The 112,582-nt window shown below is 59.5% G+C and carries 106 protein-coding genes and 1 tRNA gene (2 of these 107 only partly in view); 58 read left to right on the forward strand and 49 right to left on the reverse strand.

Features of this window, described 5'->3' with window-relative positions:
* The 3 genes from HMPREF1267_RS04275 to HMPREF1267_RS04285 all read left to right on the forward strand — a co-directional run.
* A protein-coding gene (locus tag HMPREF1267_RS04275) for a DEAD/DEAH box helicase (protein ID WP_023028520.1) crosses the window boundary here: on the forward strand, nt 1-741 show its 3' portion. The gene continues 4,128 nt to the left of window position 1, outside the view; the window shows 741 of its 4,869 coding nt (coding positions 4,129-4,869); the start codon falls outside the window, past its left edge; the stop codon is at nt 739-741.
* A gap of 69 nt (nt 742-810) precedes the next feature.
* Nucleotides 811-1,617: a DNA-formamidopyrimidine glycosylase family protein gene (locus HMPREF1267_RS04280; protein ID WP_023028521.1), complete on the forward strand. Its 807-nt coding sequence runs from the start codon at nt 811-813 to the stop codon at nt 1,615-1,617.
* A gap of 35 nt (nt 1,618-1,652) precedes the next feature.
* A complete protein-coding gene (locus HMPREF1267_RS04285) occupies nt 1,653-2,078 on the forward strand; it encodes a YccF domain-containing protein (protein ID WP_023017610.1) in 426 nt (141 codons plus the stop codon).
* 202 nt (nt 2,079-2,280) lie between these two features.
* Here HMPREF1267_RS04285 and pgi read toward each other — a convergent pair whose 3' ends face one another.
* The 3 genes from pgi to HMPREF1267_RS04300 form a co-directional block, all read right to left on the reverse strand.
* Nucleotides 2,281-3,918 carry a glucose-6-phosphate isomerase gene (pgi, locus tag HMPREF1267_RS04290; RefSeq protein WP_034666865.1) on the reverse strand — a complete coding sequence of 546 codons (1,638 nt, stop codon included), beginning with the start codon at nt 3,916-3,918 and terminating at the stop codon, nt 2,281-2,283.
* Nucleotides 3,919-4,015: 97 nt separating this feature from the next.
* Nucleotides 4,016-5,362: a Na+/H+ antiporter family protein gene (locus HMPREF1267_RS04295; RefSeq protein WP_023028523.1), complete on the reverse strand. Its 1,347-nt coding sequence runs from the start codon at nt 5,360-5,362 to the stop codon at nt 4,016-4,018.
* 65 nt (nt 5,363-5,427) lie between these two features.
* Nucleotides 5,428-5,751: a chorismate mutase gene (locus tag HMPREF1267_RS04300; RefSeq protein ID WP_005279891.1), complete on the reverse strand. Its 324-nt coding sequence runs from the start codon at nt 5,749-5,751 to the stop codon at nt 5,428-5,430.
* Nucleotides 5,752-5,848: 97 nt separating this feature from the next.
* Between HMPREF1267_RS04300 and pcrA the strand changes: the two genes are divergently transcribed.
* Nucleotides 5,849-8,392 (forward strand): DNA helicase PcrA, encoded by a 2,544-nt coding sequence (gene pcrA, locus HMPREF1267_RS04305; protein ID WP_034666867.1) that lies wholly within the window; start codon nt 5,849-5,851, stop codon nt 8,390-8,392.
* Here pcrA and HMPREF1267_RS04310 read toward each other — a convergent pair.
* Together HMPREF1267_RS04310 and HMPREF1267_RS04315 are read right to left on the reverse strand one after the other, a co-directional pair.
* Nucleotides 8,389-9,147 (reverse strand): M23 family metallopeptidase, encoded by a 759-nt coding sequence (locus HMPREF1267_RS04310; protein WP_005279895.1) that lies wholly within the window; start codon nt 9,145-9,147, stop codon nt 8,389-8,391. The genes pcrA and HMPREF1267_RS04310 overlap by 4 nt on opposite strands.
* An 803-nt stretch (nt 9,148-9,950) precedes the next feature.
* The gene (locus tag HMPREF1267_RS04315; RefSeq protein ID WP_023017615.1) at nt 9,951-10,706 is read right to left on the reverse strand and encodes a M23 family metallopeptidase; all 756 of its coding nucleotides are present in this window, start codon (nt 10,704-10,706) and stop codon (nt 9,951-9,953) included.
* Nucleotides 10,707-11,224: 518 nt separating this feature from the next.
* On the opposite strand from HMPREF1267_RS04315, the gene HMPREF1267_RS04320 reads away from it, so the two are divergent.
* The 5 genes from HMPREF1267_RS04320 to HMPREF1267_RS04340 are packed head-to-tail and all read left to right on the forward strand — an operon-like array spanning nt 11,225 to nt 16,844.
* The gene (locus HMPREF1267_RS04320; protein WP_156906109.1) at nt 11,225-12,997 is read left to right on the forward strand and encodes a DUF6350 family protein; all 1,773 of its coding nucleotides are present in this window, start codon (nt 11,225-11,227) and stop codon (nt 12,995-12,997) included.
* A gap of 22 nt (nt 12,998-13,019) precedes the next feature.
* Nucleotides 13,020-13,628, forward strand: coding sequence for a phosphoribosylglycinamide formyltransferase (gene purN, locus HMPREF1267_RS04325; RefSeq protein WP_198011995.1), 609 nt, complete (start codon nt 13,020-13,022; stop codon nt 13,626-13,628).
* Between the two features lie 27 nt (nt 13,629-13,655).
* Complete coding sequence (gene purH / locus HMPREF1267_RS04330; protein ID WP_023028527.1) at nt 13,656-15,188, forward strand: bifunctional phosphoribosylaminoimidazolecarboxamide formyltransferase/IMP cyclohydrolase; 1,533 nt, start codon at nt 13,656-13,658, stop codon at nt 15,186-15,188.
* A 31-nt stretch (nt 15,189-15,219) separates the two neighbouring features.
* Complete coding sequence (locus HMPREF1267_RS04335) at nt 15,220-16,200, forward strand: hypothetical protein (protein WP_023028528.1); 981 nt, start codon at nt 15,220-15,222, stop codon at nt 16,198-16,200.
* A gap of 32 nt (nt 16,201-16,232) precedes the next feature.
* Complete coding sequence (locus HMPREF1267_RS04340; protein ID WP_023028529.1) at nt 16,233-16,844, forward strand: hypothetical protein; 612 nt, start codon at nt 16,233-16,235, stop codon at nt 16,842-16,844.
* Between the two features lie 84 nt (nt 16,845-16,928).
* Here the strand turns inward: HMPREF1267_RS04340 and HMPREF1267_RS04345 are convergent, their stop codons facing one another.
* From HMPREF1267_RS04345 to rpmB, 6 genes are all read right to left on the reverse strand, one after another.
* Complete coding sequence (locus HMPREF1267_RS04345; RefSeq protein ID WP_023028530.1) at nt 16,929-17,648, reverse strand: TetR/AcrR family transcriptional regulator; 720 nt, start codon at nt 17,646-17,648, stop codon at nt 16,929-16,931.
* Nucleotides 17,649-17,760: 112 nt separating this feature from the next.
* Nucleotides 17,761-18,543: a putative nucleotidyltransferase substrate binding domain-containing protein gene (locus tag HMPREF1267_RS04350; RefSeq protein WP_023028531.1), complete on the reverse strand. Its 783-nt coding sequence runs from the start codon at nt 18,541-18,543 to the stop codon at nt 17,761-17,763.
* Between the two features lie 331 nt (nt 18,544-18,874).
* Nucleotides 18,875-19,129, reverse strand: a complete 255-nt coding sequence (rpsR, locus tag HMPREF1267_RS04355) for a 30S ribosomal protein S18 (RefSeq protein WP_005279904.1) — start codon at nt 19,127-19,129, stop codon at nt 18,875-18,877.
* Between the two features lie 15 nt (nt 19,130-19,144).
* A complete protein-coding gene (gene rpsN, locus HMPREF1267_RS04360; RefSeq protein ID WP_005279906.1) occupies nt 19,145-19,450 on the reverse strand; it encodes a 30S ribosomal protein S14 in 306 nt (101 codons plus the stop codon).
* A gap of 3 nt (nt 19,451-19,453) precedes the next feature.
* On the reverse strand, nt 19,454-19,618 hold the full coding sequence (gene rpmG, locus HMPREF1267_RS04365) for a 50S ribosomal protein L33 (protein ID WP_005279910.1): 165 nt from the start codon (nt 19,616-19,618) through the stop codon (nt 19,454-19,456).
* Nucleotides 19,619-19,620: 2 nt separating this feature from the next.
* A complete protein-coding gene (gene rpmB / locus HMPREF1267_RS04370) occupies nt 19,621-19,857 on the reverse strand; it encodes a 50S ribosomal protein L28 (protein ID WP_005279911.1) in 237 nt (78 codons plus the stop codon).
* Nucleotides 19,858-20,370: 513 nt separating this feature from the next.
* Between rpmB and HMPREF1267_RS04375 the strand changes: the two genes are divergently transcribed.
* Both HMPREF1267_RS04375 and rpmF read left to right on the forward strand, forming a co-directional pair.
* Nucleotides 20,371-20,640: a type B 50S ribosomal protein L31 gene (locus HMPREF1267_RS04375; protein WP_005279912.1), complete on the forward strand. Its 270-nt coding sequence runs from the start codon at nt 20,371-20,373 to the stop codon at nt 20,638-20,640.
* 15 nt (nt 20,641-20,655) lie between these two features.
* On the forward strand, nt 20,656-20,829 hold the full coding sequence (rpmF, locus tag HMPREF1267_RS04380) for a 50S ribosomal protein L32 (protein WP_005279913.1): 174 nt from the start codon (nt 20,656-20,658) through the stop codon (nt 20,827-20,829).
* 176 nt (nt 20,830-21,005) lie between these two features.
* Here rpmF and HMPREF1267_RS04385 read toward each other — a convergent pair whose 3' ends face one another.
* On the reverse strand, nt 21,006-22,379 hold the full coding sequence (locus HMPREF1267_RS04385; RefSeq protein ID WP_023028532.1) for an MFS transporter: 1,374 nt from the start codon (nt 22,377-22,379) through the stop codon (nt 21,006-21,008).
* Nucleotides 22,380-22,698: 319 nt separating this feature from the next.
* On the opposite strand from HMPREF1267_RS04385, the gene HMPREF1267_RS04390 reads away from it, so the two are divergent.
* The 3 genes from HMPREF1267_RS04390 to HMPREF1267_RS04400 all read left to right on the forward strand — a co-directional run bounded on the left by HMPREF1267_RS04390 (nt 22,699) and on the right by HMPREF1267_RS04400 (nt 25,133).
* On the forward strand, nt 22,699-24,201 hold the full coding sequence (locus HMPREF1267_RS04390; protein ID WP_023028533.1) for a S1C family serine protease: 1,503 nt from the start codon (nt 22,699-22,701) through the stop codon (nt 24,199-24,201).
* 61 nt (nt 24,202-24,262) lie between these two features.
* Entirely contained in the window at nt 24,263-24,871 is a 609-nt protein-coding gene (locus tag HMPREF1267_RS04395) for a molybdenum cofactor biosynthesis protein B (RefSeq protein ID WP_005279920.1), read from the forward strand.
* Between the two features lie 28 nt (nt 24,872-24,899).
* The gene (locus tag HMPREF1267_RS04400) at nt 24,900-25,133 is read left to right on the forward strand and encodes a hypothetical protein (protein WP_023028534.1); all 234 of its coding nucleotides are present in this window, start codon (nt 24,900-24,902) and stop codon (nt 25,131-25,133) included.
* A 108-nt stretch (nt 25,134-25,241) separates the two neighbouring features.
* Here the strand turns inward: HMPREF1267_RS04400 and mscL are convergent, their stop codons facing one another.
* Entirely contained in the window at nt 25,242-25,739 is a 498-nt protein-coding gene (gene mscL, locus HMPREF1267_RS04405) for a large-conductance mechanosensitive channel protein MscL (RefSeq protein ID WP_023028535.1), read from the reverse strand.
* A gap of 243 nt (nt 25,740-25,982) precedes the next feature.
* Between mscL and dcuC the strand changes: the two genes are divergently transcribed.
* Together dcuC and HMPREF1267_RS04415 are read left to right on the forward strand one after the other, a co-directional pair.
* Entirely contained in the window at nt 25,983-27,350 is a 1,368-nt protein-coding gene (gene dcuC, locus HMPREF1267_RS04410) for a C4-dicarboxylate transporter DcuC (RefSeq protein WP_023028536.1), read from the forward strand.
* Nucleotides 27,351-27,398: 48 nt separating this feature from the next.
* Nucleotides 27,399-28,730 carry a lyase family protein gene (locus HMPREF1267_RS04415; RefSeq protein WP_023028537.1) on the forward strand — a complete coding sequence of 444 codons (1,332 nt, stop codon included), beginning with the start codon at nt 27,399-27,401 and terminating at the stop codon, nt 28,728-28,730.
* A gap of 33 nt (nt 28,731-28,763) precedes the next feature.
* Here the strand turns inward: HMPREF1267_RS04415 and HMPREF1267_RS04420 are convergent, their stop codons facing one another.
* Together HMPREF1267_RS04420 and HMPREF1267_RS04425 are read right to left on the reverse strand one after the other, a co-directional pair.
* The gene (locus HMPREF1267_RS04420) at nt 28,764-29,489 is read right to left on the reverse strand and encodes an SAF domain-containing protein (RefSeq protein ID WP_023028538.1); all 726 of its coding nucleotides are present in this window, start codon (nt 29,487-29,489) and stop codon (nt 28,764-28,766) included.
* A gap of 39 nt (nt 29,490-29,528) precedes the next feature.
* Nucleotides 29,529-30,110 carry a 5-formyltetrahydrofolate cyclo-ligase gene (locus HMPREF1267_RS04425; protein ID WP_023028539.1) on the reverse strand — a complete coding sequence of 194 codons (582 nt, stop codon included), beginning with the start codon at nt 30,108-30,110 and terminating at the stop codon, nt 29,529-29,531.
* Between the two features lie 68 nt (nt 30,111-30,178).
* Here HMPREF1267_RS04425 and HMPREF1267_RS04430 point away from each other — a divergent pair, with 68 nt between their 5' ends.
* The 4 genes from HMPREF1267_RS04430 to glpR all read left to right on the forward strand — a co-directional run bounded on the left by HMPREF1267_RS04430 (nt 30,179) and on the right by glpR (nt 34,831).
* Nucleotides 30,179-31,105 carry a UTP--glucose-1-phosphate uridylyltransferase gene (locus HMPREF1267_RS04430; protein ID WP_005281976.1) on the forward strand — a complete coding sequence of 309 codons (927 nt, stop codon included), beginning with the start codon at nt 30,179-30,181 and terminating at the stop codon, nt 31,103-31,105.
* A 72-nt stretch (nt 31,106-31,177) separates the two neighbouring features.
* The gene (glp, locus tag HMPREF1267_RS04435; RefSeq protein WP_023028541.1) at nt 31,178-32,512 is read left to right on the forward strand and encodes a gephyrin-like molybdotransferase Glp; all 1,335 of its coding nucleotides are present in this window, start codon (nt 31,178-31,180) and stop codon (nt 32,510-32,512) included.
* Complete coding sequence (locus HMPREF1267_RS04440) at nt 32,512-33,222, forward strand: GNAT family N-acetyltransferase (RefSeq protein WP_034666876.1); 711 nt, start codon at nt 32,512-32,514, stop codon at nt 33,220-33,222. The genes glp and HMPREF1267_RS04440 overlap by 1 nt, the downstream gene beginning before the upstream one ends.
* A gap of 145 nt (nt 33,223-33,367) precedes the next feature.
* Nucleotides 33,368-34,831: a gephyrin-like molybdotransferase receptor GlpR gene (gene glpR, locus HMPREF1267_RS04445; RefSeq protein WP_034666877.1), complete on the forward strand. Its 1,464-nt coding sequence runs from the start codon at nt 33,368-33,370 to the stop codon at nt 34,829-34,831.
* On the opposite strand, the gene HMPREF1267_RS04450 is transcribed toward glpR, so the two are convergent.
* Entirely contained in the window at nt 34,828-35,490 is a 663-nt protein-coding gene (locus tag HMPREF1267_RS04450; RefSeq protein WP_023028544.1) for a DNA-3-methyladenine glycosylase I, read from the reverse strand. The genes glpR and HMPREF1267_RS04450 overlap by 4 nt on opposite strands.
* 171 nt (nt 35,491-35,661) lie before the next feature.
* Here HMPREF1267_RS04450 and HMPREF1267_RS04455 point away from each other — a divergent pair, with 171 nt between their 5' ends.
* Both HMPREF1267_RS04455 and HMPREF1267_RS04460 read left to right on the forward strand, forming a co-directional pair.
* Nucleotides 35,662-36,075 (forward strand): DoxX family protein, encoded by a 414-nt coding sequence (locus HMPREF1267_RS04455; protein WP_005279936.1) that lies wholly within the window; start codon nt 35,662-35,664, stop codon nt 36,073-36,075.
* Nucleotides 36,062-36,763, forward strand: coding sequence for a zf-HC2 domain-containing protein (locus tag HMPREF1267_RS04460; RefSeq protein ID WP_023028545.1), 702 nt, complete (start codon nt 36,062-36,064; stop codon nt 36,761-36,763). Before HMPREF1267_RS04455 ends, HMPREF1267_RS04460 begins: the two co-directional genes overlap by 14 nt.
* A 20-nt stretch (nt 36,764-36,783) precedes the next feature.
* On the opposite strand, the gene HMPREF1267_RS04465 is transcribed toward HMPREF1267_RS04460, so the two are convergent.
* Entirely contained in the window at nt 36,784-38,409 is a 1,626-nt protein-coding gene (locus HMPREF1267_RS04465) for a dolichyl-phosphate-mannose--protein mannosyltransferase (RefSeq protein WP_023028546.1), read from the reverse strand.
* A gap of 24 nt (nt 38,410-38,433) precedes the next feature.
* On the opposite strand from HMPREF1267_RS04465, the gene rsmI reads away from it, so the two are divergent.
* The 3 genes from rsmI (at nt 38,434) to metG (ending at nt 43,388) form a co-directional block, all read left to right on the forward strand.
* Nucleotides 38,434-39,282, forward strand: coding sequence for a 16S rRNA (cytidine(1402)-2'-O)-methyltransferase (rsmI, locus tag HMPREF1267_RS04470; protein WP_023028547.1), 849 nt, complete (start codon nt 38,434-38,436; stop codon nt 39,280-39,282).
* A gap of 282 nt (nt 39,283-39,564) precedes the next feature.
* Nucleotides 39,565-41,421, forward strand: coding sequence for a BCCT family transporter (locus HMPREF1267_RS04475; RefSeq protein WP_005279941.1), 1,857 nt, complete (start codon nt 39,565-39,567; stop codon nt 41,419-41,421).
* Nucleotides 41,422-41,555: 134 nt separating this feature from the next.
* Nucleotides 41,556-43,388 carry a methionine--tRNA ligase gene (gene metG / locus HMPREF1267_RS04480; RefSeq protein WP_023028548.1) on the forward strand — a complete coding sequence of 611 codons (1,833 nt, stop codon included), beginning with the start codon at nt 41,556-41,558 and terminating at the stop codon, nt 43,386-43,388.
* Nucleotides 43,389-43,481: 93 nt separating this feature from the next.
* Here metG and HMPREF1267_RS04485 read toward each other — a convergent pair whose 3' ends face one another.
* Nucleotides 43,482-43,982 (reverse strand): GNAT family N-acetyltransferase, encoded by a 501-nt coding sequence (locus HMPREF1267_RS04485; RefSeq protein WP_023028549.1) that lies wholly within the window; start codon nt 43,980-43,982, stop codon nt 43,482-43,484.
* A 10-nt stretch (nt 43,983-43,992) separates the two neighbouring features.
* A complete protein-coding gene (locus HMPREF1267_RS04490) occupies nt 43,993-44,487 on the reverse strand; it encodes a GNAT family N-acetyltransferase (protein ID WP_023028550.1) in 495 nt (164 codons plus the stop codon).
* A 25-nt stretch (nt 44,488-44,512) separates the two neighbouring features.
* Between HMPREF1267_RS04490 and HMPREF1267_RS04495 the strand changes: the two genes are divergently transcribed.
* The 4 genes from HMPREF1267_RS04495 (at nt 44,513) to HMPREF1267_RS04510 (ending at nt 48,731) form a co-directional block, all read left to right on the forward strand.
* Nucleotides 44,513-45,349, forward strand: a complete 837-nt coding sequence (locus tag HMPREF1267_RS04495; RefSeq protein WP_023028551.1) for a TatD family hydrolase — start codon at nt 44,513-44,515, stop codon at nt 45,347-45,349.
* Nucleotides 45,350-45,621: 272 nt separating this feature from the next.
* Complete coding sequence (locus HMPREF1267_RS04500; RefSeq protein ID WP_023028552.1) at nt 45,622-46,797, forward strand: resuscitation-promoting factor; 1,176 nt, start codon at nt 45,622-45,624, stop codon at nt 46,795-46,797.
* 93 nt (nt 46,798-46,890) lie between these two features.
* The gene (gene rsmA / locus HMPREF1267_RS04505) at nt 46,891-47,754 is read left to right on the forward strand and encodes a 16S rRNA (adenine(1518)-N(6)/adenine(1519)-N(6))-dimethyltransferase RsmA (protein WP_023028553.1); all 864 of its coding nucleotides are present in this window, start codon (nt 46,891-46,893) and stop codon (nt 47,752-47,754) included.
* On the forward strand, nt 47,751-48,731 hold the full coding sequence (locus HMPREF1267_RS04510) for a 4-(cytidine 5'-diphospho)-2-C-methyl-D-erythritol kinase (protein ID WP_023017641.1): 981 nt from the start codon (nt 47,751-47,753) through the stop codon (nt 48,729-48,731). The genes rsmA and HMPREF1267_RS04510 overlap by 4 nt, the downstream gene beginning before the upstream one ends.
* Nucleotides 48,732-48,788: 57 nt before the next feature.
* Here HMPREF1267_RS04510 and HMPREF1267_RS04515 read toward each other — a convergent pair whose 3' ends face one another.
* A complete protein-coding gene (locus HMPREF1267_RS04515) occupies nt 48,789-50,108 on the reverse strand; it encodes a hypothetical protein (RefSeq protein ID WP_023028554.1) in 1,320 nt (439 codons plus the stop codon).
* Between the two features lie 91 nt (nt 50,109-50,199).
* On the opposite strand from HMPREF1267_RS04515, the gene HMPREF1267_RS04520 reads away from it, so the two are divergent.
* The 4 genes from HMPREF1267_RS04520 (at nt 50,200) to HMPREF1267_RS04535 (ending at nt 54,848) form a co-directional block, all read left to right on the forward strand.
* Nucleotides 50,200-52,008, forward strand: coding sequence for an ABC-F family ATP-binding cassette domain-containing protein (locus HMPREF1267_RS04520; protein ID WP_023028555.1), 1,809 nt, complete (start codon nt 50,200-50,202; stop codon nt 52,006-52,008).
* Nucleotides 51,975-53,708 (forward strand): alpha/beta-hydrolase family protein, encoded by a 1,734-nt coding sequence (locus tag HMPREF1267_RS04525; protein WP_023028556.1) that lies wholly within the window; start codon nt 51,975-51,977, stop codon nt 53,706-53,708. The genes HMPREF1267_RS04520 and HMPREF1267_RS04525 overlap by 34 nt, the downstream gene beginning before the upstream one ends.
* Nucleotides 53,709-53,845: 137 nt before the next feature.
* Nucleotides 53,846-54,424, forward strand: coding sequence for a hypothetical protein (locus tag HMPREF1267_RS04530; protein ID WP_023028557.1), 579 nt, complete (start codon nt 53,846-53,848; stop codon nt 54,422-54,424).
* Nucleotides 54,425-54,524: 100 nt separating this feature from the next.
* Entirely contained in the window at nt 54,525-54,848 is a 324-nt protein-coding gene (locus HMPREF1267_RS04535; protein ID WP_005279956.1) for a putative quinol monooxygenase, read from the forward strand.
* Between the two features lie 278 nt (nt 54,849-55,126).
* On the opposite strand, the gene HMPREF1267_RS04540 is transcribed toward HMPREF1267_RS04535, so the two are convergent.
* Together HMPREF1267_RS04540 and HMPREF1267_RS04545 are read right to left on the reverse strand one after the other, a co-directional pair.
* A complete protein-coding gene (locus HMPREF1267_RS04540) occupies nt 55,127-58,279 on the reverse strand; it encodes an acyltransferase family protein (RefSeq protein ID WP_023028558.1) in 3,153 nt (1,050 codons plus the stop codon).
* 139 nt (nt 58,280-58,418) lie between these two features.
* The gene (locus HMPREF1267_RS04545; RefSeq protein WP_023028559.1) at nt 58,419-59,216 is read right to left on the reverse strand and encodes a Cof-type HAD-IIB family hydrolase; all 798 of its coding nucleotides are present in this window, start codon (nt 59,214-59,216) and stop codon (nt 58,419-58,421) included.
* 68 nt (nt 59,217-59,284) lie between these two features.
* Here HMPREF1267_RS04545 and HMPREF1267_RS04550 point away from each other — a divergent pair, with 68 nt between their 5' ends.
* Complete coding sequence (locus HMPREF1267_RS04550; RefSeq protein WP_023028560.1) at nt 59,285-60,319, forward strand: 3-hydroxyisobutyryl-CoA hydrolase; 1,035 nt, start codon at nt 59,285-59,287, stop codon at nt 60,317-60,319.
* Here the strand turns inward: HMPREF1267_RS04550 and HMPREF1267_RS04555 are convergent.
* From HMPREF1267_RS04555 to HMPREF1267_RS04565, 3 genes are read right to left on the reverse strand one after another with little or no spacing between them, the layout of a single operon-like run.
* Nucleotides 60,309-61,490: a DUF6882 domain-containing protein gene (locus tag HMPREF1267_RS04555; RefSeq protein WP_023028561.1), complete on the reverse strand. Its 1,182-nt coding sequence runs from the start codon at nt 61,488-61,490 to the stop codon at nt 60,309-60,311. The genes HMPREF1267_RS04550 and HMPREF1267_RS04555 overlap by 11 nt on opposite strands.
* 25 nt (nt 61,491-61,515) lie before the next feature.
* Nucleotides 61,516-62,115 carry a TetR/AcrR family transcriptional regulator gene (locus HMPREF1267_RS04560; protein WP_023028562.1) on the reverse strand — a complete coding sequence of 200 codons (600 nt, stop codon included), beginning with the start codon at nt 62,113-62,115 and terminating at the stop codon, nt 61,516-61,518.
* Entirely contained in the window at nt 62,108-64,486 is a 2,379-nt protein-coding gene (locus HMPREF1267_RS04565) for an MMPL family transporter (RefSeq protein ID WP_023028563.1), read from the reverse strand. The genes HMPREF1267_RS04560 and HMPREF1267_RS04565 overlap by 8 nt, the downstream gene beginning before the upstream one ends.
* A 184-nt stretch (nt 64,487-64,670) precedes the next feature.
* On the opposite strand from HMPREF1267_RS04565, the gene HMPREF1267_RS04570 reads away from it, so the two are divergent.
* Nucleotides 64,671-65,324, forward strand: a complete 654-nt coding sequence (locus HMPREF1267_RS04570) for a hypothetical protein (RefSeq protein WP_023028564.1) — start codon at nt 64,671-64,673, stop codon at nt 65,322-65,324.
* Between the two features lie 7 nt (nt 65,325-65,331).
* On the opposite strand, the gene HMPREF1267_RS04575 is transcribed toward HMPREF1267_RS04570, so the two are convergent.
* Both HMPREF1267_RS04575 and HMPREF1267_RS04580 read right to left on the reverse strand, forming a co-directional pair.
* Nucleotides 65,332-65,871 carry a gamma carbonic anhydrase family protein gene (locus HMPREF1267_RS04575; RefSeq protein WP_023028565.1) on the reverse strand — a complete coding sequence of 180 codons (540 nt, stop codon included), beginning with the start codon at nt 65,869-65,871 and terminating at the stop codon, nt 65,332-65,334.
* Nucleotides 65,871-66,275 (reverse strand): hypothetical protein, encoded by a 405-nt coding sequence (locus HMPREF1267_RS04580; RefSeq protein ID WP_034666881.1) that lies wholly within the window; start codon nt 66,273-66,275, stop codon nt 65,871-65,873. The genes HMPREF1267_RS04575 and HMPREF1267_RS04580 overlap by 1 nt, the downstream gene beginning before the upstream one ends.
* 74 nt (nt 66,276-66,349) lie before the next feature.
* Here HMPREF1267_RS04580 and HMPREF1267_RS04585 point away from each other — a divergent pair, with 74 nt between their 5' ends.
* Both HMPREF1267_RS04585 and HMPREF1267_RS04590 read left to right on the forward strand, forming a co-directional pair.
* Nucleotides 66,350-67,219 carry a patatin family protein gene (locus HMPREF1267_RS04585; protein WP_005282031.1) on the forward strand — a complete coding sequence of 290 codons (870 nt, stop codon included), beginning with the start codon at nt 66,350-66,352 and terminating at the stop codon, nt 67,217-67,219.
* Between the two features lie 153 nt (nt 67,220-67,372).
* Complete coding sequence (locus HMPREF1267_RS04590; RefSeq protein ID WP_023028567.1) at nt 67,373-68,935, forward strand: TrkA C-terminal domain-containing protein; 1,563 nt, start codon at nt 67,373-67,375, stop codon at nt 68,933-68,935.
* Between the two features lie 18 nt (nt 68,936-68,953).
* Here HMPREF1267_RS04590 and HMPREF1267_RS04595 read toward each other — a convergent pair whose 3' ends face one another.
* Nucleotides 68,954-70,588 carry a peptide chain release factor 3 gene (locus tag HMPREF1267_RS04595; RefSeq protein ID WP_005279971.1) on the reverse strand — a complete coding sequence of 545 codons (1,635 nt, stop codon included), beginning with the start codon at nt 70,586-70,588 and terminating at the stop codon, nt 68,954-68,956.
* A 24-nt stretch (nt 70,589-70,612) separates the two neighbouring features.
* Complete coding sequence (locus tag HMPREF1267_RS04600; protein ID WP_034666883.1) at nt 70,613-71,449, reverse strand: SDR family NAD(P)-dependent oxidoreductase; 837 nt, start codon at nt 71,447-71,449, stop codon at nt 70,613-70,615.
* A gap of 117 nt (nt 71,450-71,566) precedes the next feature.
* On the opposite strand from HMPREF1267_RS04600, the gene HMPREF1267_RS04605 reads away from it, so the two are divergent.
* Nucleotides 71,567-72,919 carry a TrkH family potassium uptake protein gene (locus tag HMPREF1267_RS04605; RefSeq protein WP_034666885.1) on the forward strand — a complete coding sequence of 451 codons (1,353 nt, stop codon included), beginning with the start codon at nt 71,567-71,569 and terminating at the stop codon, nt 72,917-72,919.
* Nucleotides 72,912-73,604: a TrkA family potassium uptake protein gene (locus HMPREF1267_RS04610; RefSeq protein ID WP_005279976.1), complete on the forward strand. Its 693-nt coding sequence runs from the start codon at nt 72,912-72,914 to the stop codon at nt 73,602-73,604. Before HMPREF1267_RS04605 ends, HMPREF1267_RS04610 begins: the two co-directional genes overlap by 8 nt.
* Here HMPREF1267_RS04610 and pth (HMPREF1267_RS04615) read toward each other — a convergent pair.
* Complete coding sequence (pth, locus tag HMPREF1267_RS04615) at nt 73,601-74,248, reverse strand: aminoacyl-tRNA hydrolase (protein ID WP_023028570.1); 648 nt, start codon at nt 74,246-74,248, stop codon at nt 73,601-73,603. The two genes, HMPREF1267_RS04610 and pth (HMPREF1267_RS04615), sit on opposite strands and share 4 nt — an antisense overlap.
* Nucleotides 74,249-74,283: 35 nt before the next feature.
* On the opposite strand from pth (HMPREF1267_RS04615), the gene HMPREF1267_RS04620 reads away from it, so the two are divergent.
* Both HMPREF1267_RS04620 and HMPREF1267_RS04625 read left to right on the forward strand, forming a co-directional pair.
* The gene (locus HMPREF1267_RS04620) at nt 74,284-75,279 is read left to right on the forward strand and encodes a nitronate monooxygenase (RefSeq protein ID WP_034666888.1); all 996 of its coding nucleotides are present in this window, start codon (nt 74,284-74,286) and stop codon (nt 75,277-75,279) included.
* A gap of 63 nt (nt 75,280-75,342) precedes the next feature.
* Complete coding sequence (locus HMPREF1267_RS04625) at nt 75,343-76,797, forward strand: glyceraldehyde-3-phosphate dehydrogenase (protein WP_005279979.1); 1,455 nt, start codon at nt 75,343-75,345, stop codon at nt 76,795-76,797.
* Nucleotides 76,798-76,843: 46 nt separating this feature from the next.
* Here the strand turns inward: HMPREF1267_RS04625 and HMPREF1267_RS04630 are convergent, their stop codons facing one another.
* From HMPREF1267_RS04630 to pth (HMPREF1267_RS04660), 7 genes are all read right to left on the reverse strand, one after another.
* Nucleotides 76,844-78,340 (reverse strand): hypothetical protein, encoded by a 1,497-nt coding sequence (locus tag HMPREF1267_RS04630; RefSeq protein ID WP_023028572.1) that lies wholly within the window; start codon nt 78,338-78,340, stop codon nt 76,844-76,846.
* Nucleotides 78,333-79,046 (reverse strand): ATP-binding cassette domain-containing protein, encoded by a 714-nt coding sequence (locus HMPREF1267_RS04635; RefSeq protein WP_023028573.1) that lies wholly within the window; start codon nt 79,044-79,046, stop codon nt 78,333-78,335. Before HMPREF1267_RS04635 ends, HMPREF1267_RS04630 begins: the two co-directional genes overlap by 8 nt.
* An 85-nt stretch (nt 79,047-79,131) precedes the next feature.
* Nucleotides 79,132-79,791 carry a response regulator transcription factor gene (locus HMPREF1267_RS04640; RefSeq protein WP_023028574.1) on the reverse strand — a complete coding sequence of 220 codons (660 nt, stop codon included), beginning with the start codon at nt 79,789-79,791 and terminating at the stop codon, nt 79,132-79,134.
* Nucleotides 79,784-80,962 (reverse strand): sensor histidine kinase, encoded by a 1,179-nt coding sequence (locus HMPREF1267_RS04645; RefSeq protein WP_023028575.1) that lies wholly within the window; start codon nt 80,960-80,962, stop codon nt 79,784-79,786. The genes HMPREF1267_RS04640 and HMPREF1267_RS04645 overlap by 8 nt, the downstream gene beginning before the upstream one ends.
* Before the next feature lie 30 nt (nt 80,963-80,992).
* Nucleotides 80,993-81,868 carry a polyphosphate kinase 2 gene (gene ppk2 / locus HMPREF1267_RS04650; protein WP_005279987.1) on the reverse strand — a complete coding sequence of 292 codons (876 nt, stop codon included), beginning with the start codon at nt 81,866-81,868 and terminating at the stop codon, nt 80,993-80,995.
* 100 nt (nt 81,869-81,968) lie between these two features.
* On the reverse strand, nt 81,969-82,808 hold the full coding sequence (locus HMPREF1267_RS04655) for a fumarylacetoacetate hydrolase family protein (RefSeq protein WP_023028576.1): 840 nt from the start codon (nt 82,806-82,808) through the stop codon (nt 81,969-81,971).
* 5 nt (nt 82,809-82,813) lie between these two features.
* A complete protein-coding gene (gene pth, locus HMPREF1267_RS04660; protein WP_023028577.1) occupies nt 82,814-83,347 on the reverse strand; it encodes an aminoacyl-tRNA hydrolase in 534 nt (177 codons plus the stop codon).
* Between the two features lie 154 nt (nt 83,348-83,501).
* Here pth (HMPREF1267_RS04660) and HMPREF1267_RS04665 point away from each other — a divergent pair, with 154 nt between their 5' ends.
* The gene (locus HMPREF1267_RS04665) at nt 83,502-83,657 is read left to right on the forward strand and encodes a hypothetical protein (protein ID WP_023028578.1); all 156 of its coding nucleotides are present in this window, start codon (nt 83,502-83,504) and stop codon (nt 83,655-83,657) included.
* A gap of 73 nt (nt 83,658-83,730) precedes the next feature.
* Here HMPREF1267_RS04665 and HMPREF1267_RS04670 read toward each other — a convergent pair whose 3' ends face one another.
* The 4 genes from HMPREF1267_RS04670 to HMPREF1267_RS04685 form a co-directional block, all read right to left on the reverse strand.
* Nucleotides 83,731-84,396 (reverse strand): 50S ribosomal protein L25/general stress protein Ctc, encoded by a 666-nt coding sequence (locus HMPREF1267_RS04670; protein ID WP_005279991.1) that lies wholly within the window; start codon nt 84,394-84,396, stop codon nt 83,731-83,733.
* 453 nt (nt 84,397-84,849) lie between these two features.
* Complete coding sequence (locus HMPREF1267_RS04675) at nt 84,850-85,824, reverse strand: ribose-phosphate diphosphokinase (protein ID WP_005279993.1); 975 nt, start codon at nt 85,822-85,824, stop codon at nt 84,850-84,852.
* A gap of 16 nt (nt 85,825-85,840) precedes the next feature.
* The gene (gene glmU / locus HMPREF1267_RS04680) at nt 85,841-87,286 is read right to left on the reverse strand and encodes a bifunctional UDP-N-acetylglucosamine diphosphorylase/glucosamine-1-phosphate N-acetyltransferase GlmU (protein ID WP_023017669.1); all 1,446 of its coding nucleotides are present in this window, start codon (nt 87,284-87,286) and stop codon (nt 85,841-85,843) included.
* A 69-nt stretch (nt 87,287-87,355) separates the two neighbouring features.
* The gene (locus HMPREF1267_RS04685) at nt 87,356-88,552 is read right to left on the reverse strand and encodes an MFS transporter (RefSeq protein ID WP_023028579.1); all 1,197 of its coding nucleotides are present in this window, start codon (nt 88,550-88,552) and stop codon (nt 87,356-87,358) included.
* Between the two features lie 137 nt (nt 88,553-88,689).
* Between HMPREF1267_RS04685 and HMPREF1267_RS04690 the strand changes: the two genes are divergently transcribed.
* Nucleotides 88,690-89,406, forward strand: coding sequence for a trimeric intracellular cation channel family protein (locus HMPREF1267_RS04690; RefSeq protein WP_005279998.1), 717 nt, complete (start codon nt 88,690-88,692; stop codon nt 89,404-89,406).
* A gap of 38 nt (nt 89,407-89,444) precedes the next feature.
* On the opposite strand, the gene HMPREF1267_RS13130 is transcribed toward HMPREF1267_RS04690, so the two are convergent.
* The 3 genes from HMPREF1267_RS13130 to HMPREF1267_RS12970 form a co-directional block, all read right to left on the reverse strand.
* The gene (locus HMPREF1267_RS13130) at nt 89,445-89,591 is read right to left on the reverse strand and encodes a hypothetical protein (RefSeq protein WP_023028580.1); all 147 of its coding nucleotides are present in this window, start codon (nt 89,589-89,591) and stop codon (nt 89,445-89,447) included.
* 49 nt (nt 89,592-89,640) lie between these two features.
* Complete coding sequence (locus HMPREF1267_RS04695; protein WP_005280001.1) at nt 89,641-90,261, reverse strand: Ltp family lipoprotein; 621 nt, start codon at nt 90,259-90,261, stop codon at nt 89,641-89,643.
* Nucleotides 90,262-90,346: 85 nt separating this feature from the next.
* Nucleotides 90,347-90,655 (reverse strand): hypothetical protein, encoded by a 309-nt coding sequence (locus tag HMPREF1267_RS12970; protein ID WP_156906110.1) that lies wholly within the window; start codon nt 90,653-90,655, stop codon nt 90,347-90,349.
* A gap of 443 nt (nt 90,656-91,098) precedes the next feature.
* On the opposite strand from HMPREF1267_RS12970, the gene HMPREF1267_RS04705 reads away from it, so the two are divergent.
* The 5 genes from HMPREF1267_RS04705 (at nt 91,099) to mfd (ending at nt 98,989) form a co-directional block, all read left to right on the forward strand.
* Complete coding sequence (locus tag HMPREF1267_RS04705) at nt 91,099-92,007, forward strand: NAD(P)/FAD-dependent oxidoreductase (protein WP_023028582.1); 909 nt, start codon at nt 91,099-91,101, stop codon at nt 92,005-92,007.
* A 370-nt stretch (nt 92,008-92,377) separates the two neighbouring features.
* Nucleotides 92,378-93,157 carry a DUF4300 family protein gene (locus HMPREF1267_RS04710; RefSeq protein WP_232215105.1) on the forward strand — a complete coding sequence of 260 codons (780 nt, stop codon included), beginning with the start codon at nt 92,378-92,380 and terminating at the stop codon, nt 93,155-93,157.
* A 353-nt stretch (nt 93,158-93,510) separates the two neighbouring features.
* Nucleotides 93,511-93,984, forward strand: coding sequence for a hypothetical protein (locus HMPREF1267_RS04715; RefSeq protein WP_005280005.1), 474 nt, complete (start codon nt 93,511-93,513; stop codon nt 93,982-93,984).
* Nucleotides 93,985-94,729: 745 nt separating this feature from the next.
* Nucleotides 94,730-95,347: a TetR/AcrR family transcriptional regulator gene (locus HMPREF1267_RS04720; protein ID WP_005282075.1), complete on the forward strand. Its 618-nt coding sequence runs from the start codon at nt 94,730-94,732 to the stop codon at nt 95,345-95,347.
* Entirely contained in the window at nt 95,348-98,989 is a 3,642-nt protein-coding gene (gene mfd / locus HMPREF1267_RS04725; RefSeq protein WP_023028584.1) for a transcription-repair coupling factor, read from the forward strand.
* A 41-nt stretch (nt 98,990-99,030) separates the two neighbouring features.
* Here mfd and nadC read toward each other — a convergent pair whose 3' ends face one another.
* The 3 genes from nadC to HMPREF1267_RS04740 form a co-directional block, all read right to left on the reverse strand.
* Complete coding sequence (gene nadC, locus HMPREF1267_RS04730) at nt 99,031-99,960, reverse strand: carboxylating nicotinate-nucleotide diphosphorylase (RefSeq protein ID WP_023028585.1); 930 nt, start codon at nt 99,958-99,960, stop codon at nt 99,031-99,033.
* On the reverse strand, nt 99,961-100,959 hold the full coding sequence (gene nadA, locus HMPREF1267_RS04735; RefSeq protein ID WP_051141750.1) for a quinolinate synthase NadA: 999 nt from the start codon (nt 100,957-100,959) through the stop codon (nt 99,961-99,963).
* Nucleotides 100,960-101,092: 133 nt separating this feature from the next.
* Complete coding sequence (locus HMPREF1267_RS04740) at nt 101,093-102,568, reverse strand: amino acid permease (protein ID WP_023028587.1); 1,476 nt, start codon at nt 102,566-102,568, stop codon at nt 101,093-101,095.
* Between the two features lie 69 nt (nt 102,569-102,637).
* On the opposite strand from HMPREF1267_RS04740, the gene HMPREF1267_RS04745 reads away from it, so the two are divergent.
* From HMPREF1267_RS04745 to HMPREF1267_RS04775, 7 genes are all read left to right on the forward strand, one after another.
* Complete coding sequence (locus HMPREF1267_RS04745) at nt 102,638-103,228, forward strand: MazG nucleotide pyrophosphohydrolase domain-containing protein (RefSeq protein ID WP_023028588.1); 591 nt, start codon at nt 102,638-102,640, stop codon at nt 103,226-103,228.
* 89 nt (nt 103,229-103,317) lie between these two features.
* The gene (locus HMPREF1267_RS04750) at nt 103,318-104,079 is read left to right on the forward strand and encodes a lytic transglycosylase domain-containing protein (RefSeq protein WP_005280013.1); all 762 of its coding nucleotides are present in this window, start codon (nt 103,318-103,320) and stop codon (nt 104,077-104,079) included.
* Nucleotides 104,080-104,172: 93 nt separating this feature from the next.
* Nucleotides 104,173-105,450 carry a phosphopyruvate hydratase gene (eno, locus tag HMPREF1267_RS04755; protein ID WP_005280015.1) on the forward strand — a complete coding sequence of 426 codons (1,278 nt, stop codon included), beginning with the start codon at nt 104,173-104,175 and terminating at the stop codon, nt 105,448-105,450.
* 184 nt (nt 105,451-105,634) lie between these two features.
* Nucleotides 105,635-106,195, forward strand: coding sequence for a septum formation initiator family protein (locus tag HMPREF1267_RS04760; RefSeq protein ID WP_005280016.1), 561 nt, complete (start codon nt 105,635-105,637; stop codon nt 106,193-106,195).
* A gap of 8 nt (nt 106,196-106,203) precedes the next feature.
* Nucleotides 106,204-106,752 carry a DUF501 domain-containing protein gene (locus tag HMPREF1267_RS04765; protein ID WP_023028589.1) on the forward strand — a complete coding sequence of 183 codons (549 nt, stop codon included), beginning with the start codon at nt 106,204-106,206 and terminating at the stop codon, nt 106,750-106,752.
* A gap of 9 nt (nt 106,753-106,761) precedes the next feature.
* Nucleotides 106,762-107,727 carry a Ppx/GppA phosphatase family protein gene (locus HMPREF1267_RS04770; RefSeq protein ID WP_023028590.1) on the forward strand — a complete coding sequence of 322 codons (966 nt, stop codon included), beginning with the start codon at nt 106,762-106,764 and terminating at the stop codon, nt 107,725-107,727.
* A gap of 41 nt (nt 107,728-107,768) precedes the next feature.
* A tRNA-Leu gene (locus HMPREF1267_RS04775) sits at nt 107,769-107,842 on the forward strand.
* Nucleotides 107,843-108,035: 193 nt separating this feature from the next.
* On the opposite strand, the gene HMPREF1267_RS13480 is transcribed toward HMPREF1267_RS04775, so the two are convergent.
* Complete coding sequence (locus tag HMPREF1267_RS13480) at nt 108,036-108,170, reverse strand: hypothetical protein (protein WP_005280019.1); 135 nt, start codon at nt 108,168-108,170, stop codon at nt 108,036-108,038.
* A 456-nt stretch (nt 108,171-108,626) separates the two neighbouring features.
* On the opposite strand from HMPREF1267_RS13480, the gene HMPREF1267_RS04780 reads away from it, so the two are divergent.
* From HMPREF1267_RS04780 to HMPREF1267_RS04790, 3 genes are all read left to right on the forward strand, one after another.
* Nucleotides 108,627-109,400, forward strand: coding sequence for a Bax inhibitor-1/YccA family protein (locus tag HMPREF1267_RS04780; RefSeq protein WP_023028591.1), 774 nt, complete (start codon nt 108,627-108,629; stop codon nt 109,398-109,400).
* Nucleotides 109,401-109,769: 369 nt separating this feature from the next.
* Entirely contained in the window at nt 109,770-110,495 is a 726-nt protein-coding gene (locus tag HMPREF1267_RS04785) for a hypothetical protein (RefSeq protein ID WP_023028592.1), read from the forward strand.
* 306 nt (nt 110,496-110,801) lie between these two features.
* Nucleotides 110,802-112,466, forward strand: coding sequence for a hypothetical protein (locus HMPREF1267_RS04790; protein WP_034667031.1), 1,665 nt, complete (start codon nt 110,802-110,804; stop codon nt 112,464-112,466).
* Nucleotides 112,467-112,529: 63 nt separating this feature from the next.
* Here the strand turns inward: HMPREF1267_RS04790 and HMPREF1267_RS04795 are convergent, their stop codons facing one another.
* A protein-coding gene (locus HMPREF1267_RS04795; protein ID WP_005280024.1) for a hypothetical protein crosses the window boundary here: on the reverse strand, nt 112,530-112,582 show its 3' end. It continues 220 nt past the right edge of the window; the window shows 53 of its 273 coding nt (coding positions 221-273); its start codon lies beyond the right edge, outside the window; its stop codon occupies nt 112,530-112,532.

The raw sequence follows: 112,582 nt of genomic DNA on the forward strand, positions 1-112,582 counted from the left end.
GACGTCCTTGGTGGCTTCGCCCTGGCCTATAAGGTCCTGTCCGGCTTTGAGGAATCCGGCAAGGCCATGCGCGGCTATGTCATCGAGGATCTCGGCGCCGCGCAGTTTTCCACCCCGGCCATTATCGATCGCCTCCGCGGCCTGGCGGATTCCCCCGATGTCACCGGCTGGCCGTCCGGCACCACTGATCCAGAAACCTTCGTACTCGCCGCCGTGGATCCCGCCAACCCCTACGGCGCGGCGTTGCCGTGGCCGCAGCGCGATGGAGCCGATGGCAAGGCTACCGGCGGGCCGGCCCGCTCCGCCGGAGCACTGGTCGTGCTGTGTGATGGCCTCCCCATAGCCCACCTCACCCGCGGCGGCAAGACCCTGACCACGTTTATCGATGCGCTGCCCGATGGACTCGAGACCACCGACGTCTACGCCCGCCTCCTGTCCGCGCTCGTAGAACTCATCGCCGCCGGGCACATTTCGCCGCTGGTGATTGAAAAGTGCAATGGCAACCCCATCCACCACACCCCAGCGGCTAATATCCTGCGCTCGCTGGGGGCCGGAATCACCCCGAAGGGCGTGCGCATTGTCGGTCGCGCCGCGCCGCCGCGCACCCCGCAGGCACCGCGCGGCGGGCAACGCGCCGGGCGGCGTGCCTCCGAGGCTATTGAGGAACTCAGCTTCGACGATCCGCCTCCGCCGCCTCGCAATTCCGGTGGCTTCCGCCCGCGCGGTGGATACCGTCGCTAGCCCTATTCGCCCGCAGGTGTATTTTGGTGGGGCCACTGTGTCTGAGTCCGACGGAAGGAGGCCATTCCCATGCCCGAAGGCGATTCCGTCCTACAACTTTCGCGCCGCCTGCAGTTTATGACCGGGCGCGAGGTCACCGGCTGTTCCGTGCGCGTGCCGCAGCACGCCACCGTTGACCTAACCGGCACCATCTGTGAGCGCGTGTGGCCCTATGGCAAGCACCTCTTCATGCAATTCGACCAGACCATCGTGCATACCCACCTAAAGATGGAGGGCACCTGGGCTATCCACTATGTCGGCGACCGCTGGCGCAAGCCCGGCCATAGCGCGCGCATCGTGCTGCAACTGTCCCATTCACCGCGCGATATTGAGCTCGTAGGCCACTGGTTGGGCTTTGTCGATATCTTCGATGCGGATCAGTACTTTAGCCGCATCAACCACCTTGGCCCGGATATCTTGGACCCCGACTGGGATCGCGAAGAGGCGGTGCGCCGTTTGCGCGCGCGACCCGAGCGCAGCATCGGCACGGCGCTTTTGGACCAGAAGGTTGTGGCGGGCATTGGCAATGAATACCGCGCTGAAATCTGCTTCCTCGCCGGCGTTCACCCGGCCACCCCAGTGGCAGAGGTGGATGTGGAGCAGGTAGTGGACATCGGCAAGCGCATCATGTGGACCAACCGGAACTCGCCCATCCGAGTGACCACCGGCGTGCGCCGCGCCGGGGAGACCACCTATGTCTTTGGGCGCAACCGCAAGCGCTGTCGGCGCTGCGGCACCATTATTCAGAAAGATTCCCTGGGCGGCGTTGACCGCGGCGGGGATGAGGGCGAATTAGAGCGCATCATCTGGTTCTGCCCGCACTGCCAGCCGCTCTAAGGTTCCTTTACGCTTTTCGCGCTAAGCTGGCGGGCATGCGATCACTACTAAATCTTGTATTTAATATCATCTGGTTACTCTCCGGCGGCATCGTTCTTGCGCTGGGCTACTTCCTCTTCGGCATCATCGCCTGCATCTTCATCGTGACGATTCCGGCGGGCGTGGCCTCGTTCCGCATGGGCCAGTTCGCGCTGTGGCCATTCGGCCGCTCCGTGGTGGAGCCCCGCAAGGGCACCGGCGGGATGTCTGGCATCTCCAATGTCATTTGGTTCGTCATCGCTGGTCTGTGGCTATCCATCGGCCACGTCGTTACCGCCGTCATCCAGGCGATTACCATCATCGGTATCCCCGTTGCCTGGGCCAACCTCAAGATGATTCCAGTGACCTGCTTCCCCTTCGGACGCAAGGTTGTTAGCTCGAAGAGCATCCCGGCCGGCTGGCAGCCCATGGTGAAGCTGTAAATTCACCTAGTTTGAAAGCGCCTGGCCCGAAGCGACATGTTGCTTCGCGGCTGGGCGCTTTAGTGATCTGTGGTGCTTAGGCACGAATATGTCCAAAACAACCGCGTTTGTCTGAATTTGAGGGCAGATTTTTTAAGAACGCGGTTGTTTTGGACACTTTTACGCTAGAGCCTGGGGCGCATGACCCGGGCACGGGCCGGAGCTAACGGTTGGCGCGGTACCAGCCGATGAGCTTATCGGTGGACTGGTCGCCGGAATCTACCTCTTGGCTGCCGGAGACGGCGGGGGCCAAGTCATTGGCCTGCTGCTTGCCCAGCTCCACGCCCCATTGGTCGAAGGAGTTGATATCCCAGATGATGCCTTGGGTAAAGACGATGTGCTCGTAGAGCGCGATGAGCGCGCCCAGGGTGGAGGGGGTAAGCTCCTCGGCCATAATCGTGGTGGTGGGGCGGTTGCCCGGCATGACCTTGTGCGGCACGAGGTCTTCCTCAACGCCTTCGGTAGCGATTTCTTCTGCCGTCTTGCCAAAGGCCAACACCTTGGTTTGGGCGAAGAAATTACCCATGAGCAGGTCATGCATCGAGCCGGTGCCGTCCGCGGTGGGGAAGTCCTCCTTGGGGCGGGCAAAGCCGATGAAGTCCGCTGGGATGAGGCGGGTGCCCTGGTGCATGAGTTGGTAAAAGGCGTGCTGGCCGTTGGTGCCCGGCTCGCCCCAGTAGATTTCGCCGGTCTGCCCAGTGGTCACTGCGGTGCCATCGCGGCGCACGGACTTGCCGTTGGATTCCATGGTCAGCTGCTGCAGGTAGGCCGGGAAGCGGCCGAGGTCCTGCGAGTAGGGCAGCACGGCGTGGGTTTGGGCGCCGAAGAAATTGGTGTACCAGATGCCCAGCAAGCCCATGAGTACGGGCACATTGCGCTCTAGCGGGGTGGTGCGGAAGTGCTCATCCATGGCGTGGAAGCCTTCCAACAAGCGCATGAAGTCCATCGGGCCAATGGTGCACATCAAAGATAGGCCAATGGCGGAATCGAGGGAGTAGCGCCCGCCCACCCAATTCCAGAACGGGAACATATTATCCGTATCGATGCCGAATTTCTCCACCTGCTCCGCATTGGTAGATACGGCCACGAAGTGCTTGGCTACGGCGGATTCATCGCCATCGAATTGTTCGATGAGCCAACGGCGGGCCGCGTGGGAATTGGTCAGGGTTTCCTGGGTGGTAAAGGTCTTGGAGGAGACGATAAAGAGGGTGGAGCCGGCATCGAGCCCGTCCAAGGTGGCGGCCATATCGGCGGGATCCACGTTGGAGACGAACTCCGCGGAAATGCCGGCCACCTCATAAGAGCGCAGGGCTTGTGCGGCCATGGCGGGGCCGAGATCGGAACCGCCGATGCCGATATTGACCACCTTTTTGATGGTGTGGCCGGTGTGCCCCAACCAGGAACCGGAGCGCAGGGCGGTGGCGAAATCGCGCATGCGGCCCAAAACCTCGTGGACATCGGCGGCGACATCTTGGCCATCGACGTGCAGGTCATCTTCTACCGGCAGGCGCAGCGCGGTGTGCAGCACGGCGCGATCCTCGGTGTTGTTGAGGTGCTCGCCTGCAAACATGGCATCGCGCCGGCCTTCCACGTCGGCGGCGCGGGCTACCTCGACCAGGTGCTGGAGGACGTCTTCATCGATGAGGTTTTTGGATAAATCCATGTGCAGGCCTGCGGCGTCGAAGGTGTAGTTCTCGGCGCGGTTCGCGTCTGTGGCGAAGAGATCGCGCAGGAGCATGTCCTGCTTATCTTCAAATACCTTGACCAGGTCTTTCCACTGGGGCGATGCGGTGATATCCATGGCAATTGGCCTTTCTGGCGACGAGCGCATTGGCAATGTGTACCCCTCCCACCGTAGTCGAGAATGAGTGCCAACGGCACCGCGAAAAGTGTGGCATTTAGAGCATGAGCGCGCCCGCCCAGCCGGCGATTAGAAGTGGGATATTGAAGTGGATAAAGGTGGGGATGACGGAGTCACGGATGTGATCGTGTTGGCCATCGGCGCCGAGGCCGGCGGTGGGGCCGAGGGTGGAATCGGAGGCGGGGGAGCCGGCATCGCCAAGCGCGCCTGCCGTACCAATGAGCGCCACCGTGGCCGCGGGGCTAAAGCCGAGCGAGGCGCACAGGGGAACGTAGATAACGGAGATAATCGGCAGGGTGGAAAAAGACGAGCCGATGCCCATGGTGACCACCAGGCCCACCAAGAGCATGGCGCCTGCGGAGAGGAACTTATTGGTGCCAAAGAGGTTGGCGGTGGCATCGACAAGCGGGCCGACTTCCTCCGTCGCCGTCATGACTGAGGCAAAGCCCTGCGCGGTGATCATGATAAAGCCGATAAGGGCCATCATTTTCATGCCGTTGGTAAATACGTCATCGGCGTGCTTCCAATCCACCGCGCCGGAAATGAGCAAGATGCCCAGGCCGGTCAGGGCGCCGACGAGCAGGCCATCGGACTCGAAATCGAGCGCCTGCATGATGATTTGGACGGCGAAGGTGGCGATAATCGCCAGGATGGAAACCCAGATTTTATACCGCGAGGGCGTTTCCTGGTGCTCTTCGGCGGCAATGGGCCGGTCCTCGTACTCGCGTGGGGCGCGGTAGCTGAAAAAGATGGCGATGAGCAGGCCGGCGAGCATGCCCAGGGCCGGGATGGCCATGACCTGCATAATATTGATAGTGGAGGTATCCAGACCCGCCTCTTCAATATTGAAGAGCAAAATATCGTTCAAATAGATGGACCCGAAGCCCACCGGAATGAACATGTAGGTGGTGATAAGGCCGAAGGTCAGGCACGTGGTGATAAGGCGGCGATCCAGCTTGAGCTTATTCATCACCGCCAATAGCGGCGGGACAAGCAGCGGGATGAAGGCAATGTGGACGGGGATGAGGTTCTGGCTCATCACGGCCATGGCGATAAGGCCAAGAACGAGCATCCACTTGGTGGTGGCCGCGGCCTTGGGATCTAATTCGCCGGTGCCGCCGAGCTTGGCGATGAGAAAGTTGGCCAAGATCTGCGGCAGCCCGGCGGAGGCAACACCCATCGCGAAGGCGCCCAAGAGGGCATAACTTAAGGCAATCTTGGCGCCGCCGCCGAGCCCGTCCTGGAAGGCAACCATGGTGGCATCCAGGCCCATGCCGGATATAAGGCCGCCGACTATCGCGCCGATGAAAAGCGCCACCACCACGTGCACGCGCAGGAGGGCAAGCGCGAGCATGACGATGACGGCGATGAGTACTGCGTTCATGCCCCGAAAGCGTACTGCATAGTATGGGTGAGCTCGTAATTAATCCGAGGGGTTGAGTGGTGGCTTTAGCCCAGGCGGCCGCGCCCCATGCGCAGCAGGGCAGAGGCGATGGTGGGGCCTTCCTCGCCAAGCTCCGCGCGGAACTCATTGAGGATGGCGATCTCGCGGGTGTGCACCAAGCGCGTGCCGCCGGAGCTCATGCGGGTGCGACCCACCGCGCGGGAGACCTCGGTGCGGCGCTTGACGGCATCCAAGATGATTTGGTCAAGGCGGTTGATTTCCTCGCGATACTGCTGGATTTCCGCATCAGATAGGGGATCATCCGTGCCGGTGGGCGTGCGGATATCCAAGCCATTGTCAACGATGGATTCATTATCTTCAGCGGTCATGGTCCCTTATTGTGCCACTTGGTCGGGTATTTAGAAAGCGCAGGGTATGCCGCAAATACGGGCCATGTCCGGTGGGGCTAGTAGGTTGGTAGGCATTATGACGAATAACTCTCCATTTAGCCCAACTTCTACCCCGCGCGAACCCGTATCCGGTGCTGCTTCCCGCGGCGGCTTCGCCCCTAGCCAGCCCGAGCCGCAGAACCCCTTTGGCAGCACGCCAAGGCCCGCGGAATCCGATCCTTTAACCCAAGGTTTGAATCCACAGCAATTAGAGGCGGTCACCCATACCGGCAGGCCCCTGCTGATTGTCGCCGGCGCGGGTTCTGGCAAGACCGCGGTACTTACCCGCCGCATCGCGTACCTCATGCGCCACCGCGGGGTAAACCCGTGGGAAATCCTCGCCATTACCTTTACCAATAAGGCCGCCGCAGAGATGAAGGAGCGCGTGGGTTCCCTGGTCGGTCCGGTGGCCGAGCGCATGTGGGTATCCACCTTCCACTCCATCTGCGTGCGCATCCTGCGCCAGAACGCCCAGCTCGTGCCGGGGCTTAATACCAACTTCACCATTTATGATGGCGACGATGCCCGCAGGCTTCTATCCATGATTGCCAAGTACATGCAGCTGGATCTGAAGAAATACACCCCGCGCGTGCTGGCCAACCAGATCTCCAACCACAAAAACGAGCTCGTGGGCCCGGCCGAGGCAGCCGACAAGGCGCAGCAGACCAAGAACCCCTTTGAGACCACCGTGGCGGATGTCTACGCCGAGTACCAGCGCCGCCTGCGCGCGGCCAATGCGGTGGACTTTGATGACCTCATTGGGGAAGTAGTGCGCATTTTCACCGAGCACAAGCAGGTAGTGGAGTTTTATCGCCGGCGGTTTAAGCACGTGCTCATTGATGAGTACCAGGACACCAACCACGCCCAGTACGCGCTGGTAGCAGCGCTCGTGGGCAAGGGCGAGCTGGGTCCTGATGCCCCAGAGTTGTGCGTGGTGGGTGATTCCGATCAGTCCATTTATGCCTTCCGCGGCGCCACCATCCGCAATATCGAGGAATTCGAGCGCGATTACCCGCAAGCGCACACCATCTTATTGGAGCAAAACTACCGCTCCACGCAGACCATCTTGAACGCGGCTAATGCCGTGATTGCGAAAAACGAGAACCGCCGGGAGAAAAACCTGTGGACCGCGCATGGCGATGGCGAATCCATCGTGGGGTACGTGGCGGATAACGAGCACGATGAAGCCCGCTTTATCGCTGCAGAGATCGACGCGCTGGCGGATAAGGGCCACAGCTATTCCGATATCGCCGTGATGTACCGGACCAATAATTCCTCCCGCGCGCTGGAGGATATCTTCATTCGCTCCGGCATTCCCTATAAGGTCGTGGGCGGGACGCGCTTTTACGAACGCCGCGAAATCCGCGATATGGTGGCCTACCTGCGCATTATGGATAACCCCGACGATACGGTGAGCCTGCGCCGCATCATCAATGTTCCCAAGCGCGCCATCGGCGATAAGGCCCAGGGCCAGATTGCCCTGCACGCGGAAAACCAGGGGATAAGCTTTGGCAAGGCGCTTGCCGATGTCCCCCGGGGCGACGTCCCCGGCCTTGGTACCCGCGCCGTCAATGCCGTTACCAAGTTCAACGACATGATGGAGGGCATCCGCGCACAAATCCCCGGCATGCGCGATGAGGTGACCGGCCAGCCCGATCTGGGCGAACTGCTCACCGCCATCCTGGATGCCACCGGATATAAGGCGGAGCTAGAAAAATCCAACGACCCGCAGGATGGCGCGCGCCTCGATAACCTCAATGAGCTGGTATCCGTGGCCCGCGAATTTACCTCGGAGGCCGCCAACCAGCTGGCCGCCGCCGGGGCGGATGCGGTCGATCCCAATGAGCTATTAGAAGAAGGCGAAGCCGCGCCGGGCTCGCTGCAGGCCTTTTTGGAAAAGGTCTCCCTGGTCGCAGATGCGGATCAGATCCCGGATTCTGAGACTGGGGTAGTGACCATGATGACCCTGCATACGGCCAAGGGCTTGGAGTTTCCCGTCGTCTTTGTCGCCGGCTGGGAGGACGGCCAATTCCCGCACATGCGCTCACTGGGTAACCCGAAGGAATTAAGCGAAGAACGCCGCCTGGCCTATGTGGGCATCACCCGCGCCCGTGAAAAGTTGTACCTCACCCGCGCCATCTTGCGCTCTGCGTGGGGCAATCCGGTGACCAATCCCGCCAGTCGCTTCCTCGCCGAGATCCCAGAGGATCTCATCGACTGGCGGCGAGAGGATTCCGATAGTGACCTCACCGGTTCCTGGGGAGCCGATGACTATCAATATGGCCGGAGCTATCGCCGCGGTTCTAGTGGCGCCTATTCCGGTGGTGGGGGTGCTGGGTTTGGCCAGCGCGCTACGTCTTCCCCTTCGCAACGCACTCGCCAGCCTGCAGCTAATTCCATGCCGAAGAATAAGAACCTCAACCTTGCTGTGGGAGACCGCGTCAACCACGCCAAGTACGGGCTCGGAACCGTAATTGAAACGGCCGGTTCCGGTGCCCGCGCCACGGTGACCGTGGACTTTGGTTCCTCCGGCAAGGTGCGGCTCATGCTCATCGGTGGTGTGCCGATGGAAAAGCTCTAGACCGAAATCCCGCGCTCGTTGAACCAGCCCACTGGGTCAACGGCTGCGCCGCCGCCCGGGTGGATTTCGAAGTGCAGGTGTGGGCCGGTGGAGCGGCCCTCATTGCCGATGTCCGCGATGTGGTCGCCCGCAGAAACGTGGTCGCCCACGTTCACGCGCAGCGAGCTAGCGGACATGTGGCCGTAGACAGAGATGCTGCCATCGACGTGCTGGATGCGAATCCAGTTGCCAAAGCCCTGTGCCGGACCGGAGTTAATGACCGTGCCGTCCATGACGGAGTAGATCGGGGTGCCGACTGGGTTAGCCACGTCGATGCCGTTGTGCATCGCGCCCCAGCGCATACCGAATCCAGAAGTCAAGGTGCCGGAGGTGGGAAAGACCACCGTATTGCCGGCAGCATCGCGGCTGCGCTGAGGGGTCAGTCCAGAGCGGTCGCCCTCGGGGGCGAAAGCTTCCCGTAGGCCAGGAACGGAGGAGGGGTCCAAGATGATGTTGATCCCGCCGGATTCGTTCGGGCTAAATTCCGGGACGTCTTTGCCGGTTAGTACACCGGCGGCGGCGTTTGCGAAGCCGACGGCGGCGTCGATAACGCCCGCGTTATCAACGTTGGTTGCTTGCGGCTCAGAGGAGCCATTGGAAACGTCCACGCTGGCCACTGGATCAGCAGCAAAAGCGGAGGTGCCGGTAGCAAAAACGGTGCCAAGCGTAACGATGCTTAGCGCTACATTCCTGCGTGCGCGGTTCATGCGCTTCATAGTTTAAGTCCTTTTCATGGCTGTGCATGGTCTCGAGGCGCGCAAACCTTAAAGGTTTGGCGTCTTTCAACTGCCCTCTGCGACACGCCGAGGAATGAAAATACCCCATTTAGCGTTCGCTTGTGGCAACGAGTTAAAAGTTAGCCTGCCCATAGAGGCCGTGCAATCTGTAAAAATGCTGGTAGAAAAGGCGTTTATTCGAAAAGCTTCGAACATGCCAGCTTGTTGCGCGTGTTACGAAAGTGGCCAAAGTTGCGAGTTTGAAGTACTGGTTTAAGCTCTGGGGGTGACTGCCGGGGGTGAGGAGAGGGGGGTTATTGGCACCAAGTTAGAAAACTGCCATCTACCTGCGACAAGGCTGGATGCTGGACTTAACTGGCAGTCGGTGGGGCTATTTTTGGGCCTCTATTGGCGGCTCGTTAAAGCGACGCGCGCTCGGTGATAATTTTCGACGCCGCGTCTATGTGCTCCCGTGCGGTGCAACGGTACTCAAGGCGAACGGAGTGCCCTTAATTCCGCGATGTGGAGATTAGGGCAGCTAAGGAAGTCCTTGGGGCTCATACGGGCCTTGGAGGGCGGCTGTGCGGCTCTCTAACACTCTTTGGACCGCAATCCGTCCTCTGGTGGGGTGGGACTGTCTCCATCGCGGAGATCGCCTCTGGCGGGGCGAAGGTGGGGCTGTGACTCTGCACGAGGGGGCTTGTTGCGGAGGCTGCGGGCGAGTGGAGCTTATTGGGGGCTACGCATAGCAAAAGCGCCGCAGATAGCTTCTGCGGCGCTTTAACAAGAAGGAAAGAAGGCTCTTAGAGCTGAATGCCTCGCTCGGCCAGCCATGCCTGTGGGTCAACGGCGTCACCGGAGTTCGGGTGAACCTCGAAGTGGAGGTGGGAACCGGTGGAGAAGCCCAGGGAGCCCATGCCGGCGATCTTCTGGCCGGCGTGCACGTGCTCGCCCACGGCGACGTCGAGGGTCTGCATGTGACCGTAGACGGTCATGGTGCCATCATCGTGGAGGATGCGAATCCACTGGCCGTAGCCGGAGGCTGGGCCGGAATCGATGACGGTGCCGTCCATGACGGAAAGGATGGGGGTGCCAACGGCGTTGGCGATGTCCACGCCAGAGTGGAAGGAGCCCCAACGCGGGCCGAAGCCGGAAGTGAAGGCGCCTTCAGCGGGGCGAGCAATGGAAGGAGCGCGAGCGGCAAGGTCCTCGGCGGCGCGGTCAGCGGAAGCCTGGATGGACTTGCTCAGCTGGTCAACCAGATTGGTAACCGGCTTTGCCTCAGCCACGTTGAGGATCTGCGGTGCAGCATCAGAGGAGCCGGCTGGGGTGTTGTTGACCTCGGAAGTATCAGCGGCAAGCTTGTAGTCAACAGACTGTGTCGTGGTGGTGGAAGATGCAGCGTTGTCGGATTCAACGTTAGCGGCAGCTGCGCCGCCTACGCCGGCGGTGGACACGGCACCGGCTGCAACGGTCATGACAGCGATACGACCCTTGGTGGTCTGCGAGGTGACAATCTTGCGATGGCGGCCGGCGCCACGCTGAACTTTGCTTCGCATTAAATCTTCTTTCGTGTCTTTCACAATCTTCAAAAAGAGCGTTACACCGTCTCTGGGTTAGTTACGAGATTGTGACCTTCTTGTTACCAACGAGATGTAACAGTAGCGTCTCAAAAAGATAACAGCAAGCCAAAAATGAATTTTTTCTCGCGCCGGTCTGGAATAAGCCTACATGCAGGCACGTTATGGAAAGTTGTGGCGCATAGTGCGATATAAATCTCTTAAAACTAAGCCCCCGCGGTAGCCCCGAAGCTGTAATGGTGCGCTGTAACGTCCTGCCGTGGAAATGCAATGGCATGTAATTACTGTGACCAGTGGGGGATAAGAGTTAAAACTTTATTCCTTATATATATGTCTACAGTAGTTACTGAACAAGTCCACGGTGATTTTGGAGGTGCCTCGTCGCGCCACCCCGATACCACGCACAAAAGGTGGCAAAGTGGACGCCGATGAACAAAAACACCAGCCCCCAATCTCGGTCAACGCCCCGCCCGCGTAGCCAGGCGCGGGGCCGGACAGTGCAGACAGAGCGCGCCCCTCGTGCACCGCATGCCACTGCGACGCAGAAGCCGCATAATTCCGCAGAACGCGTCGCCCGCAAAGCTGGGTCGAAGGCGAAGGCCCGTCGCACGCCGGCCCCGCTGACGAAGGCGGGGCGCATACGCCAATTATTCATGTCGGCGGCGCTGCCGAATATTATTGTCGTCCTTATTATTGTGGCGCTTGCATTCGGCGCGCTTTTGCTTTTTGGCTCGCCCCTTGCGTGGCTGCCGACCATCGTGGCGGAAGCGTGGATGGTCTTTAACCTCGCGCCGGTATCTGCGGCCGGGGTGGACCTGTCGTTCCTCCCCGCCTTGCCCGCCCTCATCCTCGCCACGGTGGTGGCGGTGCGCGTGCGCGCCGCGGTAAAACACAAAGTCAGCGTGAAGGATCTGGCTATTCTTGTCGCCTGCGTGATGGGCGTGCCGGTGGTACTGACCTGCATTGCCTGGGTGATGTTGTGGGATGCCGGCAAGGTTTTCGACGTATCCCCGCCGAACCTCGCTGCTGCGCTTGCTCGCGTCATCGTCGTGCACCTAGCGGCGATGGCAGCCGGCATGGGTACCCGCCTGTGGCGCGCCTTGGCCAAGCGCTATGGTGCCCCGCCGCTGCTTGTCGATGCCGCCCTTATCGCCCTGCGCTACCTCGCCTACCTCGCCATTGGCGCGACCGTGGTCTTCGTGCTCATCTTCATCGTGAACTTCTCGCGCCAGGGGGAGATGATGGATGAATATCCGTCCATCACTGGGTTGGGCGTTTTTACCCTCATCCTGTTGAGCCTGCTGTATATCCCCAACGCCATCGTCAGTACCGGGGCAGTGCTGGTGGGCTCGGAGTTTTCGGCAGGTGAGGCACAGGTCAGCCTCTTTAGTACCCACCTTGTTCCGCTGCCGCCGCTGCCCATTACTGGTGGCATCCCGGCATCCTCGCCCGGCTGGGCGGTCGTGTTCATGGTGGTTCCCCTCATCGCAGCAACGTTGTCGTTGTATAAAAAGCGCCCGTCCTTCCAGAAGGTGCTCGCGGCCACGGCGGCTACCGCGGTCATCATGTTCTTCGCGTGCTATCTGGTCAGCGGCACGCTGGGCTACTACGGCCACACCGGACCGCACCTGTGGACCGCTGCTGGCCTTGCCGCGCTGTGGATCGCCGTCGTGGGCTTGGCCGTCGCGGCAGCCTTTGCGCTTATGAACTGGCGCGACGCCCGCGCGGCCGAAGCGGAGGCAGAGTCTTCGGCGGAGGAGGTCGCAGAGGCAGAGGCCTCCGAAGAGGATTCAGAAGACGCTGCAGAGTCGGCAGAAGATACCGCTTCTGAGGACACCACTGACGCAGAACAATCTGACGCGGACAAGGCCGAGGCCGACGAGGCTGACGGCGACGATGCTGATGCCGATTTGGACGAGAGCGAAACGGACGAGGACGAGAACGAATCGGAATCGAGTGACGGCGACGCCGCTGAGTCCGCTGCAGAAGAAACAGAGGATGCAGCCGACGACGATGACGCTGCCGCAGAATCCACGGACACCGCAGACACCGTCGACGAGGTCATCGAAGGGGAGGTCGTTGAAGACAGCGACGACGGCGATGACGCGGAGAGTGCTGCGGGAGATGGTGGGGAAGAAGGGGCATCGGAAAGCAGCGAGCGCGAAGCGGCTGAAGCCCCCGAGATCCTGGAAGGCGAACTCGTGGAAGAGGACGCAAATGAGGGCAAGCCTGACGCGGCAGATTCTACTGAAAGCGGGAAGAGGGACTAGGCTATAGCGCGTGACTTCACCGATGCCACCACGCGCTACTGCAGCTACTGACCGCCTACGAGTTGTCGTGCTTGTCTCTGGGACGGGCTCGCTTTTGCAAGCCATCTTGGAAGCCCAGGATGAGCGATACCAAGTGGTGAAGGTGGTTGCGGATAAACCGTGTCGAGGTATTGAACGCGCCCGAGAACGCGGTATCGATACCGAGATCGTGGAAATGGGTGCGGACCGTGCCGAATGGAATACATGTCTGGCTGATGCAGTAGCTGCTGCGCAGCCAGACATTGTCGTTTCTGCAGGCTTTATGAAGATTTTGGGGGAAGGCTTCCTCCGCCGCTTCGAAGGCCGCACCATCAATACCCACCCGGCGTTATTGCCTGCGTTTAAGGGCGCGCACGGGGTGCGCGATGCGTTGGAATACGGCGTGAAGGTCACAGGCTCTACCGTCCATTTCGTGGACGCGGGCGTGGATACTGGTTCCATCATTGCGCAGCGGCCGGTGGCCGTGCGGACAGATGATGATGAGGCCAGCCTCCACGAACGCATTAAAAAGGTAGAGCGCGAACTCATCGTCGACGTGCTGCGCGCGGCGCAGCCCCGCGGCGAGGAGCTTTTTATTCAACTCGCAGACTAAGACTTTTCGAAAGGCTTATTCCTCCTCATGAGCGAAGACCGCAAGCAGGTAAAGCGCGCACTCATTAGCGTGTACGACAAGACGGGGCTGGAGGATCTGGCCCGCGCACTTGATAAGGCAGGCGTAGAGATTGTCTCTACCGGCTCCACCGCCAAGAAGATTGCTGACCTGGGAATCGAGGTCACCCCGGTAGAAAAGCTCACCGGTTTCCCCGAGTGCCTGGAAGGCCGCGTCAAGACGCTCCACCCGCGCGTGCACGCCGGAATCCTGGCGGATACCCGCAAGGAAGACCACCTGGCGCAGCTCAACGAGCTTGAGGTAGAGCCCTTCCAGCTCGTCGTGGTGAACCTGTACCCCTTCCAGGAAACGGTCGCCTCCGGCGCGGACTTCGATGGATGCGTGGAGCAGATCGATATCGGTGGGCCTTCCATGGTGCGCGCGGCGGCCAAGAATCACCCGTCCGTTGCCGTGGTCGTAGATCCGGCGCGCTATGGCGAGGTAACCCAGGCCGTTGAAGAGGGTGGATTTAGCCTTGACCAGCGCCGTGGCCTCGCTCGCGATGCCTTCCTTCACACCGCTAACTATGATGCGGCGGTTTCCGCATGGTTCGTTGACCAGCTCAGCGATGGCGAGGAGACCACCTCGCTGCGCTACGGCGAGAATTCCCACCAGGCCGCCACCGTCACCCGGATTGGCACCAAGGGCCTGGCCAACGCCCAGCAGCTCAACGGCAAGGAGATGAGCTACAACAACTACCAGGACGCCGATGCTGCCTGGCGCGCGGCCTGGGACCACGAGCGCCCCTGCGTCGCGATTATCAAGCACACCAACCCGTGCGGCATCGCCGTATCGGATGAGTCCATCGCTGCGGCCCACCGCGCGGCGCATGCCTGCGACCCGATGTCCGCATTCGGCGGCGTCATCGCTGTCAATCGCGAGGTCAGCGTAGAGATGGCTGAGCAGGTCAAGGGCATTTTCACCGAGGTCATTGTCGCGCCCGCCTATGAGGATAAGGCGCTGGAGATCCTGCAGAGCAAGAAGAACCTGCGCGTGCTTTTGGCCGAGCCAGAGGAACAAGGCGAGGAGCGCAAGTACATCTCCGGCGGCGTGCTGCGCCAAGAGCCGGATACCTACCAGGCCGAGGGCGATAAGCCCGAAAACTGGACCCTAGCAGCGGGCGAAGCCCTGAGTGACGAGGACTTGGCTCAGCTCGAGTTCGCCTGGCGCACGGTGCGCGCGGTCAAGTCCAATGCGATTTTGCTGGCTAAGGACAATGCGACCGTGGGCGTGGGCATGGGCCAGGTCAACCGCGTGGATTCCGCCAAGCTTGCGGTCGAGCGCGCCAATACGCTTGCCGATGCCACCAACCGCACCCAAGGCTCCTTCGCCGCCTCCGATGCCTTTTTCCCCTTCGCCGATGGCTTGCAGGTGCTTCTCGATGCCGGCGTCAAAGCCGTTGTCCATCCCGGCGGCTCCATCCGCGATGAAGAAGTTATCGACGCAGCTAAGGCCGCTGGTGTTACGATGTATCTCACCGGAACACGCCACTTCGCTCACTAGCGATAGCGCCTGAAACCTAAGGATCCTGGCCATGCTAGCACCCACCCGCACCGCACCGAGGCGTACTGCACCGAAGCGCATGGCGCTCGGCGGCCTACTTGTGGCTGGGGCGCTGTGTCTTAGCGCGTGCGGACAGGGCGAGCAGGAGACGGAATCAGAGCCGGGCATCGCCAAGCAGGAAACGTCGCGCCCCGCGGAGAGCGCGGCGGATACGAAGGATAGCCCTCGCGATGCCGCAGCGCAGGATGAGGCTGCGCCGGCTGATGCCCAATCCGATGCCGCGAAAGCTGCCGAAGATGGCGGGTCGGCTGTGGTTGGTGACCTGCAGCGCGAGCTCGACCGCATCGCCGCTAACTACGGGAATGTAGGCATCGCGGTATCGGATGGCACCACCACCATTGCCGCCGGGCGCACCGCGCCCGAAACCGCATGGTCGACCTCCAAGGTGCCGGTGCTCATCGCCGCCCATCGCGCAGGGCTCATCGGTCCGGACGTGGTGACATCTGCGATTACCTATTCCAATAATGCGGCGGCGCAATCCGCCTGGGACGCGCTCGGCGGCGGAGCGCAAGCCGCCCAGGCCGCGCAACAAGTGCTTGCCGAGGCCGGCGATACCACCACGCAGGTACAAAGCCAGGTCACCCGCCCGGAATTTAGCGCCTTCGGGCAAACGCAGTGGAGCGTGGGCGACCAGGCCGCGTTCATGGCAAAGCTGCGCTGCGTCAACGGTGCCGAACCCATCCTCACCGCGATGTCTACGCCCGACCCCGCCCAAAGCTATGGCCTGCGTAACCTAGAGGGTGCCGCCCTCAAAGGCGGCTGGGGCCCAGATATCGCCGGCGGCTATGATGTGCGGCAGATGGGTCTTGCCACCATCGGCGGCCGCGAGGTGGCGGTAGCACTCATCGCCTCGGCCCCCGATGGTCAATACGCCTCCGCCCAACCATTACTTTCGGGCATGGCGCTCGATCTCTCCAAGGCCGAAATAGCTTGGCCCACCCCAGCTTGTTAGCCCCACTTCCGGCTTATGAGAAAGGACTTATCATGCCGCACTTTCATCTAACTCCACGTTTGCGTTGGGGATTGCACCTCGGCGCGGTAGCGACCGCGGGCATCGTTTTAAGCGCCTGCAGCACTGGCTCGGATGGGGATCAACCCGACTTTTCCGGCGATGGCGGCATGACCACCGTGGAAAGTACGACGGATACTGCCGCAGAGGCAACTTCGACGACCAAATCCCCGGAAACCCAAAAGAAAGAACCACCCGTGGTGACGGTGACCGAAACCGAACAGGAACAGGCGCAGCCACCGAAGAACAATAATGGCGGCGGAAATGAACTCATCGACGGCCTAGGTGAATACGGGTGGACCGATACCAATACCTACGCCAATTGCCACCGTTATGAACGCGTCGTCTTTGCCGGCAAAGGCCCTGACGGCAGGGCCATTATCTGTGAGAACCAGGGAAACGTCCTGACGTACCGCTCGACCATCTTTGGTGGCGAATTTACTGGGTCAATCATTGGCCAAGACGGCGGTAACTACTACGTGGACGCCTCGCCCTCGACCATCGTCGTAACCCCCAGCGGCATTAGCGTGCGCGAGGGCGGCGGCTTGGCTGCCACCGCGGACTTCACTCAATCCTGGCAACTCTAACCACTAGTAAGTGGTTAGCGACGCTACAAGGAAGTGGTTAACGTTAACCGCAAAGAAGCGGTTAACGATGCCACAAGGAATAGGTTAGCGAGACTTTTTCTTCTTGCGGTCTGCGGCGGCCGCCGCGGCCGCAGAGATCGAGTCATTCCGGTTCTTCAGCAGCTCAAGGGTCATGGCTTCGGCGTCCTCGGGGACGGAGGCTCCGAGGACGGCAAGGGCGGCATCGGCAAGCATGGCAGCGGTCTCCGGAACCGACTGGGCCGCTGCATAAGGAGGCGTGCCGTTATTGGGGCGCATCTCGATGACAGATAGCGCGATGTGGAAGGGCAATTCGATGCGCGGATCCGCATCGCCCACAATGGCGGCGGCGGTGGTGCGGAAGTGGCTCTGCAGCCGCTCGCGGGAGCTGTGGTACTCCGAAAACTCCGGCGAATTGGCCACCGGCAACTGGTACAACCGGCCGACATTCCAACCGCTGGTGAGCAAAAGGCGCGATTCCGCGGCGACTAGGGACCACAGGCGCTGCTCCGGCTCGGCATCGGAATCCACCAGCTCATCGGCAAGCTCCAGCGAAGGCTCGATGGTGGAATTAAGCAGCGCGAGGAAAATCTCCGTCTTGGAAGGAAAGTGGTAGTACAGCGATGCCTGGCGGATGCCTACCGCGTCCGCAATTTGGTGAGTCGACGTTGTGGCAAAGCCCTGGGTGGTAAATAACTCTGAGGAGGCGTCCAAAATCTCTTCCCGGGCGCTATTGCCTCTGCGGCGGGGGCTATGTTTACGCGGCCTACCGACGTTTCCTGACATGCGGCGGACGCCTCCTTTCTCTCAGCAGAAAATGCTTTTACTCAACAACTCTACAGCCCTGCAGCCCGCCGGCGCGGACCGCATGCGTAGCCACAAAAACTTTGTGGCGATTCTAATTCGCGCCATCCGCGGTGCGTTGGGAGATGGACTCGAAGGTCGCAGACACCATGCGGCAGGCCGTGCCGTAGGCCGTGCGCTCCAGTGGTGGCAGGTCTTGCAGGACGGATTCACGGCCGTGCACATTGTCGTACCAGCGGCGCATTTCTACCGAATACCCAGTGCGCCACGCAAGGTCGAGGGTCTCTGCGTCCTCCGCGGTGAGCATCCCGCGCTCTTGGCCAATGGCGAGGCGATCGACCGTGGGACGCGGGCCCGGTGCCGCCCAGCGCGCAATGGCGGCGATGGGGGATAACAGCATGGACTTGATATCTACGGCCGCACTGCGATCGGGCAAACCGCCAACGCGCTGGAGCAGAGGCGGACGCTGGGACAACGCCTCCTCCAGCAAAGCCTGCTCGCCGCCGCGGCCTAAAGGCAGGCCGGCATCGACGCGCGCTGCCATGGAATCGGCCGCTTGATGTACCTCTAGCCCGACATCGCGAAAAACGGACTCCAAATCACCGTCTTCTCCCATCCATTCAATGGGCATGCTGGGCAGCTGATCCCCACGCGCCGCCGCACCGGTTAAACGGATATCCGCATCCACGCCTGGTGCGCGCACGATATCTGTCAGCAGCCGCGAAAACCAGTTGGCTAATTCAATCTCATCGTCCTGGTGCGCTACCGCATTGCGCAAGACATCTTGTGCTTCCGCCAATAAGCCGCGAGCGGTTGCCCGAGACTGGCAATGGGGAGCAAGCTCCGAAAGATCGAGAAGGGATTGATGCAGGGCCATACAGTCACTGCCTTTCACTCATTGCAAAGCGGTGCGCATCTAAAAGTTGTGCGGCGCAGGATTGCTATAAATGTAACACTTATGCGATATCGCAGTAGCGCTTGGGGGAGTGTGCAGCGGGTTCGTCGCGTCCGTGCCTGTGGGCGTTCGCGGAGGAGCGTTGCGGCTGGTGTTGGCGTGGGAACTGGCGTTTGCGGCGTAGCGCCAAAGAATACCCCGAAAACGACTTTCGCCGCCTGACCTCGAAAGGCGGGGCGGCGAAAGCTTATGGTTCTTTTACCGTGTCACACTTGCCAGCGGCAAAAGTGCGCTGTTGATACCCAGCTACTGTTTAGCGGGTGGTGAACGGCAGGAGAGCCATTTCGCGTGCGTTCTTGACTGCGGTAGCAACCTGACGCTGCTGCTGCGGGGTCAAGCCGGTGACGCGACGGGAACGGATCTTGTGGCGATCCGAGATGAATAGACGCAGAGTCTTGGTGTCCTTGTAATCCACCTTCTCAATGCCCTCAGCCTTCAAAGGGTTCTTCTTCGGGCGACGGCTCTGCTCCATACGGAACTTCTTTTGGTTATTGCGCTTATTAGCCATTGTGCAATTACCCCTTTACCAGCTGGACTTGCGAACGCCCGGCAGCTCACCACGGTGAGCCATGCCGCGCATACGGACACGGGACAGGCCGAACTTGCGGAGGTAACCGCGCGGGCGGCCATCGGCTGCGTCGCGGTTACGAACGCGGGCTGGGGAAGCGTCACGAGGCTGGCGGTTCAGCTCGAACTGAGCCTCCAAACGCTCCTCATCCGGGGTGTTCGGGTTCTTGATGATCTTCTTGAGCTCAGCGCGACGCTCCGCGTAGCGGGCGACGATTTCCTTGCGCTGCTCGTTCTTAGCGATCTTGGACTTCTTAGCCATGAATTATCGCTCCTCACGGAATTCGACGTGCTTGCGGGCGATCGGATCGAACTTCTTCAGGGTGATGCGATCCGGGTTATTGCGCTTGTTCTTACGGGTCACGTAGGTGTAACCGGTGCCCGCAGTGGACTTCAGCTTGATGATTGGGCGAATATCGTTACGTGCCATACTTAAATCTTCTCCCCACGTGCGCGGATCTTGGCAACAACGGACTCGATGCCGTCGCGGTCAATGATCTTCATACCCTTGGTGGAAACATTCAGAGTAATGGTACGGCCCTCAGAGGGCAGGTAGTAGCGACGACGCTGCACGTTGGGGTTCCAACGGCGCGAAGTGCGGCGGTGCGAGTGCGAGACCTGCTTGCCGAATTCCGGCTTGCGGCCCGTTACCTGGCAAATAGCCGACATGGGTCTTCTTTCTCCTAGCCGCCCACATCGTGGCTATAAACGACTACGTGCCGACTGCCGTGTGAGGGTGGCAGTGCTCAAAAAGTGAGGTGTGAGCAGGTGCGGCATCGTCGTCAAAAACCAGTAGACGGGGCGTAATACGTATATTTTGACAACAGCAAGAGCAAATCTTACAGCCTTACTCGCGATATACCTAATCGCTGCCGCGATAGCCTCGCACATTAAGCCGTCGGCTTTGCGTCGATGATCAAGCAGCACTGCCTAACGCATTGGGGAGGTTCGAAAGCTTACTATAACGAATGGGGCGTAGATGTGCGCCTGTGGCGACTGTGGTTGTTGCAGGTGAGCAATTTCGTATATATGGCGGTGGAATGTAGGATAATTCAGGTTATCGGTCGGCGCGCTTTGTGGCGCCGGGCGAGCTGTAACTGTACATCCCAACTCGGGCACGATCCGTACCGTCATTATTCAGTGTGCGGAACCGACCCGTAGTCCAACCCTGAGGGAATATCTATGAAGAAAGACATCCACCCGGATTACCACCCAGTGGTCTTCCGTGATGCTGGTACCGGTCACTCCTTTTTGACCAAGTCCACCGCTACCTCTTCTCGCACCGTTGAGTGGGAAGACGGCAACGAGTACCCGCTCATCGTCGTTGACGTTACTGCTGAGTCCCACCCGTTCTGGACTGGTGCACAGCGCGTTATGGATACCGCTGGCCGTGTCGAGCGCTTCAACCAGCGCTTCGGTGCCATGGCTCGCCGCAAGAAGAAGAACGCGTAAGGAGAAGAAGAGAAAATGGCAACTCCTAAGTTTAAGAAGTCCCGTGCGAACACCCACGCACGTCGTTCCCAGTGGAAGGCTGACAACGTCGCTCTCCAGGAAGTCACCATCGATGGTCAGACCGTGCGCATCCCGCGCCGCCTGGTCAAGGCCGCTAAGCTCGGCCTGGTTGACGTAGAGCAGTTCTAAGCCTGCTTTCAGTCTCACCCCTCCCAGTTGCTTATTGGCAACTGCGAGGGGTTGTGATGTTTTAGGCCCTTTTTAGGCATCGGTGATGGGCAATAAAGAGCGCCTGCCATCCCGGGTGGGTGGCAGGCGGTGTAAGGAGAGTGCGCAGTAATAGCGCGTGCTCCTAAGTCGAAGGCTTATGCCTCAAGCGCGGCCTTGCGTTCCTCAGTGAGGCGGACTTCTTCCTTATTAATAAAGAGGAAGATAGCCAAAACGAGGACGGTAAAGAGCAGGAAGACCATGAAGGTGACATTCCAGCCGGCGTACTTGACCAGGTAGCCCACACCGGTGGAGGCGAGCGTCGCACCAAGCAGGTAACCGAAAAGGCCCGTAAAGCCGGAGGCGGTGCTTGCCACATTGCGCGGGGAGAGGTCGAGGGCCTGTAAGCCAATGAGGCCAACCGGACCGTAGATGAAGGCACCGATGAGCGCGATGAAGATAACCATGATCGCGAACGGGGTTCCTACGGGGGCCAGCCAGTAGCCGGCGATGGACAGGCCCGTAGCCAAGATAAAGATCAAGATGACCTTAGAGCGGTTGCCGTGGAAGAGCTTATCGGACATCCAGCCGCAGAGAATGGTGCCCAGGAGGCCTGCGAGCTCGAAGGCGCCGAAGGCGACCAAGCCGGAGTTGATGTTCATGTGGTGGACTTCGGCGAGGTACGTCGTAATCCAGTTGAGCACGCCGTAGCGCAGTGCATAGACAAATACGTTGGCGACCGCCAAGAGGACAATGATGCGGTTGCGCAGGACGTATTTGAAAATGAGATCCTTGGTGGAGATTCCATCACCTTCTTGCCGCTGGATATCTGCAACTTTGGCGGGATCATTGCGCCATTCATCGACCGTCGGCAGTCCTTCTGAAGGCGGGTTATCGCGGATGAGCAAGAAAGCTAAGGCCGCGATGATCAGCGCCGCGACGGCGGGGAGCCAAAAGGCTACCTGCCATTGATTGCCGGTCATCGCCAAGCCGACGCCTACCAGCAGCGGTAATACGCCTGCGCCCACATTGTGCGAGGTATTCCACAGCGAGCCCTTCCAACCGCGCTCGGATGTGGAGAACCATTGCACGATGACGCGGCCGCATGGCGGGTGCCCCATGCCTTGGAACCAGCCATTGAGGAACATGACGGTGGCAAAGACGCCTACGGATGCGGAGACCCACGGGACGAATCCGACTATCAGGTTCATCAGCGCGGACAGACTCAGCCCGATGGGGAGGAAATAGCGCGCATTGGATTGGTCCGCGAGCATGGCGGAAAAGAACTTGGATAAGCCATAAGAAATCAGCACGGCATTACTAATGATGCCGATTGCAGGCTTGTCGATGGTCCCGTTATCTTCCAGCAGCAGCGGCGCGATGGTGGAGATGTTATTGCGGATGAGGTAAAAGCCTGCGTAACCCAGGAAGATTCCCATAAAGACCTGGAAACGAAGCCGGGGGAATTTCTTGTCAACGTCCTCTTTAGGTAATTGGGGGCGTGGGCGGGGAGATTTGAGCCATGTCAACACTGCCTACTCCTTGGGTCGTAAAAGGTTCAACGAAATTAACTTAAAGTTAAAACTAAGCTAACCCTAAGTTAAATATAAAGGTACACTAACCTGATGGTGGATCGATTTTATGCCCCGGTGATTCTGTTTACAGCAGTGCGCGCTGAAGGATGGAAGAATGCTTAATAGGGGTGATGGTGCAGTCGCGTGCGAGTGCCAAGAGGGCGTCAAATGTGGTGAGTTTGACCAGCTTATCGCCTACAGTAACTTCACAGGAACTTCTAGTAGGTTGGCAGAATAGTTTAAGTTGTGACTAAGCGAAGCGAGGCATAGTGTTCCTATGAACATGAGGAATGATGACAACCGCGGCAATAATGGTGGGTCGCACGGTGTCCCGCAGGATCCCTACGGCACGAGTAACGGGCAGACGCCATATAACCAGCCGCGCGGCGGCCAACAGGATTCTGGATCCGCGTATTCCAACGGAACCTATTCCCAAGGCTGGAACCAGCCGCGCATCAACGAGCAGGAGGTACAAGCCTCCGAGCACGGGAGCGAGGCACCGTGGCACGCGCAGCACACCCCGCCCAGCAATCGCCTTTTTGGTGGCACTCAGCCGGGTGCTACCCGCGGGCAGGAGGAAACATCTAGCTTCGCTACCCAGCAGGGCGATTACTCCCAGCAGGGGCCTGCGAATAACCAGCCTGGCCAGCCGCCCGTGCCTGGGGTAACGCCTTTGCCGCCGCAGTCAAAGGAGAAAAGGAAGATCGGGCTGGGTGCCGCGACGGCAATTGCTGCGGTAGCGGCAATCGCTGCAGGTTCCATTACCGGTGTGGTCGTGGGCAAGAACCAGTCCAGTAGCGGTACGTCCGTGGTCAATGAGGCGCTCAATAGTAAACCGGCCGCCAATAGTATGGGTAAGGAACCGGAGGAGGGCTCGGTGGAAGCGGTTTCGGCTAAGGTTTTGCCGGCCGTGGTATCCATTCAGACTGCGACTCGGACCTCGGCTGCGGAAGGTTCCGGTTCCATCATTTCTCCTGATGGTTACGTCTTGACCAACCACCACGTCATCGCCGGTGCAGAGCAAGGCGGCATCATGCAGGTCACCTTGAACGATGGCAGCAAGCACGAAGCCGATCTCGTGGCTTCCGATGCCAATACGGATGTTGCCATCATCAAGATCAAGGACGTGCACGACTTGCCGCACCTGCAATTCGGCGACTCGGATGCGGTTGCGGTTGGCCAAGAGGTAGTCGCCGTCGGCTCGCCGCTCGGCCTCAATGCCACGGTGACCTCCGGCATCGTATCCGCGAAGAACCGCCCGGTGCGCGCATCTCAGCAGGGTGGCGAGTCCTCGCTTATCGATGCCATCCAGACCGACGCCGCCGTCAACCCCGGCAACTCCGGTGGTCCCTTGGTGGATATGGAGGGCAATATCGTTGGTATGAACTCGATGATTGCATCGTTGTCCGATAAGACCTCGGGTGAGGGCGGATCTATCGGCCTCGGGTTTGCCATTCCTTCCAACTTTGCCAAGCGCATGGCTGATGAGCTCATCAATAAAGGCCACGTAACCCACCCCACCTTGGGGGTTAAGGTCCTGGCGCGCGATGACGGAAATGGCGCGCGCATTGCAGAGGTCGAGCCAGGGGGACCAGCGGATCAAGCAGGTTTGAAGCAGGGCGATATCGTCACCCGCGTCAATGACCGGCTGATTGAAAACGCCGATGCGCTTATCGCTGCCGCGCGTTCCCAGGACTTCGGTGCGACCGTCACCTTGGAAGTATCCGATGGACATTCGGATGACACTCGTCAGGTAGAGGTAACCCTGACAGGCGAGTAGATTAAAACGCAGCCCGCGCCGTGTCCGCATTGCGCCCCCGACGTTTCTTTGAAGGAGAAAAATGGCAGACTCCCAGCAAGACTTGACCGACTCCACCAGGTTGGAGGATTCGGCTTCCACAGACGCTTTGCGGGATGTGGCGGAGCCGGATGATGCCTACCTTTTGGCCAGCGAGAAAGAGGACCGGGTGGCGGCGCCGCGCCGCGCGCTCGTCGTGATAGTCACGGATCATCCCGGCGAAAATTCAGATAGCACCTCCAAATTGGTTACTGAACTTTTGGCAGAGGCGAATTTCCGCATCGATGGTTCGGTGGTTGTGCGCTCGAAGAAATCCAAGATCCGGCAGGCCATTGAGACTGGCGTCGTCGGCGGTGTAGATCTCGTGCTTACCGTCGGCGGCACCGGAGTGAGCCCGCGCGATAAGACCCCAGAGGCTACCACTGGGGTCATCGACAAGATGGTGCCAGGCGTGGCCCAAGCCTTGCGCTCTTCGGGTCAGGCATGCGGCGCGGTCGATGCGTGCGCATCCCGCGGCATTTCGGGCGTTTCTGGTTCCACCGTCGTGGTCAACCTTGCGCCGTCGCGCGCTGCCGTGCGTGACGGCATGGCCACGTTGACCCCGCTGGTCCACCACCTTGTGGATCAATTGCAAGAATCCAGCGTGCAATAACGCGAAGGAAAGGGGTGGAGATACTGCCATGACCTCTCAATCACGTCGCCAGCGCAGGCGCGTATTCCGGCAATCAGATGCGCCGGAATATGACCGCAGCGCGGATCGCCCAGTAGGGCAGGACTTAGCAAGCGGAGAAGGCACCGATGCCCAGCGCATCGTTACCCTCGATGATGCTGCAGTGGAAGGCGACGGCGCCCAAACCGCCGAGCGCGGCGAAGAATTTTACCGGGAGAATCAGCCGCCGCACCACGGCGGGTAGCCCGCACATCCTTGTCCCGAGCCCGGAAATTCTGAAGCAGTCTTAACAAAAGCCCGTGTCCTCCCTCATTGCGAAGGTGGACACGGGCTTAACTGCGCTTAGTAAGAACTAGTCGTCGTGGCGGCTGTGCTTGCCCTCAGACGCGGTGGAGTTTTCGCTCGCATCTGTTGCAGTGGCATCCCCAAGTGCCTTATCTGCGGCGGTGACAGCGTCCGCGTTCTGAGCCTGCAAGAGATCGCGGATTTCTGCCAAGAGTTCTTCCGAGGTCGGTGCCGGGGCCTCTGGGTCCACGCCCTGGCGGCGCTTGGATGCTTCAGTGAGCTTGTTGAGCGGCATCACGATGAGGAAGTAGACCACTGCGGCGATGATCAGGAAGTTAATCGCGGCGGTAATGACGGCGCCAAAGTCTACGAGGGTGGACTTATTATCGGTGATTTGGAAGCCTAAACCGTCGACCTCTGCGGAGCCGAAGGAGTTAATGATCGGCTGAATGATGGAATCCGTCACGGAAGTGACGATGGCCGTGAATGCGGAACCGATGATGACTGCGGTGGCAAGTTCGACGACGTTGCCGCGCATAATGAAGTCTTTAAAGCCCTTGAGCATGGGAGAAAACGGACCTTTCTGGGGATAGGTAAGGGTGGGTGCGATCCATGAGCACGCTGGGAGTTTAGTTCAAGCTAAAAGTCATCACAACCTGAGGGATTAAAACAGGAGACAATGTTACCTGGATAACTAATGGACATCGGTTGCGGTATAGGTATTTAGTGTTAGTGTGAAAGTGGAATATAAAAAATATTGTTTGTAAAAATAACAGTATTCTAATGCGTGGGCAGAAGGGAACCCAGCATGAATATCGCACTCGCTTTATTTGCCTTGGCAGTCACAATTGGGGCAGGCTACTTCCTCGTTAAAGGTCATAAGCCTGTCATCATTTTATTGCTCGCCGGGTTTATTCTCATTGCAGTTTCAACCGCGGCCAAAGCAGGCTACGGAGTGTTAGATGAGGAAGACTCCACCGGCTCCCGGTGGTTGGACATCATCGGAATATTCGAACAAGTTGCTGGTAGCCAATTAACAGGCGTCGGCCTCATCATCATGGCCGCCGGCGGCTTTTCGGCATATATGAATAAGATCGGCGCCTCGCAGGCACTGGTCGAGGTGCTTGCCGCCCCAATCTCAAAATTCAAGCACCCCTACATCACGCTCATTCTTACGTATTTCCTTGGCGTGGTGCTTTTCATGTTTATCCCCAGCGCTGCTGGGCTCGCTATCTTGCTTCTGGTGCTTTTGCTTCCGGTATTAAAAGCGGTAGGAGTCAGCCCCGCGGCGGCAGGCGCGGTCATCGTATCCGCCTCGGCATTGCCTATGGGGCCAGCTTCGGGAACCTCGGTGCTGGCGGCGCGGACCATTGATCTATCCCCTGTCGTCTACTTCGTCCAATATCAGCTGATCGTGGCCATTCCCACTGCCATTGCGATTGCTATAACTCACTACTTCGTGCAGCAGCACTACGACAAGCGGGATTTGGAAGACTACAAAGAAACCGACACCTTGGGCGATGGTTCTGGCGAGGCTGGCCCGAAGTGGTACGGGGTATTTCTCGCACTGCCCATTATCTTGTTGGTGATCTTTAGCCCCTTGGTGAATGACAGCATCGAGCTAACCACGGTTGGAGCATTCGTAATAGTGTGGCTCATAGCCTTGCTGTGCGAAATCATTCGCCACCGTTCTTTTTCCACCGCGACCGAACAAGCTACATCCTTTTTTACGGGCATGGGAAAGATGTTCGGTGGCATCGTCGCATTGATTATCGCGGCACAAATCTTTGCCACCGGTTTAACGGCCACAGGCGCCATTTCCATGCTGATCGATGGAGGACAGCAACTCGGTGCAGGCGCAATCGTCATCACCCTCCTATTCACCTTGATTGTGGGTTTGGTGACGTTCCTGACCGGTTCCGGTGTCGGCGCATTCTCTTCCTTTGCCAGCCTGGTGCCTGACGTCAGCCGCGGACTCGGCGCTTCGGCAGCAGCAGTTATTACCCCAATGGAGTTTGCCAGCGGCCTATTCCGCGCGGTGTCCCCGGTCTCCGGGGTAATCATTTCCGTTGCCGGTGGCGTAGGGATTTCTACCACCGAGCTTATTCGCCGCACGCTGCTTCCAATGGGAGTTGGCTTTGTCGTGATGATCGTATCCAGCCTGGTCTTGCTCTAAGCAAGTTCTGGGGCCACAACCTACATCTGTAAAAGTAAGGAATTTATCATGGGAATCGGCGCACTGAACTCGTCTTTTCAGAAGAAAGGCTATGCCACAGCGGACATGGAAGCCCACTGGGAAGAAGCGCAACTTATACGGAAGATTTTCGCTGTTGAAGCGGCAATGGCGCGGACGCAGGGACACATGGGAATCATCCCGCAGGAAGCTGCCGAGGCAATCTCAGAAAATGCAGTCGCCAGTAATGCGCTGATAGAAAAAGCCCAAAGCGGCGGGGTTGGCAATCCTTCGGTTGCTGTTCTCGATGCGTTGCGGGAGGCGATTCCGGAAGACCAGCGCGGTTGGGTCCATTTCGGGGCGACGACTCAAGATATTTTGGATACCGCGCGGGCCCTGCAGATCAAGGCAGCGACTGACCTAATGCTGGAACGCTTGAACGCCGTTATTGCAGCTACCGCAAAACTTGCTCACGAGCATGCCCGGACGCTAATGGTCGCGCGCACCAATGGGCAGTATGCATTGCCGACGACCTTGGGTACGCGTTTTTCTCGGTGGAATGCAGAACTGCGCCGGAGCAGGGAACGCTTGGAAGCGATGCGTGAGCGCACGGAACAGATTCAATTTACTGGTGCTGTAGGTACGCTGGCGTCTTTTGGAGAACAGGGCCCCGAGCTAAGCCAGCGCCTTGCCAAAGAACTGGAACTGTTCTATCAGCCGATTTCATGGCATGCGAGCTCGGATACCATGACAGAGCTTGCGACGACAGTGGCTACCTTGGGGCAAAGTCTGGCCAAGATTGCAGAAGATCTCTTTGCTATGCAGCAATCCGATCTGGTCGAGGCTCGCGAGGATATGGATGCACATACTTCCGGTTCGTCCACCATGCCGCAAAAACTTAATCCCTTTGCCACAATGAAAATTTCCGTGGGAGCCAGCATGGCTAGCGGCATGGCGGCGAACATGCTGACACAAGCTCCGGCTACCTTTGAACGCGATCATCGCCTATCCGAGGTCCATCGCAACCTGATTCCACAAATCTTCGTCGCAGTCGATGGAGCGCTGGAAAAGTTGGGCCAGCTTTTTCCGCGTTTGCGTTTTGATGCAAAAGCATTAGAAGCCAGTGTAAAAAGCGCAGGTGTTTCACTGATGACTGAAGGGATCATGATGGAGCTAGCTCCGCATATTGGTCATAGTGCCGCACACGACGCTCTTCAGGACTTCGCCCGAGAAAATAGAGAGAACGGCACCTGCTTGGCAGAGTTTTGTGCGGCTCACCCTAAGCTTGCGGGTGTTTCGGAAAAGCTGGACTTTGATGCCTTGACAAATCCGGCCAATTACATCGGCCATGCCGTTCGAATCGCGGAATCGGCGCAGGAATAAACACCGCCAGTACACATAAGGTTCTCACGGTCCTTAGGAAGCAGAATCGGCGTCAACAGGCGTTTGAGGCTGGGCGCGATCGCCCACGATGACCACGGTCAGCGGTTGGTTTAATGAGGCGGCGGCGACGTCGTTAGCGTGCTCATTAGGCAGCGCGAGCAAGACGGTGGCAGAAGAAACTTCGCCCTCCGCGGTGGTGGTGGAGACCACTCGGGTGCCGGAAGCGATGACGCGGGCGGTCGCGGGCTCTGAATCGGTGGCATCGCTGGCCGTGACGATATCGACGGTATCGCCGTGGTGCAGGTGGGGAATGATGTCAGGATCGGCAAGTTTGACCGGGATCATGCGGCCGGAGCCGCCTCCCTTAGAATCGGCAGATCCCGAGTTCGCGACGAGGCTAGAGACCAACTCTTGGCCCAGGAGCCGCTGGCTGGTGACAACCTCGCCCTTGCCCGCAGCGGCGGTGATGATGCGGCCGGCGAGATCGGAGGGGGCATCGGCAAGCGCGCTGCTAGGAATGGAAGAAGAAGGCAGGCGCTCGAGGGAGACATCGGAGGCGGAAAGCTCCGCACCGGCGGGCAGATCGTGGCTAAAGACCAGCACCTGCGGCAGTTCCTTCGCCCTGGAAATCGCGGAGACCAACGCAGCGATGAGCAGGGCTAGCGCGATCGCGCGGCGCACGAGCACGCCGCGGCGGTGGCCAGGGGTGCGCAGGGTGCGGAAGAACTGTGAGATTCGCGGGGACGGGGAATGAGCCATGCACAATTAGACTGCGCTACTGCCTGCGCGGTTCCCCGTCTAGGAAGAAAAGCGGTGGATTCCTGCGGCGGTAACCACGGCCTCGACCCGGCGATCGTGGGATGTGGCCGGGATAGAGTCAAGGAACTCGGTGGGATAGACCATGGCGAGTACCGCGGGGTGGTTGCGCGGCACCAGGGAAAGTGCGCGGTCGTAGTACCCGCCGCCCTTGCCCAGGCGGTTTCCGGCGGCATCGATGGCCATGGCGGGAGCCAAAATCAGATCGCAACCGCACAGCACGCGGCTATCAAAACGCGGGCCGGCGGGTTCGGATATGCCCAGCTGGCCAGGCTGCATGCTGTGCGTGCCCTTGTATTCTGCCCAGTTTAAAACGCCGTTACCGCAGGTGATGGGCAATAATACGCGGTCGACGCGGCGGGAAAGCCACGGGATGAAATCCGCCCCGCCCGGCTCTGAGCCCAGCGGCCAATAGGCAGCGACGCTCGATACACCGGCAAGCTCAGGTTCTAACTGCTCGCGCAAGGCAGTGGTCCATTCCGCGCGCTTATCGGCGGTGAGGCCGCGGCGCGCGCGAAGCAGGCGGGTGCGCAGTTGCTCTTTGATATCGCTGGAAGAAGGCATAAATAAATAATAGCGTCCGTGGCGTAGCGCTACACAGGAAAATAGTGCGCCGTTGTACCCTAAGATCCATGGCTAATGAACGCGAAGATTCCGCCACCGGAATCACCACGGTTGTAGTTCCAGCGGCTGGCATGGGCACCCGCTTTCTGCCCGCCACGAAAACCGTCCCCAAAGAATTGCTGCCCGTTGTGGATACTCCCGGCATTGAATTGATTGCTGAGGAGGCAGCCTCTGTGGGCGCGCGCCGGCTTGCGGTTATTACTGCACCCGAAAAGCAAGAAGTAATGCGCCATTTTGCGGAATTTCCGGATCTGGTAGAAACCCTAGATTCCCGCGGCAAGGATGAGCAGGTAGCCAAGGTCAACCGCGCCCACCAGCTCATTGAGCCCATCGCGGTAGAGCAAGAAAAGCCCTTGGGCTTGGGCCATGCCGTGGGGCTGGCGGAAGAAGTCTTGGCAGAAGACGAGGACTCCTTTGCCGTCATGCTGCCGGATGACATCGTATTGCCGGCCACCGTCATGGCGGATATGGCGCGCGTTCGCGCCGAGCTCGGCGGCAGCGTGCTGTGTGCCTTTGCGGTGCCGCAGGAGCAGACGTTTAACTACGGCGTATTCGACGTAGAAGATACTGACGCGCCGGGCGTGAAAAAGGTCGTCGGCATGGTGGAAAAGCCGGACCCGGAGGATGCGCCGTCTAACCTGGTGGCTACCGGGCGTTACCTGTTGGACCGGAAGATCTTTGATGCGCTGCGCCGGATCGAACCGGGCAAGGGCGGGGAATTGCAGCTTACCGATGCCATCGAGCTGCTCATTGAGGAAGGCGAGCCCGTCCACGTAGTGGTCCACGAGGGCAAGCGCCACGATTTGGGCAACCCCGGTGGCTATATCCCAGCCAACGTGGACTTTGGCCTGCGCGATGAAAAATACGGCCCAGCGCTGTATAAAGCTATTAAACAAATTATGTCCGATTTCGAGGCGGAGCAAGGCCTTAACTAACTATCTTGCCGCGCGCACGTGCGTTGAGGGCAGCAAGGTAAAGGCCAATAAGAAAGGGCGGGCTGAGACCGTATGCGTTCAGTTGATGACCAGTTGGCTCTGGTTACTGATGCGGCGACGACCCCGGAGCCGGTGCGGATGAGCATTTCTAATGCGCTGGGGTTAATGTGCGCCGAGCAGGTGCAGGCCAATCAGCCCTTACCGGGCTTTCCCCAGGCGGCCATCGATGGGTATGCGGTTCGCGCCGTTGATATCGGCGGCGAGCGCGGGCTAAAGGTCCGGCGCCCGAAGAATCAGGACCAGGAAGGCAGCGAGGGGGAGGAGTCGGCTGAGCAGGCCGAGGACGCCGCCGCGCAGCCCGCCCCACCAGAGGTCGAGCGCTCCTTGCCCGTCGTGGGCGAGGTTCCGGCCGGTTCGAAGCAGCCGCTGCGCCTGCAGCCCAAGCAGGCCGTGCGGGTCTATACGGGCGCGCCCTTGCCCACGCTTGCCGATGCCGTCTTGCCCCTCGAGTGGACCGATCGCGGCCGCAAGCGCATCACGGCGCACCGGACGGTGCGCTCGGGCGACTTCGTCCGCCGCGTGGGCGATGATATTCAGCCCGGCGATGTCGCTGTGTCCTCCGGCACCGTCCTTGGCCCGGCGCAGATTGGCCTGCTGGCCGCCGTGGGGCGCTCCAAGGTGCTGGTTTATCCGCGACCCCGTGTGACCATCGTGTCCTTTGGCCGCGAGCTCGTTGATGTGGACAAGGAACCGGGCCTAGGCCAAGTCTTTGATGTGAACTCTTACTCCTTGGCTGCCGCTGCAAAAGAAGCGGGGGCGGACGTGGTCCGCGTGGGCATTGCCGAAGGCGAGCCCCGTCGCATCCGGGAAGTGCTAGAAACCCATATCACGCGCAGCGAGGCCCTCGTCATTACCGGTGCAGTGGGTGGCGCCGGTGCCGAACAGATCCGGGAGATCTTGGCGGAAATCGGCGATATCGATACCTCCCGCGTGGCCATGCACCCAGGATCCGTGCAAGGTTTTGGGTTGGTAGGAGATGAACGCATCCCTACATTCCTCCTTCCCTCGAACCCGGTATCGTCGCTGGTTATTTTCGAAATCTATATTCGACCCTTGATTCGCCTGGCCTTGGGCAAGCGCAACGCCCACCGCCGGGTGGTGCGTGCCCGCGCGCTCAACCACATTGATTCCCGCCCCGGACGCCGTGGTTTCATCCGCGCCCGCTTGATGCGCGATGCCGAAACCGCCGATTACCTGGTCGAGGGCCTTGGCGGTGCGACCGGTGCACCGGCGCACCTTCTGGCCGGACTTTCCGAGGCCAACGCCATGATCCGTGTGCCGGAAGAAGTTACCGAGATCCGCCCGGGCGATGTCGTCGACGTCTTATTTCTTACCCAGCGCAGCTAATGCTTGACCCTTTCGGTACCGCTGCGGCGAAACTGCGCCATCCAGTCACCGGCCCCACTGATGATCTGCATCCCGGTTGGCCGGAGGCGACTCCGATGGTGCAGCTTCCTTCCTCGGGGGCGCTGCCGTCTGGCGGGCAGTTGCGGCTGCGCCCCTTGCTGCGCTCGGATGGTCCCGAGTGGCGGCGCCAGCGCATTGAGGACGAACCATTGCTACGGCCGGTGGAGCCGACCCAACCGACCACCTGGGCAGAAGCCCACAGCTCGCAGGCCTGGTGGAATTACCTCATTTTTCTGCGCAACTCCGCGCGCGATGCCCAGGTGATCCCCTTGGCCATTGAGCTCGAGGGAAAATTCGTCGGCCAGGTAACACTTGGCAATATTCAGCATGGCAGCATCCGGGACTGTTGGATTGGCTATTGGGTGTATTCCGCCGTGCAGGGTGCCGGCGTCGCCACCGCGGCTACCGCCTTGGGAGTGGATCACGCCTTTGGACGGGTAGGCCTGCACCGGGTGACTGCTACCTACTTGGAGCAAAATCCCGCTTCCGGGCGCGTGCTGGGGGCCAACGGCTTTCGCTCCGAGGGGTATTTGCGCCGCAACCTGCATATCGATGGCGCCTGGCGGGATCATCATTTCGTGGCCCTAGTCAAGGAAGACTTCTCATCCACGGCGGTTGAGCGGCTGCGCCAAGCTGGGCGTTTGGTATGAAAAGCATGCTTAATTCCGAGTAATGCTTTCTCAATTTTCACATAAGTAACAACATTGTAATTTGCGGCTTCTGTGGCCCCTAAAGTGCGGTTTTGGCGATTAGAGTGGAGTAATCATCTGCACCCCAAGGGAAGGTCCTTAAGTCGTGTCCACAGCTGTGCCAGTTATTGCAATCATCGTGGTGTGGCTCTTCGTGCTCGCGCCGTGGCTCCTGGGCAGGAGCAATCGCCCGATGAGCCACACCGGAGAGGCCTTTGAGGATACCCGCGTGCTCTTTTCCGGTGATTCCGGCAATGTCGCCGGCCGCCGCCGCCCGCGCTTGCGGGCCGATGATGTCCACCGCAGCGGCTCGGATGAGGATTACGACTACGAGGTCGTATCCGCTGCCGCTGAGGACCCGGACAGCGAGGCAGACGTCGATGACGTGCTGATCGATGAGGACGCAGAAGACCGTTCTTCCCACGCGCAGTCGCGGACCATTGCTGGCGCTGCCCGCCGCGCTCGGGCGCAACCCTTTGGCGTAGGTGGCCGCGCATACCGCTCCGCCGCAGACGAGGATGAGGCTGACGCGCGCGACGAGCAGGCCACCCAGGCTGATGGGCCGGCAGAGACCATCGAGGGTGAAGTCATTGAGGAATCCGCGGTTCCAGCAGCTGCTGACTCACCCGACGCGACCGATTCCACAGAAGCAGCCGATAGCGCACGCACGTCCAATGATTCCGACGATGCAGATGCGGACGTTGACGATGCCGATGATGTCTTGCTTGATGATGACGAGCGCGCCGCCGGGGAAGAAGGCGATGTAAAGCGCAAGCCCCGCCGCGGCGATGTGGTTGCCAATTCCACCGAGTCTTTCACCGCGCCGGTGGCAGCAGACATTGCCGAGGATGCGTACGACTATGACGAGACCTATACCTCCCCAGTAGACCTGATGTACCCAGGTGCGGTCGATCCTGCTCCTGTTATCGATGCCGAAGATGCAGACACCGCAGAGACCGACTCGGAAGAGCCGGAGAATGACGGTGCATTCGAGGAATCCGCGGAAGCAGATGAGTACGGCGCCCGTGGTGCTGAGGACGCGGCGCTGAATACCGACCTTTCTGAGGACGAGGTGGCATTTGCCCAGCGCCGCCTTGGCCGCGGTGGATGGGACCCAGTGGCGGATAAGGAAAAGTCCGCCACTCGCTATCAACGCCGCCAGCGCACGCTCATTGGCCTAGCTATCGCCGTGGTCCTCACCGTGGCCTTGGGCATTGTGGCCGGTGGATGGACTTGGTGGCTGGCAGGCATCGTCGGCGTTCTGACCGGTACCTATCTGGTGGCGCTGCGCGCACAAGTCCGCCAAGAGCAAGCACTCTTGCGCCGCCGCGTAAAGCACCTGCGCCGGGCGCGGTTGGGCGTTCACAATACTGATGATGAGGCATTGAAGATCCCCCGCAACCTGCGCCGTCCGGGTGCGGTCGTCGTCGAAATCGATGATGAAAGCCCCGACTTTGAGCACCTTCCCTTAAGCTACAGCGACGATGAAGACGGTGACTTTGATGGCCCACACGCCGGGCCCGATGGGGTAGGGCGCCGCGATGACCTGGCCGCTCGCCGCGCAGGCTAATTAGCCCGCTGCGCCTCGCTTCCGTGCAGTTTTTCGGTTTCCTCCGGCCATACGCCGGAGGTTGCCCGGCGGTGGGAGCCCAAGAGGTGGGTATCGACCATCCCGATGGCCTCCATGAGCGCAAAGCAGGTCACCGGCCCCACGAACTTAAAACCGGCCTTCTTCAATTCCCGCGACATTGCCTGCGACTCGGGGCTCTTTTTCGGGATATCCTCCATAACCTCGGGATAGATATTTTCTGCGGGCTGAAAGCTCCAAATGAAATCCGCTAAGCCGCCGTTTTCGCGCAGTTTAATGGTGGCTTTCGCATTATTGATGGTGGCGCGGATCTTGGTTTCGTTGCGGATAATGGAGGCATCGGCAAGCAAGTGCTCCACCTCGGCCTCACCGAATTCCGCAACCTTGTCCGGATCAAAATGGCAAAAGGCCTTGCGGAAGGCCGGGCGCTTTTTTAATACCACGGCCCAAGACAGCCCAGACTGGAAGGACTCCAAGCTCAGGCGCTCAAAAAGACCGGCCTCGTCCCTAATGGGAAGGCCCCATTCGGTATCGTAATAATTCGTCAGCAGCGACGATGTCACGGCCCACGGCGTGCGGGCTACCCCGTGCTCATCGTAGGCCAGCGGGGTGCGTTCTTCGGTGGTGGTTTCAGTGTCCATGGGAGGTTCTCCTGTTGGTATGTCGTGCCTATTGTCCTTGTCTTTCCCATTGAAGCAGCGATGGCGGGTGAGGCGCAGCGTGAGTCTTGCTAGATGGTGAAATTGCAAGCTAGGCGGGTGGGGCGGTGGCATCTTCGCGTTGGGGTGGGCATTCGATGTAGTCTATTGACCATGAATAGACCTGCCGTTCGCGATGCCGCATTGCTGCTTTTTCGGTTGGTCCTCGGACTCATTTTTATCGCGCACGGCGTGGACAAGATGTTCATGGACGGAATGGATGAGACGGTAGGGCAGTTTTCTGCCCTCGGCATCCCGCAGCCACAGATTGCCGGTTATGCCGCCGCAATCGGGGAGATGGTAGGCGGCGCCTTCCTCGTCATTGGGTTGTTGACCACCTTCGCCGCGGCGGCGCTGGCCGTGGATATGGTGGGCGCGCTGTACTTCGTGCACTGGGGCAATGGCCTTTTCGCTGGCGACGGCGGCATCGAGTACCCGTTGGTGCTGTGCATGTCGCTCATAATGATCGTTATTTTTGGTTCTGGCCGGGCGAGCTTGGATAGGGCGTTAAGCAATGTTGACGCATAGCCAAGTACAAGCGGCGATTTCTGCCCAGCTGGATGGGGAAGAAGCGGAGCTTTCCGCCGATGTTATCGACGCCCACCTAGAACACTGCGCGGAGTGCCGGGCCTTTCGCGATAAGGCAGCGGCGCTATCGCGCTCCTTAAGCTTCGTGGAACCGGCGGATTCCGGCATGGCACCGCCGACGGACCTCTCAGAGGTGATCCTCGCCGGGGTGGAACCGGAGTGGAAGCGGGCATCGAGCGCTAGGCAGGCCAACCTCACGGTGGCGCGCATCGCCTTGGTGGTCATGGGACTTGTCTTTGCAGTGTGGGCCATCGTGCAGGTGGTACGCGCCTCCGGCTTGGTGCCGATGGGCGCAGAGGGCTCGGTGCTGGATCCGGCAGCCGATCCGGAGCGCGCCAACCTCCTGATGGAGGGCGCGGCCGTGCGCTTTGGCATGGCGTGCGGACTGCTGTGGAGCGCGTGGCGCCCAGCCTCTGTGACCGGGTTGTTCCCGGTATCAGCCACGATGTTTGCGTTTCTTTTCGGCTTTGGCGTGCGCGATATTGCGCTGGGGACCGTCACCATGGAGCAGGTCTATTTGCTTATTGCCACCGCGCTATCGACCATCAGCCTGGCCTGGGCATGGGCGGCCGAGAAGGGCTACCTGGTGCGCGCGTGGTGGAAATCCCTGAACGCGCAGCCGCACTAAGTAAATCGGGTTTCTGCGAGCTATTTCCAGCTGGGTAGCCACATCATGGATTGATACCACGATTCCGGGATGATGAAGCCATATAAGATGGGCGCGAAGTAGAAGAACATCGCGACCACCAGCGCGAGGTAGCAGGCGGCGACAAAAGTTCCCCGCCGCATCGTTCCGCCAGCGATGCGCGTTACCCACCGCCACCTGATGGGCTTACCGCGCCCGACCATTTGGCCCAGTATGAGGGCAAGCAGCACGATGACAAAGGGGATAAACGCGGTGGCATAAAAGAAGTACATCTGCCGGTCAAAGGCCGCTAGCCACGGCAGGAATCCGGCCGCGAAGCCCACGAGGGGAATAAGGAAGGCGCGGTTGCGGCGGATAATAAGTGACCACAGCCCCCAAAGCACCGCGGGGACCACCAGCCACCAGATAGCCGGGGTGCCAAAGAGGTAGAGCATCTTGCGGCATTCGCCACCGCCGCTGCATTCCAGATCCGTACTGGAGTAGTACAAGATGGGCCGAGCGCCGGCCAGCCATGCCCACGGCTTGGAATCCCACGGGTGGTGGTGGCCACCGGAAGAGGTCAAGCTCGCGTGAAAATCTAACACAGAAGAGTGGTAATAAAACCAGCCGGCCATAGGTTCCGGTAAGTGCATGAGCCACGAGTCTTCCCCGATGGTCCCATCCACCTTGGCGTGCCGGTAGACCGCGGTTTCTGAGGCGAACCACGCGCGCCAGCTCCACACATAAATCATTACTGGCATGGCCACCAAGGAGGCCAGTGCCGCGGGTGTATCGCGAATGAGCGTGCCCACAATATAGCGGCGAATGCCGTACTTGCGGCGCAACGCGAGGTCACTAAAGACGCAGAGCAGGCCGAAGAACATGATGTAGTACAGCCCGGACCACTTCACGGCGAGCGATAGTCCTAGAAAGACGCCGGCGGTAAAGCGCCACCACCGGAAGCCAAAACGCGGGCCGAAGGGTGAGGTGCCCATTCCGCCGCTCAGCAGGGCGTCGTGCAGGCGCTCGCGCATTTGTTGGTGATCGCGGGCTAGCGCCCAGGCGGCGGCGACGATGAAAAAGACCTGGAAGATATCCAGCATGCCGAATTTTGCAGAGACCAAGAGGACGCCATCGCAGACGGCCAAAATGCCGGCAAAGGTGGCCACCTGCCAGGAAAAGGACAATCGGCGGGCCAGCGCCATGGTCATCAGCACGGTGGCGACGCCGAAGAGGGCCGTCATCAAGCGCCAGCCCAGCGGGGTATAGCCAAAGACCCATTCCGAAAGGGCAATGATTTGCTTGCCCAGCGGCGGGTGAACGACGAGTCCAAAGCCTGGGTTGGTCTCAATGCCGCCGATGAATAAGCTATCCCAGCTTTTGACCATGTCCCAGGCCTGGGGGACATAGTGCTTCTCGTCGAAGACGGGCGTGCCCTGGGATACCGGCGCGGTAAGCCCCACGAACCGGGTAATCAGCGCGAGGACCGCGATGATGCCGGTGCTAATCCAATCGGCCTTGCCCCACGTATAGGTACGCGGTGCCGGCGGCACCACGCGGTTATGCGGGGTGCGCGGTGAGCTAGCGGGGGCAGCGGTAGCAATAGTCACGAAGAAGAGTTTAGGCGACGAGCCTGCGCGCGGGCGCATAGGAGAATGTGGAATGCTAGAGACATGTCAGCTTTAGGTCTGGAACCACTTCCGCGCGGCGTTATCCTTGCCGCCACGCCCTTGGGAAATGCCGGTGATGCCTCGGCGCGCCTGATGCAGGCATTGGCGCATGCTGATGTCATCGCGGCCGAAGATACCCGCCGCGTGCGCAATCTGGCACAGGCTCTTGGCATCGAGATTTCCGGGTCCGTAGTATCCAACTTCGACCACAATGAGCAGGCGCGTGCGCAGCAGCTTATCGATGCCGCCCAGCACGGCACCGTCCTCGTGGTCACCGACGCCGGCATGCCGATCATCTCCGATCCCGGCCTGTCACTGGTGGCCGCGGCCGCCGAGCGCGATATTCCCGTGACGTGTTTCCCAGGCCCCTCGGCGGTGCCCACGGCGCTCGCCCTCTCTGGTCTGGGCGTGGGCCACTTCCTCTTTGATGCATTCCCGCCGCGCAAGCCTGGCCCGCGAAAGGCGTGGTTGGAATCGCTGCGCAATGAAAAACGCGCCATCGTATTTTTTGAATCTCCCCACCGCATCGCCGAGACGCTTGCCGATGCCACCCAGATCCTCGGCGGCGATCGCCCCGCCGCGGTGTGCCGCGAGCTGACCAAGACGTACGAAGAGGTGCGCCGCGGCTCGCTAGCTGAGCTGGCCGAATGGGCGAGCGAGGGAGTCAAGGGCGAGATTACCGTGGTCATTGAAGGCGGAACCGGCGCTGCCGTGACCGCCGCGGCTCTCGTCCCACAGGCCTTGGAGTTGGCCGAGGCTGGCATGCGCTTGAAGGACGCGTGCAAGCAGGCTGCCAAGGGGACTGGGGTATCCAATCGGGAGCTTTATGATGCCGCATTGGACGCCCGTTGACCGCACACTAGCCGAGCATTTGTTGAACCGTCCGCAGGTTATTTCTATGCGGTGTATAAAAGGTCACAATTAGCCGTGCTAGCAGGTAGTTTCACGCTTTGGTATAAGTTATCGAATCGTTATACTTCCCGGGCGTGTGACGCCTAAAAGCCGTCTACGTGGGGATATGCCACCTATAGTCATGCAGGAAACCTTAAGGAAACGCTCAAAAATGTGCGTAAGCTGGGGTTTTGATAGAAAAGTGGTTTGAAAAATTGGGGTCACGCCACCAATGTAGAAAGCATGACTAATACTGAAAATAACGGCGCTGGTGTGCCCGAAGAAGGGAAGGGGCCCGGCGAATCTCCTGCTGGGGCCACTTCTACTGCTTCGAGCGATCAGCCGATTGAGGATTATCAAACGGTAGAAGAGACGCTGGATGAGCAGACGGCGACGAGCCAAATCCAGGACATGATCAACTCTGAGGGGTTCCACCCCGAAGAGTATGACGATCCGGAAATCGAAATCGCCGCAGACCGCGATAATATCCCGATTGACTGGACCATCATGGGTATCGCCGGTGTGCTTGTTGCCGCCATCGTTATTTGGGGCCTTGCCGCGCCGGATAACTTCGCGGACTTTTCTTCCGCGGCCCTGACGTGGGTCGTCGATAAGTTCGGTTGGGCTTACGTGCTCTTTGGCACCGTCTTCGTGGCCTTCGTTATCTTCATCGCTTCCTCTAAATTTGGCACCATCAAGTTGGGTCACATTAATGAGGAACCGGAGTTTTCCACGCCTTCGTGGATTGCCATGATGTTCGCTGCCGGTATGGGCATCGGCCTGATGTTCTATGGCGCTTCCGAGCCGCTGGCGAACTACCGCGACGGTACGCCTGGCCGGGGAACGGAAAACGTGGGCTCGTCCATGGCCTATGCCATGTTCCACTGGACGCTGCACCCCTGGGCTGTTTACGCCATTGTTGGTTTGGCCATCGCGTACTCGACCTACCGTATCGGCCGCAAGCAGCTGTTGAGCCAGGCCTTCGTGCCGCTCATCGGCGAGCGCCGGGCCAATGGTGGATTGGGCAAGTTCATTGACATCCTGTCCATCTTCGCCACCGTCTTCGGCACCGCCTGCTCCCTGGGTCTTGGTGCGCTGCAGATCCAGGCCGGCCTGGAAGCCTCCGGCATCATCGATAACCCAACCCAGTCCGTGGTTATCGGCATTGTTTTGGTCCTGACCCTGGCCTTCTTGCTCTCCGCACTCTCCGGTGTGGGCAAGGGCATTCAGTACGTGTCCAATGCCAACATGGTCTTGGCTGCGGTGCTGGCCATCTTCGTCTTCATCTTGGGTCCAACCGTGACCATCCTGAACCAGGTTCCGGGATCCATCGGTAACTACTTCAACTACTTCACCGAGATGATCGGCCGTACCGCAGAATCCGAAAACGGCACCGCCGGCGAGTGGCTGTCTAGCTACACCATCTTCTACTGGGCATGGTGGGTCTCCTGGTCCCCATTCGTGGGCATGTTCTTGGCACGCATTTCCCGCGGCCGTTCCGTCCGCGAGTTCTGCCTAGGCGTCCTGCTTATCCCAGCCGGCGTTTCCACCCTGTGGTTCGCCATCTTCGGTGGCACCGCAATCCACATGGAGCAAAACGGCGAATCCATCACCGGCGAATCCGCCGAGGTAGAGCTGTTTAACCTCCTGCACAACCTGCCTGGTGGCTTCATTGCCGGCGTCGTCGCCGTCATCTTGCTGTCCACCTTCTTCATTACCTCCGCGGACTCCGCTTCCACCGTGATGGGTTCGATGACCCAAAACGGTGCGGCAACCGCGAAGCCGTGGCTCTCCGCCCTGTGGGGTGCCCTGACCGCAGCCGTTGGCCTGACCCTGCTCTTGGTCAATGAGGACGCGCTGTCCAACCTGCAGAACGTCACCATCGTGGCGGCGCTGCCGTTCTTGTTCATCGTCATTGGCTTGATGTTCGCCATCTACAAGGACTTGAGCAATGACATTATTTACCTCGAGTACCGCGAGGCGCAGCAGTTCCAGCGCAAGATGGCCCGCGAGCGCCGCTTGCACCGCGACTACCAGCGCACGCAGGAACTCAAGAAGCGTCGCAACGAGCGTTTGAAGAACCCGATGAAGCGCAAGTAGATAAAGCATCTACCGCCTTTGGTAGCAGCGCCCGCCGCTTTCCCGCACGAGGGAAGGAGGCGGGCGCTTTTCGGCTGTAGAGGTTATGTGCCCTCAACGTGTGTTCGTGCAGGTGCTTCGATAAACTGGACTCCATGACTGAGTCTTTAGTAGTAAATGTTGCCTGGCCATATGCCAATGGCCCGCGCCACATCGGTCACGTGGCTGGCTTTGGCGTTCCCTCTGACGTATTCGCCCGCTTCCAGCGAATGCGCGGCCGCAACGTACTCATGGTCTCCGGCACGGATGAGCACGGCACCCCGTTGCTGGTCCAGGCCGATAAGGAAGGCGTATCCGTCCGCGAACTCGCGGACCGCTATAACCGCCAGATCGTCAACGATCTGGCCAACCTCGGCTTGTCGTATGACCTTTTTACCCGCACTACCACCCGCAACCACTACTCGGTGGTGCAGGAACTTTTCAAGGGCCTCAATGAGAATGGCTACATGCTTAAAGAGACCACCAAGGGGGCAATCTCGCCGTCCACCGGCCGCACGCTGCCGGACCGCTATATCGAGGGCACGTGCCCCATCTGCGGCGCGGATGGCGCACGCGGTGACCAGTGCGATAACTGCGGCAACCAGCTGGATCCGGTGGACCTCATTGACCCGGTATCCAAGATCAACGGCGAAACGCCGCAGTTCGTAGAAACCGAGCACTTCCTATTAGATCTGCCATCGCTGAAGGACGAGTTGCAAAAGTGGCTTTCTACTCGCGAGGATTGGCGCCCGAACGTGCTGAAGTTCTCCCTCAACCTGCTGGAGGATATGCGCCCGCGCACCATGACCCGCGATATCGACTGGGGCATTCCCATTCCGGTGGACGGCTGGCAGGACAATAACGCGAAGAAACTGTACGTGTGGTTCGATGCCGTCGTGGGCTACCTGTCCGCCTCCATCGAGTGGGCGCACCGCACCGGCCAGCCGGAGGCGTGGAAGGAATTCTGGCAGGACCCAGAAACCCGCCACTATTACTTCCAGGGCAAGGACAATATCACCTTCCACTCGCAGATCTGGCCGGCGGAATTGCTGGGCTATGCGGGCAAGGGCTCGAAGGGCGGCGAGCTGCACCAGTACGGCGAGCTGGACCTGCCCACGGAAATCGTGTCCTCGGAATACTTGACGATGTCCGGTTCCAAGTTCTCCTCGTCCAAGGGCGTGGTGATCTACGTTAAGGACTTCCTGGCGGAGTTCGGCCCGGATCCGCTGCGTTACTTCATTGCCGTGGCTGGCCCGGAAAACAACGACGCGGACTTTACGTGGGATGAATTCGTGCGCCGCGTCAATAATGAGCTGGCCAATGGCTGGGGCAACCTGGTCAACCGCACCGTGTCCATGGCGCACAAGAACTTCGGCGAGGTTCCGGTCCCGGCGGCCCTAGAGGAGCGCGACGAGGCCATTTTGCAGCTGGCGGAGGAGACCTTTACCACCGCCGGTAACCTGCTGGAGCAATCCAAGTTCAAGCAGGCCATTGTCTCCATCATGCACGTGGTGGGCGAGGCGAATGCGTATATCGCCTCCCAGGAGCCGTGGAAGCTCGCCAAGGATGAAACCCAGCGTGAGCGCCTGGCCACCGTGTTGTGGACCGCCCTGCAGGTCGTGTCTGACTGCAACGTCATGCTCACCCCGTTCCTACCGTTTACCGCACAAAAGGTGCACGAGACCCTGGGCCGCACCGGCGAATGGGCCGCGCAGCCTGAGGTGCGCGAGGTCAAGGACGATATCCCGGTTGAGCTCGTGGGTGCGGGGCTTCCCCCAGAAAACCACGAATATCCGGTGATTATGGGTGACTACACCCAGCAGCAGGCCAAGTGGGAGCGCATCCAGGTGGCACCGGGTACGACCTTGGCAAAGCCGAAGCCGCTCATTTCCAAGCTGGATCCAGAGCTCGGCGAAACCGGCCCGGAATGGGCACCGGTGATGAACTAGCTGGGTAACCCCAGCGTAGATACAAAGGCGCGGTGGCCAATCCCAATGAGAGGGGGAGGCCACCGCGCTTTTGCTATGCCTTAAAGGCTCTGCCTAGTGCTGGAAATCGCGCTGTAGGTGAACCAGGCCCAGGCGCACGCCGTCCTTGGTGTGGATATTGGGCATGCGGCCGGTTTCTATGAACCCAAACTTCTTGTGTAGCGCAATGGAACCGGCATTGGTATCGACGATATAGGTAATCATGGTCTCGATATAGGGATCATCGGCGGCGATGTCCATGAGGGCATCGAGAAGCTCAGAGCCCACGCCCTTGCCCTGGGCTGCGGGGGAGATATATACGGAATCTTCGACGGTGCCGTAATAGATGGCGGGCGTGACGAATTGAAAGTAGGCGGCCCAGCCGATGATTTCATCATCGTCTACGGCAACGAGCACGGGCGAGCCGGCCTTGGACAATTCTTTTAGCCAATCCTCGCGCTCAGAAACCTCTTCTTGCCAGGTAATGAGGTTATTGGCCGGTTTAGCCGCGGAGGCGGCGTTGTAGATGGCGGAAATGGAGGGGGCATCGGCAAGCTCGGCGGGGCGAATATGCATCAAAAGTCCTTTACACCAGAAGTTCTAAGTGGGTGAGGCTAAGCCAGTGATCGAATTTGTAGGTTACCTCTTTGAGAGTTCCCACGTTTTCAAACCCGAACTTTTCATGCAACTTTAATGATGCCGTATTAGTAGACACGATTAAGGCGAGCAGTGCATGCACCTTGTCATCCGCCCGGGCGCGGTCTACCAGCTCGCCCATAAGGGCGGTGCCCACGCCTTGGCCCTGGGCATTGGGGGAAAGGTAAATCGTGGTTTCATAGCAGCCCTGCCAGATGCGCGGATCGCGGTACGGGTGGTAGAGCGCCCAGCCCAAGTATTCGCCCTCGTCGGTTTCGGCAACGAGGGAGGGGCAGTCCATGTCCTGGATGTGGCGCAGGTGTTCTTCGCGCTCAGCCACGGTGGCGGGGGTGGAATCAAAGATGACATCGGTATGCTCGATGGCCCAGTTGAGGGTATCGGTCATGGCGGGGACATCGCTCAGGTCCGCTGGTCTGATTAACATAGCTGCCAATATTACAATTGCGGGTATGTCTAAAAAGAAGCCACGTCCTACTCCCATTCCGGCCCCAGGGCTCAGCGGCCTCAGCGATGCGCATACCCACCTTTTCTCGCATAAAGACACCGACGAGGTGCTGGTCAACCGCGCCCGCGCCGCCGGGGTATCCCGCCTGGTTACGGTAGGCGATGACCGCCGCGAGTCCGAAGCTGCGCTTGCGACCGCGCGCGCTTTTCCCAATGTCTACGCCGCCTGCGCCATTCATCCGGTGCGGGCGAATGAGTTAGACGCGCCCACCAAATCCGCCTTGGAGAAAATGGTGGCGGATCCGCACTGCGTGGCGGTGGGGGAGACCGGCATGGACGCCTACTGGGTCCACCACGAACCGGAGACGACCGCGAGCTTGGTGCAACAAGAAGAATCGCTGCGTTGGCATATCGATCTGGCGGTGCGCACCGGCAAGACGCTCATGATTCATAACCGCGAGGCAGACAAGGACTTGCTGCGCATTCTTGCCGATGCCCCCACGCCTGAGACCGTCCTGCTTCACTGCTTTTCCTCGCCGTTGCGGGTGGCAGAAGAAGCGCTCGAGCGCGGCTACGTATTGTCCTTTGCAGGAAATGTCACCTTCAAGCGCAATGCCGAGCTGCGCCAGGCGGCGGCGCTGGCCCCGGCGGGGCAATTGCTCGTGGAAACCGATGCACCGTTTATGACCCCAGAGCCGTTCCGCGGGCAGCGCAACGAGCCATCCCTCATCGGGCACACCTATGACTGCATCGCCCGGGCGCGCCACCAGACCACGCAGGCCTTGGCGGCGGAGGTCAATGAGACATTTGACCGCGTATATGGGCTCAATACAGAGCAGTAGTGAGGATCGTCACAAAATTAAATCCGCTGGTCGCTGGTGGCATGGGTGCTGGATGTGACAACTGTTTTCGCCAGTTATAGCTGTGGTGTGGTGCTTCTCGACTTTTCGCGCCCGTTATCGTATTGTTATTGATTGTTCGTTGAGGCTTTATGCCTTTACCTTCCCGCAGCGCTGCTCCACAGGGGAGTAGTCGCGGCATAGCCGCTGGTTTCCCTGGCCAGCGGCAACAATTGTGATACTGGATAGACAGCACCACTGGAGATTAACTACACATGGCACCTCACCACATTAAGCGCATCAATAACTCACGTTCCCTGCCGCTGCGCCTGGCAACGGGTGGCGTCTTGAGTACCCTCGCTGTCGGCGGTGTCGTGGCGGTTGCCGCGCAGAAGGACCTGGTCGTAGACGTCAACGGCGACAAAGTAGAGCTGGCTACCTTTGCCAAGGACGTGGACGGTGCCCTGCAGGCCGCCGGCGTCCAGGTGGGCGAAGAGGACATCGTATCGCCCGCACCGTCTGAGTCCGTAGCCGATGGCGATGAGATCTCCGTGCGCACCGCCAAGCCGGTCGCCGTATCCATTGATGGTGAACAGCAACAGCTTTCTACTACCGATCTCACCGTTTCTGATCTGCTCAATAATTTACAGGGAGTAAACCCGGGGGCTGCCGTGAAGTCTGGCGAGGATGACGTGGATAAAGATGCGCAGCTAAAAGACGGCATGGATCTAGAGGTCGTTTCCCCTAAGATCATCAAAATCAATGATGGTGGCAAGAACACCTACACCAAGATTGCCGCTAAGACCGTGGGCGATGTGCTCAAGGAGCGCAATATTAAGCTCGATGAGGATGACCGCGTCTTCCCAGCCAAGGAAGAAAAGGTCACCGAGGGCATGTCTATCAAGGTAGAGCGGATAGACATCCAGACCGTGGAGTCCACCGAGGAATTCGACGCTGAGCCGCATTACGTGGATGACTCTGAGCTGGAAGCCGGCGCCGAGGAGGTGCGCGAGGAAGGCCAAAAGGGCAAGCGCGAGATCACCCGCAAGGTGGTCATGAAAAACGGCAAAAAGGAATCCGAAGAGGTCATTAAGGATGACGTCATTGTAGGACCAAAGCCTGTGACCATCGCCCGTGGCACCAAGCAGGCGGAGCCGGAACCGCAAGGCGGTAACTCGGGCGCAGCGGCCCCCGCCGTAGCCGATGGCTCCGTATGGGATGCCATCGCGCAGTGTGAGTCCAACGGTAACTGGTCCATTAATACCGGCAATGGTTTCTCCGGTGGCCTGCAGTTCGCGCCGTCCACTTGGGCTGGTCTCGGCGGCACCGAATACGCCCCTGAGGCTTGGCAGGCCACCCGCGAGCAGCAAATTGCCGTGGCACAAAAAGTGCAGGCCGCCCAGGGCTGGGGTGCATGGCCTGCATGTACCGCCAAGTTAGGGCTGCGCTAAAACGCAAGCGCAGCACCGCGCACAGCGCACCGCACCCTGCGTCGCTTCGGCGCGGGGTGCGACTTTCTGCATTCTTCTACTAGGTTAGAGAGCATGACTGATTCCCCGGGCGCCGCGCTTTTAGGACCAGTAGAAATCCGCGCTTTAGCGGAGAAACTGGATATCACGCCCACCAAGAAACTGGGGCAGAATTTCCTCCATGATCCCAATACCATCCGCCGCATCATCGCGGCGGCGGACCTGGACCCCACAGACCACGTCGTGGAGGTCGGCCCTGGGTTGGGGTCGCTGACCCTCGGGTTGGTGGAGACCGTCCAGGATCTCACCGCGGTGGAGATCGATCCGCGCTTGGCCGCGCAGCTGCCGGAAACGGTGGGCGAGCGCGCGGAGGACTACGCTAAGCGCCTGCGCGTGGTGGAAAAGGACGCGCTGCGCATGACCAGCGAAGATGTCGCTGCACCTACGGCGCTGGTGGCCAACCTGCCTTATAACGTGGCGGTGCCGGTGCTCCTGCACTTTTTGGAAACCTTTCCCTCCATCCGCCGCGTGCTCGTTATGGTGCAGCTGGAGGTGGCGCAGCGCCTCGCTGCGGAGCCCGGCAGCAAGATCTACGGCGTGCCTTCCGTGAAGGCTGGCTTTTATGGCGCGGTGAGCCAGGCTGGGACCATTGGCAAGAATGTCTTTTGGCCCGCGCCCAATATCGCCTCCGGCCTGGTGCGCATCGATGTCTTTGATACCCCGCCTTGGCCGGTTGACGATGCCGCGCGCGCTGCGGTCTGGCCGCTTGTCGATGCCGCCTTTGCCCAACGCCGCAAGACCCTCCGCGCCGCGCTATCGGGCCACTACGGCTCCGGCGCGGCCGCCGAAGAGGCGCTGTGCGCGGCCGGAATCGATCCGAAGCAGCGCGGGGAGAAGCTTGCTGTTGCAGACTTCGTACGATTGGCAGGACTACAGTGAGCGCACCACACGGAAACGAGCCGATCACCTATACCGCGCATGCGCACGCCAAGGTCAATGTGCACCTTGGCGTGGCAGAACCGCGGGAGGATGGCTTTCACGAGCTGGTCACGGTCTTTCAGTCTTTAAGCCTGCACGATACGGTTACGCTGACTGATTTAGGCAACGCCGAAGTGGATAAGCCACGCGTGCAATACCTCAAGGTATCCGGTCCGCACGCAGCGGGTGTGCCCGAGGACGATACGAACCTCGCCTGGACTGCGGTAGACCGCATCATGCAGCACTTGTATGTCACCCGCGGGGGCATCAAGATACCGGAGGTCGGCCTTGAGATTTACAAGGCCATTCCCACCGCCGGCGGCATGGCGGGCGGTTCCGCGGATGCCGCGGCGGCGCTGCGCCTTGCCGAGCGCTGCTACGGCCGTTATTACGGAATCGATTCGGTAGGAGAGCACATTCTGGATGCCTTGGGCGCCGCTCTTGGCTCCGACGTACCGTTTACCCTGCTGGGCGGCACGGCGCTAGGCACCGGGCGCGGGGAGCAGCTGACCTCCATGATGACAAGGGGCACCTATCACTGGGCGCTAATCGCCTCTGATCGCGGCCTTTCGACGCCTAGCGTGTTCCGCAAGCTCGATGAATTGCGCGATGCGGGGAGGGTTAGCGCACCGGCCCTTGATACCACGGAGATTTCCCAGGCGCTTATCTCCGGCGATGCCCACCGCGTGGCGGCGCACCTGCACAATGATCTGCAACCCGCCGCGCTATCCCTGCGCCCAGATCTCCGCAAAACCTTGGAGGCAGGCATGGATGCGGGAGCGCTCAACGGCATCGTCTCCGGCAGCGGTCCTACCTGCGCATTCTTATGCGCCACCCGGGAAGACGCGGAGGACGTTGCAGCGCAGGTCAGCATAGAAATACCGGGCACCAAGGGCGTTGTAGCCCAGGGCCCGGCTGCGGGGGCGGAGGTGATCTAGCTTAGGGCGATTGGGGGGGGGGGCATCGCCAAGCAAGAGCACTAGCGCGCTGGAAACTTAGAGTACGGCCATTTCGGTGGGCTCGAAGTCCAACTCGTAGCGGTCGGTTTCCTTACCGCGCAAGAGGTCGATGACAACGAGTTCCTTCTTCTGCGCATCCGTGATGTAGGCATAGCCATTGGCCGCCTTCAGGATTGGGCCTGGCTGCTGCCATTCCTCGTTTTCCTTCCACTTGGAAGTCGCGTCGATCTGCTTGGTGATTTCACCGGAGTCTGGGTCGATGACATTGAGCTTGCCGTCGGTAGTAAGCACTAGGGCCTCGCCCATGGGCCCGCGTGCCAGCGAGCGGAACCAGTAAGAGCCGTCCAAATCGACCTTCTTTGCGGAGTAGTCCTCGGTATCGATCAGGGCCACCGAGGTGGGGTGCTCGGAATCGGCATCCTTGTCGGTCTTATTATCGGCCAAGATGACGTTCGATTCCTCAGAACCCGCGGCGTTTCCGGAGCGCTGGTAGCCATCGGCACCTGCATAGTCGGAGACGTCTACCTTGTGGAATTTAGAGCCATCAAAGACGACGGGGCCATCTTCGCAGCCGAAGAAGAGCTTGCCATTTTCAGCGGCTGCTTCGCCGTGGACGCCTGGGCATTCGGTGGTCTCTTCCAAGACCTTGCCGTCCTTATCTAGGTGCTGGATGGTGTGGCGCTCGTCCTCGGTGCCCTTGGTGATGACCACGGAGCCATCCTTGAGCGGGACGGCCACGCCGTGGTGTCCTTCGCCCGTCTTGACGGTGTTGACCGGCTTGGCGTCCTTGGAGCCGATATCCTCAGTCTTATAAATCTTGGCTACTCCATCGCCATCAGAAAACAGGGCGGTGAAGCCGTCGTGGTGGACCACGTGGCCGGCGTGGGGCGCCTTGATTTTTTCATCGCCAAGCTCTGGATCCGCGGTGTAGTAGTGGTTGTGGTCACCGTGGGCCTTGGTGATGCGGCCCGTATCGTAGGTAAGGAAGTTATCGCCCTTGGTCACCATGACGTGGCGGTCATTGCCGGCATCGTTGAGGCGGAGGAAGGCGTTCATATCCTCTTCATCCAAGATATCGCCGGATTTGGCATTGTAGGTGGTCAGACCCCCAGCGTGGGAGAAGACGATGCGCGTGGGAAGCTGGGCTACCTCGGTCTGGCCTTCCTCGGCCTCCATGCCGTCGTGGGAGTGGCCCTCGTGATCATGATCGTGGTCATGATCGTGTTCGTGGCTTTCCGTGGTGGTGGATTCGCTGGTGTTTTGGGCGTCGGTGTCTTCTTCAGGCGCCGAGCAGGAGGCGATGGTGAGCGCAGTGGCAGAGAGGATAGTACAGAGGGTAAGTGTGTTCTTCTTCATACGTGCGCAGGATATTGCAAGTGAAATTCGATAGCAACGTGATTGGGAATGCGGGGGTAGCAGTGGAGAGGTATTAAGATGAGTCCCTGTTATGGCAAACCTGATTAACCTCGAGCAAGTCACCAAATCCTATGGGCTAAAAACTCTCCTTGATGGGGTATCCCTCGGCGTGCAAACCGGGGACCGAATTGGCATCGTGGGCGTCAACGGCGGCGGCAAAACCACCCTGTTGGAAGTGCTCACCGGCATCGAGCCGCCGGATTCCGGCCGCGTATCTCATACCTCGGATCTGCGCATGGCCGTGGTGACGCAGCGCTTTGATTTGCCCGAAGAGCTCACCATTGCTCAGGCGATCATTGAACCCCTCGAGCTCGAGACGTATGAATGGGCCTCCAATGCCAAGGTACGCGACGTACTCGGTGGCCTGGGCATCGTGGACTTAGGGCTGGATACTCCCGTTAGCTCCCTATCCGGCGGCGAGCGGCGAAGGGTGAATCTCGCCGCAGCGTTGGTGCAGGATTTAGATCTCGTGGTGCTCGACGAGCCCACGAACCACCTTGACGTGGAAGGTGTGCAGTGGCTGGCGGATCACCTGCTCAAGCGCAACCTCGCCGTCATCGTGGTCACCCACGATCGCTGGTTCCTCGATACCATTGCCACCTGGACGTGGGAGGTCCACGACGGCACCGTTGATGCCTACGAGGGCGGCTACAACGACTGGACGTTTGCCCGTGCCGAGCGCACCCGCCAGGCCGATGCGATGGAGCAGCGCCGCAAAAACTTAGCCCGCAAGGAATTGGCATGGCTGCGCCGCGGGGCACCGGCGCGTACCTCCAAGCCGCGCTACCGGATCGAGGCCGCGGAAGCGCTTATTTCTGATGTCCCCGAGCCGCGCAACAAGGTCGAGCTCATGTCCTTTTCCAAGCAGCGCCAGGGCCGGGTGGTCATCGAGCTAGAAGATGCCACGATAAAGTCCCCGGATGGTCGCACCTTGGTCGATCACCTCACCTGGCGCCTAGCCCCGGGCGAGCGCATCGGCCTCGTTGGCGTGAATGGCTCCGGGAAAACCACGCTGCTGCGCACGCTGGCGGGAGAATACGAGCTTGCAGCCGGAAAACGCATCGAGGGCCAAACCGTGCGCTTAGGTTGGCTGCGCCAGGAACTCGATGACTTGGATCCGCAGCGCCGGCTTCTTGATGCCGTCGAGGATGTAGCCACCTACGTCCAGCTAGGCAAGAAGGAGCTCAGCGCATCGCAGTTGGCCGAGCGCCTCGGCTTTTCCGCCAAGCGTCAGCGCACCCCGGTTGGTGATTTGTCTGGTGGCGAGCGCCGCCGCCTCCAGCTCACCCGCGTTCTTATGGCAGAACCCAATGTTTTGCTCCTCGATGAGCCCACTAACGATCTGGATATCGATACCCTCCAGGAACTGGAGTCCCTGCTCGATTCCTGGCCGGGTACCCTGGTGGTCATCTCGCACGATCGCTACCTCATCGAGCGCATTGCGGATAATACGTACGCGCTATTTGGCGATGGCAAGCTGACGAACCTTCCCGGCGGCATCGACGAGTACCTGCGCAAGCGCGAAGAAATCGAGGCCGGCAAGAACACTGGGGTTATAAACCTGGGAGAAAAGAAGACGGGTGCGCCGGCGCCGAAGCCGGAAAAGAAGCTTTCTTCCCAGCAAGAGCGCGAAATCACCAAGAAGATGAATGCGCTTGAGCGGAAGATGCAGAAGCTGGAGAAATCCGCTGCGCAGATCAATGAGAAATTGGCCGCGGCGGCAGAAGAAGTCGATACCGAAGCGATGACCCGGCTTGATACGGAATTAAAGGACAACCGCAGCGCCTATGAGGATTTGGAGATGGAATGGCTGGAGTTAGGGGAGAAGCTCGAGCAGTAGAAGCTCGCATCGCCGATATCGTCCGCCACCTCGATCCGTGGGGCGTTATCGGCGCCGCCATTCTGTCTACCCTGGGCCTTACTCCGTCTATTTTGCCCCGCGATTGGCCCTATCAAGGCCTGATTTCGGGCCTTGCAGCTGGTTTCGGCTACGTGGTGGGCATCGGCGTGAAGCTGGTGTGGTACCGCTTCGTCGTGAGCAAATGGGCAGATAAGTATCCCTGGCTTGCCGCCTCCGCTTGGGAGCCAAAGCGCTACCGATTGCTCGCGCGCATCGCCACAGGTGCGTTCATCGCCTGGCTGGTCGGTTTCGTTATTATCGCCGTGCGCTGGCAGCGTGAGCTCGCGGGCGTATATTCCGTGCCCGCGCCATCCATGTCCAGCTACCTGCTGGTGGTGCCCTTGGCGCTGGCGGTATTTACCCTCTTCCTGCTGATCCTGCGCTCCATTATCTTTTTGGTCCGCTGGTTGGCGCGGCGCTTCCCGCAGCGGTTTCGCTCCACCTACCGCCGCCTGGGGGCGGTATTAATCGTTGCGGTGATTGCCATCTACACCGTTGAAAACATCATTCCCGGTGCCATCGTGAGCTTGGGCGATAGGGTATTTACCGCCCAAAACGCCGACCCCGATCCGGACACCCAGCGCCCCACCCTCAGCGAGCGCTCCGGATCGCCTACTTCCGATGTCGACTGGGACGGCGTGGGCTTGCAAGGCTCCCGCTTCCTAAGCTCCGGTGCGCATAAGGACGAGCTAGAGCAGGTGACCGGCAAACCCGCCAAGGAGCCCATCCGTGCCTACGCCGGCCTGGGCAACCGCGACTCCAATGAGGGGCGGGCGCAGCTGCTTATCGATGAACTCGAGCGCACCCACGCCCAAGACCGCAAGGCCCTCCTGCTGACCATGACCACCGGCACCGGCTGGGTATCGTCCTATTCCGCGCAAGCCTTCGAATTGCTCTATGGCGGGGATACCGCCATCGCCGCCGCACAGTATTCCGCCATGCCGTCCGTCTTTCACTTCTTTGGCGGCGGTAGCCAAGTAGAGCGCGCCGGGGAAGAATTCATCAACCCCATCGTGGACTGGTGGAATTCACTGCCAGAAGATGATCGGCCCAAGCTCTACCTCTACGGCGAGTCCTTAGGCACAACCGGCATCGAGGCAGCCTTTTCCGGTGTGCGCGATATCGCCAATTCAGTCGATGGCATCTTATTGACTGGCCCGCCGCACTTTAATCGGTTGCGCTCGCAGTTTGTGGAGCGCCGCGATCCCGGGTCCACGGAAATCTCGCCGGTCTACGCCGGCGGCCTCGTGGTCCGCTTTGCCAACGACGTGGACCAAGTTCGCCGCTGGGGACGCGTGCCGGAAGAAGAGTGGGGCAGGACCCGTATGCTGTATATCCAGCACCCATCCGATCCGGTGAGCTGGTGGTCGCCCGAATTGGCCTTCAAAGAGCCTGATTGGATGAAGGAAGATACCCCTTATTCCCGTGAGCGCGTGATGCAGTGGATGCCCATCATTACCTACCTGCAAGTTGCCGCAGACCTGCCTGGGGCTAAGGATGTTCCCGATGGTGTGGGCCATAATTACGGAACCTCTGTCCTTGATGGTTTTGCGGCCATCGCCGGGCCCGACGTTGCGCGTTCCATTGACTCGGAAGAACTGCAGCGGCAATTCGATGAACTCGATGTAGGTATTTATTAGACTTCTTGGGACGTTATACCTCCCGCGCAGTAACCCAGAACACTCAGAATGCCGTTTATATAACAAAGCCATATCGAAGTGGAGCGTATCCGGTAATAACCTTTCGCCCCCTGAAAAGTTATGACAAGCTGAAAAACATGAAGCCGATTCGAAGCGCCACCGCAGCAGTCCTGACCACCGTACTCGCCCTGTCCGGTACCACGGCAGCGGCTTCTGCGGAGCTCACCGCGGCCCCGCAGGTACAGCAGGTGTCCACCCTTGCTGAAAAGTACAACGTTACTTTGCCCAGCTTCCTCCAAGCTGCACCCGATGCCGAGCCGGAGGTGGCCGCGGAAGAAGCGGCCACGGCTGAAGCCGCCCCTGAGGCACAGGCGCCCGAGGCTCCACAGGTTGCCGCTGACTTGCGGGCAGCCACCGCGGACCACTTGGCTCAGGCCGGTCACCACCCAGATGAGAACGCTGCCGCCATCGCGCAGGAATGGGCAAACCAGGGCGCAAACGGTAAGCTTACGTACTACGGTGACGTCGCAAGCGGCGTTACCCACACCGAGGAAGGGCAGGGCAACGTTTACCGTCTGTCCGAAGAACAAGCTCAAGAGCGCCTCAACTGGTTTAACCGGGGCCTCGAGGTGACCCCTGGACCTGAGTACGGTTATGGCGTCGCCACCGCCTTCGACGGCGAGTTCATCTACATCGCGGAGTACTTCCTCAACTAGTTCTTAGCTTCCGCGGAACCTGCCCCCGATTCTTCCGAGGCCCGCGCGCATGGCAGAGCAGCCATGACGTAGTGGACACATCATTGGTAGAATCGGGGGCATGATTTTGATTAACGTTCAGTTCCACGTAAAGCCTGAATACGCCGATACCTTCCTTGATGAGATCAACTGGTACACCGAGGCTTGCAACGCAGAGCCTGGCTGCATCGACTTCAAGTGGTACCGCGATCCGGAAGACTCTCAGCGCTTCCTGCTGCTCGAGTCCTACGCTGATGGCAAGGACGTAGAGCACGTTCAGGGCGAGCACTTCAAGCGCGCCTGCGACGAATTCCCCAAGTACCTGGTAGAGACCCCAGACATCATCAATGTCCACATCGATGGCCGCACCGGTTGGGACAAGATGGGCGAGTTCGCCGTCGACTAATCTCGCCGCTTAACACCAAAGACCGCACTCATGTGAACAATGAGTGCGGTCTTTATTTGTGCGACCACCTAAGAGCCAGGATCTACAGCCCCGCGCTTTGCGAACCCGCCCTTCGCGCTCACAGGGAGCGGGGTACCCGCTCATGAGAACGGACCCCGTGAGCGTGAAGGGCGCGCTGGAGCTGAGGCCGGGTTTGGCGCCGGGGCCGAGGCTGGAGCCGGGGTTCGGGGCAGCAGGCTAGCCGAGTTGGGGTTAGCTGCCTGCCCTCGTGGACTTCACTAAGCCTGGCATTGAGAGGTGACGCTCTTGTCGTATTTGGAGTACTGCTTTAGGGCGTTATAGAAGGCATCGGAGTAGCCGCTGGCGCCTTCGGGAAGCGGGTGCACGCCATCGGAGTAGAGCATGTCCGGGTTATTTTTGGCATAGCCACACCAGTCCGCGATATAGGCGTTGTCGTACTCCTTGGCGGCGTCAATGACGTCCTTCTGGGACTGCGCCATCCACTCGCGGTCGCCATAGGGAACCACCATGACCACGGTGTGATCCTCGCCGATGATATCCATGGCCTGGCTGATTTGGTTCGGCTGGGCGGCGCCGTTGGTACCAAAGCCCAAGAAGACGGTATCGCGCAGCGTGCCGGCGTTCTTCATCTGTTGGAGGATTTGGATACCTGACGCGTAGTGGCGGGATTCTTCGGCATCGATATAAATGCCGGGGAAGCGTTGGCTTAAGGCATCGCTGGCCGCCAGCATTACCGAGTCACCGATTGCGGTGATATTCGTGCCCTGTGGCATCGGACGGGTCTTAGTATCGTCCTCTTTCTTTGCGTCGTCTTCCTTGTCTTCGGCAGGCGGCGTGGAGGGTGCGGCCGCCTCTGGCGGGACAGGATTATTATTCTGGTTTTGCTGCTGGAGCTGGTCGAGCTGCTGCTCCAATTCCGTCTTATCGTTGGAGTTGACCACGCCGTAGACAACGCCAACCAAAGAAGCGACAACCAACAACGGGACCACTGGCCACATGGCCTTGCCAAAGCCGTCCTTGAGCTCGCTGAAGCTTGGGCGCGCAGCCCAGTAGTTCTTCCATGTCTTCTTGTACCCGCCGCGGCGGAATGGGTTCTCGATGAACTGATAAGAAATCTCCGAAAGGATCAGGGAGATGGGGACGGCGACAAGGCCCAGAATCCACGTATTCTCAGAATTCTGATTGCCGTGGAACAGTGCCTCCAAAATCATGATGACCGGCCAGTGCCACAGGTACAGCGAGAAGGAACGCTGACCGAACCACCGCATGACCTTCGTCCTAAACAGTGGCGTCATCGGGCCGTACTCGTGGATGACACCCCACACCATGAGGGCACCAAGGATGCTGGTGATAAAGAGTCCGCCGCGGTAGGTAAATTCGGCATCGTCAGGCATGAGAAATAGCTGCGCGACATAGCCGATAAGCGCCAAGAAGCCGATGATGCCGGCGGCGCGGGTTTCTACCTTGCCGGAAGTTGCCCAGGAATCCGCGTGGGGATCGGACTTCGTAGAGGTCATCAACAAGGAGAGGACCGCGCCGGTCAACAAGCCGAATGCGTGGGTATCCGTTCCGTAGTAGACGCGGGTGGGATCTTCGCCTGGAGTGAAGATGAACCACATGGCCGCAAAGGAGGCCAAGCCCAGCACGCTGGCGACCACGACCGGAAGGCGGCGCGGCTGGCGCGACGAGGCGCGGAAGATAACCAGGATGAGCAGCGGCCAGATGAGGTAGAACTGCTCTTCAACCGCGAGCGACCAGTAGTGCGCAAAGACCTGTACTTCGTTATCGGCAAAATAGGATTGCGAAGTAGCAATCTGCGTCCAGTTATTGACAAAGAAGAGGGTGCCGAAGAATTGCTGGCGCAGGCCAACGGCCAAATCGCCGCCAATCCACGCGACGATCGCGGTACAGAAAACGAGTACGGCGACGGCGGCGGGCAAGATGCGCCTAAAGCGGCGCACCCAAAAGTCCTTCAGGCTAATCGTTCCGGACGTGCGGTACTCGCGCACGAGGAGCGAGGTAATAAGGAAGCCGGAGAGGACGAAGAACATGTCCACGCCCAGGTAACCGCCGGGTAGGGCATCGCCGAAGAAGTGGTACAAAACCACGGCAATAACGGCTAGGCCGCGCAGCCCGTCAAGGCCCTTGACCTGGCGCAGCCGCGCGTGCCGCTTCTTGCGCACGTTCTTATCCTCTGGTGGGACTGCGAGTACTTCGGAGTCGTTCTGCTGGTTCTGCAAGGGATATTTCGATTTATTGGCGTCTTGTGTGTCGTGTGGAGAAGACTGCTGGCCAGCCTGAACGGCCGCGGTCTGGTGCTCCTGTGCGGTCTGTTCGGCAGGAATGCGCTGTGGTTGAGAAGCCCCCATAGCGGCGGCCTTGTCCACAGCGGGAATCCCTGATTTTTGCTCTTGCGCAGAGGCAGACTTTTGCGCAGGCTTGCGCTGCTCTGCTTGCTGACGCCCGGATCCGGATGCTTGCTGCTCCGGTTGGTGCTGTGCAGGCTTACGCTGTTCTGGCGGGCGCTGTTCCTGCTGACGCTGCTCTTGCTGGCGCTGCTCCTGCTCGCGCTGAACAGGTTGTTGCTGCCCAGATGTGTGCTGCTCCGGCTTGCGCGGCTCTGTCTTACGCTGCTCGGCTTTGCTTTGCTCAGTTTTGCGCTGTTCAGGCTTGCGCTGCTCTGGCCTTTGGGCAGGCCACGACTGCTGGGCGGGAAATTCCGTGGTTCCCTGCGCGGAGTTCTTCGCATCGTCGGAAGGCTTCGAGGAGCCGGTGCCGGTGGATCGATTGGCGTCGGAAGGCCGAGGAGTGCCAGCGGAGTTATTGGAGCGGGAAGAATTCTTGGAACCGGCGGATGTGGAAGTTCGAGAGGTACCAGAGGTCCCGGACGCGCGGGAAGTACCGGCGGGGCTTGCGGGAAATTCCTTCGTTTCGGCGGCTGGTTGCTGCAGTTTCTGTGAATTCTTGGGCGTGGCCGGTTTTACCTCCTGGTGTGGCTTTGCTCCGGTTTTCTTCTGGGCAGAATTATTCTGCTTGTCTTGGGCAGAGCCTTTGGCCGCAGCGGATTTGGGGGTCTGTGCACCCTGGTTTCGAGAAGGCTTCTTGTCTTGAGGCGTGGGGTTACCTACCTGGCGAGATTGACGAGCGAACCCACGGGTGGGATCCGTGGGCTGTGCGTGCGAGGATTTAGTGCCATCCTGTGCATTCGAGGTGGGCGGCTGGTGTTCCGTGCGCGCCTCGTGATTATTGCGGGCATGTGGATCCGGCCCGGTAGGGATACCGGAATTAGGCGTGGAAGCCCCAGTGGAGGAATCACCTGTAGGCCCATCTGATTGCCGCGTCGTGGGCGGCGTGGCCTCATTACGCTCGGAATCTTTCTTCCCCAGCAGCGAGCGCAGAAAACGATTCACGTGAACTCCCATTGCACTACGAAAATGTACTAGTCGGCCAATTTTAGACCGCGAGAAGCGCCATTACCCAAAGTAGAGAGCACGGCGTGGCGCGGGAAATTGGCAATGTTTTGGCGGATAGATGGTGAAAAAAGAAAGTCTAATCCTGTTGGCTGTCAAAAAGCTGATTCAGCACTGTCAGCACCCCATACTCGGTATTGGGCGGGGCGATGGTATCGGCAATCGCCTTGAGCTTAGGATGCGCATTGTCCATGGCAATGGCGGTTCCGGCGGCTTGGAGGAGTTCGAAATCGTTGAGGAAGTCTCCAAAAGCCGCGGTGCGGGATTGGGGGATATCCAGCAGCGACGCCATGGTTTCTAGCGCCACGCCCTTATTTACCCCGGCCGCCATGACATCGAGCCACACTGCCCCAGATACCGCGATATTGTGCTCAGGCACGGCCTCGCGCAGCGGATCGTGGAGGTGCCTTTCGCTGCCATCGGCGCAGAAGGCGGCGATTTTGATGATCTCCTCATCGAGCAGATCATGGAGATCATCTACCCAGCTGATGGATTTATAGTACTTGGAGATCTCGGTGGAGGCTTGGCTGTCGATGCCCCTTTCCACAAACGCCGTAGCTGGCGTACACAGCACCACGGTGTGGGGTTGGGACACCGCGTCGAGCGCCGCTACCGCAGCGCGGACGGCCGATGACGGCAGGGGAGTGGTGCTCAGCAGCTCGTTATTGTGCACGACCACGGAGCCATTTTCTGCAATAAAGGTCTCCTCATGAGGAAACATCTGTTGCAGGGTGGCGAGCTGGCGCCCAGATGCCGGAACGAGGGTGACGCCAAGCTCGGTTGCGCGCTGGCTGGTCGCCGCGAATCCTGGCGGCAAGTCGCCGTTTCCATCGAGCAGGGTGCCGTCCATGTCTAGGGCGATAAGCTGTGGAAGCAAAATTAAGACCTATCTGTGAAGTCGCAAACGGTAGCTAGGTACATGAGTTGTGTGTCACAATAGAGGATATGACTAATGATGCACCTATCGTGTCCTCAATCCGCAACCATACCGGAGTCATTGAGCTCAACCGCCCAAAGGCTCTCAACTCTCTCAGCCCAGAAATGATCGATCTCATCGCCGCTGCCTTGGATAAGTGGCGGGGTGATGACGAGGTAGAGCAGGTCCTTTTGACCTCTACAAATCCCAAGGCCTATTGCGCGGGTGGCGATGTCCGCATGGCTCGCGATGGCATCGTCGACGGCAAGTACGACGAGGTCGATGACTTCTTCGCCTCGGAGTACACCCTCAACGGGGATATTGCGGAATACCCCAAGCCGGTCATCGCGCTTGTGGATGGAATCGCTATGGGTGGCGGGCTTGGCGTATCCGCGCACGGCTCGCACTGTGTGGTCACGGACAAGACCTTCGCCTCCATGCCGGAGATGAATATCGGCTACGTCACGGATGTGGGCATGGCCTATGCCTCCCAAAACGCGGTGGGCACGCGCGGTAAGGCCTCGCCAGAGCTCGCAAAGTTCTGGGGTATTACCGGCTACCGCATGTACGCCGCAGACCTCGTGTGGAGCGGGCTGGCCACTGACTACGTAAAAGACGGCGATGCGTTTGCCAGCGACGTCATTGATAAGGGCATTGATGCCGCGCTGGAACAGCACTCCGTGCAGCCAGAAGATGAGGCCCCGCTTGCAGAGCTCATCGAGGGGATCGAGGCCAGCTTCCGCCACGATTCCTGGCAGGACATCACCGCGGCCGCTAAGGAATACCCGGAGCTGAAGGAGCTGGTGGATAAGCTCACCGCGCAGGCCTGCCCGACCTCCATCGTGGCCGCGCTGGAGCTCTACCGGGCAGAGGCGCAGTGCTCGAGCATTCGCGATGCCCTCGAGCTGGAAAAGAAACTGGGCGCTTATATGTATCGCCGCGATGACTTTTCCGATGGCGTGCGCGCGGTATTGGTAGATAAATCCAATGACGCGGCCTTTAACCCCGCAAGCGTCGCGGAGGTGGATGTAGACGCCATCCGCGGCGTATTAGCTAAAGGTTAATCCCGCGAAAGGAGGCGTAGGCCGATCGAGCCTGCGCCTCATTGAACTCTCGGGGTGGGGTAGCCGCCAGCGTTGCTTCCGTGGTCGCGGACGTGGGCTGGGGCAAATGCAGCGCTTCGGAATCGAGGAGGACGAGGCCAACGCGGCCATCGGCAAGCGTGGTGCCCACCAAAGTCCACATGCCCAGGATGGGCAGGGCAAGCTGGGGTACCTGCCGGGTACGCGCGTAGTCCAAGGGTAGCGCGGGCCGGATTAGCGCCGGTACTTGGTGATCGATGCCGAAGCGGTACAGGTTCGCGGCAGCCTGCGCGGCTGCGGTGTCCTTGACCGCGGGATCGGCCCACGCCCACAGGAATCGTTCCTCCGAAATGGTGGCGATGAGTACCGCCGTGGCCTCGGCCTTGCCGCCAAAGTAGCGAATCTCCGCCGTGGCCTCGTCCGCGTTGAGGTGCACCGTGGCCTCCGGGAAATTGCCCTGGAAATACAGCTGGTGCTCCATGCCGTAATAGAAAGCATCCTCGATAATGCGGGTATCCTTCATACCCGGCTCGATTGCCGTGATCTGCGGCGCACCCAGTGCTCTAGAAAAATGCAGCGTCGTTCCATCGGAATAATGCTCGGCAGACTCCGCAGGGGAGCCCGCGCCAGTCTCTGCGAGCGTAATGCCCAAGTGGTGGGCGAGTTCGTGCACCGCGCGCTGCTCATCAATGTCCGGCGCGCTGCGGCGAATGCCTGCTGCAATGCTGGTGGGAAAGTCGAGGCGCGGATGGAAATCCACGGCGATGATCGCCTCATGATCGCCTTGCCGTGCCCGCAGCACCGGGGCATTGCCGGCCAGGAGGCGGGCGAGGGGGATAAACTTCGCCGGATCATCCCCGCCCTGCGGCAGGTCAGCCTCCGCCTGCATCGCCCACCGCCAGGCCGGCGAGCCGGCGCGATCGATGACGGCGATGCGCGTGCCCCGGAAGTCTTTGACGCTGGAGGACGAGCTGCAGCGGATTTCCACGGGCTGATTGCGGGTGAGGTGGCCCTCGGCATCCGTTGAGGGGGTGAGGAAATTAAATTCCACATCGGTGGTATCGCCCAAGCGGGCCCGGAAGGCGGCGTCAAGGCCCGCCTGAATAAAGCAGGCATCGCGGGTGGCCTGGGCAAGCGAATTTGAAGTATCCATAATTACCTACGAGGATACTGAAACCTCAGGCAAGGCCGCGCAGGGTGGCAAAGGCGTGGTGCACCAGCTCGTCGCGTTCCTGCTTGCTAGGGGGATTGCCGCCTTCGCAGCGCCTTTTCAGCTCTTGCTGGCAGGCATTGCCGGTGCTGCCGCACGCGTTCAAGATGACGGTGAGCTCGAAGGTCGAATATTCGGGGTAGCGCTCTTGAAAAGCAGCGATGATCCTGTGGGTGACGCTATCGAATTTCTTCTTTTCCTCGGCGGTGTGGCTGAGGTTTTCCATCGCCTCACCAATTTTGAACAGGCTGTGCAGCGAGCGCAGCTCCATGTATTCGTTGTCGAGGGCATCAATGAGCGTTAATTCCAAGACCGAAGAGATGGGCTCGCCGGGAAATGCGGTGGGAATATCTTCTGCGAATGCCTCGAGGACATCCGCGGTGTAGTGCAAGAGGGAATCTGCCACCGAGGAAAAATAATTGTGGAACGTGCGCGGGGAGACCCCGACGGCGCTGGTGATACCTGAGACCGTGACCGCCTCAGCGCCGCTGTCCAAGGCGAGGCGGGCCGCGGCATCGGACATGGCCTGGCGCGTTGCTCGCTTCTTGGATTCGCGCAAACTAGTCACGATGAACCTTTCCTACCTTGTCGTGTTGAAAGCCTAGGAGCGCCTCGCGCTCCTTGTGCAGGGCTTCGCCCTCGATATCCATATTAGGCACGATCTTATTCAACCACTTGGGAAACCACCACGCCTTGTCTCCTAGGAGGAACATGGTGGCGGGGATGACCATCATGCGGATAACGAAGGCATCGATAAGCACGCCCATAGCCAGGGCAAAGCCCATGGTCTTGATGAATGGCTCGTCCATCAAGATGAAGGCTGCGAAGACCGAAATCATGATGAGCGCTGCGGCCGTGACCACGCGCGCGCCGTGCTTAAAGCCATTTGAGGTCGCGTTGGCGGCGGTCTTACCGCTGACGTAGCCCTCGCGCATGCGGGTGACCAAGAAGACCTGGTAGTCCATGGCCAGGCCAAAGGTCAGGCCGATGAGCATGATGGGCAGGAAGGACAGCAGCGGCTGCGGGTCGTTGACGAGGCCGAACATGCCCTCTTGCCAGATTCCAACGGTGATTCCGAAGGTGGCGGCCACGGACAGCCCGTAGCCCGCGGCGGCAATGAGCGGAACCCAGATGGAGCGGAAGACCAGCATCAACACGATGAAGGCAAGGCCTAAGACGATGGCCACATAGGGAACAAGAACGCTATTGAGGCGCTCAGAAATATCGTCGAAGATCGGGGTGATGCCGGTAATGCCGTAGGAGCCGCCGTCCTTAGAAAACTCGCCCTGGTACTCGCGCAGGCGCTCCAAGGTCTCGGTGGTTTCCTCATCGGTTGCACCTGTCGTCGGCGTAATCATGATCTGGGCGGCATCACCGTTATCCGTGGTTTGGACGATTTGGGCGTTGTCCACGCCTTCGGTGTCGTTGAACTTGTGGAGCAGATCTTGGAAGGCCGGCATGCGGTCTTGCTCGGAGACGTCTTCCACATTGACAAAGGCGATCATCGGGGCATTGCGGCCTGGACCAAAGGCCTCCTCGGACATCTCGTAGGCCTCGCGCTGCGGGGTGCCGGGTTTGGCGGAGCCATCGGTGGGCATGGCTAGGCGCATATTCGCAAAGGGGATGGCCAGGATGGCAAGGACGATGACGCCCACGCCCAGGTGCAGCCACGGGTGGGCGCGCACGCGGCGGACCCAGCGCAGGCCCATGGTTGGCTTCTCGTCCTCGGGGTCTGGGACCTTGGGGCCGGGTACTCGCCCGGCGAAGATCTTGGTGCCGAGCAGGCCCAGCACCGCGGGGATAAAGGTATTGGCCACAAGCACGGCGATGACCACGGTGCCCGCGGCGGCGATAGCCATGGTGGACAGGAACGGAATGCCGATAATGGTCAGGGCCGCCAGCGCGATGACCACGGTGGTACCGGCAAAGACGACGGAGCCGCCGGCGGTGCCCAGCGCCATGCCCATGGCGTGGGCGCGGGTGCCCTTATCCATCTTCTTCAGTTCCTTAGCCAGTTCCTTTGGCGTCAGGTTATTTAAGCCCGAGGAGGTAATGAGCTCATTGCGGAAGCGGTTGACAATGAACAGGGCGTAGTCGATGCCCACGGCCAGGCCGATCATGGAGGCCAGCGTCGGGGTCATATCGGAGACGGTATCGGTAAAGATGGTGGCCAGCTGCACGCCGAGGATACCAATGCCCACGCCGATGACGGCGGAAATTAGCGGCATGCCGGCAGCTACGAAAGAGCCGAAGGTCACCAGCAGCACGATGGCGGCAACCACCATGCCGATGAGCTCGGCGCTGCCATTCATGCCGGCCTCGGCCATCGAAAAGGCATTGCCCTGGTACTTGACGGATAGGCCGTCGCTGTCATGCTCGTGCAGGACATCCGTGACCGCAGCCATATCGTCATCATTGATGTCCATGACATCAGCGGCATCGAAGGCGATGGTGACGGTGCCGGTGGTCTTATCCTCGCTCAGCGGGGACAGCTGCTGCAGGTTCTTCGCAATCTGCTCTTCGGGCATGCCCTGGGCCCGCATCTGCTCGCCCATCTGCTTTTCCATGCCTGCGGCGGCGAGGACCGGGCTGACCAACTCATCCTGGTTCTTCAGGGCACCGGTGTCCTTGAGGTCTTGAAGCAGCTTGTCGATGTCCCCGGCAACGGCATCATCGCCCAGCTCCTTGCCCGCAGGGGCCTGGATGACCACGGTGCCCTCCGGGGCGCTCATGGCATCGGTATCTTGATCGAAGTGCTCCATCATCTCTTCTTGAGTGGTGGTGGAGTCCATCTCCGGCATGGCGAAGTTGGGGTTCGGGGACTTGGCAAAGCCGGCGGTGAGGCCAACCATCGCCACCAAGACGATGAGCCAGAAGGCGAGGAAGGGCCATACCGTGCGGTAGGACCAGCTTCCCAGCCGGTAGAGGAATTTGGACATGGGCGAGCTCCTTTATGAGTGAGAGAGGTGGGCGCTGCTTCTAAAATCGTGCATAGTCTATGCAATCCTGCGTATGTGGTGCAAAATAAGGTGCAGGTGGGTATAGTAACTCTTTAGTGTGACCTATAACCCAGGCGCGGCCAGAGAGCACAGGGCGGCGGGAAGGATAGGTAGACTATCGCGCATGATTCACGCGGTAAGTTTCGCCCTCTTGGATTCGGTCAATGCCTTGCTCATTGGCATCCTTGTAGCCATCGGCATCATGCTCCCGCGCGGGAAGTACCGCTGGATCGCAGGCCTGGTCATCCTGGGCGACTGGCTGGGCGTTCTCGCCGCTGCGGCCGTGGTGATGTTCGTCCTTTTGGGCGTGCGCGAACAGATCGCGGCCATCTTGGAGTCACCGATTGCCGGAGGCATCCTCATTATCGTCGGCATCGCACTGGCCTTTGGCGCCTGGCACTCCCAAGGCAAACCCAATGCCTTGATCGGGCGCATGCTGCAGCCGCTGCGCACGCCTTCCATCACCACCGTGCTGATCGGCTTCGTGATGGGCGTGGTCCAATCGCTGACCTCCGTGCCGTTTTATTTCGGCCTCATGTTCTTGGCCACCCAGGATCTATCGCTCGCCGCCCAATACGGCGGCCTCTTGTGGTACGCCACCCTGGCGCTGTCCCTGCCGGTGGTGTGCGGGCTTTTCATCGCCGTGGTGCGCGCCCACCCAGACTCAGCTGCGGGTCGAGTCTTTGCGGCGGCGCGCGAAAACAGCACGCGGGTCACGCTCATCGGCGGCTATATCGTCGCCGCCTTCCTCATCATTATGGGTGTTGTGAACCTATAGGGATGCGCTAGTCAAAGTAGACATCATCAAGCGCGAGCTCAGAGCCAGATTGCTGCTTAGCTATGTCCACGTAGCGCGCGGCGTGCGGGATAAACGCCGCGGATTGCTCGGCGGAAAGCTCGCGGCGCACGGTGGCTGGGACGCCGGCGGCCAAGGAACGCGCTGGGATTTCCGCGCCCTCGCGCACCAGCGCGCCGGCGGCGATGAGCGAACCGGAACCGATGGTGGAGCGAGATAGCAGGGTAGCGGACATGCCCACTAGGCTGCCAGCGCCCACATGGGTGCCGTGGAGCATGGCCATGTGTCCTACCGTGACATCGTCTTCAAGGATGCACGGGGCCTCTCGCTCCACGTGGATGACGCTATTGTCCTGAATATTGCACCGACTTCCAATGCGGATGGGGCCGACATCACCGCGCAGCACGCAGCCATAAAAGATGGAAGAATCTGGGCCGATTTCCACGTCACCAATGATGGTGGCATTTGGCGCGATCCAAGCGCTGCGGTGGATGCGCGGGCGTTTTCCTTGGAAGGGGTAGATAGGCATTATTCCACCACCACCGCGAGGCTGGGGGATAGCTCGTGCTCGCTGGAGGTGGGGGCATCGGCAAGCGGAGCACCCGCAAGCTCTGCCTGGGAAAGCGCGCTCGCCAGCGAGGGCGCGATGGGGATAATCCAGCCGTGCTTGGGGTCTTTGACCGGCAACACATCCTTCTTCACGGCGGGGAAATGCGCCGTGGTGGTGGGGGAGATGAGGGTCGCGGACTCGCGCGAGGCGGCGATCTCAGCAAGGGCCCGCGCGCCCTGCCGGCCGGTGATAATGATGATGAGCTGGCCGGCGGTCCTAATATCCAGCCGGTCCACCTGCACGGTCGTCGCCGCGGAATCGGGCCGCGCCAACTGCGGCGCCCCATTCCCGGTGAGCTTGGCAAGAGCATCCAATAATCCCATAGCGTTCAAGTCTAGCCGCGCAGCCAGGTAGCGGGTTGACCGCCGTAACATCGCCGCGCGTACTATAGGAGACCATGATTGATGCCAGCAACACCGCCCTAGTGATCGAAGGCGGCGGAATGCGCAATTCCTATACCGCCGCCTGCATAGTCAAACTCATCCAAGAAAACGTCACCTTTGGATGGGTGGGCGGGGTATCTGCTGGCGCCTCCCACACGGTCAATTACCTCTCGCACGATGCCAAGCGCGCGGAGGAATCCTTCACGGATTTTGTCAATAACCCCAGCTTCGGTGGCGTGGGATCGCTGGTGCGCGGCAATGGCTATTTCAATGCGGAATATATTTATGAGCGCTCCGCGGATAAAGATATGCCTTTTGACTGGGACGCCTACCGCAAGCACCCAGCGGATATGGTCCTCGCCGCCGCGCGGGCCGATACCGGCGAATCCGTCTATTGGACCCGCGAGGACGTGAAGGAACCAGAGGATTTGTACGTGCGGGTGCGCGCCTCGTCCACGCTGCCGCTGCTTATGCCCATCCGCATCATCGATGGCTCGCCCTATGTGGACGGTGCCCTGGGCTCATCCGGCGGCATTACCATCGAGCAGGCAGAGGAGGCCGGCTACGAGAAATTCCTTTTCATCGGCTCCAAGCCGCGCGGGTATGTCCGCCCTGAGGTGGCGCGCCCGGCGATCACCCGCCGCATCTTCCGCAAGTACCCCGCTATTGCCGATGCCCTCATTGGCCGCCCGCCCATCTATAACGCGGCCAAGGACCGGCTCCTCGAGCTAGAGCGCCAGGGCAAGGCGCAGCTGTTTTTCCCAGAAGATATGCAGGTGGCCTCCACCGAGCGCAACGTGGATAAGCTGCGGGCGAATTACCAGGCTGGCAAGGCGCAAACCCATGCTGAGTGGCCAAAGTGGAAAGAATTCCTGCTGGACTAGCTCACCTCTGCACGGCGGTGTGAGATCGCCCTCCTGGTTCTTGGCGGCATCAGGAGGGATAATCGCGTGCGCTGCACTAATGGCGGTATTCGGTGCACGGTGCCAAGCATTTTCAGCTAGCTAAATCGCGCCAAGCTCCTAAGATTGCACAGCGTGTTAGCGATTTTTGATGGCAATATTTGGCTGAGCATTTTCTTCATGATCGTGCTCGGCACGCTATTTGGCATGATTCCCTTTGGCCCGCTGCGCTTCGGCGCGGCGGGTACCCTTTTTGTCGGCTTAGCCTTCGGATCCTTTATTGATCTAGATGACAATATCCTCAGTTCCTTGCAGGAGCTGGGCTTGGGACTCTTTATCTATATGCAAGGCCTGTCTGCCGGCGAGGCCTTCTTCAAGGGCTTTTCCACCCAGCTAAAACACATGCTGCTCGCCACTGTGGCGGTAATAGCCGCGGCGGCCGCGGCGCTGGGCATCGGCAGCCTCATGGGGTTATCGCCGCTGGCGGTGACCGGCGTATTCTCCGGTGCAACGACGTCCACGGCGTCGCTTGCCGTGGCCCAGCAGCAATCCGGCGAGGAGCTGCCCGCCGTGGGATACTCCTTGGCCTATCCGGTCGGCGTGGCCGTGGCCATCCTCCTTGTGGCATTCATCCTGCGGCATAGCTGGCCAGCGCAGAAGGACCAAGACCACTCGGCGGAAAAGATTTTCCGCTCGCGAACGATTAAGGTCACCCGCGATATTTCCTATGCTGAGCTGCGCGAGAAATTCGCGGATCATTTCATCATCGCTACCATCCGCCGCGGCCGCGATGTCGACGTGCCGGGCGATAACCCAGAGTTGCACCGCGGCGATGTCCTGCGCGTGCTGGTGACCAAGGCTAAAGCTAAGGAGCTTACCGATGCCTTGGGAAAGCGTCAGCCCCAAACCCCGTTTGTGGATAAGCGTCTGGTCAATGAGACCGTGGCCATCTCCAACGAGGATATCGAGGGACGCAAGGTCAAGGAGCTCAACCTCCTTTCGCGCTACGGCGCGCGGATTGTGCGGGTGCGCCGCGGCGATGAGGAATTCCTTGCCACCAATGAAACCCACTTGGAATCTGGTGATGACCTAGAAATCGTGGTCAAGCATGACCGCCTGGGTGATGTTCGCGATTACTTCGGCGATTCCGTAACCGCATACTCGCAGCTTAACTGGGTAGCACTCGGCGGTGGGCTGACCATCGGCTACCTGATTTCCCTCATCGTGGTTCCGCTGCCCGGTGGCGCGTCCTTCGAGCTCGGGTTCGCGCTGGGCCCACTGATCACCGGACTGGTCCTCGGTGCCTTGCACCGCACCAGCCGCATTCCGTGGCAGATTCCCTCCCCGATCAATACGGCATTCCAGCAGTGGGGCCTTGCCATCTTCTTGGCTTCGGTGGGCCTGTCCTCCGGAGAGGCCTTTGTCTCCACCGCCTTTTCCTGGATGGGCCTGAAATCCATGGTGCTGGCCGCGATCATCGCCGTTATCATCATCGGGATTTTCGCGGCGGCCAGTCGGTTTATGGGGCAATCCGAAACCCGCACCTCAGGCGGCATTTCCGGGCTTTTTGGCCAGCCCGCGGTGGTCAATTACGCCACGGGCGCCAGCTCGGATTCGCGCATCCTTACCGGCTATACCTCCACCATTGTGGTGGCGCAGTTCATGAAGATCGTGGTCATCCCGGTCATGCTGCTCTGACGGGGGGCAGCCGCTCGATTAATCCGCGACCAAGGTCTCCATGGTGAGCTCTGGGTGTTCCTTTTCAATGAAGGCGAGCTTCCACTTATCGCCAAAGAGGGCAATGAGCTCGCCATCTTGGCGAGTGAAGATCTCTACGCCGCGCTGGCGGCCGAGTTCCGGTGCAGATTCGGCATCGGTGCGACGCGCCACGGAGTAGGGGATGGGCTCGGTGACGGTTTCGACGTTGTACTCGAATTCCATGCGGGCCTGCATGACCTCGAACTGCATGGGGCCGACCGCAGCCATGACCGGGGAGGCATCGCCGCGCGCATCGTTGCGCAGGATCTGCACCACGCCCTCGGCCGAGAGCTGCTCCAAGCCCTTGCGGAAGGCCTTATACTTGCCCAGCGACTTCGCCCGCAGGATGCGGAAGGCCTCCGGGGCGAATTGGGGCATGGGCTTGAACTGGACCTTTTTGCCGGAGTAGATGGTGTCGCCCGGTGCCAGCGCGCCCGCGTTGACGAGGCCCACGATATCGCCCGGGTACGCGGTATCCACGGTATCGCGGGTGCGGCCAAAGACCGTCAGTGCATACTTGGTGGAAAAGCTGCGCCCGGATTGGGCGTGGTTGACCTGCATGCCGCGCTCGAATTCGCCGGAAACCACGCGCATAAACGCCAGGTTATCGCGGTGCTTTTGGTCCATGCCCGCCTGCACCTTGAAAACGACGCCGGAAAAGTCATCGGCTACCTCGCGCACCTCATCGATGGCGCTGGTGGCCGCCTCCACGGCCTTGGGATCGGATTCGCGGGAGTGCGGGGCTGGGGCGATGGCGCACAAGGTATCCAGGATCTGGTGGACGCCGAAGTTCAGCATGGCCGAGGCGAAGATGAGCGGGGAGGTCACGCACTGCTCAAAGAGCTCTTGATCGTGCAGGGCGCCATCGGCGGCAAGGAGCTCGGCTTCCTCTACCGCGGTCTCCCACACATCCTCTTCCTTTTCTTCTGCGGCCGCGGGATCGTAGTGCTCTTCCGGTGCGATGGTGGAACCGCCGGCGGTGCGGATGAAGTGGATGTAATTATCGGCCTCGCCGTCATCATTGATGTGGGCTAGGCCGCGGAAATCGCCCGCGATGCCCACCGGCCAGTAGAGAGGGGTGGGCTGCAGCTGGATTTCGTTCACAATCTCATCGACGAGCTCGAGTGGCTCGCGGCCCACGCGGTCCCACTTGTTGATCACCGTGACGATGGGCAGGCCGCGCGCCTTACAGACGCGGAAGAGCTTGAGGGTCTGCGGCTCGAGGCCCTTGGCGGCATCGATAAGCATCACTGCGGCATCCACGGCGGTAAGCACGCGGTAGGTATCCTCCGAAAAGTCCGCGTGACCTGGGGTATCGACCAGGTTGATCATATAAGGCTCGCCCTCGTGTCCCTCCGGGGCGTATTCAAACTGCAGCGCAGACGAAGCCACGGAGATACCGCGGTTTTTCTCCATATCCATCCAGTCAGACACGGTGGACTTGCGGTTGCCCTTGCCGTGGACCGCGCCGGCCTCATTAATCACGTGCGCATGCAGCGCCAGCGCCTCCGTCAGCGTGGACTTACCGGCATCCGGGTGGGCGATAACGGCGAACGTGCGGCGGCGCGAGGCCTCAAAAGCGACAGAACTCATGCGCCATAGTCTAATGCTTGAGCGCTACCACTCCACATTGAGGCGGCGGCCCAGATCCTCAAAGACGCGGTGGGCCACGGAGGTATTCTTCGCAATCGGGCGCTGCACGCCCAGCGTGCGCCTATTATTGTAATACTCCCCGGACTGGAAATGGATGCCTTCGGTACCGGTAAGGAAGTAGGCCAAGTTCTCGCCGCCGGCCTCTGCGGTGCCAAAGGCCTTGCCGATGACCCCGGAGTACAACTTGCCCGTAAGCCCCGTGGAGGACTTGCCAAATTCGGTGGCTAAAACGCCCGGGTGAAAGGACACCGCGTTGATGCCGTGGGCATCGATAAAGCGGGCGAGCAAGATATCTGCCAGCTTGGCATTGCCGTAGGCGCGCTCTGGGCTGAAATGCTCCAGCGTATTGGGATCTGCCGGATCGAAATTCGACATCACCATATTGGCCAACGACGCCGTGTTGACCACGGTGGCGTTACTCTCGCGCAGCTTGTCTTGTAGCAGGGACGTCAACAGGAACGGCGCGACCACGTTGACCTGCCACGTGCGCTCGAATCCATCGGCGGTCATGGTGGGGCCATCGAAGATGCCGCCGGCATTATTGCCTAGGGCATCGATGCGCTCTAGCTTTTGCAGGTCATCGGCCAGCTGGCGGACCTGGGCCAGCGATTCGAAATCGGCGAGGAAATACTTACCTCCCACCTCCTGAGCAACGGCCTTAGTCTTGTCCGGATTGCGGCCGATGATGACGAGGTTATCCTGCGGGCGGGTGCGGTGAATCTGCCGGGCTGCTGCGGCACCAATGCCTGACGATGCCCCGGTGATCACGATTGTCCTAGCTGCGGAGTACGGCGAAGTCATGGGCCCGATTCTAGCCACGGCCGTGACATCCGTCCGCGATATCCTTCCGTGATATTTATCCGCGGCATCCCGCCGTGCAGTTCCGCTTGGGTCTGGACAGGTCTATACTTCCGGCTTGTGAAGCGCCTGCTTTTTCTGCGGCAGTGGGGGCCAGCGCGGCTAACTGCCACCGGGTTTCTACTGCTCATCCTGATAGGAACGGTATTGTTATTGCTGCCGTTCGCCGAGGCCGGAGATTCCCGCGCCTCGTTTTTATCCGCCCTTTTCACCGCGACCTCCGCGGTCTCATTGACCGGGCTGGTTGTGGTCGATACCGGTAGCTTTTGGAGCCCAGCGGGGCAAGTGGTCATCTTGGCCCTTATACAACTGGGCGGTTTGGGCATTATGTCGCTGGCCTCGTTATCCGGCCTGCTCTTGACCGGCCGGATTAGTTTTAAGGCCCGCAAGACCGGCGCCTATGAAAACCGGCCCATCCTCGCCGGTGGCATTCGCCGCACCCTGATTTTCACCTTCGCCTTTACCGCGGTGGTAGAAAGCATTATCGCCACGGCGGTCACCGCGCGGCTTATGGTGGGCTACGGGCATTCCTTCCCACGGGCGTTATGGGAGGGCATCTTCCACGCCATTTCGGCCTTTAATAACGCTGGGTTTAGCACCAATAGCGATAACCTCGTGCCCTTTGTCGGCGATGCCTGGATCCTTTTGCCGCTGGCCGGAGCGGTCATCGGTGGTGGGCTGGGTTTTCCGGTCTGGGCGGAATTGGTACGCCACGTGCGGCGCGGTTCGGAGGCGACGCGTCGCATCTCAATTACCGCGCGGATGACGCTGGCGGCCACCGGCGTGCTCATTGCGGCAGGCACGATATTTTTTGCCTTGACGGAGTGGAATGGCGTGCTGGCGCCGATGTCGTGGGGCGAGAAAATCCTCAACGCGTTCTTTGCCAGCGTCTCCCCGCGCACGGCCGGATTTAATACCTTCGACTACGGTGAGGTTCACCCGGTAACGCTCATGGGCACCGATACCTTGATGTTCATCGGCGGCGGCTCGGCCGGTACCGCCGGCGGCATCAAGGTCACCACCGCATGCGTGCTGCTCGCGGCCATGGCAGCGGAGTTCTTGGGCAAGGAAAAGACCTCCATCTACCACCGCAGCCTTCCCCACAGTGTTACCCGGCAGGCGCTAGCATTGAGCTTTGCCGGCGTGCTGGTGGTGACCCTCGGCGTGGCGGCGCTGCGCTTTTTCGACCCGCAATTTAGCGGCGATCAGGTTTCCTTCGAGGTCATGTCCGCCTTTGCCACCGTGGGCCTATCCACCGGGATTACCGCCAGTTTGTCCGCGCCCTCACAAATCGTGCTGTGCTTCATCATGTACCTGGGCCGCGTTGGCCCAACCACCCTGGTAGCAGCGTTGGCGGCCAAGAACCTCGGCCGCCGCTACAGCTACCCCGAAGAAAGGCCCTTCATTGGCTAGCATTTTTAAGGCGTTGGGCCACTCCCGCGCCACCCTCGATATCGCCCCGGTCGTCGTCATTGGCTTGGGGCGGTTTGGTTGCTCCCTGGCAAGCGAACTCATGGGCCATGGGGTAGAGGTCCTCGGCATCGATTCCGATGAAAAGATCGTGCGCGAACGAGCACCGCACTTAACCGAGGCCATTTCCGCGGATACCACCGATCCGGCGGCGCTGCGCCAACTGGGCATCGACGAGGTGGAGCGAGTTATCGTGGGCATCGGCTCGCACCTGGAGGCGTCCATCCTCACCGTCTCCAATTTGGTGGAGCTGGGGGTCAAGGATATTTGGGCCAAGGCCAATTCGGAGGCCCACGAGCGCATCCTGCGCCAGATTGGCGCCCACCACGTCATCCGCCCGGAGCGCGATACCGGCCGCCGCGTGGCCTACCTCTTGGGCGGGCGCTTCCGCGATTTTGCTGAGATCGCTCCGTACTACGGCGTGACGCAGATGGCCGCGCCCTCCTCGGTCACGGGCCGCCCGCTCGATTTGGGCGAGGTTTGGCGCACCCACCACGTGCAATTGGTCTCAGTCTGCCAGGCGGAGGGTGCTTGGGCCCCGCTTGCCGATGCCACCCAGCTCGCCCCCACCGACTTCATCGTCGCCGCCGGCAGCCCGCAGGCGCTGGAGAAATTTTCCCAGTCCTAGCGCGAATGAATGCGGTTTTGTGCCTGCGCGAGCCCTTGCGTGGCGATGAGCCGGGCGGCTTCGGCAGCAGTTGCAATGGCGTTATCGAAGCCGGAGCCGGCATCGACTGGCGCGAGCACATAGTCAGGAATCGACGAGCCCTTAGGCGGGCGCGCGATGCCAATGCGCACCCGCAGGTAGTCCCGGGTGCCTAGGTTGTGTGTTAGGGATTTCAGCCCGTTGTGCCCATTTTCATTGCCGCCCTGCTTCAGGCGAATCTTATTGGCCGGCAGATCCAACTCATCGTGGATGACGATGATGTGGTCTGCTGCAATGCCCAAAGCCTGCGCCAGCGGGGCAATCGGATCGCCGGAGAGATTCATAAACGTCCTCGTGCGCACTGCCAAGGCGCGGGTATCGCCCCAGTTAAGTGGGGCTACCTCGAGGTCCATCCCGCGCACCGGTTCGAGCACGTCGCCGTCTTGGGCTAGCACATCGTCGATGGCCATATAGCCCACGTTATGGCGCGTGGCGGCGTACTTCGCGCCGGGATTTCCCAGGCCAATGATGAGCCAGTCTGCCTCCAACTCGGCCGGATCCAGCCCCTGCTGCACTGGCGAGGGACCGCAGAAAATCCGGGCAATAAAATCTGTCAAAGCTGCCACGAATGCGCCTTTCTAGCTTGGTACAGTAGTTTCCTATGAGCCAGGTTATTCAATCTTTGCGACGAACCGTAATACCAGCGCCCATGGCGGGCGGGCCTACCACCGTGGATCTGGTGCGCGCCGCGCATCAGGCCGGTTCCTTTGGCACCCTGGGACTCGGGTCTGCCAGCGTGGACTCTGCCCGCAGCCAGATTGATGCCTGCGCCGGCATCCCCTTTGGGGTGAACCTGTTTTGCCCGCAGGATCCGTTAACACCCGAGCAGTTGGCCGCCGCCGCGGAATTGGCTGCGGCCGAAGGTGCCACGCTGCCGGATCCCGATTATTCCTTCGGCTTCCATGACAAGCTCGAGCTGGCGCTCCAGGGCGGCGCGCGCGTCGTGTGGTCTATGTTCGGCACCTTTGACTCTGAGCAGCTTGCCCGCATCCACGCCGCTGGTGCCGAAGCTTGGACCACCGTCACCACGCCCGACGAGGCCCGCGCCGCCGCCACGCTGGGAGTGGACGCGCTGTGCGTACAAGGGCCCGCTGCCGGTGGGCACCGCGGCACGTGGGACCGTACCGCGCTTCCCGATGATCGACCCCTGGCAGAGCTCATTGCCGCCGTCCACGAAGCCGTCCACGCGGTCGCACCAAACATCCCGCTGATTGCCGCAGGTGGGCTGCGCACGGCAAGCGACGTAACCCAGGTTTTAAGCCTGCCCGGCGTGGCCGCCGCATCGTGCGGCTCTGCCTTTTTGCTGACTAAAGAAGCCGGAACCAGTGACTACAACCGCAAGCTTCTCCAACGCGGCGGGGCCACCGTATCCACCCGCGCTTTTTCGGGGCGGCATGCACGCGGTTTAGAGACCGACTACACCCGCGCCCACCCCGATTTACCCCCGATATATCCCATGCTTAATTCCGTGCTCAAGGAACGCCGAGCGCAGCACGATGACGCCGTAGCCTACTGCCTCGTAGGTGAACCGGCGGCCAAAATCCGCGGGGGTAGTGTCGCAGACATTCTGGACTCCCTATGCCAAAACAAACACTGATACACGCTAAAATTTGGGGCGAAGATTTCTAGCCACCCCCGAAATAGAAATGGATGGAGCCTCGTGACTGCGAACGCACATATTGGACATGATGACTGGAACGAGCGCCTCGAATTGGCGCAACAGATGATTCCCCTCATCCACCAACTGCACCGCAATAACAACGTCGTCGCCACCATCTTCGGCCGCCCGCTGGTGGGGCAGACCGATATCGACATCATCAAGTCCCACCGCTACGGACGCCGCATTGCCCAGCGCCAGCTCTCCACGGCAGAAACCCTGCCCATCCTGTCCGAGTTAGCGGATATGAACCTAAGCTCCGCGTCCATCGACGTCGGACGCCTCCTCTTGGGCTTTGAAGAGTCGGGCGAAGATGACCTGCGCCGCTACCTCGAAGATGAACTCACGGAAATCGTCGGTGCCGGCGAGGACATCGACCCAACCGATGTCGTGCTGTACGGCTTTGGCCGCATCGGCCGCCTCCTTGCCCGCATCCTCGTCGCTCGCGAAGCCGCTTACGGCGGCGTGCGCCTGCGCGCGATTGTGGTGCGCAATAAGGGCGAAGGGGACATCATCAAGCGCGCCAGCCTCCTGCGCCGCGATTCCGTCCACGGTGCCTTCAACGGCACCATCAGCGTGGACGAGGAAGAACAGGTTATCTGGGCCAATGGCACGAAGATCCAGATGATCTACGCCAACGACCCGGCCACGATCGATTACACCGAGTACGGCATCAACAACGCCGTTTTGGTGGATAACACCGGTGTTTGGCGCGATAAGGAAGGCCTGTCCCAGCACCTGGAGGCCAAGGGCGTGGCCCGCGTGCTGCTGACCGCGCCGGGCAAGGGCGATATTAAAAACATCGTCTTTGGCATCAACGATTCCGCTATTACCGATGACGATAAGATCCTCTCCGCCGCATCGTGCACCACCAATGGCATTACCCCAGTGCTCAAGGTCATCAATGACCGCTACGGCGTGGCCCACGGTCACGTGGAAACAGCGCACTCGTTTACCAATGACCAAAACCTCATTGATAACTACCACAAGGGCGAGCGCCGCGGCCGCGCCGCCGGCCTGAACATGGTGCTTGCTGCCACCGGTGCCGCCAAGGCCGTGGCCAAGGCCCTGCCGGAGTTCGAAGGCAAGCTGACCGGCAACGCCATCCGCGTTCCTACCCCGGATGTGTCCATGGCGGTGCTTAACCTAGAGCTGGAGCAAGAAGTCGACCGCGATGAGGTCAATGACTTCCTGCGCAACGTCTCCCTGCACTCGGATCTGCGCCAGCAGATTTCCTACATCGCCTCCCCAGAGGTCGTCTCTAGCGACTTCGTGGGCAATACCAATGCCGGCATCGTCGATGGCATCGCCACCATCGCCTCCGGCAAGCACTTGGTGCTCTATGTCTGGTACGACAACGAGTTTGGTTACTCCAACCAGGTCATCCGCGTGGTGGAAGGGCTTTCTAATGCCCGCCCGGTGGTCCTGCCCAAGCGCGTATCTCCCTCTGAGCTTTAAGCTCGCATAGTTTAAGGCCCGCGGAGTCCCCGCGGGCCTTAGTTATTTAATCGGTAGGGCGAAGTGCCCGTGTGCGCAGCAACCGCCTGGCGGCCCACGAAGTAATGGCGGCGAAAAGCAGGGTCATTATCGCAGCACAGGCGTAGCGGCCAGGAGAATCCGCATTCATCGGCCAGGCGGGGAAAGCAACGAGCCAGAGGACGGTCTTTGCAAGGACATCGCCGCCTACCGTCACGGAGACAATGGTGCCGATGATGGTGAGAACTAGCGAGCTCCAGATACCAAAGCGGATCACCATGATGAGCGAGACCACCGCGAGCACGTACCCGACGCCGATGGTCAGCGGCAGTTGGGCGAGCACAGCTAGGGTGGCTTCACCGGCGAAGATAACTGCGACCGAAGCACACGTGCACACCGCTGCGATGATGCCCAGTAACCACAGGAGAAGGGCAGTAGAGCAGTGGCGAGATTCTGTATAGACAATCGGCCACGCGCCCGAGAACCCCGGCCAGACCAGTACAGGAAGTACACCGGCACCCACGGGGAGAAGCAGAAATACGAAGAATCCCTGTACATAGCGTGGTGGGTAGTAAAGGGCAATAAAGATCAGCGCTAAGGCGCTTAATACCAAGCACGTAATGACCGCTGGCGTCATTATGGCCCGGTGAAAGCCCCGGAGCGCATCGGAAAGGCGGGAGCAGGCAGCGGCACGAGAGGCACTCGCAGGCTGCCACCCTTGAGCTGGCGTGGCGGCGGTACTGGTCGTGGGTATCGCTACGCGCCGGCGTCGGGAAAGCGGACGTACTCGCCGAGGCGTCATGGTCACGGTCAAAGAGCCTGCTACAGCGAGGGTGAGGCACAACGCCAGTGCAGGAAGAGGGCTTTCCTGCAGGAGTGGATCGCCAGGCTCGAGCGGAACCGAATTTTGGTGGATACGCAGCGCAGGCAACAGTAACCGCAGCGGCCACGCGGGCGGAAAGGCCCACCATAGCTGCCCCTCGACAACGCGAGGAAGCACGCTAATGACCTGCCAGATAACCGCGAGGATAAGTGTGACGGCAAGGCCCAGCCTGCGGGCGCATGCGGTCGCAAGCCCCGCGATGCCGATGGCTCCGAGGAAAGAATAAGCCCCAGTGATGAGAAGCAGCTGGTGGTCTGCACGCCCTTGCGCTGCAACCGCCGCCCAGGACAGACCGAAATTAAGAAGGTGAAAAACTGCGAGGCTTACCACGACGAAGAGGAACCGGGACGCGTGCTCGTAGCGAGGATGAAGCCGGCGCCATAGGGTGCCGCCGCCGCGGCTGAGCACCTCGCGGCGCTCTGGAACCCCAGCAAAAACCGCAATGAGCGGCGCGTACATGCCGGTGATAAACATGGATTGCCAGCCAAGAACCCCGGTAGCGTCCTCGGCGGAGGAGGCGAACGCAGAAAAGAATACCGTCATTACCACTAGGGGCAGGGCGAGCAAGGGTAACCACTGCAGGGCGCTGCCGCGGCAACGCAGTAGTTCTGCAGAAAGATACCGTCGATACTGGTTACTCATCGGACTCACCATCTGCAGAAGTCAGGCGGAAGAATTCGGCTTCCAATTCACCGCTTGGGGCCAGTTCTTGTAGGGAGCCGGAGTACCGGATGGTGCCTTGGGACAAAATAGTGATGTCGTGGGCTAGGTGAAGGACCTCACCGAGTTGATGGGAGCTGACTACGACTGTGTGCCCAGCGGCGGCGAGCTGCTGGAGGAGTTTGCGGAGCTCCGCGATGCCCTGTGGATCGAGTCCATTTTGCGGTTCATCGAGCAATAAGATTTCTGGATCACCGAGTAGGGCTTGGGCTAAGGCCAAGCGGGCTTTCATTCCGGTGGAAAAAGACTTTGCCTTCTTAGAACCAGCCCCGGCTAGACCAGCAATGTGCAAGACACGGTCGATTTCAGTATCGGGCAACCCGAGCAGGCGGGTATGCACGCGGAGGTTATCCGTAGCAGAAAGGTGGCCATAGAAAGCCGGCCCGTTAACCGAGGCGCCGACATGGTCGAGAACTTCCCGCGACCATGGTTCTCCGGCCACGCGCACCGTTCCCGAATCGGCGGGCAGCAGACCGAGGAAAATGGAAAACAAGGTGGACTTGCCGGCGCCATTTCTCCCGAGCACAGCGTGTACGCGGCCAGGCGAAACGTGAAAACTTATATCCCGCAGTACTGCCTGGGAGCCGAAAGACTTTGTGATGTGTTCGAAAGAAACCTCATAGCTCATACGAAAAGTATGAGCCGCGCTACTGCCTTGATCTTCAGCCCTCGAGACGGTCTTCGCGCCGGGGTAGTCCTACCACAGTAGGAGGCTAGGCGATGCCGGCTTTGTGCGCCAGCAGTACCAAAGCCACGCGGTCGCGTGCAGCTAGCTTGGACATCAGAGCGGAGACATGCGTTTTTACCGTGGTATCTGCGATAGACATGTGGCCGGCAATCTCGCTATTTGTAGCACCGCGCGCGATGAGCGTGAGCACCTCCATCTCGCGCCGAGTAACTAGGCTCAGTCCTTGGCGCTCGTGCGGACTGAGCTGGCTGTGCGTTAGCGCCTTGCGGTAGCCCTCTAAAACAGGGCCCGTTACCTGGGCGGCGAGGACAGACTCGCCCCTGGCAACGTCGCGTACGGCTTCTACCAGAACCTCTGGGTCGGCGTCTTTTAGCAAGAATCCATGCGCACCGGCGGCAATAGATTGCGATACCAGATCCTCTTCATGGAACGTGGTGAGCATGATAATCCGGCAGTTAGGGGTGCGGGAAAGAATGGCTTGGGCCGCGGCGATTCCATCCATGCCAGGCATTCGTATATCCAAAATGGCCACATCAATGCGGTGGCGAAGTGCCAAGGAAACGGCGTCGCCTCCGGAGGTTGCGGTAGCCACCACCTCAATATCTTCCTGCGCGTTCAAGATGGTCGATAAGGCAGCGACGAGCATTGCTTGATCATCTGCAAGCATGACGCGAATCTTAGGCATGGTTGTCCTTGTGTAGTGGGAGTTCCGCAGCCAGTGTAAATTTCTGGGCATCGCCACTGCTGGTTAAGTATCCGCCCAAGGCTTGGGCGCGTTCTCTTACTCCCACTAATCCGACACCGCTGCCGGATACCTCACTGGGCGTAGGCGACGTAGCGGTGGAGGTGAGGGTGACTCGTGCGGCATCGGAAAGCGTAAGTTTTAGCTGCACATGCGTGCCGGGGCCTTGATGGCGCAAGGCATTGGTCAGCCCTTCAGAAATGATGCGCACCAGGGCTAGCTGAGTCAGCGCGGAAACCTCGTAGGAGGAAGGCAATTCCGCGTCAATCTTCAGGCCAGCGGTGCGAAAGCCGTCGATGATGCCCTGTACATGCTCGAGCTGCTGCGCGGGTTCCAAAGCTGCAGGCCCCGTACTGCGTAGCGCGGTGACGATGCCGCGCACTTCCTCCAGCGCGGAATCCGCACCATCGCGAATGCTCTGCAAGGTGTCCTCGGCAGCGGTGGTATCAGTGCGCGCGGCGATAATCCCGGCATTAGCCTGAACCTTGATCAAGGTGAGGGAGTGGGCCAAGACATCGTGCAATTCCCGCGCGATGAGTAAGCGCTCTTCCTCCTGCGCTTGGTGGAACCGTTCTTGAGCTAAGCGCTCGCGTTGCCTATCCAGGTCAAAATAGCGTGCGGCGATGAAGTAGGCGCTGCCGAGCACCGCCCAATGCACCACCAGCAAGGTGATGTAGCGGCGATCGAGCTGGAAAGATAAGAGAAAGGACTCGGGGTCAATGCGCCACATCGCGGGCGATATAAAGGAACCCAAGAGCGCCGCGGTAAGCACCGCGCGGGGAATTGAGCGGCGTTCCACGTAGCGGGAGGTGGCGTAGACGGCCATCGGCGCGGTCAATGCCCATGGAGTAACCCCGAGGTTGGCTGGTAGCTGGCTTATCCACGCCGCGGCCCACGCACCAAGGAGGACAATAAAGCCAGCTGCACTGAGTACTGGTTTGGTACGCCAGACCCAGATGAAGGGCAAGAATAAAAGCGAAAGCGCTGCTTGGATGAGCTCGATAGCTCCTGGAGCCGCCCAAGCCCCGATGAGATAAAACAGCGCGATGAGCGCTGCCACCGCGGTGAGGATTTTATCCCCTAAGCGTGCTTTTGCCACGGTGTCAATGCTCATAGTCGGACATAGTAGTACGCCTTCGGGGGACTACTTCTTTTTGTCCTTCTTCTTGCCTTTCTTCTTCCCTTTCTTTTTAGACGAGTCCTCTAGCTTGGCGGCTACATCCGGTACGTAACGGAACTCTTCGCGGTCTGGGCGCTCGTAGGTCTTGCCATCGGAATCGGGACGGTGCGGGATCTCCGGCAGCTCGCGCTCGATCTTCTCGTAGGGGATGGTATTGAGCAGGTGCGAAATGACGTTGATACGCGAGCGCTTTTTATCCTCGGACTCCACGGTGTACCACGGCGCGGTCGGGGTATCGGTGTGGATGAACATGGCATCCTTGGCGCGGGAGTAGTCCTCCCAGCGGGTAATGGATTGCAGATCCATGGGGGAGAGCTTCCAGCGGCGCAGCGGATCATTGCGGCGGGATTCAAAGCGCTTAATCTGCTCTTCATCAGAGACAGAGAACCAGTACTTGCGCAGGATGATGCCGTCTTCCACAAGCATCTGCTCAAAGGTGGGAGCCTGGTGCAAGAAACGGACGTATTCTTGATCGGTGCAAAAGCCCATGACGCGCTCAACGCCGGCGCGGTTGTACCAAGAGCGGTCAAAGATGACGATCTCGCCCTTGGTGGGCAGCTTTTCCACGTAGCGCTGGAAATACCACTGTCCCTGCTCGCGCGAGTTCGGGGCGGGAAGCGCCTCGATGCGGCAGGTACGGGGGTTGAGGTACTGCGTGATGCGCTTAATGGCAGAACCCTTGCCGGCGGCGTCGCGGCCTTCCATGATGATGACCACGCGGGCGCCGGTTTCAACGACCCACTGCTGCATATCGACGAGCTCTGCTTGCAACCGCTCGAGCTCTTTTTCGTAGGCCTTCTTATTCAGCTTCTTAGGGGATTTGCTGCTTTTGGTGCTCATTCTTCCAGCTTAACGGCTTGGTAGCCCTATCTAGAAAACTGGTGTGCCCTCGTTGGAGTGAGAACCCAGCCACAGCATGTGCGGGGTATGTGCAACAGGCTTAGAGGCCGGGCTCGCCGTAGCGAGTGGTATTAGAAATATGGCCGAGCCCTTCGATATCGATGGCTACCGTATCGCCATCCTGGAGGAATCGCTGCGGGTCGCGGGCAAACCCAACGCCTTCGGGCGTACCGGTCACGATGACGTCACCGGGGTTGAGGGGGTAGAGCTGCGAGCAGAATTCTATGAGCTCAGCGATGGAAAAGATGAGGTCATCGGTATTGTCTTGCTGGCGCACCTCGCCATTAACCGTGGTGGTCAGCCGCGCGCTACCACCTGGCGCCCATTCATCAGGGGTGGTCAGCCAAGGCCCAAACCCTGCGGTGCGATAAAAAGACTTGCCAGCGTGGAATTGGCTGGTCTGGCGCTGAAAATCGCGCAGGGTGTAGTCATTCATGATGGAATACCCCGCCACGTAATCCAATGCGTCCGCGCGGGTTACGCGGTGCGCGCGCTCGCCGATGACCACCGCTAGCTCACCCTCATAGTCCAGCTTCTGGGTAGCGTATTCGGGGATATAGACGTCATCGTAGGGGCCGGTCAGGGCATCGGCGAACTTGATAAACAGCGTGGGGTGCTCGGGAAACTCGCGGCCCATTTCCCGGATATGCTTGGCGTAATTAAGGCCTACGCAGATGATCTTCCCCGGCGTTGGGACGACTGCTTCTAAATCATGCTGATCAAAGACTATTGGCACGCCGGATAGCTGGGCGGCCTTGCGCCAATCTTCGCTGCGCAGCAGCGCTCCTACGTCTTCGTAGTCCAGCTCCACTCCCACATTATCGCCTTCAATGCGGATTGCGGAGTTGCCGAACGCGGTGCGAAGAGTAGCCAATTTCATGCCAGCTAGTCTAGCGCACTCCTTATTTCTGCTACCGCGTCAGCGCAGAGGATAGGGATTTCCACCTTTTCTTGCTTGGACCATGGCTTGAGCACAAACGATGCCGTATCCATCCGGCCTGGCGGCCTTCCGATGCCGATGGAAAGACGCTGATAGTCCTTAGTACCGAGCGACTTCGTAGTAGAGCGCAGACCGTTGTGCCCGTGATCGCCACCGCCTTGGCGCAATTTCACGGTCCCGAAGTCGAACTCTAATTCATCGTGCACCACCACAATATCCGCGGGCGCCAGATGGAAGTACTGGGCGAGTGCCTTGATCGGCCCGCCAGACAGGTTCATAAAGGACCGCGGTTTAGCGCAGATGACCTTGCGGCCGGATAGCATTCCTTCCGCAACCTCGGTATTAGTCTTCTTATGTACCGAAAAGCTGCTCATTAATTCACCGGCGAGCTCATCGGCAACGTCGAAGCCGATATTGTGCCGCGTGCCTGAATATTTCGGGCCAGGATTGCCAAGGCCTACTACGAGTAGTGGAGTCACTGCATTATTGTCGCATAGATTGAAATTCTATTGGAAATACAATTCCATGCTCCATAGAATATGCCGCCGATTATCACTGCTGCTCGGGTGCTAAAAATACCTCTTATAACGGTGGACTTGGGGAAGTATCGTAGTGATTAAGGAGGTGCGTCCCATGCCCGAAAAACTACCTGAAGTTGATCGCGAAACCGAAAAGATTCCTAGTAGCAAAGTTGCTGCTGCGCGGCTCATTATCAAACGCGCTAAGGAAGGCAAAGGCAAGATCGAAATCACGCCTAGAATTCGTGAACTTGCCGGACAAGATTTATAAAACCATCTATAAAACCACGATATCGCCGTGAGCAGCAATGCTCACGGCGATATGCGTTTGGGGGAGTGGGAAATTACTCCTCGGAGTCGTCAGACTCGGAGGACTCGCCTTCGCCCTCTTCGTCGACGGAGTCGGCACCAGCGTCGGCGCCACCTTCCTCAGCAGCCTCAGCGGCCTCTTCGAGCTCCTCGTCAACCTCAGGCAGGGTGATGGAGAGGATAACGGTCTCTGGGTCTGCCACCAGGGTGGTGCCTTCCGGCATGGTGATGTCGGCGGCGGTGATGACCTCGCCGTCCTCGAGGCCCTCGATGGACAGCTCGATCTCTTCCGGAATGTTCAGTACGTCAGCCTCAACCATGAGGACGTCTGCATCCTGGATGTGCATGGTGCCCGGTGCGGACTCGCCGGTCAGGGTAATCGGAACCTCAACCTCGACCTTCTCGCCGCGCTTAATCAGCAGCAGGTCAACGTGGTCGATGTCCATGGTGAGCACGTTCTGGTCAACGTTCTTGACCATGGTCAGGTACTGCTCGCCCTCGATCTCGAGCTCCAAAACGGCGTTGACACCGTTGTTGCGAACGAGGGACTGGATGTCCAGCAGCGGCACTGCGAAGTGTACGGGCTCCTGGTCGCTACCGTAGATTACGCCGGGAACCTTCCAGTCGCGGCGCAGGCGGCGGGCGTAGCCCTTGCCAAAGACGGTACGTGGTTCTGCTTTAATAATTGGGCGCTCTGCCATGATGCAATCTCCTTTGTCGGTGTAGTGCGGCGAGGCTATCGAAGTTATAAAAACGACGAAAGCCTGCCGATGAACGTCTTGGACGAGTCATCGCAGGCGTCAATAAAAGCAACATGCTCTAACTTCAATCGCGTCGATAACGGCTTCCCAATTTTTGAGTCGCCCTCGCCGAGACTGAGTTAGATTAGCATCTCTCGGCCGATGAAACCAAAACCCACCCCGTTAATCTTCCTTCGCGCCCTTTCCTCTGATTACGCCCTTCGCGCTCACCGGTGGCGCGTATGTCTGTAGCTCGGGTTACGCGGTGAGCGCGAAGGGAGGGTGGGAGAACGGTAGTGCTTGCGTGTACCTGCGCCGCCCTCGGCGCTCACGGGGATGGAAAACACCAACACCCCGCCGTTCACGGTGAGCGCGAAGGGCGGGGTGTGAGGTGTAGTGCGACCGGCTAAACGCTTATGCGCGGTCGAAAAGGGTAGTCACGGAACCGTTTTCGAAGATCTCGTGGATGGTCCGAGCCAGCAGTGGGGCGATGGACAGGACCTTGAGGTTGGACCAGCCTTCGGTGGACTGCGGCAGGGTATCGGTGGTGATGACTTCCTCGGCGCCGCACTCGGACAGGCGCTCGCGGGCGGGGTCAGAGAATACGCCGTGGGTGCAGGCGATGATGACCTTCTTTGCACCTGCTTCCTTGAGTACGCGCACAGCACCGGCGATGGTGCCGCCGGTGTCAATCATGTCATCGAGAAGCACGCAGTCCTTGCCCTCAACTTCACCCACCACGCGGTTGGAGACCGTCTTATTGGCCTCGGTATTGGAGCGGGTCTTGTGCACGAAAGCCAGCGGGGCATCGCCCAAGTCGTGAGCCCACTTTTCGGCAACCTTCACGCGGCCGGCATCGGGGGAGACGACGGCGATGTTATCGGTGGCGTACTTGGACTTGATGTAGTCAGTCAAGATGGGCTGGGCGTGCATGTGGTCCACAGGGCCGTCGAAGAAGCCCTGAATCTGGTCCGTGTGCAGATCCACTGAGACGATGCGATCCGCACCGGCTGCTTGCAGGAGGTCCGCGACCAGGCGGGCGGAGATGGGCTCGCGGCCCAAGTGCTTTTTATCCTGACGCGCATATGGGTAGAACGGCAAGATTGCGGTGATGCGCTTGGCGGAACCACGCTTCAACGCATCGATCATGATGAGCTGTTCCATCAACCACTTATTGAGCGGTTGGGAATGCGATTGCATGACGAAGCAGTCAGCGCCGCGCACGGACTCTTCGAAGCGGATAAAGATTTCGCCATTGGCGAAGTCCCGGGCGGTGGTAGGAACCAGATCGGTGTTAAGTTCCTTTGCCACTGCCTCTGCCAATTCTGGGTGTGCGCGCCCAGAAAAGAGCTTCATGTTCTTGCTACTACCAGTTACCTTGCCAGTCATAGGAGAATATGCCCCTTTACTTTTCGTTGTCCTGTGCACGGGCTGCGGCTTCTGCCGCTGGGGTGCCCGGACGCTTCTTTTCAACCCAGCCTTCGATATTGCGCTGTTTGCCACCGGAGACTACGAGTGCTCCCGCGGGAACATCGTCTTTAATTACTGTACCCGCACCGGAGTACGCGCCATCACCGACATTGACCGGAGCGATAAACATCGTATCCGAGCCGGTGCGCACGTGGCTGCCAATGGTGGTGTGGTGCTTGTTCACACCGTCGTAATTGACGAAGACCGAGGACGCACCGATATTGGATTCCTCGCCCACGGTGGCATCACCAATATAGGTAAGGTGCGGCACCTTGGTACCGCGGCCGAGCTCGGCATTCTTCGCCTCCACGAAGCCGCCGAGCTTGCCGTCTTCGCCCACGATGGTATTCGGGCGAATGAAGGTAAAAGGCCCGATCTTGGCATTGACGCCGATGACGGAATCGCTGCCGTGCGTGCGGACGACGGACGCGCCGGTACCGATCTGCATATTCGTCAACGTGGAATCCGGGCCGATCTCGGCATTATCGGCGATGCTCGTCGCTCCCCAGAGCTGGGTGCCGGGGTGGATGGTGACATCGGTGCCGATGGTGACATTGACACCAATCCAAGTGGTCTCTGGATCGATGATGGTGGCGCCGCCGCGCATGGCCTTTTCCACCATGCGGCGGTTGAGCTCGCGGCCGGCGGCGGCCAGCTGCACGCGGTCATTGACGCCGGCGAGTTCCTGCGGATCCGCGGCCACGTGCGCACCCACGCCATGCCCAGCGGTGCGGGCGATTTCGAGGACATCGGTAATGTAGAGCTCGCCCTGCGCATTATTGGTATCAAGCTTGGTTAGGGCATCGCGCAATGCTGCCGCATCGAAAGCGAAAACGCCGGAATTGACCTCATCAACCAAGCGCTGTTCATCGGTGGCATCCTTGTGCTCCACGATGGCGGACACAGACCCGTCCGTGTCGCGAATGATGCGGCCATAACCGGTGGGATCTGCAAGGCGCATGGATAATACCGTGACCGCATTGCCTTGAACGGTGTGGGTATCGCGCAGGCCCTCGATGGTTTCTGGGGTCAAAAGCGGCACGTCACCATTGGTAACGATGATGGTGCCTTCAAAATCCGAAATCGGGGAAATCCCGCAGGACACGGCATGGCCGGTACCGCGCTGTTCTTCCTGCACGGCCTGCACAACCTCGCGGTCCAGCTCATTCGAAATCTTTTCTACGACGGGTGAGACCTGCTCGCGCTGGTGGCCCACGACGGTCACGAGGTGGTCTGGATTAATTCCCGCCGCGGCGTGCAGTGCGTGTCCAAGCAGCGTGCGACCGCCAATTTCGTGCAAAGTCTTTTGCTTTGTGGATTTCATGCGCGTGCCGGCGCCCGCCGCGAGGACGACGACGGCACTTGGGGTAGTTGCTTCCACGGTCAACAAAACTCCTGGGGGTTGAGTTTGATTAGTTCTTCGGGCTTCATCATATAGTCCCTATTTAAACTATGTGCGAGAAACCTCCTTTAGGCTGCCCGCGCGCCACACGCCAACAAAGCCAACGAGCGCCAAGAAAATCAACGCTGCCTCTGGCCTCGCGAGGGCAATGACGGAAGAAATACCACCCACGATGAGCAAAATAATGCCCATCATTGTATTAGCGGCACCCACGTACTGCGTCCTTTTATCGCCGCCGGCCATATCCACAACGTAGGTCTTTCGGGCCACGCGGACTGCCGTATGCGCGAGGTTGACGGCAAAGAAGCCGAGCGGCATGACCCAAGCATTCACGGAGTCTGGGGCCCAATGGGAACCAGCCACGATGAGCAGGATGATGACGGAGGAAATGGCCGCACCAGCCGCCATAGTGTTCTTGGAGGATCTATCCGAAAATATGCCAGAAACGCGCCCACCCACGAGCGAAGCCAGACCGGAGGCAAGCACGAAGCCGTAGATGCCGGAAAGGTCATCGTGCAGCAGCACGATAAATGCGGTAGAAAGCGCCGAGACCAGCAGCAGGGAGCGAACGATGACGAAGTTGCGGAATTGGGCATCGCCAGTAAAAAGCTTCCAGGTATCTGACCACCAGCTCTTATCGATGCCCTCTTGCTCCCCCTCCGGCACCGGCTCTTCCACGTGCGAAAATACCCACGTGGCAATGGCCCAGGTAGAAGCGCCGACCAATAAAACGATGCCCATAGTGGAAATTGTGAGATCCCCCAAGAGGAATAAGATGACGCCGGCCAGCAGGGTGGCCCCGCCGCCCAAGGCCGCTGCTGATCCGGTGACCCGGCCGCGCTGGCCCTTGGAAATCGTGCGCGCCTGCACGTCCTTTCCCGCAATAGAACACAGAGCGCGGAATAAGGACAGCGCCGCCAAGGCGAGAAGCACGACCACACCCAGCCATGCGCCACGGATAAAGAATGCGGCAAGGGCAATGACGGCGCCGGAGATGGCTTGGCCGGTTGAGCCGATCATCCACAAGCGCTTGCGGGCGCGGTGCGTGGTCACCCAGGGGGTAAGGACGGCCTGCGGCAGCATGGAGCCAGATTCCCGGATAGGGGTAAGCAGGCCGGTGAAGAAGGCGGGAACGCCTGCCGCATTAAAAAGCGCTGGCAGCACTGTTTTGGAGGCAACGATCTGATCGCCTAAATTTTGCAGGCCATTGGACCAGATGAAGTACCTGGCATTTGAGTTAGACATGAAAGAACTTTCGAGATAACCGAGACAAAGCGGGATAACACTGTAATCCGGTCACAAGAGACCGTCTATCAACCTTACTCGCCCGCTACCCCTGGAAAGGGCGAAACCGGTGTGATCGGCTATGTTCAGTAGTTGTTATGCACGACGTGGATCCCCTCATCAACACGATGTACCAGGCCTTCGATCTGATCGGAGTGGCTTTGAACGGCATCATCGGCGGCACGATTGCCCGCCGCCGCGAATTCGACATCGTGGGATTTATTTTCCTCGCCCTCTTCTCTGGCCTGGCAGGCGGCATGATCCGCGACATGCTTATCGATGACGGCCCCGCCGCCGCCATTTCAGACCCCTGGTACCTGGGCCTTGCCTGCGCCGGCGCGCTGACCGCCTTCCTCATTGAACTGAAGGGAAAGGCGTGGGAGATTTTCCGCGAGCACGGCGATGCCATCATTTTGGGCATGTGGTCTACCACCGGTTGCGTGAAAGCACTGGCTGCGGGCATGCCCATGATTCCGTGTGTATTTCTGGGAGTTCTTACCGCCGTTGGTGGGGGAATGGTCCGCGATGTCGCCTCTGGACAAATCCCGTCCATTTTCGGCGGCAGCCCCCTCTACGCGGTGCCATCCATCGTTACCGGCATCGTCATGGTGACCTTTGCATCCTATGACCAATTCGCCATGGGCATGGTGGTTTCCCCGATCGTCGGCAGTGGCATGGCCATCATCTCCTACTGGCGGGGCTGGGTCCTGCCGCGCGCCGGGGTCGCGCCGGTGAACTACACCGCGGCACAGGTGGCTGCGATTGCCAAGAAGGCGGAGCTAAAAGGTTTTCGCCGCGGCCGGCGCAAGCGCTAGCGGACTAGACGCCTAGTCGGACCATGCCGTCGCCAGCTTTAAGGCAGGTTGGTGACGATGGCGATGATGACAAGGATAATAAGGACAAGAACGCTCCACCTAAGGAATGGATCCTTGGTTAAAGGCAACGGCTCCTGGCAGTCGTCATCAGGTTCCGGGGAAGACGTGGAGTGTGGAGCGTTCATGGCAGGAATCCTTTCGAGTGCAGTGGTGCCTCAATGCTAGTGAGGGTGACTACAGATTATCCACTGCGTACTGTGCTTCTTCTGCGGTGAACTTTTCACCGTATTCGCTGACGAGTTGGTCATAGATGGCGTTGGGGGACATGCTCATCATTTCTTCGTAATTGCGAGCCGTTTGAAGAGCATTATCGTGGTAGTCCGCTTCCAAATTATCAATGGCGTACTGGGCGGCTTCCGGGCTGAATTGCTCACCGTACTCGCTGCTGAGCTGGTCGTACAATCCCTGCTTGGACATGTGCATGGTGTCTGAGTACACCTTGGCGCTCTTCAGGGCATTCTTGAATTCGCGCGGGACGTCCTGGTCATCCTGCGCAGCGTGAGAATCTTCGCCTGCGTCAACCTCCTGAGCCTCTTCTTCTGGGTTGGCCTCCACAGTGTCTTGCTGGGTGGTTTGGTCCGTGGAGTTTGTGCTGCTGCTGTTTTCATCATCGCTGCCGCCCAAACCCGCAATGATGGAAATAACAATGAGGACACCGATGATGATTGCGCCCCATTTGAGGCACCCGCCCTTTTTCTTCTGCGGCGCGTCAGCTGGTGGTTGACCCACCGGTGGTTGGCCCGCGGGTTGAGAGTTATTGGAATACGGAGAGGGAGAAGAGGAGGGAGTACTCATGGTGAGGGTTCCTTTCAATGTGGGTGGGGTATGGAAGAAAGTTTTCCGACATTGGCCACATTGTCGTGACTGTGGTCGAGAGAGATTAACGAAGCGGATCTTTAGCAACATGGACAGTGGAATCTTGTACATCACCCAGATCAACAACGATGGTGCAGGAATAGAACTCTCGGACTGGGGTGCCAAAGCCATTGGGAAAATCAACTTGGCCAAAGGCGTGGTACGTCCGTGGCGAATCGGTTATAGAATCTGGCGACTGAATATCAATCTCTTCTGAAAAACTGACTCCGCCGGGATACTTGGCCCGGTTGGTTACTTGCTCGCGGCATTTATCCAAAGCAGCCTCAGTATCTTGGGCTTCGCTTATCTTTAGTATGACAAAAATAAAGGCCATGAACACTACGAGGGCGGCCCCGACGAGTAATAGCCAGAACCGCCACCGCTTAAAAAGCGGCTTTTTCGGCTTTGTTGTGGGAACTGGGACCGGTTGTGTGGGATAGGGGGTCTGATATGGAGAGTTGTCCAACGCTAGGGTCTTTCGGAAGAGGAGTAACGAGTGATTGTTGCCGGTACGCACCCCGGCATCGGGCTGGGGCGTGAAGCTTCAACAGCTTTTAATAAATCAACCGGTCTGGACATAAGTATGGTGGAGAGTAAGAGAAATCGCCTATGCGTGCGAACGGTTCGTATTGTCTCAACGTATCTGTTAACTCGTGGGATCCTCGATTAATGCAGCCGCAGGCATTTGGCCTCTGCTCCCTAACTCGCTTTGTCTTAAGATGGGATTAGGAAAACTCGGTTATCAATGACTAAGCAGTTGGGAAGGGAAGAAATTCTATGAGGACGGACGTAGTAATTATTGGTGGCGGTTTTGCGGGCACTTCTGCAGCAATTACTTTGGCTCGCGCGAACCGGTCTGTCGTCTTAGTGGACTCACATCAGCCACGGAATAGGTTTAGCGAGCATTCCCACGGAGTTTTAGGTTTTGAGTCAGCTTCGCCTATTCAAATGCTGGAAAGTGGCCGCCGTGAATTTCAATCGTTTGGAGGAGAGATTATCTCTGAAAAGGCAAAGTTGCTCTCTCCTTTTGAGGATGACTCATCTGGGTGGAAAGCCGAATTGGAAAGCGGTGAGGTAATCTACTCGCGTCATGTAATCGTTGCTACAGGTATCACTGACGATTTGCCAGATGTTCCCGGACTAGAGCGGCTGTGGGGCTCACGAGTTTTTCATTGCCCCTACTGTCATGGCTACGAGGTCAAAAATAAGAACCTAGCCGTCATTGGAGGAAAGAACCCTCCCTTTACTTTCCGCATAGCAATGTTGCTCACTAAGTGGACGGATCGAGTGACTTTCTATCCAAATGGATTGGAGCTTCCGAAAGAGGAACAGCGGCGTATGGAATCGCTAGGAATCACGATCGAACTTAATTTAGTGCAAGGGGTTACAGAATCTGAGCGATTTGATGGTGGCTTAGTTCTTGACGTAGGGCAGGAAAAGAGAGAATACGAAGCTTGCTTTACTGGGCCTGAATTTGTTCCCAATGATTCGATTCTCAGGAAAGCTGGATGCGCTGTAGAAAACGGTTGGATTAAAGCGGATTCTGGGATGACTTCGTGTGAGGGAATTTGGGCCGCCGGAAATGTCATCAGCTCTCCAGACCAGATGCCTCAAGCCATGGGAGCTGGAGCCGCCGTTGCCATCAAGGTGGATCAGAAGATGTTTGATGAGGATGTCTCCTGCTAGAGGAATTATATCTTTGTTGGGTATAAAAAGCTGAGGATAGAGGTGTTTTCTCAATAAAGAACCAACACGATGTGCCGCTAGGAGTGTTGAAAATCAAGCCTGCCCTATTTTCACGGGGCTATCGTGTACGGTCCCTTTTCGCTAGCATGTGATGATGCGCTTTTCCTACCTGACTGTCCCCAATGTGACAGCGTGTTTATTGTTAGCGGCCTGCTCGAATCCCGATAGTGGTGACACGAATCAAGCTGCGAGTGGTTCCGAATCTGCGTCGTCCTCCAGTGCCGCCGCGCAGTCAAAGGCGGCGAGCGCACAGCATACGGAGATTCCGACCGCAGATGGTGATGCGTCGCAGCTTCTGGCTGGGATGACGATGAGCAATCTCGTCGATAAGCAATCGCAAGAAGTAGCCCGCACCGCGCTTGCCGATGCCGGAGTGCCACAAGAAAGTATCGATGGCTTCTTTGTGTTGGTAGACGAATATAACACTGCCGTACCGACGGAGAGCATGGTGGCCGAAGGCTTCACGGATTACGGGACGCAAGACCCAGAATACGACGTGGAGGCCATTTCAAAGGCCTGGAATGATTATCACGCGGACTATGTGGGTACCAATTGCCGCATCAATACCTTCACCCTGGCGGATTCGCTCTTTTCCGTTGATGATCAGGACAACCCCAATGATTCCTTGTTATTCCTAGATCAACAGTCCCTAGATAATGCGCCGGATCAAATCTTTGATGAAGCCGAGCGTGCCAAGTTTGAGGCTTTTTATGGGAATGTGGAAACCACCATGGAGCAAGATCCAGGACAGCATATCGCCGATATCAAGGCGTATTTTAAAGACCGCGGCATCGAGTTCGCGGATACCGATGCCCGAGTGGTTTCGGTATTCTCGCACGATACTTTGACCGAACCGGCCACGCTTTTCATCGGACATACCGGCGTTGCCGTGCCATATGAGGATGGCTACCTATTCTTGGAGAAGCTTGCTTTCGATATGCCTTACCAGGCGGTAACGGTGAAGGATATGCAGCAGCTTAATGATTACCTGATGCATAAATACGATGACGGTCCTGATCTGGAGTACGGCCAACCCGTCATCTTTGACAATGACGACGTCATAGAAGGCATGCGCTACGCCAAGAAGTAAAAGGGCAGGGCTGGAAATAGGCCATCAACTAAATGGCCGTGGCCTGCTCCGACGGTTTGGGCAAATATCTATAATCGCGACCTCTCACACAAAACACCTGACCCGCCCTCAGCTCATGCGGTGGCGACTTTTGGTCTTGAAGGGTCGGCTAAGTGTATTAAGGCAAGCATAACCACGGTCACGTCGCGCGCTACTGTGATATATGCCTCACATTTCGGGCTTGCGATAGTTGATTGATATGTCCCTATAGGTATACTCACTAATCGTGTCGAGCTGGAGTTCTCAGAGGCTAGACACCGCCTCCCCAGCAAACGTTGGGAAAACTCACAAGACTCACAAGAAGGGTTGAAGACATGAAAATGAAGAATTACCGCCGCGTTTCCATCGCAGCTGCAACCGCCGCTCTGGGCCTGACTCTGGTGGCCTGCAGCGATAACGGCAGCTCCGCCCCAGCGACCGTTACTGAGACCGTTGCGTCGACTGATCAGGGCAACCAGAGCAACCAGAATGGTGGCAAGGAAACCGTCACCGTTACCTCTGGTGCTGATGCTAACGCGAACGGCGGCAACGCTGGTCAGGGCGGCCAGGCTGGTGGCAACGCAGCTACCAACGACCTGCCAACCGAAATCACCGGTTACTCCGGTGAGGCAGAGCGTGATCTGACCGAAGAGCGCCTGACCAAGGATGAAGTGACCCAGGTTCTGCAGCGTGCCCACAATGGTGAAGGCAAGGTCAAGTGGGACAACGACGGCTACTGGGAAGTTGAAGTTGGTGGCGTTGACATCGACATCGACAAGAACGGCCTGGTACTTAGCGTCGACCGCTAAATAGGTCATATTGCTTCTGTATAGGCTTTGTGACTATACAGAGCACTCAATAATTGGTTCTTTTTGAGAACCCAGCGGAACCGTCCGATGCGCATCTAGCGCACCGGACGGTTTTCTTATTGGCGGACCAACTGGTAGCAACAGCGTTGAGCGGTGGGGATTCAATAATGTGGTTGCAGGAGCAGCCCTTCTCCTTCGTCATCTCCTCTTGTGCACCTACCTGTTTTAATCGAAGGCGTTGCGCATCCTGCTGGTTATCGGACAGACCCACTGAAATTGTAGATGAGCCACGAGAAGTCTTTGACAGAGTTGAAGAGATGACGTATGTTCCGGCTAGGTGCTGGAGCCATAGTCTCAGACTAAAAGCAAGCGCCAGATGGGCCAAGTCTCAGACTTATCACCCATAAATAGCGGATATCCATACCGCATTGATTCCCATACTTACCGCGACGCCTCACTTTCCTGTGAGGCGTTTGCTTTGCTGCAATGACCCTAGAATTCAAGGCCCTCTGAACTCAAAGCAACCCGGAGAAAAAGAAGAGCCCGTAACCAGAAAACCGGTCAACGGGCAATAAAAATGCTTCCCCACCAGGACTCGAACCTAGAATGGCGGTACCAAAAACCGCAGTGTTGCCGATTACACCATGGGGAACCACAGCGAATGCTGTAGTCATAGCGTACCTGACGCCCCCGGGTAAATAACAAATTACTAGGTAGGGGTGGGGCAAAGGATAGGGTAGAGGGCATGGTTCGACAGAGAATGACCGGGCGCGAGCGCCGCGAGCAATTGATTTCCATTGGGCGCGCCGCTTTTGCGGAATTGGGGTTTGAAGGCACCAGCGTCGAAGAGATTGCGTCCCGCGCCGGCGTATCAAAGCCGGTGGTCTACGAGCATTTTGGGGGCAAAGAAGGCCTGTATGCGGTGGTCGTGGATCGGGAGATGCTGGCGCTGGAAAAAGTCATTAAGGATTCTTTAGAAGAGGGCAGCTGGCGCGAGCGCATCGAGCAGGCCGTAATGGCGCTGCTGAATTACGTTGAGGAAGAAACCGATGGTTTCATCATCTTGGTGCGCGATTCGAAGCCGGGCGAGGAACGCAGCTTTTCCACGCTGCTGAATGCCGCGGTGGGGCAGGTGGCCTATATCTTAGGCGAGGCCTTTGAGCACCGCGGTATTAATCCGGAGCTAGCCAATATTTACGGCCAGGCCCTCGTGGGCATGGTCTCTACCACGGCGCAGTGGTGGTTGGATGAGCGCAGCCCGGATAAACCGGATAAGGAAGTCGTCGCTACGCATATAGTCAATCTATGCTGGAATGGTTTGTCCGGTATGGAGATTAAGCCCAAGCTAGGAGGCAGGAAGTAAATGGCGACGCCAATGCTGGCAGGTCTGCTTAAGGTCGCGGCCACGGACCCGAAGCTCAAGGGGCTCGTGGCCAATGTGGGCCAGGACCTGCACATTACGGGTATTGATCAGGCGCGCCCTTGGGCTCTTGGCACCCTGGCCCACCACGCGCCGGTGCTGGCGGTCACGGCCACCAGCCGCGAGGCCGAGGATCTCACTGCGGAGCTTAGCGCGATGATGGGCGATAAAGTCGCGATGTTCCCGTCGTGGGAGACGCTGCCGCACGAGCGGCTGAGCCCGGGCGTGGATATCATCGGCAAGCGCGCGCAGGTGCTGCACAACATTGATGACCTGCGCATTATTGTAACGGCCGCACGCGGGCTGTCCCAGCCCATCCTGCAGGACATCGAGGGCCGCGCCCCGGTGCATCTGGAAGAAGACCACGAGTATAACTTCGATGATGTGGTGCGCAGCCTGGAATTTCGGGCGTATAAGCACGTGGACATGGTGGCCAAGCGCGGTGAGTTTGCCACCCGCGGCGGCATTATCGATGTCTTTCCCACCACTCTGGATTACCCGGTGCGCGTAGAGTTTTGGGGCGATGAGGTCACCGATATCCGCCAGTTTTCTGTTGCTGACCAGCGCACCATCCCGGAAATCGAGGTCGGTCGCGTGGATATCTTTACCGCCCGCGAGCTGCCGATTACGGATGCGGTGGCACAGCGCGCGGCCACATTGGCGGCGACGCATACCGGAAACCCGGCGCTGGTGGAGCTTTTGACCAAGGTCAGCGAACATATTCCGGCTGAAGGCATGGAGGCGGTTTTGCCCGTGCTTTCCGATGCCCCACTGATCACCCTCTCCGAGTTCCTCCCCGCCGCCACGCATGTGGTGATGATGGCGCCGGAAAAGATCAGGCGCCGCGTGGAGGATCTGGAAAAGACCGACGCGGAATTCCTGGCCGCCGGATGGGAGGCCGCGGCCATGGGCGCGGATGGCCCCTTGTCCACGGAAGGGCTCGATACCGAAGGTTCGAGCTACCGCTCCTTTGAGTCTCTGGAGGTCTCCATTCGCGAGGCCGGCCAGCCGCTGTGGACATTTTCCCCACCGGGCATGCTGGCCGGGCCAGAGGAAGAAACCCTGCCGCTCGAGTTCGAGCCCGGGCCCACCCCGCGCGGAGATATCAAAGAAATCGACGCCATGATGGCCCAGCTGCTCGCGCATACCAACGCCGGCGGGCGCGCGGCGTTTATCGCGCCCGCGCAGGGCGCCATCAAGCGCATGGTGGAACGCTTTGCCGAGCAGGGCATTCGCACCAAGGTGGCAACCCCCGGTTGGGAACCCAGCGCGGGCGAGGTCACCTTGTATCAGGCGCTTAGCCATGCCGGCTTGGTCTTTCCCAAGGTGCGCAAGCTCAAAGACGCTGAGGCACTCCCGCTCGTCGTGGTCACGGAAACGGATCTGACCGGTAACCGCGTTGGCGATATTGCAGACGCTAAGCGGCGGCCGGCCAAGCGCCGCAATAAGGTGGACCCGCTGGCGCTCAAGCAGGGCGATTTTGTGGTGCATGAAACGCACGGCATCGGCAAGTTTTTGAAGATGGCCGAGCGCACCATCCAATCTGGCGATGAGACCAGCCGGCGCGAATACATCGTGCTGGAGTATGCGCCCTCCAAGCGCGGGCAGCCGGCGGACCAGCTGTGGGTGCCGATGGATTCGCTGGATCTGCTGAGCAAATACACCGGCGGCGAATCGCCCCACCTTTCCAAGATGGGCGGCTCGGATTGGAAGAACACCAAGAAGAAGGCGCGCGCCGCCGTGCGCGAGATCGCCGGCGAATTGGTGGATCTCTATGCCAAGCGCCAGGCTGCACCGGGCCACCAGTTCGCGCCCGATAACCCCTGGCAGGCGGAGATGGAGGATAATTTCCCCTTCGTTGAAACCGAAGACCAGATGCTGGCCATCGACGCGGTGAAAGAGGACATGGAATCCACGGTGCCGATGGACCGCGTGGTCGTCGGCGATGTGGGCTATGGCAAGACCGAGGTCGCCATTCGCGCCGCCTTCAAAGCGGTCCAAGATGGCACCCAGGTCGCCGTCCTGGTGCCGACCACGCTGCTGGCGCAGCAGCACTTCGATACCTTTAGCGAGCGCATGGTCGGGTTCCCCGTCAAGATAGCGGTGCTATCGCGCTTTACCTCCAAGAAGGAAGCTACGGAGATCTTTAAGGGGCTTGCCGATGGCTCGATTGACATCGTCGTCGGCACGCACCGCCTGCTGCAAACCGGCGTGCACTGGAAGAACTTGGGCCTTATCGTCGTCGATGAGGAGCAGCGCTTTGGCGTAGAGCACAAGGAACACATTAAGGCGCTGAAAGCCAGCGTTGACGTGCTCACCATGTCCGCGACGCCGATTCCCCGCACGCTGGAGATGTCCATGGCTGGCATCCGCGAAATGTCGACCATCCTCACCCCGCCAGAGGATCGACACCCGGTGTTGACTTATGTCGGTGCCTACGAGGACAAGCAGGTCGCGGCCGCTATTCGGCGCGAGCTGTTGCGCGATGGCCAGACCTTCTTTATCCACAATAAGGTCTCCGATATTGAAAAGAAGGCGCGCGAACTGCGCGACTTGGTGCCAGAAGCGCGCATCGTCGTCGCCCACGGTCAGATGAATGAGGACGTGCTGGAAAAGACCGTCCAGGGATTCTGGGACCGTGAGTATGACGTTTTGGTCTGTACCACGATCGTGGAAACCGGCCTGGATATCGCCAATGCCAATACGCTCATCGTGGAAAATGCCCACCATATGGGCTTGTCGCAGCTGCACCAGCTGCGCGGGCGCGTGGGCCGCTCCCGTGAGCGCGGTTATGCCTACTTCCTGTACCCCAAGGGTGCCACGCTGACCGAGACCTCCTATGACCGCCTGGCCACCATCGCCCAGAACAACGATCTGGGCGCCGGCATGGCCGTGGCCATGAAGGACCTGGAGATGCGCGGTGCCGGCAACGTGCTAGGCGCCCAGCAATCCGGCCATATCGCAGGCGTGGGCTTCGACCTCTACGTGCGCTTGGTGGGCGAGGCCGTCGAGGCCTTCAAGTCCTTGGCCCGCGGCGAGGCACCTGCGGTAACAGACGAAGGACCCAAGGAAATTCGCATCGATCTCCCCGTGGATGCGCACATTCCAGAGTCCTATATCGACTCCGAGCGCCTGCGCCTCGAGGTCTACCGCAAGCTCGCGGCCTCGCAGGACAACAAGGATCTCGCGGCGGCGCGGGAGGAAATGGAAGACCGCTTCGGCCCCTTGCCCAAGGAGGTCGAGCGCTTGCTCGCCGTGGCGCGCCTGCGCCACCAAGCCCGCCGCGCCGGGGTGGCAGACATTACAGTGCAGGGCACCCGCGTGAAATTCCACCCGGTGGAGCTGCCGGATTCCAAGCAGGTGCGCCTGAAGCGCCTGTACCCGGGTTCGAGCTTCCGCGCTGCGGCCAAGGCCATCAACGTGCCTTTCCCCAAGGCCGGGCGCAATGTCACCTCGCCCAAGCTGCGCGATGAGGAGCTTATCCAGTGGGCCGCGGACTTCTTAAGCGCGCTTTTTGATGTCCAACCCATCAACGTGTCCGGCGAGGAGGCCGGCGCCGGATCGGTCATCAGCGTAGGCGAGTAGCCGAAGGGCGCGTAGCCCCTCGGCGCATAGCTGGTCGACGCTTAGGAGAAGTCCAAGCCGATATCCAGCACGCGCACCGAGTGGGTGAGGGCACCGACGGCGATAAAGTCCACGCCCGAGGTGCCGTACTCGCCGGCGTTTTCAAGCTGCAACCCGCCGGAGGCTTCTAGCGCCGTGGTTGGGCTGAGCGCTTGGCGGCGGTGGACGGCGGTGTGGACATCGGCAAGCGCGAAGTTATCCAGCAGCACCATATCCGGGTGCAGCGGGAGCACCTCCTCGAGCTGGTCCAAGGTATCGACCTCGACCTCGCAGGGGATATCCGGGGCATGCTCGCGCACGCGGCGCAGGGCCGTAGCCACGCTGCCGCCCACGGCGAGCACGTGATTGTCTTTAATCATGGCGGCATCGCCTAAGCCCATGCGGTGGTTTGCCCCGCCGCCGGCGCGCACGGCGTATTTCTGCAGCGCACGCAGGCCAGGAAGAGTCTTGCGGGTATCGCGCACCTGGGCCTGGTTAACGCCATCCGGCGTTCCTGTGTCCGCCGCCGCTGCTGCGATGGCATCGACCCAACGCCGGGTCTGCGTCGCGATGGCGCTTGCGTGCGAGACCATATTGAGCATGGTGCGCTCAGCGGCCAGCACGAGGAGGGTAGGGGCCTGCACCGTGGCGATGACCTGGCCTGGGGCAACGCGGTCGCCGTCGGTGGAGTGGAGGGTGATAGAGGGGGCATCGCCAAGCGTGGGGCCTGTATCCACGCCCCACTGGCTCAAGCGCTGGGCGGTCGCATCAAGGACCTGCTCTATAAGGCCCAAGCCTGTGATGGTACCGGCCTCGCGCGCGGTGAACTCCGCCGTGCAACGGGCCTTACCCGGCACTGTGGCAAGCGAGGTGTAATCCGGCCCGTAAGCGAAATCCTCGTCCAAGGCCGTGGCAATGAGCCCGGAGCAATCCGGCAGGCGCAGGTTTCCCATTTACTCGCCCCCGCCGGGGTTGCCAATGGAAATCATGGCTTCGAGGGACTTGCGCGCCGCATTCGCGGTATCTTCTGGCACCGTAACCTCATCGGTCTCTTCCACTAGGCAGCGCTCCAGGGCCTCTGGGGTGATCATCTTCATGTACTTGCACTCGGCGTGATCGTTGACGGCCTGGAAATCGATGTTTGGGGCGGCCTGGCGCAGCTGGTGCAGCATGCCGGTCTCGGTGGCAACGAGCACCTTGTTCTGCGGCTGCTTCTGGGACTGGGTGATCATCTGCCCGGTAGAGAGCATGTGCACGCGTTCCTGTGGCACCAAGCCCTCGTTGGCCAGGTACAACGCGGAATTGGAGCAGCCGCACTCCGGGTGGATATACAGGTCCGCATCCGGGTTGTCTTGGGTCTGCTGGGTCAGCTGCTGGGCGCTGATGCCCGCGTGCACGTGGCATTCACCGGCCCAAATGCGGATATTTTCCCGGCCGGTCTCGCGCTTGACGTAGGCGCCCAAGAACTGGTCGGGGCAAAAGAGGATCTCTTTATCCGCCGGCAGCGAGTTGACCACGTCGACGGCATTGGAGGAGGTACAGCAGACATCGGTCAGCGCCTTGACCTCAGCGGTGGTGTTAACGTAGCTGACCACCAGCGCATCGGGGTGCTCGGCCTTCCAGGCGCGCAGCTCATCGGCGGTGATGGAATCCGCCAGGGAACACCCAGCGCGCTCATCGGGGATGAGAACCTTCTTATTTGGCGAAAGGATCTTGGCGGATTCCGCCATGAAGTGCACGCCGCAAAAGACGATGATATCTGCATCGGTTTCCGCCGCCTCGCGCGAGAGCGCCAAGGAATCGCCGGTGTGGTGGGCAACGTCTTGGATCTCCGGGATCTGGTAATTATGGGCCAGGATCACGGCATTGCGCTGCTCCGCTAATTCTTTGATCCGCTCGGCCCAGGCCTTACCTGTTTCGGTGTCCGAACCGGCATAAGTGGCAGAGGGCATGACGCCAACATTCGTTTGAGTCACAAGTGCTCCAAAAAGTGATAGTCACGGGAATAAGTGGGGTGTTATAACCGTACTAAACTGTCTGTGTTGAAGACCACTTGCGATGGCCCGTGGCTGGCGGGCGAGGTGGCTAGAGTTCCAGCGATCCTTGGGCGAGGCCGACCGCAGCGATGATGGCGGCCACCAGCACCACGATGACGATGGACCACTCAAATCGGTTAAAAAGCTTCTCGCGTCGCGATAGGCGGGTGAGCACATACGGGATAAGTCCCGGCACAACGGCGAGGGCGCCGAAGAGAATATAAACCGGGTCGGCGGCGTAAATCAGCCACAGCGAGTACACAAAGGCCACTAGCGCGATGCCAAAGTGGCGCCGGTTTTCGCGCCTGGGAATATCCGGCCCAGATAGATCGAACCGCGTCCCGGCGTGCGGGTGGGTCACGCCCTTGCCGCGTATCGCTAGCAGCAACAGATACAGCGAGGAGAAGATATAGGGCAGGAGGTACATGATGGTGGCCAGCTGCACCATCGCGGCATAAGACGCCTCGTTGACGTAGAAGACGATGATGAAGATCTGGATGGCGGAGGTGGAAATCAACTGGGCTACCCACGGGGCGCCGGCCACATTGATGGTGCCGATGCGGCGGGGGATTAGGCCATCGATGGCCATCATGACGATGGGCTCAGCGCACAGCATTTGCCAGGAAACGTAGGCACCAAGGACCGAAAGGCATAGGCCAATGGAAATCAGCGCGCCGCCCCAGGGGCCGACGACCTCCGTAAGCACCGAAGCCATGGAGTTATCCGGCAGCGCGGCCAGCTCCTCTTTGGTCATCACGCCAAAGCTCAAGGTGGATACGGAAACCAAGAGCGCCAGCACGGAGAAGAAGCCAATGACGGTAGCGCGGCCGACATCGGTGCGCTTAGCGGCCTGCTTGGAATAGACGGAGGCACCCTCTACGCCGATAAAGACCCAGACGGTAAAGAGCATGATGCCCTGCACCTGCTCAAAGACGCTGGCATTGGAATTTCGGCCCCAGAAATCCAAAGTGAATTTATCCCAGCTAAAGCCGATGAACGCGACCAAGACGATGAAGGCCAGGATGGGGACGATCTTGGCAATCGTGGTTACCAGGTTCATGAATGCGGCCTGCTGCACCCCGCGGGCCAATACGGCGAAGATGCCCCACGATAGGAGGGAGACGGCGATGGCAGAGGGCCATTGGTGGTCGGCATCGAAAAGCGGCAGGTAATGCCCAATCGTATTGAAAAACAGGGTGGCATAACCTACCTGCGCCATCACCGAGCCCAGCCAATAGCCCCAGCCCGAGGTAAAGCCGATGAAATCACCCAGGCCAGCGCGCACATAAGAATAGACGCCGGAATCAAGGTGGGGTTTTCGGTACGCCAAAATCTGGAAGACAAAGGCAACGGACAGCATGCCGATACCCGCCACCAACCAACCGATGAGCATGGCACCTGGGCCCGCCACGGAGGAAATATTTTGGGGTAGCGAAAATATGCCCGCGCCGACGGTGGATCCGATAATCAGCGCGACAAGTGTCCACAACGACACCGAGTGGGACTTATTTTGGCTGGAGGTCATTGGCCTAAAGTACCGCGCCCGCCCCGCTAAAGGGAACTTGAGAAAATACACGGGATAGACTTTGTAGCTATGACAGTCCTGTTGCTCGATGAACGCTGGCCCACCATGATCCCCATGCGCGCCTATGGCAGGTTATATGGACCCGTTCAGTTCACCGGGGAAGTGCCGGTATCAGTGCGGTGGAATTTCTCGGATCTCTTAAGCGGCGATGATGCCACCGGCACCTTGGTCACCACCGATGAACACGATCCAGAAACCCAGGCGCGCATTGCCACCGGCGAGCAGGTCATTAGAGCCGAGTCGCTTGACGATGCCGTAATGCAAGCGCGCAGCGCCATGGCGACGGCCCGGCGCATCGGCGAATGGGAGCGCGAGCAGACCCACGAATCCCTCCTGCCTTATCTAGAAGAGGAGGCGGGCGAGTTTGCGGCGGCCGTGCGCCAGCGCGCATCCGAGGAGGATTTGCTCAAAGAGCTTGGGGATATTTTTTTGCAGGTGCTTTTTCACGCCGAGATTTCCACCTTTTCGCTAGACGATGTCGCCGCCAGTTTCGTGGGCAAGATGCGCTCCCGCGCGCCGTACCTCTTTGATGGCACGGTGGACATCGTGGGCGTAGAAGAACAAAACCGCCTCTGGGCGGAGGGCAAATCGCGGGAGTAAAAGCGGGTTAAAGTCTCAGCGACTTTTACGCGCGGCGGGCGCGTGTAGTTATCCGGCGGGGTGAATGTCACTTAGTAGGATGGCTACTCATGAACAGGCTGCTGCGAACAATCGGGGGCTGCGGACTAGCCGTAGTAATCATCATTGCGCTGGTAATGGGGCTATTTGTATCCAATTCCACCGATGATTCCTCGGTCCCAGATGCCACCCCGCCCGTAGGTGGAAAAGAGGTGGCCAATATCGATGTCAACGCGCCGGGCCGCACGGCCGATAAGCTCACCCACTGGGCATCGGATTTGGCAGAAGCGACCGATATCCCGCCGCAGGCGCTGCGTGCCTATGGCAACGCGGAACTTATCGCTCGGCAGCAGCACCCGGGGTGCAATTTGCGGTGGAATACACTCGCGGGTTTGGGCTTTGTAGAAACCCGGCACGGTACCTATAACGGAAACTGGTTTAAGTCCTCCAAGTTGGATGACAACGGTTACCCGCAGCCGCCGATCGTCGGCATCACCCTGGATGGCTCGAATAACACCGCGCACACTCCGGATACCGATAATGGCGAGATCGATGGCGATACGGAATTTGACCGCGCGGTAGGTCCGTTGCAGTTCATCCCGACCTCGTGGGAGTCCGTCGGCGGCGATGCCAATGGCGATGGCAAGGCCGACCCGAACCAGATCGACGATGCCGCCCTGGGCGCGGCGAACCTCTTGTGCTTTGGTGATAGGGATCTCAGTAACCCGGATCAGTGGGAAGAGGCCATCTTAAATTACAACCAGTCCAGGGAATATCTGGACAAGGTAGCCCACGCGGCCAATGCCTACTCGGTACCGCAACCGGCTCGCTAGCCTCACGCGTCGCGGTTTTCTGGAACAATTGGGCCTGTAACTGAACTAAGTGGCTCAGCGACGAACATCATCTTATAAGGAGTGAGTTACAGCATGGCTGGTATCATCCACGCATTTGGACGCGAGATTCTGGATTCCCGCGGTAACCCGACCGTAGAGGCCGAGGTCTTCTTGGAGGACGGCGCCCACGGCGTTGCCGGCGTTCCCTCCGGCGCATCCACCGGTGTGCACGAGGCACACGAGCTGCGCGACGGCGGCGACCGCTACCTGGGCAAGGGCGTGCAGAAGGCCGTAGAAAACATCAACGAGGAAATCGGCGATGAAATCGCTGGCCTCGAAGCTGATGACCAGCGCCTCATTGACCAGGCGCTCATCAAGCTGGACGGCACGGATAACAAGTCCCGCCTCGGTGCCAATGCCATCCTCGGTGTGTCCATCGCTACCGCTAAGGCCGCCGCCGAGTCCGCCGCGCTGCCGCTCTACCGATACATCGGCGGCCCAAACGCTCACGTTCTTCCCGTTCCCATGATGAACATCCTGAACGGCGGTTCCCACGCTGACTCCGGCGTGGACGTGCAGGAGTTCATGATTGCCCCCATCGGCGCAGAGACCTTCACCGAGGCCCTCAGCATCGGTGCTGGCGTGTACCACTCCCTGAAGGCCGTCCTGAAGGACAAGGGCCTGTCCACCGGTTTGGGCGATGAGGGCGGCTTTGCTCCTTCCGTCGATTCCACCCGCGCTGCGCTCGACGTCATCGTTGAGGCCATCAAGAAGGCCGGCTTTGAGCCAGGCAAGGACGTTGCCCTGGCCCTCGACGTCGCTTCCTCCGAGTTCTACGAGGACGGCAAGTACCACTTCGAAGGCGGCGAGCACACCGCCGAGGAGATGTCCAAGGTCTACGAGGAACTCATCAACGAGTACCCCATCGTGTCCATCGAGGACCCACTGCAGGAAGACGACTGGGAAGGCTACACCACCCTGACCGCCGCTATTGGCGATAAGGTCCAGATCGTCGGCGATGACTTCTTTGTCACCAACCCGGCTCGCCTGCAGGAGGGCATTGATAAGAAGGCGGCCAACGCGCTGCTCGTAAAGGTCAACCAGATTGGTACCTTGACCGAGACCTTCGATGCCGTAGAGCTCGCGCACCGCAACGGCTACCGCACCATGATGTCCCACCGCTCCGGCGAGACCGAGGACACCACCATTGCTGACCTGGCCGTCGCCCTTAACTGCGGCCAGATCAAGACCGGTGCCCCGGCCCGTTCCGAGCGCGTGGCTAAGTACAACCAGCTGCTGCGCATTGAGCAGGAGCTTGGCGATGCCGCCGTCTACGCCGGCCGCGCCGCCTTCCCACGCTTCAACGCTTAAGACCTAGCGGTCTAGCCTAGAAGCTAGACGCCGCTAGGAAATTAGTCCCCGCTGTACCCCACAAAGGTGCGGCGGGGACTTCCTCGTTCTAAGCATCCGCCTCCCGAGTGCCTGAGAAAGTTGGTAAATTTCCGCGCGTGCCACGCCCGTGTTACTGGTGTGGCGGCGCTAGGATAGTAACCCTATGGCACGTGAGAAGAAGACGGAGCGCCGCCGGAGCCGCACTAGGGTTCCGGTGGCCTCGCGTGCTGCGGATATCCGCAAATCCCAGCGGGCGCAGGAAAAGAAGAACCGCAAGCCCGATCGCATGAGCATCGTCGGCATGACCGTCATCGTGGTCTTTGTCCTATTGATGCTCGTCATCATCGCGGTGCCGCTGCGCAATTACTACCACGGCCGCTCCGAAATTGCCCGGCTCAATGAATCGATTGCCGCGAAGCAGGATGAAAAAGATGCCCTGTTGGAAGAGATCGATAAATATAAATCCGAGGACTATATCAAGCAGGAAGCCCGGCGCCGCTTCGGCGTAGTAGAGCAGGGCGAGACCGCGTACCGCATCCTCGATCCGAATATCCAGCCCGATAACCAGGTCACGACCAATAGCAAGGAGCAGGAGGATTCGCGCCCGTGGTTTGAGGTGCTGTGGGATTCGGTGGCAGAACCGCCCGAGGAAGAGGCCCCAGCGGGCGAGTCGCATCACCTGCCGATCGAGCCAGCGCCTGAGGAAAGCGGCGATGTGCGATAATTGTTCGCATGACCGTCACTGATGCAGATTTAGCCATCGTTTCCGAGCAATTGGGCCGCACCCCACGCGGCGTGCTGGAGATATCCTTCCGCACGCCGGACGGCCAACCGGCCGTGATTAAAACCTCTCCCAAGCTGCCGGATGGCACCCCATTTCCCACGCTGTATTACCTCACCGATCCCCGCCTGACCGCGGAAGCGTCCCGGTTGGAGGTCGCCCACGTGATGAAGTGGATGGAGTCCCGCTTAGCCGAGGACAAAGAGCTCGCCGCGGACTATCACCACGCCCACGAGCACTTCTTGGCCAAGCGCAACGAGATTGAGGATTTGGGCACTGATTTCTCTGGCGGCGGCATGCCAGAGCGAGTGAAGTGCCTGCACGTGCTCATCGCCTATGCGCTTGCCGAAGGCCCCCAACACTTCCGCCTCGGCACCGAAGCCGTAGCCATGGCGGCCGACCACGGTAAACTGCGCGGGACGGCGATTCCGCAGGACTGGCCCACGGTGGAAGATCTGGGCATTGACCTGGCGGAGTTCGATTTTTCCAACGCGGAATAGGAGTAAGACATGACTCGCGTGGCAGCCATTGACTGCGGTACCAATTCCATTCGTCTGCTCATTTCTGAGATTGATCAAGACGGCAAGGTGCGCGATATTACCCGCACCATGGAAATCATTCGCCTGGGCCAAGGCGTGGATGCAACGGGTGAAATCGCGCCCGATGCCTTAGAGCGTGCCCGCGTGGCCTTGGAAGGCTATGTGCGCCAGATGAAGTTTGAAAAGGTTACCCGCGTGCGCATGGTGGCAACCAGTGCCACCCGCGATGCGAAGAACCAGCAGGAATTTTTCGATATGACCGCCGAGCTTTTGGGTCAGATCCAATCCGGTGCCAAGGCGGAGGTTATCTCCGGCGAAGAAGAAGCACTCCTGTCCTTCAACGGCGCGGTAGCCGATATGGAGCCGGACCGTGGCCCCTTCTGCGTCATTGACTTGGGCGGCGGGTCCACCGAATTCGTCGTGGGCACCGCCGATGAAGAGATTCTAGGTTCACATTCTGCGTATATGGGCTGTGTGCGCCTGACAGAACGCATCATGCGCACCGATCCCCCCACGGAGTCAGAAATCGAAATTGCCTCCGAATACGTGGCAGAGCGCATGGGCGAGGTGGAAAAGATCGTCCCCATGTCCAAGGCGCGCACCATCGTGGGTTGTGCCGGCACGTTTACCACGCTATCTGCCCTAGCCCAGGGCTTAGAGCGCTATGATCCCGATGCGATCCACGGCTCGGAGCTGCGTTTTGATGCCCTGCGGGTGCTGCTCAAGCAACTCGTCAGCATCCCTTCGGAGGAACGCGCCCTCAATCCGGTCATTCACCCGGGCCGCGCCGATGTCATCGGCGGTGGGGCAGTAGCCGTTGAAGGAATCATGCAGCTTATCGAGCGCACCAGCGATGCACGTAGCTTCTTCATCAGTGAAAAAGACATCCTAGACGGCATCATTGCAGGTCTGGTTAGTGAATCCACCCCTCATTAACTCTTTTTAGGAATAGTGTCCTACACTATTCCTTGCACCCCGCCCCCATAGCCCAATCGGCAGAGGCAGTCGACTTAAAATCGATTCAGTGTGGGTTCGAGTCCCACTGGGGGCACGCTGTGAAGTCTCGAGACACCGCTCCTAAGGTGTCTCGAGACTTTTCGTATGGCTGAGCCTAGCGTTTTATCTGGCTGGGAGAGCCCAGCCTGTTCGCATGCCATTCGCACACCTCATCTGCGAGCCAAAGACGCGTGCAGCCTATATCCCGGCCGGTCCACAGCTCCTTGTCTGAACCCGCGTCAATAATTTTAGGCTGTACGGTTTTTCCGGTTGTTGCCGTCGATGGCAATTCCGACTGCGATGAATGCAGGGATGAAAAATGCGCTAGCGCCCGCCAGCGTCATGATGATTGCTGTGGCAATGGAAATGAGTGTAAATCGCAAGATATTCCTTCACTTTCAGCCGAAGTATGACTGTCTAGGCACACGAGGATTAGCTCATGAAGAAGATGCCTCTTTTAAGTTTATATCGAAACTGCGGATAGTAAATCCGCGGTGCACCTGACAGGGTGTGATGGCTAGCGAAATATTGATAGCAGAGCGGCAGGAAATAGGGCCGCTAGAGCCCTGGAGGAGCTGTTCACCATAGTGGACCGCCTTGTAGTCAGAAAATCCTTGGCAATCAGCTGTGGTTCTACGCCGAGAACCTTTCCGGCGGCTCACCCGACACGAGAGCAAGTTCCTAGCAACAAAACTCGGGACAGGTCACAGGAGGGGCCGGTCCAGCAATAAATTTCTTGGAATCTTGAACAAATTATTCTAAATGAGGAACTTTGTGAGGCGTGATGACGTTGATCTACATGAGAAAGATGATTCGTACATCACTGAGAAAGGACAACCGTGCGTTCAAGCAATCCGGTTATGACCTCGCTGACTGAAACTAGCCAGCAGCAGAACCCCGGCTCCGGCTACGCGAGCGAAGCCCCTCGCCCCATGACTGTGGATGACGTCGTCACCAAGACGGGCATCACCCTCGGCATCATTATCGTGGCCGCTGCTATCAACTTCTACCTAGGCGCCATGAACCCGGGCACCGCCATGATGCTTATGCTGGTCGGCGGTATCGGCGGATTCATCACCGTACTCGTGGCCTCCTTTGGCCGTAAGTGGGGTTCCCCGGCTGCGACCCTCATCTACGCAGTATTCGAAGGCTTTTTCGTTGGTGGCTTCTCCTTCGTCTTCGCCAACAGCACCATCGGTGGTTCTAATGGCATGGCACTGATTGGCCAGGCAATCGTCGGCACCATCGGCGTGTTCATCGGCATGCTGATCGTCTACAAGACTGGTGCAGTAAAGGTCACTCCAAAGTTCACTAAGATTTTGGTCGGCCTCATTGCAGGTGTCGCGGTGATGGCTCTCGCTAACTTCTTGGGTGCCATCTTCTTCGATTTCAACCCGCTGCGCGATGGTGGCCCCCTCGCCATCATCTTCTCCTTGGTCTGCATTGTCTTGGCCGCTCTGTCCTTCCTGACTGACTTTGACCAAGCAGACCGCCTTATCCGTGCCGGTGCTCCTGCCAAGCAGGCATGGGGCGTAGCCCTTGGCTTGGCCGTGACCTTGGTCTGGCTCTACACCGAAATCCTTCGCCTGTTGAGCTACATTCAGCGCAACTAAGCCTCTTCGCGCTTTCGGCCCGCACTTCGGTGCGGGCCATTTTTGTGTTTTCCTTTGGTTTACGGGCGTGTAATTATTGGGGTAATTCAGGGGGTATTAAGCCGTTCTTTAGCCTTTAGCCGGGCAGGGGCGGGCTTTCAGGCTAAAGACAGCTAATGAGCAGCTAATTTCACCATTTGAAAACACTTAAATGTGGCGAATGAGACTAATGAGATAGTTAAATATTGACTAATTTGCGCTCTCAACGAGAAATTCTTGCACGATTCATGCATGCTATGTGGCGGGAACGGGAAACCGGAAGGTAGAGAGTTCTCTCCTCTATTTTCTTCTCGTTCCAGCTCGTCTAAAAGGAGTAACCGAAGGATTGTTGTGAAACGTCAGGCAACCGTAGCAGCGCTGGTAGTCAGCTCGGTCGCGCTGAGTGGCTGCGCTGCGGAAGTCGGCTCGAAGAGCGCATCAGAAGATGCCGCGATGACGGCAGAAACTGATGGCACTAGTTCAGTCGATGGCGCGGGTGATGCCAACGGGAGCCAGGGGGATGATGTGGAAGACAATCCGGGGGATTCGGAACACCCCGAAGGCGAGCATTCGAGGGCCGGCGCCGGTCTTCGGGGGGAGACCGGCGCCACGGGAGATGAGGATTCCGGGGTACTGCCGCCACCGGGAGAATTTGATCCTGCTGATCTAGATTTCGAGCTATTCGATCCATGTACGGAGATTGCTCCGAAGAGGCTGGAAGAAATTGGCCTTGAGCCGAAGATCCTTGATTATCGGAAAGAATCTGGGCACTATTTTTGTAATATCGCATCGAACGGGAGGAATTTTTCGGAAAATATTTTAGTATCCGCAGCTAGCGATTCAACTTCATTCGAAGAGCTAGGGCTAAATGAAGACCTTCGACAAAAAGATGAAACCGCGGATAGCGAAGGTATCCACCTCTTTAACTCTGAACTCTTTAAAGAATCCCAGTGCAATGGATATCTTTCAACTAGCCGAGGGACGATAATAATCGGCATAAATGATGTCACGCCACATTCGAGTCCAATGAAAAGATGTCAATTGGCTGCTGACATAATTACTAATCTCAAAAAATAATCGTGTTTTGGGGGAAACATGCTTGTTAGTGTCAAAAATCTACAGCGGAATACCAGCATAATATCCGAGCTGTATCGACGAGCTCAGTCGCTAAAAGACCGAGTGAACAGCCCACTTAATTCGGGATTTTCGAATGTGTCGGGCATTGATCACGTAGGGGGTGTGCATGAAAGGGCACTCACCACCGACCCAGGTTCGGCTAAGGGGACGCTCCTAGACTACGCCTCGCAAGTTGAATGGTTGTCGCAGACTCTTGCCCGAGAAGCGCGAGGCTTTGAAGCCCAAGAAACTGCAAATAGTAGGGCGATGGATATCGCTGATGCGGGTGGTGAGATTGGTGTTGAATCGATGCCGATTATGGACCAGCCGGAGCCGGGGTATAGCTCCTTCGCCTTTACTCCTCCGGTAGTTAACGTCGGCACATCGATTACCAAGTTGGCGACGGACTTGATGTCAACGCAGATTTGGAGTGTGTCTGAAGCTAATGCGCGTTGGGCGTCGTTAGGTTCTGAGGTTCGGGAGATCGTCAGCGGGCTTGAAGAAGCCGCAGGGTCCCTGGAAAGTGAGAATGACAGCGAAACGACGTCGCGCGCGGCGGCGAAGATTAGGGAAGTGGCAGCCTCGGGAAAGCACTTTGTGGCCAATGCCGCAGCAATGGGAGAAAAGCTTACTGGGTTCCACTCGCGGTTGATGATGATTCAGCCTTCGGCGATGGCCATGGCGATGGATATTATGAAAATCCCTGACCCAGCGAAGCGAAAAATCGCAGAGAAGGCGGCGTTGGCAAAGCTGCAGCCGGATCTCCAGAGGTTTGCCATCGACGCCATGCCTAATCAACATCCGCTGATGGAACAGTCGCCAGCCTCCGGAGGCGGCGGCGTAGATGCTGGTTTGTCAGGCGTAGAGGGCGATGGCCAGAAATACAACACCGATAACGTCGTCTGGCCGCGTGCAATTCAGGAAGCTATTGCCCGCGGTGATGTGGGGCCGGGAAACTTTGACGTGGCTAATGGTACGGTCCACGATTTGGAATCCGTCGGCATGACTCCAGAGGAAACCGCCGCGTTCCAGGAACAATTGCATGCAGATGGCAGAAGGGCGCTTTCTGAGCTAGGTGTGGGCGACGGTATAGACATCAGCGGTCGCGATGTCGCAACCAGTGGGGCCTCACTTCCTGGGGCGACGGCATCGCATGGCCACTTAGGATCTATGCCAACCGCAGGTGCCGCTCCCGGTACCGCGGGTATTGGTGCTGGAACTGGCAGCGGTAGCGGTGGACTCGGTTCTACCGGGATGGGAGCACCGCTTGGTGCTGGACGTGGAACAGGTTCTGGTACCGGAGCCGGATCCGGGGTAGGCACAGGAACCGGTATTGCCGGTGCAGCGGGTGGTCCTGGACTCGGCGGGCGAACTGGACGTGGAAGCACTGGCGCGCTTCGCGGAGGCGGATTCAATTCGCTGGCCGGGCTCGGCAGCGGGGCCATCGGTACGGGCGGAAAGCCTGGTTCTGGAGCAGGAGGAAATATGGGCGCACTGGTAAATTCCGCCCCTGGATTGGGCGCTGGCGGAACCGCTGCGCGCGGCGGAGCAGGCTTGCGCGGTGGTGCCGGTGAGGGCGTCGGCGCCCGCGGCGTGGGAGGCGCGCTTCCTCGGGCCGCAGGTGAAGCTGCTGGCAATAGCAGCGGCGGTAACGGTAGCCGCGGACACTTAGAAAGGGGCGCTGCGCGTGAAGCTGTGGTGCGCGGGGGAGGTGCAGCCAATAGTACCGGTGCTAAATCCGGTGCCGGGAGACCGGCTGCTGGCATGCGGGCCTTTGCACCAATGATGGGAACCCGGGGTCAGGGAAATGACAAAAACCGGGTGAAGGCGGTAACCACGCAGGTTGAGCGCGATCCGAATAAGCGGGATCTGTTGGGCGAGCCGCCGGCGGTCGTGCCAGGGGTCATCGGCAATTGGGCGCGAGAATCCTAGGTAGTGAATTGGGGAAAGAAAAAGGGCTGAAGGAAAGTATCCTTCAGCCCAATTCTTTTATTTTTATTGCGGCAGTTGTGTCGCGGTAGCGTTTGGCAGCTGCTCAGGTTCCTCGA

Source organism: Corynebacterium sp. KPL1824, assembly GCF_000478095.1.
GTDB lineage: Bacteria > Actinomycetota > Actinomycetes > Mycobacteriales > Mycobacteriaceae > Corynebacterium > Corynebacterium accolens.

Excerpts from the sequence above, each read along its gene's own strand:
- HMPREF1267_RS04280 (WP_023028521.1), top strand. The coding sequence starts at position 811 with ATGCCCGAAGGCGATTCCGTCCTACAACTTTCGCGCCGCCTGCAGTTT.
- HMPREF1267_RS04285 (WP_023017610.1), top strand. The coding sequence starts at position 1,653 with ATGCGATCACTACTAAATCTTGTATTTAATATCATCTGGTTACTCTCC.
- pgi (WP_034666865.1), bottom strand. The coding sequence starts at position 3,918 with ATGGATATCACCGCATCGCCCCAGTGGAAAGACCTGGTCAAGGTATTT.
- HMPREF1267_RS04295 (WP_023028523.1), bottom strand. The coding sequence starts at position 5,362 with ATGAACGCAGTACTCATCGCCGTCATCGTCATGCTCGCGCTTGCCCTC.
- HMPREF1267_RS04300 (WP_005279891.1), bottom strand. The coding sequence starts at position 5,751 with ATGACCGCTGAAGATAATGAATCCATCGTTGACAATGGCTTGGATATC.
- pcrA (WP_034666867.1), top strand. The coding sequence starts at position 5,849 with ATGACGAATAACTCTCCATTTAGCCCAACTTCTACCCCGCGCGAACCC.
- HMPREF1267_RS04310 (WP_005279895.1), bottom strand. The coding sequence starts at position 9,147 with ATGAAGCGCATGAACCGCGCACGCAGGAATGTAGCGCTAAGCATCGTT.
- HMPREF1267_RS04315 (WP_023017615.1), bottom strand. The coding sequence starts at position 10,706 with ATGCGAAGCAAAGTTCAGCGTGGCGCCGGCCGCCATCGCAAGATTGTC.
- purN (WP_198011995.1), top strand. The coding sequence starts at position 13,020 with ATGCCACCACGCGCTACTGCAGCTACTGACCGCCTACGAGTTGTCGTG.
- purH (WP_023028527.1), top strand. The coding sequence starts at position 13,656 with ATGAGCGAAGACCGCAAGCAGGTAAAGCGCGCACTCATTAGCGTGTAC.
- HMPREF1267_RS04335 (WP_023028528.1), top strand. The coding sequence starts at position 15,220 with ATGCTAGCACCCACCCGCACCGCACCGAGGCGTACTGCACCGAAGCGC.
- HMPREF1267_RS04340 (WP_023028529.1), top strand. The coding sequence starts at position 16,233 with ATGCCGCACTTTCATCTAACTCCACGTTTGCGTTGGGGATTGCACCTC.
- HMPREF1267_RS04345 (WP_023028530.1), bottom strand. The coding sequence starts at position 17,648 with ATGTCAGGAAACGTCGGTAGGCCGCGTAAACATAGCCCCCGCCGCAGA.
- HMPREF1267_RS04350 (WP_023028531.1), bottom strand. The coding sequence starts at position 18,543 with ATGGCCCTGCATCAATCCCTTCTCGATCTTTCGGAGCTTGCTCCCCAT.
- rpsR (WP_005279904.1), bottom strand. The coding sequence starts at position 19,129 with ATGGCTAATAAGCGCAATAACCAAAAGAAGTTCCGTATGGAGCAGAGC.
- rpsN (WP_005279906.1), bottom strand. The coding sequence starts at position 19,450 with ATGGCTAAGAAGTCCAAGATCGCTAAGAACGAGCAGCGCAAGGAAATC.
- rpmG (WP_005279910.1), bottom strand. The coding sequence starts at position 19,618 with ATGGCACGTAACGATATTCGCCCAATCATCAAGCTGAAGTCCACTGCG.
- rpmB (WP_005279911.1), bottom strand. The coding sequence starts at position 19,857 with ATGTCGGCTATTTGCCAGGTAACGGGCCGCAAGCCGGAATTCGGCAAG.
- HMPREF1267_RS04375 (WP_005279912.1), top strand. The coding sequence starts at position 20,371 with ATGAAGAAAGACATCCACCCGGATTACCACCCAGTGGTCTTCCGTGAT.
- rpmF (WP_005279913.1), top strand. The coding sequence starts at position 20,656 with ATGGCAACTCCTAAGTTTAAGAAGTCCCGTGCGAACACCCACGCACGT.
- HMPREF1267_RS04390 (WP_023028533.1), top strand. The coding sequence starts at position 22,699 with ATGAACATGAGGAATGATGACAACCGCGGCAATAATGGTGGGTCGCAC.
- HMPREF1267_RS04395 (WP_005279920.1), top strand. The coding sequence starts at position 24,263 with ATGGCAGACTCCCAGCAAGACTTGACCGACTCCACCAGGTTGGAGGAT.
- HMPREF1267_RS04400 (WP_023028534.1), top strand. The coding sequence starts at position 24,900 with ATGACCTCTCAATCACGTCGCCAGCGCAGGCGCGTATTCCGGCAATCA.
- mscL (WP_023028535.1), bottom strand. The coding sequence starts at position 25,739 with ATGCTCAAGGGCTTTAAAGACTTCATTATGCGCGGCAACGTCGTCGAA.
- dcuC (WP_023028536.1), top strand. The coding sequence starts at position 25,983 with ATGAATATCGCACTCGCTTTATTTGCCTTGGCAGTCACAATTGGGGCA.
- HMPREF1267_RS04415 (WP_023028537.1), top strand. The coding sequence starts at position 27,399 with ATGGGAATCGGCGCACTGAACTCGTCTTTTCAGAAGAAAGGCTATGCC.
- HMPREF1267_RS04420 (WP_023028538.1), bottom strand. The coding sequence starts at position 29,489 with ATGGCTCATTCCCCGTCCCCGCGAATCTCACAGTTCTTCCGCACCCTG.
- HMPREF1267_RS04425 (WP_023028539.1), bottom strand. The coding sequence starts at position 30,110 with ATGCCTTCTTCCAGCGATATCAAAGAGCAACTGCGCACCCGCCTGCTT.
- HMPREF1267_RS04430 (WP_005281976.1), top strand. The coding sequence starts at position 30,179 with ATGGCTAATGAACGCGAAGATTCCGCCACCGGAATCACCACGGTTGTA.
- glp (WP_023028541.1), top strand. The coding sequence starts at position 31,178 with ATGCGTTCAGTTGATGACCAGTTGGCTCTGGTTACTGATGCGGCGACG.
- HMPREF1267_RS04440 (WP_034666876.1), top strand. The coding sequence starts at position 32,512 with ATGCTTGACCCTTTCGGTACCGCTGCGGCGAAACTGCGCCATCCAGTC.
- HMPREF1267_RS04450 (WP_023028544.1), bottom strand. The coding sequence starts at position 35,490 with ATGGACACTGAAACCACCACCGAAGAACGCACCCCGCTGGCCTACGAT.
- HMPREF1267_RS04455 (WP_005279936.1), top strand. The coding sequence starts at position 35,662 with ATGAATAGACCTGCCGTTCGCGATGCCGCATTGCTGCTTTTTCGGTTG.
- HMPREF1267_RS04460 (WP_023028545.1), top strand. The coding sequence starts at position 36,062 with ATGTTGACGCATAGCCAAGTACAAGCGGCGATTTCTGCCCAGCTGGAT.
- HMPREF1267_RS04465 (WP_023028546.1), bottom strand. The coding sequence starts at position 38,409 with ATGCGCCCGCGCGCAGGCTCGTCGCCTAAACTCTTCTTCGTGACTATT.
- rsmI (WP_023028547.1), top strand. The coding sequence starts at position 38,434 with ATGTCAGCTTTAGGTCTGGAACCACTTCCGCGCGGCGTTATCCTTGCC.
- HMPREF1267_RS04475 (WP_005279941.1), top strand. The coding sequence starts at position 39,565 with ATGACTAATACTGAAAATAACGGCGCTGGTGTGCCCGAAGAAGGGAAG.
- metG (WP_023028548.1), top strand. The coding sequence starts at position 41,556 with ATGACTGAGTCTTTAGTAGTAAATGTTGCCTGGCCATATGCCAATGGC.
- HMPREF1267_RS04485 (WP_023028549.1), bottom strand. The coding sequence starts at position 43,982 with ATGCATATTCGCCCCGCCGAGCTTGCCGATGCCCCCTCCATTTCCGCC.
- HMPREF1267_RS04490 (WP_023028550.1), bottom strand. The coding sequence starts at position 44,487 with ATGTTAATCAGACCAGCGGACCTGAGCGATGTCCCCGCCATGACCGAT.
- HMPREF1267_RS04495 (WP_023028551.1), top strand. The coding sequence starts at position 44,513 with ATGTCTAAAAAGAAGCCACGTCCTACTCCCATTCCGGCCCCAGGGCTC.
- HMPREF1267_RS04500 (WP_023028552.1), top strand. The coding sequence starts at position 45,622 with ATGGCACCTCACCACATTAAGCGCATCAATAACTCACGTTCCCTGCCG.
- rsmA (WP_023028553.1), top strand. The coding sequence starts at position 46,891 with ATGACTGATTCCCCGGGCGCCGCGCTTTTAGGACCAGTAGAAATCCGC.
- HMPREF1267_RS04515 (WP_023028554.1), bottom strand. The coding sequence starts at position 50,108 with ATGAAGAAGAACACACTTACCCTCTGTACTATCCTCTCTGCCACTGCG.
- HMPREF1267_RS04520 (WP_023028555.1), top strand. The coding sequence starts at position 50,200 with ATGGCAAACCTGATTAACCTCGAGCAAGTCACCAAATCCTATGGGCTA.
- HMPREF1267_RS04525 (WP_023028556.1), top strand. The coding sequence starts at position 51,975 with ATGGCTGGAGTTAGGGGAGAAGCTCGAGCAGTAGAAGCTCGCATCGCC.
- HMPREF1267_RS04530 (WP_023028557.1), top strand. The coding sequence starts at position 53,846 with ATGAAGCCGATTCGAAGCGCCACCGCAGCAGTCCTGACCACCGTACTC.
- HMPREF1267_RS04535 (WP_005279956.1), top strand. The coding sequence starts at position 54,525 with ATGATTTTGATTAACGTTCAGTTCCACGTAAAGCCTGAATACGCCGAT.
- HMPREF1267_RS04550 (WP_023028560.1), top strand. The coding sequence starts at position 59,285 with ATGACTAATGATGCACCTATCGTGTCCTCAATCCGCAACCATACCGGA.
- HMPREF1267_RS04555 (WP_023028561.1), bottom strand. The coding sequence starts at position 61,490 with ATGGATACTTCAAATTCGCTTGCCCAGGCCACCCGCGATGCCTGCTTT.
- HMPREF1267_RS04565 (WP_023028563.1), bottom strand. The coding sequence starts at position 64,486 with ATGTCCAAATTCCTCTACCGGCTGGGAAGCTGGTCCTACCGCACGGTA.
- HMPREF1267_RS04570 (WP_023028564.1), top strand. The coding sequence starts at position 64,671 with ATGATTCACGCGGTAAGTTTCGCCCTCTTGGATTCGGTCAATGCCTTG.
- HMPREF1267_RS04575 (WP_023028565.1), bottom strand. The coding sequence starts at position 65,871 with ATGCCTATCTACCCCTTCCAAGGAAAACGCCCGCGCATCCACCGCAGC.
- HMPREF1267_RS04580 (WP_034666881.1), bottom strand. The coding sequence starts at position 66,275 with ATGGGATTATTGGATGCTCTTGCCAAGCTCACCGGGAATGGGGCGCCG.
- HMPREF1267_RS04585 (WP_005282031.1), top strand. The coding sequence starts at position 66,350 with ATGATTGATGCCAGCAACACCGCCCTAGTGATCGAAGGCGGCGGAATG.
- HMPREF1267_RS04595 (WP_005279971.1), bottom strand. The coding sequence starts at position 70,588 with ATGAGTTCTGTCGCTTTTGAGGCCTCGCGCCGCCGCACGTTCGCCGTT.
- HMPREF1267_RS04600 (WP_034666883.1), bottom strand. The coding sequence starts at position 71,449 with ATGACTTCGCCGTACTCCGCAGCTAGGACAATCGTGATCACCGGGGCA.
- HMPREF1267_RS04620 (WP_034666888.1), top strand. The coding sequence starts at position 74,284 with ATGAGCCAGGTTATTCAATCTTTGCGACGAACCGTAATACCAGCGCCC.
- HMPREF1267_RS04630 (WP_023028572.1), bottom strand. The coding sequence starts at position 78,340 with ATGAGTAACCAGTATCGACGGTATCTTTCTGCAGAACTACTGCGTTGC.
- HMPREF1267_RS04635 (WP_023028573.1), bottom strand. The coding sequence starts at position 79,046 with ATGAGCTATGAGGTTTCTTTCGAACACATCACAAAGTCTTTCGGCTCC.
- HMPREF1267_RS04640 (WP_023028574.1), bottom strand. The coding sequence starts at position 79,791 with ATGCCTAAGATTCGCGTCATGCTTGCAGATGATCAAGCAATGCTCGTC.
- HMPREF1267_RS04645 (WP_023028575.1), bottom strand. The coding sequence starts at position 80,962 with ATGAGCATTGACACCGTGGCAAAAGCACGCTTAGGGGATAAAATCCTC.
- ppk2 (WP_005279987.1), bottom strand. The coding sequence starts at position 81,868 with ATGAGCACCAAAAGCAGCAAATCCCCTAAGAAGCTGAATAAGAAGGCC.
- HMPREF1267_RS04655 (WP_023028576.1), bottom strand. The coding sequence starts at position 82,808 with ATGAAATTGGCTACTCTTCGCACCGCGTTCGGCAACTCCGCAATCCGC.
- HMPREF1267_RS04665 (WP_023028578.1), top strand. The coding sequence starts at position 83,502 with ATGCCCGAAAAACTACCTGAAGTTGATCGCGAAACCGAAAAGATTCCT.
- HMPREF1267_RS04670 (WP_005279991.1), bottom strand. The coding sequence starts at position 84,396 with ATGGCAGAGCGCCCAATTATTAAAGCAGAACCACGTACCGTCTTTGGC.
- HMPREF1267_RS04675 (WP_005279993.1), bottom strand. The coding sequence starts at position 85,824 with ATGACTGGCAAGGTAACTGGTAGTAGCAAGAACATGAAGCTCTTTTCT.
- HMPREF1267_RS04685 (WP_023028579.1), bottom strand. The coding sequence starts at position 88,552 with ATGTCTAACTCAAATGCCAGGTACTTCATCTGGTCCAATGGCCTGCAA.
- HMPREF1267_RS04690 (WP_005279998.1), top strand. The coding sequence starts at position 88,690 with ATGCACGACGTGGATCCCCTCATCAACACGATGTACCAGGCCTTCGAT.
- HMPREF1267_RS13130 (WP_023028580.1), bottom strand. The coding sequence starts at position 89,591 with ATGAACGCTCCACACTCCACGTCTTCCCCGGAACCTGATGACGACTGC.
- HMPREF1267_RS04695 (WP_005280001.1), bottom strand. The coding sequence starts at position 90,261 with ATGAGTACTCCCTCCTCTTCTCCCTCTCCGTATTCCAATAACTCTCAA.
- HMPREF1267_RS12970 (WP_156906110.1), bottom strand. The coding sequence starts at position 90,655 with ATGGCCTTTATTTTTGTCATACTAAAGATAAGCGAAGCCCAAGATACT.
- HMPREF1267_RS04705 (WP_023028582.1), top strand. The coding sequence starts at position 91,099 with ATGAGGACGGACGTAGTAATTATTGGTGGCGGTTTTGCGGGCACTTCT.
- HMPREF1267_RS04710 (WP_232215105.1), top strand. The coding sequence starts at position 92,378 with ATGAGCAATCTCGTCGATAAGCAATCGCAAGAAGTAGCCCGCACCGCG.
- HMPREF1267_RS04715 (WP_005280005.1), top strand. The coding sequence starts at position 93,511 with ATGAAAATGAAGAATTACCGCCGCGTTTCCATCGCAGCTGCAACCGCC.
- HMPREF1267_RS04720 (WP_005282075.1), top strand. The coding sequence starts at position 94,730 with ATGGTTCGACAGAGAATGACCGGGCGCGAGCGCCGCGAGCAATTGATT.
- mfd (WP_023028584.1), top strand. The coding sequence starts at position 95,348 with ATGGCGACGCCAATGCTGGCAGGTCTGCTTAAGGTCGCGGCCACGGAC.
- nadC (WP_023028585.1), bottom strand. The coding sequence starts at position 99,960 with ATGGGAAACCTGCGCCTGCCGGATTGCTCCGGGCTCATTGCCACGGCC.
- nadA (WP_051141750.1), bottom strand. The coding sequence starts at position 100,959 with ATGCCCTCTGCCACTTATGCCGGTTCGGACACCGAAACAGGTAAGGCC.
- HMPREF1267_RS04740 (WP_023028587.1), bottom strand. The coding sequence starts at position 102,568 with ATGACCTCCAGCCAAAATAAGTCCCACTCGGTGTCGTTGTGGACACTT.
- HMPREF1267_RS04745 (WP_023028588.1), top strand. The coding sequence starts at position 102,638 with ATGACAGTCCTGTTGCTCGATGAACGCTGGCCCACCATGATCCCCATG.
- HMPREF1267_RS04750 (WP_005280013.1), top strand. The coding sequence starts at position 103,318 with ATGAACAGGCTGCTGCGAACAATCGGGGGCTGCGGACTAGCCGTAGTA.
- eno (WP_005280015.1), top strand. The coding sequence starts at position 104,173 with ATGGCTGGTATCATCCACGCATTTGGACGCGAGATTCTGGATTCCCGC.
- HMPREF1267_RS04760 (WP_005280016.1), top strand. The coding sequence starts at position 105,635 with ATGGCACGTGAGAAGAAGACGGAGCGCCGCCGGAGCCGCACTAGGGTT.
- HMPREF1267_RS04765 (WP_023028589.1), top strand. The coding sequence starts at position 106,204 with ATGACCGTCACTGATGCAGATTTAGCCATCGTTTCCGAGCAATTGGGC.
- HMPREF1267_RS04770 (WP_023028590.1), top strand. The coding sequence starts at position 106,762 with ATGACTCGCGTGGCAGCCATTGACTGCGGTACCAATTCCATTCGTCTG.
- HMPREF1267_RS04790 (WP_034667031.1), top strand. The coding sequence starts at position 110,802 with ATGGATATCGCTGATGCGGGTGGTGAGATTGGTGTTGAATCGATGCCG.